The sequence below is a fragment of the Hymenobacter lutimineralis genome, assembly GCF_008271285.1.
Classification (GTDB): Bacteria; Bacteroidota; Bacteroidia; order Cytophagales; family Hymenobacteraceae; genus Hymenobacter; species Hymenobacter lutimineralis.
In genome coordinates this window covers 114,472-224,886 of sequence record NZ_VTHL01000005.1, presented here as the reverse complement: position 1 = coordinate 224,886, position 110,415 = coordinate 114,472, and the positions used below count along the sequence as shown (strand labels likewise).

The 110,415-nt window shown below is 58.7% G+C and carries 98 protein-coding genes and 3 tRNA genes (1 of these 101 only partly in view); 30 read left to right on the top strand and 71 right to left on the bottom strand.

Annotated elements, in window-relative coordinates:
• The 3 genes from gluP to FY528_RS07460 form a co-directional block, all read left to right on the top strand.
• Window positions 1–553 (top strand): glucose/galactose MFS transporter (gluP, locus tag FY528_RS07470; RefSeq protein WP_149070365.1); only part of this gene is annotated, 553 nt, incomplete at its 5' end.
• A gap of 172 nt (window positions 554–725) precedes the next feature.
• The gene (locus FY528_RS07465) at window positions 726–2,357 is read left to right on the top strand and encodes an ArnT family glycosyltransferase (RefSeq protein WP_149070364.1); all 1,632 of its coding nucleotides are present in this window, start codon (window positions 726–728) and stop codon (window positions 2,355–2,357) included.
• Window positions 2,358–2,440: 83 nt separating this feature from the next.
• On the top strand, window positions 2,441–3,613 hold the full coding sequence (locus FY528_RS07460) for a GNAT family N-acetyltransferase (protein ID WP_149070363.1): 1,173 nt from the start codon (window positions 2,441–2,443) through the stop codon (window positions 3,611–3,613).
• Here FY528_RS07460 and coaE read toward each other — a convergent pair.
• The 8 genes from coaE to FY528_RS07420 form a co-directional block, all read right to left on the bottom strand.
• Window positions 3,603–4,214 (bottom strand): dephospho-CoA kinase, encoded by a 612-nt coding sequence (gene coaE, locus FY528_RS07455; RefSeq protein WP_149070362.1) that lies wholly within the window; start codon window positions 4,212–4,214, stop codon window positions 3,603–3,605. The two genes, FY528_RS07460 and coaE, sit on opposite strands and share 11 nt — an antisense overlap.
• 11 nt (window positions 4,215–4,225) lie before the next feature.
• Complete coding sequence (locus FY528_RS07450; RefSeq protein WP_149070361.1) at window positions 4,226–5,203, bottom strand: YbbR-like domain-containing protein; 978 nt, start codon at window positions 5,201–5,203, stop codon at window positions 4,226–4,228.
• 30 nt (window positions 5,204–5,233) lie between these two features.
• Entirely contained in the window at window positions 5,234–5,563 is a 330-nt protein-coding gene (gene yajC / locus FY528_RS07445) for a preprotein translocase subunit YajC (RefSeq protein ID WP_149070360.1), read from the bottom strand.
• A 146-nt stretch (window positions 5,564–5,709) separates the two neighbouring features.
• Complete coding sequence (locus tag FY528_RS07440; RefSeq protein WP_149070359.1) at window positions 5,710–6,237, bottom strand: DUF1573 domain-containing protein; 528 nt, start codon at window positions 6,235–6,237, stop codon at window positions 5,710–5,712.
• A gap of 221 nt (window positions 6,238–6,458) precedes the next feature.
• On the bottom strand, window positions 6,459–7,463 hold the full coding sequence (locus tag FY528_RS07435; RefSeq protein WP_149070358.1) for an isocitrate/isopropylmalate dehydrogenase family protein: 1,005 nt from the start codon (window positions 7,461–7,463) through the stop codon (window positions 6,459–6,461).
• Window positions 7,464–7,564: 101 nt separating this feature from the next.
• Window positions 7,565–7,879: a YtxH domain-containing protein gene (locus FY528_RS07430; RefSeq protein ID WP_149070357.1), complete on the bottom strand. Its 315-nt coding sequence runs from the start codon at window positions 7,877–7,879 to the stop codon at window positions 7,565–7,567.
• A gap of 128 nt (window positions 7,880–8,007) precedes the next feature.
• On the bottom strand, window positions 8,008–9,192 hold the full coding sequence (gene nusB / locus FY528_RS07425) for a transcription antitermination factor NusB (RefSeq protein WP_149070356.1): 1,185 nt from the start codon (window positions 9,190–9,192) through the stop codon (window positions 8,008–8,010).
• Window positions 9,193–9,313: 121 nt separating this feature from the next.
• Window positions 9,314–10,405, bottom strand: coding sequence for a Glu/Leu/Phe/Val dehydrogenase dimerization domain-containing protein (locus FY528_RS07420; RefSeq protein ID WP_149070355.1), 1,092 nt, complete (start codon window positions 10,403–10,405; stop codon window positions 9,314–9,316).
• A 308-nt stretch (window positions 10,406–10,713) separates the two neighbouring features.
• On the opposite strand from FY528_RS07420, the gene FY528_RS07415 reads away from it, so the two are divergent.
• Entirely contained in the window at window positions 10,714–12,504 is a 1,791-nt protein-coding gene (locus tag FY528_RS07415; RefSeq protein ID WP_149070354.1) for an ABC transporter ATP-binding protein, read from the top strand.
• 121 nt (window positions 12,505–12,625) lie between these two features.
• Here FY528_RS07415 and FY528_RS07410 read toward each other — a convergent pair whose 3' ends face one another.
• A complete protein-coding gene (locus tag FY528_RS07410; RefSeq protein ID WP_149070353.1) occupies window positions 12,626–13,765 on the bottom strand; it encodes an NAD(P)/FAD-dependent oxidoreductase in 1,140 nt (379 codons plus the stop codon).
• Between the two features lie 76 nt (window positions 13,766–13,841).
• Window positions 13,842–14,372, bottom strand: coding sequence for a T9SS type A sorting domain-containing protein (locus FY528_RS07405; RefSeq protein ID WP_149070352.1), 531 nt, complete (start codon window positions 14,370–14,372; stop codon window positions 13,842–13,844).
• Between the two features lie 212 nt (window positions 14,373–14,584).
• On the opposite strand from FY528_RS07405, the gene FY528_RS07400 reads away from it, so the two are divergent.
• Together FY528_RS07400 and FY528_RS07395 are read left to right on the top strand one after the other, a co-directional pair.
• Window positions 14,585–14,658 (top strand) — tRNA-Pro (locus tag FY528_RS07400).
• 91 nt (window positions 14,659–14,749) lie between these two features.
• Window positions 14,750–14,823, top strand: a tRNA-Pro gene (locus FY528_RS07395).
• Window positions 14,824–15,012: 189 nt separating this feature from the next.
• Here FY528_RS07395 and FY528_RS07390 read toward each other — a convergent pair.
• The 4 genes from FY528_RS07390 to FY528_RS07375 form a co-directional block, all read right to left on the bottom strand.
• The gene (locus tag FY528_RS07390) at window positions 15,013–15,537 is read right to left on the bottom strand and encodes a porin family protein (protein WP_149070351.1); all 525 of its coding nucleotides are present in this window, start codon (window positions 15,535–15,537) and stop codon (window positions 15,013–15,015) included.
• A gap of 19 nt (window positions 15,538–15,556) precedes the next feature.
• Window positions 15,557–17,329, bottom strand: coding sequence for an ABC transporter ATP-binding protein (locus FY528_RS07385; RefSeq protein ID WP_149070350.1), 1,773 nt, complete (start codon window positions 17,327–17,329; stop codon window positions 15,557–15,559).
• Between the two features lie 76 nt (window positions 17,330–17,405).
• Window positions 17,406–18,197, bottom strand: coding sequence for a tRNA pseudouridine(38-40) synthase TruA (gene truA, locus FY528_RS07380; RefSeq protein ID WP_149070349.1), 792 nt, complete (start codon window positions 18,195–18,197; stop codon window positions 17,406–17,408).
• Window positions 18,198–18,306: 109 nt separating this feature from the next.
• Window positions 18,307–19,509, bottom strand: a complete 1,203-nt coding sequence (locus FY528_RS07375; protein ID WP_149070348.1) for a thiolase family protein — start codon at window positions 19,507–19,509, stop codon at window positions 18,307–18,309.
• A gap of 91 nt (window positions 19,510–19,600) precedes the next feature.
• On the opposite strand from FY528_RS07375, the gene FY528_RS07370 reads away from it, so the two are divergent.
• Window positions 19,601–20,068 carry a DUF4293 domain-containing protein gene (locus FY528_RS07370; RefSeq protein ID WP_149070347.1) on the top strand — a complete coding sequence of 156 codons (468 nt, stop codon included), beginning with the start codon at window positions 19,601–19,603 and terminating at the stop codon, window positions 20,066–20,068.
• A gap of 71 nt (window positions 20,069–20,139) precedes the next feature.
• Here FY528_RS07370 and FY528_RS07365 read toward each other — a convergent pair whose 3' ends face one another.
• From FY528_RS07365 to FY528_RS07345, 5 genes are all read right to left on the bottom strand, one after another.
• On the bottom strand, window positions 20,140–21,330 hold the full coding sequence (locus tag FY528_RS07365) for a proline and serine-rich protein 1 family protein (RefSeq protein WP_149070346.1): 1,191 nt from the start codon (window positions 21,328–21,330) through the stop codon (window positions 20,140–20,142).
• A gap of 175 nt (window positions 21,331–21,505) precedes the next feature.
• Window positions 21,506–23,449 carry a CHU_0125 family OmpA-like outer membrane integrity protein gene (locus FY528_RS07360; protein ID WP_262383939.1) on the bottom strand — a complete coding sequence of 648 codons (1,944 nt, stop codon included), beginning with the start codon at window positions 23,447–23,449 and terminating at the stop codon, window positions 21,506–21,508.
• 100 nt (window positions 23,450–23,549) lie between these two features.
• Window positions 23,550–24,056 (bottom strand): hypothetical protein, encoded by a 507-nt coding sequence (locus tag FY528_RS07355; RefSeq protein WP_149070345.1) that lies wholly within the window; start codon window positions 24,054–24,056, stop codon window positions 23,550–23,552.
• Between the two features lie 196 nt (window positions 24,057–24,252).
• Window positions 24,253–25,107, bottom strand: a complete 855-nt coding sequence (locus tag FY528_RS07350; RefSeq protein WP_149070374.1) for a (Fe-S)-binding protein — start codon at window positions 25,105–25,107, stop codon at window positions 24,253–24,255.
• A 115-nt stretch (window positions 25,108–25,222) separates the two neighbouring features.
• Window positions 25,223–26,611, bottom strand: a complete 1,389-nt coding sequence (locus FY528_RS07345) for a 4Fe-4S dicluster domain-containing protein (RefSeq protein WP_149070344.1) — start codon at window positions 26,609–26,611, stop codon at window positions 25,223–25,225.
• A gap of 166 nt (window positions 26,612–26,777) precedes the next feature.
• Between FY528_RS07345 and FY528_RS07340 the strand changes: the two genes are divergently transcribed.
• From FY528_RS07340 to FY528_RS07330, 3 genes are all read left to right on the top strand, one after another.
• Window positions 26,778–26,850: transfer RNA gene (locus FY528_RS07340), tRNA-Phe, on the top strand.
• Window positions 26,851–27,092: 242 nt separating this feature from the next.
• Complete coding sequence (locus FY528_RS07335) at window positions 27,093–28,208, top strand: fatty acid desaturase family protein (RefSeq protein ID WP_149070343.1); 1,116 nt, start codon at window positions 27,093–27,095, stop codon at window positions 28,206–28,208.
• Window positions 28,209–28,294: 86 nt separating this feature from the next.
• Complete coding sequence (locus tag FY528_RS07330; RefSeq protein ID WP_149070342.1) at window positions 28,295–29,854, top strand: FAD-dependent oxidoreductase; 1,560 nt, start codon at window positions 28,295–28,297, stop codon at window positions 29,852–29,854.
• Between the two features lie 20 nt (window positions 29,855–29,874).
• On the opposite strand, the gene FY528_RS07325 is transcribed toward FY528_RS07330, so the two are convergent.
• Window positions 29,875–31,023, bottom strand: coding sequence for a J domain-containing protein (locus FY528_RS07325; RefSeq protein ID WP_149070341.1), 1,149 nt, complete (start codon window positions 31,021–31,023; stop codon window positions 29,875–29,877).
• A 157-nt stretch (window positions 31,024–31,180) separates the two neighbouring features.
• Here FY528_RS07325 and FY528_RS07320 point away from each other — a divergent pair, with 157 nt between their 5' ends.
• Genes FY528_RS07320 through FY528_RS07310 form a run of 3 tightly spaced genes read left to right on the top strand, consistent with a single transcriptional unit; the run spans window position 31,181 to window position 33,056 of the window.
• Window positions 31,181–31,558: a phage holin family protein gene (locus tag FY528_RS07320; protein WP_149070340.1), complete on the top strand. Its 378-nt coding sequence runs from the start codon at window positions 31,181–31,183 to the stop codon at window positions 31,556–31,558.
• Window positions 31,559–31,567: 9 nt separating this feature from the next.
• Entirely contained in the window at window positions 31,568–32,317 is a 750-nt protein-coding gene (locus FY528_RS07315) for a hypothetical protein (RefSeq protein WP_149070339.1), read from the top strand.
• Entirely contained in the window at window positions 32,310–33,056 is a 747-nt protein-coding gene (locus tag FY528_RS07310) for a geranylgeranylglyceryl/heptaprenylglyceryl phosphate synthase (RefSeq protein ID WP_373281610.1), read from the top strand. Before FY528_RS07315 ends, FY528_RS07310 begins: the two co-directional genes overlap by 8 nt.
• Before the next feature lie 298 nt (window positions 33,057–33,354).
• Here the strand turns inward: FY528_RS07310 and FY528_RS07305 are convergent, their stop codons facing one another.
• From FY528_RS07305 to panC, 7 genes are all read right to left on the bottom strand, one after another.
• A complete protein-coding gene (locus FY528_RS07305; protein WP_149070337.1) occupies window positions 33,355–34,281 on the bottom strand; it encodes a helix-turn-helix domain-containing protein in 927 nt (308 codons plus the stop codon).
• Between the two features lie 157 nt (window positions 34,282–34,438).
• Window positions 34,439–35,578: an acyl-CoA dehydrogenase gene (locus FY528_RS07300; RefSeq protein WP_149070336.1), complete on the bottom strand. Its 1,140-nt coding sequence runs from the start codon at window positions 35,576–35,578 to the stop codon at window positions 34,439–34,441.
• Window positions 35,579–35,842: 264 nt separating this feature from the next.
• Entirely contained in the window at window positions 35,843–36,538 is a 696-nt protein-coding gene (locus FY528_RS07295; RefSeq protein ID WP_149070335.1) for a zinc metallopeptidase, read from the bottom strand.
• Window positions 36,539–36,612: 74 nt separating this feature from the next.
• Window positions 36,613–37,095, bottom strand: a complete 483-nt coding sequence (gene rfaE2, locus FY528_RS07290; protein WP_149070334.1) for a D-glycero-beta-D-manno-heptose 1-phosphate adenylyltransferase — start codon at window positions 37,093–37,095, stop codon at window positions 36,613–36,615.
• Window positions 37,085–38,146: a lysylphosphatidylglycerol synthase transmembrane domain-containing protein gene (locus FY528_RS07285; RefSeq protein ID WP_149070333.1), complete on the bottom strand. Its 1,062-nt coding sequence runs from the start codon at window positions 38,144–38,146 to the stop codon at window positions 37,085–37,087. The genes rfaE2 and FY528_RS07285 overlap by 11 nt, the downstream gene beginning before the upstream one ends.
• An 81-nt stretch (window positions 38,147–38,227) precedes the next feature.
• Window positions 38,228–38,575 (bottom strand): aspartate 1-decarboxylase, encoded by a 348-nt coding sequence (gene panD / locus FY528_RS07280; RefSeq protein WP_149070332.1) that lies wholly within the window; start codon window positions 38,573–38,575, stop codon window positions 38,228–38,230.
• 84 nt (window positions 38,576–38,659) lie between these two features.
• A complete protein-coding gene (gene panC, locus FY528_RS07275) occupies window positions 38,660–39,511 on the bottom strand; it encodes a pantoate--beta-alanine ligase (protein ID WP_149070331.1) in 852 nt (283 codons plus the stop codon).
• A gap of 128 nt (window positions 39,512–39,639) precedes the next feature.
• Between panC and FY528_RS07270 the strand changes: the two genes are divergently transcribed.
• The 3 genes from FY528_RS07270 (at window position 39,640) to glmS (ending at window position 43,898) form a co-directional block, all read left to right on the top strand.
• Window positions 39,640–40,452, top strand: a complete 813-nt coding sequence (locus FY528_RS07270; protein WP_149070330.1) for a glycogen/starch synthase — start codon at window positions 39,640–39,642, stop codon at window positions 40,450–40,452.
• A gap of 40 nt (window positions 40,453–40,492) precedes the next feature.
• The gene (locus FY528_RS07265) at window positions 40,493–41,959 is read left to right on the top strand and encodes a DUF4270 family protein (protein ID WP_187632038.1); all 1,467 of its coding nucleotides are present in this window, start codon (window positions 40,493–40,495) and stop codon (window positions 41,957–41,959) included.
• Between the two features lie 103 nt (window positions 41,960–42,062).
• Window positions 42,063–43,898, top strand: coding sequence for a glutamine--fructose-6-phosphate transaminase (isomerizing) (gene glmS, locus FY528_RS07260; protein ID WP_149070328.1), 1,836 nt, complete (start codon window positions 42,063–42,065; stop codon window positions 43,896–43,898).
• Between the two features lie 71 nt (window positions 43,899–43,969).
• Here glmS and FY528_RS07255 read toward each other — a convergent pair whose 3' ends face one another.
• Entirely contained in the window at window positions 43,970–44,638 is a 669-nt protein-coding gene (locus tag FY528_RS07255; RefSeq protein WP_149070327.1) for a 3-hydroxyacyl-CoA dehydrogenase family protein, read from the bottom strand.
• 63 nt (window positions 44,639–44,701) lie between these two features.
• On the opposite strand from FY528_RS07255, the gene FY528_RS07250 reads away from it, so the two are divergent.
• From FY528_RS07250 to FY528_RS07225, 6 genes are all read left to right on the top strand, one after another.
• On the top strand, window positions 44,702–45,091 hold the full coding sequence (locus FY528_RS07250; RefSeq protein WP_149070326.1) for a Rid family detoxifying hydrolase: 390 nt from the start codon (window positions 44,702–44,704) through the stop codon (window positions 45,089–45,091).
• A 113-nt stretch (window positions 45,092–45,204) separates the two neighbouring features.
• The gene (locus FY528_RS07245; RefSeq protein ID WP_149070325.1) at window positions 45,205–45,390 is read left to right on the top strand and encodes a hypothetical protein; all 186 of its coding nucleotides are present in this window, start codon (window positions 45,205–45,207) and stop codon (window positions 45,388–45,390) included.
• Complete coding sequence (locus FY528_RS07240; RefSeq protein ID WP_149070324.1) at window positions 45,390–46,004, top strand: pentapeptide repeat-containing protein; 615 nt, start codon at window positions 45,390–45,392, stop codon at window positions 46,002–46,004. Before FY528_RS07245 ends, FY528_RS07240 begins: the two co-directional genes overlap by 1 nt.
• A gap of 102 nt (window positions 46,005–46,106) precedes the next feature.
• Window positions 46,107–47,648, top strand: a complete 1,542-nt coding sequence (gltX, locus tag FY528_RS07235) for a glutamate--tRNA ligase (protein WP_149070323.1) — start codon at window positions 46,107–46,109, stop codon at window positions 47,646–47,648.
• A 179-nt stretch (window positions 47,649–47,827) separates the two neighbouring features.
• Window positions 47,828–48,193, top strand: a complete 366-nt coding sequence (locus FY528_RS21220; RefSeq protein ID WP_187632037.1) for a hypothetical protein — start codon at window positions 47,828–47,830, stop codon at window positions 48,191–48,193.
• Between the two features lie 192 nt (window positions 48,194–48,385).
• Entirely contained in the window at window positions 48,386–49,168 is a 783-nt protein-coding gene (locus FY528_RS07225; RefSeq protein ID WP_187632042.1) for a TIGR00266 family protein, read from the top strand.
• A 387-nt stretch (window positions 49,169–49,555) separates the two neighbouring features.
• Here the strand turns inward: FY528_RS07225 and FY528_RS07220 are convergent, their stop codons facing one another.
• The 4 genes from FY528_RS07220 to FY528_RS07205 all read right to left on the bottom strand — a co-directional run bounded on the left by FY528_RS07220 (window position 49,556) and on the right by FY528_RS07205 (window position 54,388).
• Complete coding sequence (locus FY528_RS07220) at window positions 49,556–50,065, bottom strand: toxin-antitoxin system YwqK family antitoxin (RefSeq protein ID WP_149070321.1); 510 nt, start codon at window positions 50,063–50,065, stop codon at window positions 49,556–49,558.
• Window positions 50,066–50,092: 27 nt separating this feature from the next.
• Window positions 50,093–51,622, bottom strand: coding sequence for a GH3 auxin-responsive promoter family protein (locus FY528_RS07215; RefSeq protein ID WP_149070320.1), 1,530 nt, complete (start codon window positions 51,620–51,622; stop codon window positions 50,093–50,095).
• A 118-nt stretch (window positions 51,623–51,740) separates the two neighbouring features.
• Window positions 51,741–52,472 (bottom strand): LPS export ABC transporter ATP-binding protein, encoded by a 732-nt coding sequence (gene lptB / locus FY528_RS07210; protein WP_149070319.1) that lies wholly within the window; start codon window positions 52,470–52,472, stop codon window positions 51,741–51,743.
• Between the two features lie 77 nt (window positions 52,473–52,549).
• Complete coding sequence (locus FY528_RS07205) at window positions 52,550–54,388, bottom strand: M61 family metallopeptidase (protein WP_149070318.1); 1,839 nt, start codon at window positions 54,386–54,388, stop codon at window positions 52,550–52,552.
• Window positions 54,389–54,530: 142 nt separating this feature from the next.
• Between FY528_RS07205 and FY528_RS07200 the strand changes: the two genes are divergently transcribed.
• Window positions 54,531–54,896, top strand: a complete 366-nt coding sequence (locus tag FY528_RS07200; RefSeq protein WP_149070317.1) for a DoxX family protein — start codon at window positions 54,531–54,533, stop codon at window positions 54,894–54,896.
• Window positions 54,897–54,911: 15 nt separating this feature from the next.
• On the opposite strand, the gene recJ is transcribed toward FY528_RS07200, so the two are convergent.
• From recJ to pdhA, 12 genes are all read right to left on the bottom strand, one after another.
• Window positions 54,912–56,633, bottom strand: a complete 1,722-nt coding sequence (gene recJ / locus FY528_RS07195) for a single-stranded-DNA-specific exonuclease RecJ (protein WP_149070316.1) — start codon at window positions 56,631–56,633, stop codon at window positions 54,912–54,914.
• 240 nt (window positions 56,634–56,873) lie between these two features.
• Window positions 56,874–58,721, bottom strand: a complete 1,848-nt coding sequence (locus FY528_RS07190) for a tetratricopeptide repeat protein (protein ID WP_262383938.1) — start codon at window positions 58,719–58,721, stop codon at window positions 56,874–56,876.
• Window positions 58,722–58,888: 167 nt separating this feature from the next.
• Window positions 58,889–61,015 (bottom strand): peptidylprolyl isomerase, encoded by a 2,127-nt coding sequence (locus FY528_RS07185; protein WP_149070315.1) that lies wholly within the window; start codon window positions 61,013–61,015, stop codon window positions 58,889–58,891.
• 132 nt (window positions 61,016–61,147) lie between these two features.
• Window positions 61,148–61,417 carry a hypothetical protein gene (locus FY528_RS07180; RefSeq protein ID WP_149070314.1) on the bottom strand — a complete coding sequence of 90 codons (270 nt, stop codon included), beginning with the start codon at window positions 61,415–61,417 and terminating at the stop codon, window positions 61,148–61,150.
• A 3-nt stretch (window positions 61,418–61,420) separates the two neighbouring features.
• Window positions 61,421–61,987 carry an LPS export ABC transporter periplasmic protein LptC gene (lptC, locus tag FY528_RS07175; protein ID WP_149070313.1) on the bottom strand — a complete coding sequence of 189 codons (567 nt, stop codon included), beginning with the start codon at window positions 61,985–61,987 and terminating at the stop codon, window positions 61,421–61,423.
• A gap of 8 nt (window positions 61,988–61,995) precedes the next feature.
• Window positions 61,996–63,324 carry a BamG family beta-barrel-assembly machinery protein gene (gene bamG / locus FY528_RS07170; RefSeq protein WP_149070312.1) on the bottom strand — a complete coding sequence of 443 codons (1,329 nt, stop codon included), beginning with the start codon at window positions 63,322–63,324 and terminating at the stop codon, window positions 61,996–61,998.
• Window positions 63,314–64,075: a type III pantothenate kinase gene (locus tag FY528_RS07165; RefSeq protein ID WP_149070311.1), complete on the bottom strand. Its 762-nt coding sequence runs from the start codon at window positions 64,073–64,075 to the stop codon at window positions 63,314–63,316. The genes bamG and FY528_RS07165 overlap by 11 nt, the downstream gene beginning before the upstream one ends.
• 31 nt (window positions 64,076–64,106) lie before the next feature.
• Window positions 64,107–65,870 carry a pseudouridine synthase gene (locus FY528_RS07160; protein ID WP_149070310.1) on the bottom strand — a complete coding sequence of 588 codons (1,764 nt, stop codon included), beginning with the start codon at window positions 65,868–65,870 and terminating at the stop codon, window positions 64,107–64,109.
• Between the two features lie 162 nt (window positions 65,871–66,032).
• A complete protein-coding gene (locus tag FY528_RS07155; protein ID WP_149070309.1) occupies window positions 66,033–66,416 on the bottom strand; it encodes a TraR/DksA family transcriptional regulator in 384 nt (127 codons plus the stop codon).
• Window positions 66,417–66,628: 212 nt separating this feature from the next.
• Complete coding sequence (gene ribH / locus FY528_RS07150; protein ID WP_149070308.1) at window positions 66,629–67,105, bottom strand: 6,7-dimethyl-8-ribityllumazine synthase; 477 nt, start codon at window positions 67,103–67,105, stop codon at window positions 66,629–66,631.
• Window positions 67,106–67,248: 143 nt separating this feature from the next.
• Window positions 67,249–68,025 carry a tetratricopeptide repeat protein gene (locus FY528_RS07145; RefSeq protein WP_149070307.1) on the bottom strand — a complete coding sequence of 259 codons (777 nt, stop codon included), beginning with the start codon at window positions 68,023–68,025 and terminating at the stop codon, window positions 67,249–67,251.
• A 48-nt stretch (window positions 68,026–68,073) separates the two neighbouring features.
• Window positions 68,074–69,246 (bottom strand): pyruvate dehydrogenase (acetyl-transferring) E1 component subunit alpha, encoded by a 1,173-nt coding sequence (gene pdhA / locus FY528_RS07140; protein WP_149070306.1) that lies wholly within the window; start codon window positions 69,244–69,246, stop codon window positions 68,074–68,076.
• Window positions 69,247–69,313: 67 nt separating this feature from the next.
• Here pdhA and recF point away from each other — a divergent pair, with 67 nt between their 5' ends.
• Window positions 69,314–70,423 (top strand): DNA replication/repair protein RecF, encoded by a 1,110-nt coding sequence (gene recF, locus FY528_RS07135; protein WP_149070305.1) that lies wholly within the window; start codon window positions 69,314–69,316, stop codon window positions 70,421–70,423.
• Between the two features lie 64 nt (window positions 70,424–70,487).
• Entirely contained in the window at window positions 70,488–70,811 is a 324-nt protein-coding gene (locus tag FY528_RS07130; RefSeq protein ID WP_149070304.1) for a DciA family protein, read from the top strand.
• A gap of 243 nt (window positions 70,812–71,054) precedes the next feature.
• Here the strand turns inward: FY528_RS07130 and FY528_RS07125 are convergent, their stop codons facing one another.
• The 3 genes from FY528_RS07125 to FY528_RS07115 form a co-directional block, all read right to left on the bottom strand.
• Window positions 71,055–71,636: an acyl-CoA thioesterase gene (locus FY528_RS07125; RefSeq protein WP_262383937.1), complete on the bottom strand. Its 582-nt coding sequence runs from the start codon at window positions 71,634–71,636 to the stop codon at window positions 71,055–71,057.
• 171 nt (window positions 71,637–71,807) lie between these two features.
• A complete protein-coding gene (locus tag FY528_RS07120; protein WP_149070303.1) occupies window positions 71,808–72,206 on the bottom strand; it encodes a helix-turn-helix domain-containing protein in 399 nt (132 codons plus the stop codon).
• 281 nt (window positions 72,207–72,487) lie between these two features.
• Entirely contained in the window at window positions 72,488–73,324 is an 837-nt protein-coding gene (locus tag FY528_RS07115; RefSeq protein ID WP_149070302.1) for a glycerophosphodiester phosphodiesterase family protein, read from the bottom strand.
• A gap of 107 nt (window positions 73,325–73,431) precedes the next feature.
• Here FY528_RS07115 and FY528_RS07110 point away from each other — a divergent pair, with 107 nt between their 5' ends.
• Window positions 73,432–74,043: a DUF2939 domain-containing protein gene (locus FY528_RS07110; protein WP_149070301.1), complete on the top strand. Its 612-nt coding sequence runs from the start codon at window positions 73,432–73,434 to the stop codon at window positions 74,041–74,043.
• Between the two features lie 78 nt (window positions 74,044–74,121).
• On the opposite strand, the gene FY528_RS21805 is transcribed toward FY528_RS07110, so the two are convergent.
• The 3 genes from FY528_RS21805 to FY528_RS07095 all read right to left on the bottom strand — a co-directional run bounded on the left by FY528_RS21805 (window position 74,122) and on the right by FY528_RS07095 (window position 76,160).
• Window positions 74,122–74,397, bottom strand: a complete 276-nt coding sequence (locus FY528_RS21805) for a PLD nuclease N-terminal domain-containing protein (RefSeq protein WP_149070300.1) — start codon at window positions 74,395–74,397, stop codon at window positions 74,122–74,124.
• A gap of 93 nt (window positions 74,398–74,490) precedes the next feature.
• Complete coding sequence (locus tag FY528_RS07100; RefSeq protein ID WP_149070299.1) at window positions 74,491–75,144, bottom strand: rhomboid family intramembrane serine protease; 654 nt, start codon at window positions 75,142–75,144, stop codon at window positions 74,491–74,493.
• 44 nt (window positions 75,145–75,188) lie between these two features.
• The gene (locus FY528_RS07095; protein ID WP_149070298.1) at window positions 75,189–76,160 is read right to left on the bottom strand and encodes a polyprenyl synthetase family protein; all 972 of its coding nucleotides are present in this window, start codon (window positions 76,158–76,160) and stop codon (window positions 75,189–75,191) included.
• A gap of 343 nt (window positions 76,161–76,503) precedes the next feature.
• Between FY528_RS07095 and FY528_RS21215 the strand changes: the two genes are divergently transcribed.
• Window positions 76,504–76,797 (top strand): energy transducer TonB family protein, encoded by a 294-nt coding sequence (locus tag FY528_RS21215; RefSeq protein ID WP_187632035.1) that lies wholly within the window; start codon window positions 76,504–76,506, stop codon window positions 76,795–76,797.
• 122 nt (window positions 76,798–76,919) lie between these two features.
• On the opposite strand, the gene rnr is transcribed toward FY528_RS21215, so the two are convergent.
• The 6 genes from rnr to FY528_RS07060 form a co-directional block, all read right to left on the bottom strand.
• On the bottom strand, window positions 76,920–79,427 hold the full coding sequence (gene rnr, locus FY528_RS07085; RefSeq protein WP_149070296.1) for a ribonuclease R: 2,508 nt from the start codon (window positions 79,425–79,427) through the stop codon (window positions 76,920–76,922).
• Between the two features lie 180 nt (window positions 79,428–79,607).
• Window positions 79,608–80,177 (bottom strand): ATP-grasp domain-containing protein, encoded by a 570-nt coding sequence (locus FY528_RS21210; RefSeq protein WP_262383941.1) that lies wholly within the window; start codon window positions 80,175–80,177, stop codon window positions 79,608–79,610.
• A 245-nt stretch (window positions 80,178–80,422) separates the two neighbouring features.
• Window positions 80,423–82,462 (bottom strand): ABC transporter ATP-binding protein, encoded by a 2,040-nt coding sequence (locus FY528_RS07075; protein ID WP_149070294.1) that lies wholly within the window; start codon window positions 82,460–82,462, stop codon window positions 80,423–80,425.
• A 213-nt stretch (window positions 82,463–82,675) separates the two neighbouring features.
• On the bottom strand, window positions 82,676–83,332 hold the full coding sequence (locus tag FY528_RS07070) for a lipoprotein signal peptidase (protein WP_149070293.1): 657 nt from the start codon (window positions 83,330–83,332) through the stop codon (window positions 82,676–82,678).
• A gap of 255 nt (window positions 83,333–83,587) precedes the next feature.
• Window positions 83,588–87,016, bottom strand: a complete 3,429-nt coding sequence (ileS, locus tag FY528_RS07065; protein WP_149070292.1) for an isoleucine--tRNA ligase — start codon at window positions 87,014–87,016, stop codon at window positions 83,588–83,590.
• A 130-nt stretch (window positions 87,017–87,146) separates the two neighbouring features.
• The gene (locus FY528_RS07060; protein WP_149070291.1) at window positions 87,147–89,582 is read right to left on the bottom strand and encodes an efflux RND transporter permease subunit; all 2,436 of its coding nucleotides are present in this window, start codon (window positions 89,580–89,582) and stop codon (window positions 87,147–87,149) included.
• A 222-nt stretch (window positions 89,583–89,804) separates the two neighbouring features.
• Between FY528_RS07060 and FY528_RS07055 the strand changes: the two genes are divergently transcribed.
• Window positions 89,805–90,203: a hypothetical protein gene (locus FY528_RS07055; protein ID WP_149070290.1), complete on the top strand. Its 399-nt coding sequence runs from the start codon at window positions 89,805–89,807 to the stop codon at window positions 90,201–90,203.
• A 97-nt stretch (window positions 90,204–90,300) separates the two neighbouring features.
• Here FY528_RS07055 and FY528_RS07050 read toward each other — a convergent pair whose 3' ends face one another.
• Entirely contained in the window at window positions 90,301–91,821 is a 1,521-nt protein-coding gene (locus FY528_RS07050; RefSeq protein WP_149070289.1) for a glycine--tRNA ligase, read from the bottom strand.
• Window positions 91,822–92,120: 299 nt separating this feature from the next.
• On the opposite strand from FY528_RS07050, the gene FY528_RS07045 reads away from it, so the two are divergent.
• Window positions 92,121–93,521, top strand: a complete 1,401-nt coding sequence (locus FY528_RS07045; protein WP_149070288.1) for an inorganic phosphate transporter — start codon at window positions 92,121–92,123, stop codon at window positions 93,519–93,521.
• A 220-nt stretch (window positions 93,522–93,741) separates the two neighbouring features.
• Here the strand turns inward: FY528_RS07045 and FY528_RS07040 are convergent, their stop codons facing one another.
• The 12 genes from FY528_RS07040 to FY528_RS06985 all read right to left on the bottom strand — a co-directional run bounded on the left by FY528_RS07040 (window position 93,742) and on the right by FY528_RS06985 (window position 107,783).
• Window positions 93,742–94,215 (bottom strand): hypothetical protein, encoded by a 474-nt coding sequence (locus tag FY528_RS07040; protein WP_149070287.1) that lies wholly within the window; start codon window positions 94,213–94,215, stop codon window positions 93,742–93,744.
• 148 nt (window positions 94,216–94,363) lie between these two features.
• Window positions 94,364–94,855: a DUF4385 domain-containing protein gene (locus FY528_RS07035; protein WP_149070286.1), complete on the bottom strand. Its 492-nt coding sequence runs from the start codon at window positions 94,853–94,855 to the stop codon at window positions 94,364–94,366.
• A gap of 724 nt (window positions 94,856–95,579) precedes the next feature.
• Entirely contained in the window at window positions 95,580–97,193 is a 1,614-nt protein-coding gene (locus tag FY528_RS07030) for an Ig-like domain-containing domain (RefSeq protein ID WP_149070285.1), read from the bottom strand.
• Window positions 97,194–97,332: 139 nt separating this feature from the next.
• Complete coding sequence (locus FY528_RS07025; protein ID WP_149070284.1) at window positions 97,333–98,238, bottom strand: class I SAM-dependent methyltransferase; 906 nt, start codon at window positions 98,236–98,238, stop codon at window positions 97,333–97,335.
• 137 nt (window positions 98,239–98,375) lie between these two features.
• Window positions 98,376–100,244, bottom strand: coding sequence for a tRNA uridine-5-carboxymethylaminomethyl(34) synthesis enzyme MnmG (mnmG, locus tag FY528_RS07020; protein WP_149070283.1), 1,869 nt, complete (start codon window positions 100,242–100,244; stop codon window positions 98,376–98,378).
• A 458-nt stretch (window positions 100,245–100,702) separates the two neighbouring features.
• Window positions 100,703–101,431 carry a GNAT family N-acetyltransferase gene (locus FY528_RS07015; RefSeq protein ID WP_149070282.1) on the bottom strand — a complete coding sequence of 243 codons (729 nt, stop codon included), beginning with the start codon at window positions 101,429–101,431 and terminating at the stop codon, window positions 100,703–100,705.
• Window positions 101,432–101,624: 193 nt separating this feature from the next.
• Window positions 101,625–102,110, bottom strand: a complete 486-nt coding sequence (gene ybeY / locus FY528_RS07010; protein WP_149070281.1) for an rRNA maturation RNase YbeY — start codon at window positions 102,108–102,110, stop codon at window positions 101,625–101,627.
• Window positions 102,107–102,559 carry an ATP-binding protein gene (locus FY528_RS07005; protein ID WP_149070280.1) on the bottom strand — a complete coding sequence of 151 codons (453 nt, stop codon included), beginning with the start codon at window positions 102,557–102,559 and terminating at the stop codon, window positions 102,107–102,109. The genes ybeY and FY528_RS07005 overlap by 4 nt, the downstream gene beginning before the upstream one ends.
• A gap of 42 nt (window positions 102,560–102,601) precedes the next feature.
• Window positions 102,602–106,021 carry a DUF4175 family protein gene (locus FY528_RS07000; protein ID WP_149070279.1) on the bottom strand — a complete coding sequence of 1,140 codons (3,420 nt, stop codon included), beginning with the start codon at window positions 106,019–106,021 and terminating at the stop codon, window positions 102,602–102,604.
• A gap of 132 nt (window positions 106,022–106,153) precedes the next feature.
• Complete coding sequence (locus FY528_RS06995) at window positions 106,154–106,930, bottom strand: exodeoxyribonuclease III (protein WP_149070278.1); 777 nt, start codon at window positions 106,928–106,930, stop codon at window positions 106,154–106,156.
• 103 nt (window positions 106,931–107,033) lie between these two features.
• A complete protein-coding gene (locus FY528_RS06990; protein ID WP_149070277.1) occupies window positions 107,034–107,399 on the bottom strand; it encodes a hypothetical protein in 366 nt (121 codons plus the stop codon).
• A 3-nt stretch (window positions 107,400–107,402) separates the two neighbouring features.
• Window positions 107,403–107,783 carry a carboxymuconolactone decarboxylase family protein gene (locus FY528_RS06985; RefSeq protein ID WP_149070276.1) on the bottom strand — a complete coding sequence of 127 codons (381 nt, stop codon included), beginning with the start codon at window positions 107,781–107,783 and terminating at the stop codon, window positions 107,403–107,405.
• 194 nt (window positions 107,784–107,977) lie between these two features.
• Between FY528_RS06985 and FY528_RS06980 the strand changes: the two genes are divergently transcribed.
• Window positions 107,978–108,685 carry a ComF family protein gene (locus FY528_RS06980; protein WP_149070275.1) on the top strand — a complete coding sequence of 236 codons (708 nt, stop codon included), beginning with the start codon at window positions 107,978–107,980 and terminating at the stop codon, window positions 108,683–108,685.
• A 215-nt stretch (window positions 108,686–108,900) separates the two neighbouring features.
• On the opposite strand, the gene FY528_RS06975 is transcribed toward FY528_RS06980, so the two are convergent.
• Together FY528_RS06975 and FY528_RS06970 are read right to left on the bottom strand one after the other, a co-directional pair.
• Complete coding sequence (locus FY528_RS06975) at window positions 108,901–110,166, bottom strand: SUMF1/EgtB/PvdO family nonheme iron enzyme (protein ID WP_149070274.1); 1,266 nt, start codon at window positions 110,164–110,166, stop codon at window positions 108,901–108,903.
• 68 nt (window positions 110,167–110,234) lie between these two features.
• Window positions 110,235–110,415, bottom strand: partial view of a PorP/SprF family type IX secretion system membrane protein gene (locus FY528_RS06970; RefSeq protein WP_168681819.1) — the final stretch only. The gene runs 857 nt beyond the window's last position; only the last 181 of its 1,038 coding nucleotides appear in the window; its start codon lies beyond the right edge, outside the window — the gene reads right to left on this strand; the stop codon is at window positions 110,235–110,237.

Here is a 110,415-nt window from a genome sequence, read left to right as displayed (position 1 = left end):
CTGGCACTACCGCCACCTGGTGCTGGGCATGGTGGGCATCTTCGTGTACGTGGGCGGGGAAGTGGCCATCGGCTCGCACATCGTTTCCTACCTGCACCTGCCCGACGTGGCGGGCCTCGCCCCCAAGGTGGCCGGCGACAAGGTCACGTACTACTGGGGCGGAGCCATGGTGGGCCGCTTCCTGGGCGCCTACCTGCTCAACAAGGTCAACCCCGGACGGCTGCTGGCCTTCAATGCCCTGGGGGCCATGGCCCTGGTGCTGCTCTCGCTGAGCACGAGCGGGCCGGTAGCCATGTGGAGCCTGCTGGCCGTGGGGCTGATGAACTCGATCATGTTTGCCACCATCTTCACGCTGGCCGTGGCCGGGCTGGGGCGCCACACGGAGGAAGCCTCGGGCCTGCTGAACGTGGCCATCGTGGGCGGGGCCCTGGTGCCCATGCTCTTCGGGGCCGTGGCCGACGCCAGCTCCCTGCGCCTGGCCCTGCTGCTGCCCGTGCTCTGCTACGCCTACATTCTCTGGTACGGCCTGAAAGGACACGTCAGAGCGGCTTAGGGCAGAAAATCACCCAGCTAAACAACAAAGGCAGGCCGCGGGCTTGCCTTTGTTGTTTTACCACTTACCTGGTTCTCACCTCCATGCAGTTATCCTTTGGGTTGAAGGTGCGGGCCTAGGAGCCGTCTATTGTCCGCGGGCGGCAGTAATTTGCCCCTTCAACCCCACGGCCGTGCGCATCTCTTTTCTTCTGCTTATTCCCCAAGTATTGCGACAGCAGCACAGCCAGCGGTGGGTGGTGAGGCTGTTTTTTGGCCTTTTGCTTTGCCTGGGGCTGGGCTTGCACCGCGACTACGGCATGTCCTGGGACGAGGTGAACAACCACCAGAACGGGCTAGTCAGCTTAAACTACGTGGCGCAACAGCTTGCCCCCGATCTGGCACGGCGCGTGGCGGCTCACCACTCCCCCATCCCTAACATTCGCGACTTCCCGGACAGTGACCACGGGCCGCTTTTTGAGATGGCCGCCTCCGTGCTGGGCTATGCTCTCACCGATGGTGATTCTCGGTCCGTGTACTTCCTGCGGCATTTGCTGGTGTTCATTACCTTTATGCTGGGGGCCTGGGGGCTGTATTACATCGGCAAGCAGCGGTTCCGCGACTGGCGCTGGGGGTTGCTCGGCAGTTTGCTGTTGGTGGCTTCGCCCCGCTTTTTTGCTGAGGCTTTCTACAACGGCAAGGACGTGGTATTTATGTCCCTGTTCACGCTGGCCGTGGCCGGACTACTCTGGCTGCGGCGGCGCCCCAGTCTGTTCCGGGCCTTTGTACACGGCCTGCTCACGGCCATGGCCACCGACATTCGGGTGCAGGGACTGCTGATCATTTTACCTACGTTGTTTGTGCTGCTCGGCGCCCAAACCGGCCAGGCCGCTGCCGGGCGCCACCGGCTGGGGTTGTGCGCGGTGTATGTAGTAGCCGCGCTGGGCGGCACCTACGCTGGCTGGCCCTACCTCTGGGCCACGCCTTTGGCGGAGCTGCTGCAGGCTTTCCACCGCCTGCACAGCTACCCCTGGGCATTTTCCGTGCTGTACCTGGGCCAGCTGATTCCCGCCACCCAGCTCCCCTGGCACTACGTGCTGGTATGGCTGGGCATCACTACACCAGTAGCCTATTCTGCCCTAGCTATGGCCGGCACTGCTGCTTCTCTTGCGCAGGCTTTGCGCCTACGGGGCCGCTGGCTGCGCACGGCTGCCGGCCAGCTCGACTGCTGGCTACTGGTGTGGCTGCTGGGGCCTTTAGCCGTGGTTATCGGCACGCACGCGGTGCTCTACGATGGGTGGCGGCACCTCTACTTCATCTACCCGGCTTTCCTGCTGCTGGCCGTAAAGGGCCTGCGGGAACTTACGCACTTGGCCAGAGCCACCCGGCCCGGCCGCTGGGTGGCAGTCGTAGTGCTGCTGGCGGCTACTCTGGAGTTTCCGGTTACCGTTGTACGGATGGTGCGCCTGCACCCATTTCAGCAGGTGTACTTCAGCTTTTTGCCTGGCACCTGGGCCGAGCAGCTGTTTGAGCGGGACTACTGGGGGTTGGCCTACCGCCAGGGCCTGGAGTGGCTGCTACAGCGCGACGCTAGCCCCAAGCTCACCATTCAGGTGCCGTGGCACTACCCGCTGTACAATAACTCCCTGATTCTTCGCCCCGAGGAGCGGGCCCGGCTGCAGTATGAGCCCAGTGCCCGCGCCCGGTACTTTATCACAGGCTACCGCTGGCACCCACAGTCCTACCTGGATAGCGTGGGCCATGAGGTACACCAGGTCCGAGCCGGCGGCGTGAAAATTTTGTCGATTTTTGAGCGGCCCAACTAGCCTGACTTGCGGCTTTGGGCCTGGCTTTTGAGTTGACTCCCAGCCACCCTCTCCTACTACCGTTTACCCTTGCGCGCCTTCTAATGGCCTTAATCGAAGTAGTTACCGCTGAGCAAAAGCGTCTTTTCCGCGACTTCCCCGAGCAGATTTACCGCGACCATCCGGCCTGGATCCGGCCGCTGGACGAGGACGTGGAAGCCACCTTCGACCCGGCCCGCAACCACAACTTCGAGCAGGGCGAGGCTATTCGCTGGGTGCTCACCAACGCGGGCGGCCAGCCCATTGGCCGGGTAGCCGCATTCATCAACCCCGCCACCGCCCACACCGACCCTACCCTACCTACCGGCGGCATGGGCTTTTTTGAGTGCATCAACGACCAAGCAGCGGCCGACACGCTTTTCACCGCCGCTCAGGCCTGGCTTTCGGCGCGCGGCATGCAGGCCATGGATGGGCCCATCAACTTTGGGGAGCGGGACCGGTTCTGGGGCTTGCTGATTGCGGGCTTCACCGAGCCCAACTACGGCATGTTCTATCACCCGGCCTACTACCAACAGCTGTTTGAGAACTACGGCTTTCAGCTCTACTTCAAGCAGTACACCTGCTACCGGCCGGTTGCGGAGCCGCTCCACGCCAGCTTCCACAAGGCAGCTGAGCGCTACGCCCAGGAAAAGCCGGAGTTTCGCTTCGCCCACGCCAACCTGAGCGACCCGGAAAAGATGAGCCAGGACTTTCACCACGTCTACAACCTGGCCTGGGCCAACCATTCGGGCGTGGTAGCCATGTCGCTCGACAAAGCCCGGGCCCTGGTGCGCCAGATGAAGCCCGTTGTAGATGAGCGGATTGTCTGGTTTGCCTACCACCACGACGAGCCCGTGGCGTTCTTCGTGAGCCTGCCCGAGCTGAATCAGATTTTCAAGCACGTGGGTCCTCGCCTCGACCTGTGGGGCAAGCTGAAGTTCGTGTGGGAGCGGTGGCGCTACCAGCGGCGGCAACCCAAAAAGATGTTCGGGGTGATTTTCGGGGTAGTTCCGGCCTGGCAAGGGCAGGGCGTGGAGTCGGCTATGCTGGTGCACGCTCAGAAGTCCTTTATCGACGCGGGCTACACGGATATCGAAATGAACTGGATTGGGGACTTCAATCCCCGCATGCTGGCTGTGACGCGCTCTATCGGGGCGCGTATCTACAAAACGCACGCTACTTACCGCAAGCTCTTCGACGAAAGCCGCCCGTTTGAGCGGTGCCCCATTATTCGGTAGCTGCTGCCCGGGCCCGGAACTGAGCATCCAGCGCCAGTACCTGCGGAATGAGCAGGTGCTCGTCGTCGTTGTGCAGCACGAAGTCGGCCCGGGTGAGCTTTTCCTCTTCGCTGAGCTGCTTGCCCATGATGCTCATAATGTCGTCGGTGGTGCGGTGCGGGTCGCGGCGCAGGACGCGGGCGTGTCGGATAGCCGCGGGGGCAAAGACCGTGATGATCTGGTCGAGCTGCCGGTAGGCCCCGGACTCGTACAACAGCGCCGCCTCCTTAAGGATGTAGGGCTTCTGCGCCTGTTCCTGCTCGGCGGCCCAGCCGGCAAAGTCGCGGCCTACGTGGGGGTGTACCAGGGCGTTGAGTTGGGCAAGCCGAGCCGGGTCCGAGAAAGCCAAACGGGCCAGATATGGCCGGTCAAGCTGCCCATCGGCCCCGAATACGGCCGGCCCGAATGCGGCTATTAATTCCTGGCGCAGGGCCGTATCGTGGGCCATTACCCACTTGGCGCGGGCATCGGAGTCGTACACCGGCACGCCAAGAACCTGGAAAAGCCGGCAAACCACGCTTTTGCCTGACCCAATGCCGCCCGTAATACCAATGCGCAACATAGCTGAAGGAGTTAGGGACGGGCAGGGTGCTTAGCCAACGACACGCGCACCAGAGGCGTGAGCAGGCGGGCACCGCGCACAGGCGGCTGCGTCGGCATCAGCAGTGGCTGGAGCGTAGAATCCGCGGGGCGCAGCTGGCCAAAGTCCAGCAAGGCCCGCACCTGCTTCATGTCTAAGCGGGGCGTGTCTTCCGCAAAGCTCTGCACTTCCACGCGCAGCATCACCGGCCGGATGGTGTAAGGCTGGCCCACCGGAAAGTTGTGCAGGGCCGGCATCACCGAAATAACCTGGCTTACCAGGGGGCGGGGCTGCAGGCGCACGCGCACGTCCTGCACGTTCGTCGTCACGAGGCGGGGCCCCCCAATGGGCACCCGGATGCTGCCACTGCTGCTGCCGGCCGGGGCCTGGGGCAAGTGCACCAAGTAGGGGCTAGATAGCCGCGCAATTACCTGAGAAGGCCCCCGGAAGGAAATACTATCGGGCTCGAACCGGGCGACAAATGGCAAGGCGGCCCCATCGGCGGTAGGGCTGAGCATGAGCGGCAGGCGCCGTGTCACTAGCCGGTCGAACTCCACGAAAATGGTGTCCGTGAGGACGTAGTTCAGCTGCAGGCCTTCCATGGCTGCCAGCAGGGAAGGGCGCATTTGCTGAGCCGCCACGAAGCGGGTAGAAGGCAGACGCTCCAGTTGAATTTCGGCGGGGCGCACGTCCAGCATCAGGGAGCGGCGCAGCAGCTTCCACCCCCGTCCGGTCACGTTCACGGCTACTTCCCGCGGCAACGGCTGCACGGGTACGTAGCGCCGGGCATCGTAGCGCCATTCCAACGGATACGTGATGCGGGTGGTGTAGACCTTGTTGAGGGCGTTGAGCAGCCAGAACGTGGACGCAGCCAGAAAGCACGCCGTAATAGCCCGCCAATAGCTGCGCTCCTGCCCGGAAAACGGGTCGATAAACCAGCGGGCAATATTTCGGCTTCTCAGGAGCGGCACATCGTGCGGGGCTTATCGGTGATGGGGCAGTTACGCCGTGGGCTCAGTGGTAGCAGCCGGGGCTGCCGTGCCGGCCTGCCGGGCCACGGCGGAGCGGTCGAAGCGCAGGCGCAGGCCCCGGTCCACTTCCAGAACCACGGTTTCGGGCGTCACGTCCACCACTTTGCCGTGCAGGCCGCCAATGGTTACCACGTTGGTTCCTTTGGCAATGCTTTCCCGGAACTTCTTGGCTTCGCTGGCGCGGCGCTGCTGCGGCCGGATCATGAAGAAGTACACAATCACGGCAATAACAACCGGAAAAAGCAGGGAGGTATAATTCTCGCCCGCGGGAGCGGCCTGTAGAAGAAGCGTCAGGAACATGAAAAGGAATGTGCTAATTTGGGTGAATGTGCTTCACTTCGCTAATGTGCTACTTCTAATGTGCTGATGTGGAGAATGTGCTGAGGTGCTAATGGTTGTTCTTTCATTAGCACCTCAGCACATTCTCCACATCAGCACATTAAAAACTACTGCCGAACCGGACCGGCCGAGGCGTCGGCCAGGATGTTGGTCTTGATGACAATCTTGTTGACGCTGGGCTGGGTGTTAGCCTGGATGGAAATTTCCTTGTGCTGCACGCCCGATTTGCCCTGGCTATTGAACTGCACGTCGATGGTGCCTTTCCCGCCGGGCTGGATGGGCTCCTTGGTCCAGTTAGGCGTGGTGCAGCCACAGGAGGCCACCGCGTTGCTGATCAGCAGCGGCGACTTGCCGGTGTTGGTAAACGAGAATGTGTGCTTTACCACGTCGCCGGGCTTAATGTCGCCAAAGTCATGCTCGGTTTCGGCGAAGGTCATCACCGGGGCGTTGGGGTTCGGCGTTTCCGATTCGGCCGTGGCGTTGGGGTTATCCACCGTGGGGTTGGCAGCGTCGGCTGCATAGGTAGCGGCGGCGTTCATGCCTTCCGTGCCTTCGGCGGCAGCTTTGTCGCGGTTGCAGGCGCCCATAAACAGGCCAGCCGACAGCAACAGCGCAGAAAACAGGGTACGTTTCATAAGAAAGCGAGGTGAGGGTAAGCAGCCCACGGGCTGCTCATCAGGTTAGAATTCAAATGTACAGCTTGTAGGCCGAAAACGAGTTGCCAGGGATTAGTTGCTCGTGGTCAATGTCAAACACCCGAAAATGCGTTGTCAGTTGCTTGGTGCCCGTGGTTAGGCCGCAAAAAGGCCGTTTACGCACGCACAACAAGCAACTGACAACAACTGATACGCTCCGCTTACTTGCCGAGGTTATCGATAATGGCCTGCGCAAACTCGCTGGTAGAGGCTTTGCCGCCCAGGTCGCCAGTGCACTTTTCCTTGTCTTTCAACGTCAGCTCCAGGGCTTTTTCCAGCTTGTCGGCGTGCTCATGCTCACCAATGTGGTGCAGCATCATCAGGGCCGAGCGCAGCAGAGCCGTGGGGTTGGCTTTGCCCTGGCCAGCAATGTCGGGGGCCGAGCCGTGTACGGCTTCGAAAATGGCCATGTCGTCGCCGATGTTGGCGCCGGCTACCACACCCAGGCCGCCTACCAGACCGGCACACAGGTCGGAGAGGATGTCGCCAAACAGGTTGGTCGTCACCACCACGTCGAACTGCTCGGGCTTGTTTACCAGCTGCATGCACATGTTGTCGATGATCTTGTCCTCGAAGATGATGTGCGGAAACTCGTTAGCGGCTTCTTTGCCGGCGTTGAGCATGAGCGTGCCGGCCATTTTCAGGATGTTGGCTTTGTGCGCCAGCGTCACCTTCTTGCGGCCGTGCTTGGCGGCGTAGGCAAACGCCGCGCGGCAGATCTTGCGGGAGCCTTCCTTGGTGATGCGGTTAAATGAGTCGGCAATGCCCAGCCGCTCGTCGTATACTTCCAAGCCCGAGTACAGGCCTTCGGTATTTTCGCGGAACAGCACCAGGTCGATGCCTTCGTAGCGCGTAACAATGCCGTCCGTGGTTTTGGAGGGGCGTACGTTCTGGTAGAGGTCGTACTTCTGGCGCAGGGTCACGTTGATGCTGCGGAAACCCTTGCCCACCGGCGTGGTAATTGGTCCTTTCAGGGCCACCCGGTTTTTCTCCAGCGACGTGAGTAGGGCCTGCGGAATCAGCTCGCCCGACTGGTCGAAGGTGGTTTGTCCCGCGTTTTGCTCTTCCCATTGCACCGGCACCTGGGCGGCCGCAAAAATGTCCGTTACGGCCTTAGTAATTTCCGGCCCAATGCCGTCGCCGGGGATAAGGGTGATGATATGCATCTTGGTATGAGAATGTGAAAAATGTGAGGAATGTGGTAAATGTGGTAAATAAGCCTTCTGGCTCATTTCAGCACATTTACCACATCCCTCACATTTTCTGGTTACAGCGTGGTTCGCCGGGAATTGATCTGGTTGATGAGCTGATCAACGTCGCCGAGCAGCTGCTCCGCTTTGTCCTTGGCGTCCCGAATCACGCGCTGCCCTTCCGACTTGGCCGAGGAAGGCGCTACGTCGGTGCGGCTGGTGACCAGGCTTTCGGTCAGGTCGGCCAGGGTTTCGCGGTATTTCTCCAGCTGGTAGCTAAGCCAGCTGCGGGTTTCGCGGCCTTTTTCGGGGGCGTAGAGAATGCCGAGCACGGCCCCGGTGAGGGCCCCGCCGGCGAAGCATAGAATGCCGGTAGTGGTTTTGCTACCCATAGTGCAGAAGATGAGTACAGAGGTGGGAAAGAGAACTGGCCTTACTACGCAAAACTCAGCGTTTGGGTACCGGCCCGGGAAAGTATCGGGGGTGAATATAGAACATGAACCATACTCGCCCTAGTCCGCTACTGATTATCCAGCAGCCCGCGGCCCGATTTGCGGATGGCTCCGCTGGCCGTTAGCTCCTGCGCCAGCTTGTCCAGAATGCCGTTGATGAACTGCTTGCTTTTGGGCGTGCTGTAGAGCTTACTGATTTCGATGTATTCGTTGATGGTCACTTTCACGGGAATAGCCCGGAACAGGTGCATTTCGCACAACGCCATTTTCAGGATAATCTTATCCGTCAGGGCCACGCGCTCCACGTCCCAGTTCTGGGCCGACTCGGCAATGAGCTTCTCGTACTTGGCGTCGTCGTCCAGCGTCTGTTTGTAAAGACTTTCGGCAAACTCCTTGTCGTCCTGCCAGTTGGCCGACAAAGACATGAGCTCCAGCTCCTCGGTGGCGGCTTCGTCCAGCATCTTCACCGTTTTCAGCACCAGGCTTTTCACGATGGGCCGATTTTCCTCCCAGTTCAAGTCATCCTCTTCCAGGAAGGCCGGCAGGGCCGTGCCCTTAAACACGTACTCCTTGAAGAAGTACTTCAGGATTTCCTGGTCAGCGGCGTAGTCGCCGGCCGGGGCAGCCAAGTAGCTCTGTACTTCAGTGTCGTTGCGGATTTCATTGCGCCAGGCTTCGCGCAGGGCCTCCATTTCTTCCGCTCCGCTCCAGTCCATGCGGCGGCGGATGGTCAGGTCCTGCAGCTGCTTGTTGTCGGCCAGCTTCTGGAACACGGGGTTTTCCTCCAGACGCGTGGTATCGAGGCGGGCTTCCTTGGGAGCCGTGTAGCGCCGCGACTCCCGGCTTTTCTCTTCTTCAAACACCTGCAGCAAAGCCGAAGGCAGATTCAGCAGGTGAATGTACTGATCGTGGATGCTCTCGGCCGCGTGCACCAGCTGGCCCCCGTAGAAACCAGCGTCCTTGGCTTTGTTTTTCTGGTAGAAGCTGATGGCCTCCCGCACCGCATTGTTCACGTCCTTATCGTCCGTGGCTTCGGGCTCCTCGCCGTTCTTGTACCACTCCTTAAACATCACCTCGGCCATTTTGCGCTGGCCCTGCAGTACGCGGCGGTCCTGCGGTTCGGGGGAGTTCAAATCGGGCGCAAAGTCATCCGCGAAGCGGTCAATAGCTAAAAGCATATCCGAGCCTTCGGCCTGATGGTAGGCGTACAGGGCCTGCATGACCTTGATGCGGAGCGTGCGACGGTTGAGCATGGGTTGTTGGGGGCTTAGGGTCTTGGGGACTTAGGGTCTTGATTGCCGTTGGAATTGTCCGGTGCATTTGCCGCACCACAAAATCCAAGACCCCAAGACCCCAAGACCCTAAGTCCCTTTTTTAATAGGTTGATTTGACTTTGCCGAGGGCCGCAATGCGTTCCTCAGCCTGCCGGATGGCAGCATGTTGGGGGTGACTCTGCTCCTGCTCGGCGCGCTGGAATACCTGCAGGGTGAAGTCGTAGATTTTTTCGGTTTGGGTAAGGGCCGACTGGCGGCTGCCGCCTACCACCTCGGAGTACACGTTGATCAGGCCACCGGCATTGATGAGGAAGTCGGGGGCGTACAGGATGCCGCGCTCTACCAGGCCGGGGCCGTGTACTTCCTCATCCTTCAGCTGGTTGTTGGCGCAACCCGCCACAATGCGGCACTTCAGCCGGTCAATCGTGTCGTCGTTGATGGTGGCCCCCAGGGCGCAGGGCGAGTAGATGTCCACGTCCTGGTCGTAGATTTCGTCGAGGCTCACGGCTTTGGCGCCAAAGCGGGCGGCGGCCTCCAGGGCGCGGTCTTCGTAGTAGTCCGTCAGCACCAGCTTGGCGCCTTCTTTCTGCAGGTATTCGAGCAGGTAGGTGCCCACGTGGCCCACGCCCTGCACGGCAATGCGCTTGCCCGCCAAGGAGTCGGAGCCGTACATTTTCTTGGCAGCAGCCTTCATCCCCATATAGGTGCCGTAGGCCGTTACCGGCGACGGGTCGCCGCTGCCGCCCATGCTCTCGGGCAGGCCAGCTACGTGCTTGGTTTCCATCCGGATGTACTCCATGTCCTTGGTGGTCATGTTCACATCTTCGGCGGTGATGTACTTGCCGTTCAGGTTTTTCACGAAGCGGCCGAACTTGCGCAGCAGGGCCTCAGTCTTCATGGTTTTGGCGTCGCCGATGATGACGGCCTTGCCACCGCCCAGGTTCAGACCCGAAATGGCGGCTTTGTAGGTCATGCCGCGCGAGAGGCGCAGCACGTCGTTCAGGGCTTCGGCGTCGGAGGCGTAGTGCCACATGCGCGTGCCGCCCAGGGCCGGTCCCAGCACGGTGTTGTGGATGCCAATGATGGCGCGCAGGCCCGTTTCCTGGTCGTGGCAGAAAACGACTTGCTCATGCTGATGCTCGGCAATCTGGCCGAAGACCGACGTATCGGTCAGGGTTTGTACTTCTACCATTGGGTGGGAAGAAATAAAAGGGTGGGTGGGAAATGTGGGGTAGTGGGAGGCGGTGATACTATCTTTGGGACGCCGCCCGCATAACGGGCGAGTGGCGGGGCCGAAACGTTGCACCATCCAAAGCAGTAGTACGGAAAACGGCGGGGTGACGAACGTCTTTCCCCGGCTTCGGTCCGCCCTTTTGGCGCTGGTTTGGGCCCTGTCCCAATTCGGGTGCAAAAGTAACCCATTTTCCGGTCCCGGTCATTGCCGGCCGTCATCAAACCGTTACGCTTTGCGGCGGTTTCCTGTCTTTACCTTCCTCAACTGTGCGCGCTTTAGCTTCTACCAACAAATACCTGTTTCGCTATAAGTGGCATTTCCTGGGCGGGGTGCTGTTCGTGGCGCTGAGCACCTTGCTGGCCATTTTCCCGGCTCAGATTGTGCGCTACGCCTTCGACCTCGTAGGTGAGGGCATCGACCTGTACCACTTGTATGCCGGCACCCAGGCCCAAAGCTTCGTGTATGAGCTGTTTGGGCGCAACGTGCTGCTCTATGGCCTGCTCATTGTGTTGATGGCACTGCTGCGCGGCATCTTCCTGTTTTTCATGCGCCAGACGCTTATCGTGATGAGCCGGCTCATTGAAAACGACCAGAAAAACGAAATCTACCAGCACTACCAAAGCCTGCCGCTGGCTTTCTACCGCCGCCACAGCACCGGAGATTTGATGTCGCGCATTTCCGAGGACGTGGGCCGGGTGCGCATGTACATCGGGCCGGCCATCATGTATTTTCTGCAGCTGGTGGTGCTGTTCGTGCTCATTGTGCCGCTCATGCTGATGGTGAACGTGAAGCTGACGCTCTACACGCTGCTACCGCTGCCGGTCCTGAGTGTCAGCATTTTCTACGTCAACAACCTGATTGAGAAGAAGTCCGACGAAATTCAACGCTCCCTGGCTAGCATGACGACGTTCGTGCAGGAAGCCTTTTCGGGTATTCGGGTGCTGAAGTCGTTTGTGCGGGAGGAGGACTCGCACCGGCAGTTTGCGGTGGCGTCTGAAGACTATAAGCAGAAGTCTCTGAGTTTGAACTTCGTGAACTCCTTGTTTTTTCCGCTGATCCTGTTTCTGGTGGGCCTGAGCACCATCATCACGGTGTGGGTGGGCGGCCAGGAAGTTATTCGGGGCACCATCACCACGGGCAGCATTGCCGAGTTCCTGATTTACGTGAACCTGCTCACCTGGCCCGTCACGGCCTTGGGCTGGACCTCGTCGTTGGTGCAACGCGCTGAGGCTTCCCAGGCCCGCATCAACGAGTTCCTGCACCAGCAGACGGACATCGTCTCGCGCCAGAACCTGGCCCAGGAAATCCAGGGCGACATCGTGTTCGACCACGTTTCCTTTACGTATCCCGACACCGGTATTCAGGCCCTGAAGGACGTGTCGTTCCGCATCCGGCCGGGCCAGACGCTGGCCGTCATCGGCAATACCGGCTCGGGCAAGAGCACCATTGCCGTGCTGCTCTGCCGCCTGTTCGACGTGACGGAGGGCAGCATTCAGATTGATGGGGCCGACGTGCGCGACTTTGCCCTGACTTCCCTGCGGGAGCAGATCGGCTACGTGCCCCAGGATGTGTTCCTGTTTTCCGACTCCATCCGCAACAACATCAACTTCGGCCTCGACCAACCCGACGAGGCCCGCATGCTACAGGCCGCCAAGGACGCCAACGTGCACGAAAACATCCTGCGCTTTCCCGAGGGCTACGACACAAAAGTGGGCGAGCGGGGCATCACGCTTTCCGGGGGCCAGAAGCAGCGCGTGAGTATTGCCCGTGCCCTGGTGAAGGAACCCAAAATCCTGATTCTGGACGACTCGCTGTCGGCGGTGGATACCAACACCGAAAACGCCATCCTGGCCAGCCTGCAGCGCATCATGCACAACCGCACCAGCCTTATCATCTCCCACCGCGTGAGCTCCGTGAAGCTGGCCGACGAAATCCTGGTGCTCGACGACGGCCATATTGTGCAGCACGGTACCCACGAGGTGCTCATGCAGGATGAGCAAGGCCTCTACCGCGCCCTCTACGAGCGTCAGCTGCAAAGCGAAGAAACGTCTCTTTAATGTGCTAATGTGTTGGAATGTGTAGGCATGTGCTGATGTGCTAATGGTCGTTCTTTCATTGGCACCTCAGCACATTCTCCGCATTAGCGAAGCGCAGCACATGCCTACACATTCACCCACATTAGCACATTAATCTCGCAGCGCAGTAGCCGCTGCCGGTGCCCATGGCCACGCCCATGCCATTGCAGCGCGCAGCCACGAAAATGCGCGGCTCCACTTCCTCGATAATGGGTTCCAGCTCCTCGCCAAAGGCCATAACCCCACTCCAGCGGTAGTCGATTCGGGGGCGCTGACCAGGCAGGATGACGGTAGTGAGCAAGTGCTCCAACTGCTCCTGCACCCGGGAGGTAAGGCCCGGCTGGGTGGTAGTTTCCGTGGCGAAATCCAGGTTACGGCCGCCACCCAATAGCACCCGGTTACCCACGTGGCGGAAATAATAGTAGCCTTCGTCGTAGTGAAAGGTACCCCGCAGGCGCAGGTTGGCAATAGGCTCCGTTACCAGCACCTGCCCACGTCCCGGCACCACATCCAGCATCGAAAAAAACTGTTGGGTGAAGGCGTTGGTGGCCAGCAGCACCTGCCCGGCACCAATTGGACCGGCGGTGGTTTGCACGCGCACCTCGGCATCGGCACCGTCTATGGCCTCTACCGGGCAGCCGTGCAGCACCGTTACGCCGGCCTGCCAGGCCCGGCGCAGCAGTGCTTCCATCATGCGGCCCGTATGCAGGCTGCCCTCGGCGGCGTTTTCCAGCATAGCTTCCACGCCCGCCAGGCCCATAGTGCTTATCTGGCTGGTTGCATCCCGGAAAATCCGTTCGGCCCCGATGATAGGAGCTAAAAGCTGATTGTAATAGTCGATATGGGCCCGGCTGCGCTCAGCCATTGCCCGATCTTCCGGCCGAAACAGTTCAAAGCCCCCCACCCCTTCATACCCGCTAACCTCGTCGCCCAACAGGCCGCGCAGCCGCGCTAGCCCGTCCCAGCGGGCCTGCACTACGCGCAGCAGTGCGGCGGTGCCGCTTTTTTGCTCCTGGGCCAGCAGCTCTGAGATACTGCCGAAACAGGCAAAGCCCGCGTTTTTGGTGCTGGCCCCATTAGGCAGCAAGTCGCGCTCTAGCACGCACACCCGGGCTGTGGGCCGCAGCTGTCGGGTGTAGATGGCCGCCGACAAACCCACAATACCCCCACCGACAATTACCACATCATAGTAGCCCAGGAAGGTTTGCCGCTCCCAGTAGGAAAAATTCTGCTCTGCCATCATACCTCAAAAATAACAACCCATAAAAAAGCCCGCCAACTGTAGATGGCGGGCTTTTTTATGGGTTACAGCGTAGGGCCTACTTGCCCAGCATGACGCGCTTCATACCGGTACGCTCGCCAGAGGTACACTTCACAATGTAGTAGCCAGCTGGCAGGTTGCTTACATCAATCGTGGCTACATCATCGCCCGAAACTAGGTCACTAGTTACCACGGGGCGGCCGGCTTCATCGTTTACCTCCACGCGGGTGGGGCCGGTGGCATTGGTGCGCACCTGCATACGCTTGGTAATGGGGTTATTTTCCAGGCGCACCTTCAGCGTGGTGCTGTTGGGGGCCGCCGGCGCCAGCTTGTCGCTGATCAGGACGGCCGGGGCGGGGGCTGCCGCAGATGAGGTAGCTGGGGCTGCTTTGGCGCCGGCTGCCAGCGGCTTGGCCGGAGCAGCCGCGGGTTTGGCCACCGTTGCGGCAGGTTTAGCTACGGACTTGGCCGCCGCAGCTTTTGCCGTGGGCTTGGCTGCTGGTTTGGGGGCGGGCTTGGTTTGCGCACTGGCTACGTGCACGCCCAGCACCAGTGTTAATGCGGCCAGAAACGAGGAGAAAGATTTCATAGGTGTTCGTAGTGAGCCGATAAACAGCAGAAGTAAAATTACGATTTTATGCATCCACTCTGCATAAACCAGGCCAGGAAATACTTTTTTTCTTTAAACCATTTCCCTGATTTTCAGCCGTCAGACGCTGCTTACCGCCCTTTTTTGAAATTTTATACTCCCGAAAGTTGGGTTTCTCCTACAAAGCCGCTTACATTTGCAACTCAATTCCTCGGGGTGTAGCGTAGCCTGGTATCGCGCCAGCATGGGGTGCTGGAGGTCGTAGGTTCGAATCCTGCCACTCCGACCGAAGAATTACTGTTCGAAAAGCCTCTGGGAACCCCACCCGGAGGCTTTTTTCGGCAGAAGAAGAGAGTAACAGCCCGTTGATTCATCAGCGGGGTGTAGCGCAGCCCGGTAGCGCGCGTCGTTCGGGACGACGAGGCCGTAGGTTCGAATCCTGCCACCCCGACACTGCTGCTCTCTTGCAAAAAGGCCCACTGACCCAAGTTCAGTGGGCCTTTTTCGTTTATTGCTTGGGCTCGGCACCGCCAGAGAGCCGGCCTTGGCCTTGCTAACTCCTCCATTACTACGGCCAGCTCAGGGCAGATAAAACAGGGCAGGGCGATTTTGGCCAACCCTTCGGCGGCCTGTTGCCGGGCTATTTTACCAGCGCCAGCACTTCTACCGGCCCCTGCGCCGGGAAACGCTCCACGTATACCTTGCCCAGCTTGATCTTCTCCTGTTCGGCGAAGTGCTTGATGCCGGAGTACAGCTTGTCGGGGGCTACCATATAGCTGGCCTGGACCCGCGCCCGCACCACGCGCTGGCCTCCACTGAAGGTGCTGTAGCGGTAGCCAGTAGGTAGGGTTTGTGAAGTGGTATCCGCCACGATAAGGCCCACAAAGGCTTTTACCGTATCACCGGCCGCTTCAGGGTCGTTATAATACACGTTACCCAGGTCGCCGCGCAGCTGGCCGCTTTCCTGGAGCTGGTGAGCCTGCCGGAACAGCGGACCGAAGTCTTTGCTATCGGCGCGGCCCTGGAAATAGCGGCCCGCCAGAAAGATAGGCTCCTTGGTCGTGAGCAGCTCCACTTCAGCAGTGGTGAACCCACCCAAGTAGGCATAAATGCCCGCTACAGTAGCTATTACAGCCAGGGAAAGCAACAGAAACCAACGGTTCATCCGGAAAAGTTAAGGGTGATTAAGTCAATGCATCTTTGTACTGCATCTGGTAGAGCTGGGTGTAGTAGCCGCCCAGGCGCAGCAGTTCCTCGTGAGTGCCGCTCTCCTTGATTTCGCCTCGGTCGAGCACGATGATGCGGTCGGCTTTCTGGATAGTGCTCAGACGGTGGGCAATAACGAGGGAAGTGCGGCCCTGCATCAGCTTTTCAATGGCTTGCTGAATCAGCTCCTCCGTCTCGGAGTCAACCGAGGAGGTGGCCTCATCCAGAATGATGATGCGGGGCTGATACACCATGGCCCGCACGAAGCTAATAAGCTGGCGCTGGCCCACGGACAATGTGGCGCCGCGCTCCATCACCTGGTAGCCCAGGTCGCCGGGCAGCCGCTCGATAAAGCGCCGAGCACCTACCAGGTCGGCGGCTTGCCAGATCTGCTCATCGGTGATGTCGGCGTTGCCCAGGGTGATGTTGTCCCGAATGGTGCCGGCAAACAGAAACACGTCCTGGAGCACCACGCCGATGTGGCGGCGCAGGTGCTTGAGGTCATACTCGCGCAGGTCGTGCCCATCGATGCGGATGGTGCCCCGGTTGATTTCGTAGAAGCGGCTGAGCAGGTTGATGATGCTGGTTTTGCCGGCGCCCGTGGCCCCCACGAAGGCCACCGTCTGGCCAGCCTGGGCTTGGAAGTTGATGTCGCGCAACACCCATTCTTCCTCGTTGTAGGCAAACCACACGTGGTCAAACTCCACGTCGCCGCGCAGGGTAGCAGGGGTGTAGGTGCCGTTATCGGCAATCAGCTCCTTGCTGTCCAAGAGCTTGAGCAGGCGCTCCGTGCTTACCAGGCCCAGCTGCAGGGTATTGAACCGGTCGGCAATCTGGCGGATGGGGCGGAAAAACAGCGCGTTATACATGATGAAGGCAATAAGTGCGCCCTTGGAAATGGTGCCCTCAATCTGGCCCTGGGCCGCGTACCATACCAACAGCCCCACCCCTACTGCCGCCAGCACCTCGGCCACCGGAAAGTAGATGCTGTAGTAGAGCACCGAGCGGATGTTGGCGCGGGTATGCTCCCGGTTGATCTTCTCAAACTTGCGAAACTCCCGCTGCTCGTTGTTGAATATCTGCACCACGTTCATGCCCGTCAGGTGCTCCTGCACAAAGGAGTTGAGGCTGGCTACGGCCGTGCGCACTTCCTGAAACGACTTCTTGACCTTCTCCTTGAACACGTAGGTGCTGAACAGCAGTGGCGGAATAACGGAGAGGCTCACCAGCGTCAGGCGCCAGTCGATGTAGAACATGAAGGCCATGATGAACACCAGCTGCAGGATGTCGCCAATCATGGCTGCCAGCCCTTCGCTGAACACATCGGACAGGGTTTCCACGTCGGAGATGTTACGGGTCACAAGCTGGCCGATGGGCGTGCGGTCGAAAAACTTCAGGCGCAGGTCCAGAATGTGGCGGTAGAGGTCCACCCGAATGTCGCGCACGATGTACTGGCCTAGCCAGCCGCCAAAGTACGTTTGCAGGTAGCTGACCAGGGTGTGGGCCACCAGCAGCACAATCAGCAGCCCGAACATCTTGTTCACGCCCACCATGTCGCCCTGCTCGATGCTCACGTCCACCATTCGCTGAATGAGGAAGGGGCGCAGCGTGCCTAGGGCGGCGGTAGCAATGGTCAGAAAAATCAGGAAGTAGAAAATGCGCTGGTAGGGCCGCACGTACGTCATCAGCCGGCGCAGCACCTGCCAGTCGAAGATGTTACCGGTTTTGGTGGCGGTAGTGGCTTGCTCCATATAGTGCTAGGTAGTGAGGTAACAGGTAACAAGCGAGAAGCCCTATTGCTTTGCTCGCCCTAGTGCCATACGCCTGTTACGTACTGGCAAAGTACGGCAAACCCACGGGCAGGGTCACGTTGGCGACCAGCTCGGCGGGGTACTCTACGCGGCACAGGAACAAGCCCTGGGCCGCTGCCGCGCCGCTCGCGTGCACGCGCTGCAAGCTGCGCAGCACGTCGCCATACTGGGCCGGCGTGAGCTTACCCCGGCCTACATCCAGCAGGGTACCCACCACCAGCCGCACCATGCCCCGCACAAAACGGTTGGCCCGGATCTGGAACACCAGTCCGCCCGGTACGCGGTGCCAACCCGCCTCGTAGCAGTGGCAGCGGTAGTGCTTTTCGCTGCCTTTCACCTTCGAGAAGCTGGTGAAGTCATGCTCACCCACGAGAAAGGCAGCGGCTTCGTTCATGGCCTCCACGTCGGGGGCGCGGTCCAGGTACAGGGTGTGGGCCGGGGCGAATGGGTCGGGCACGAGGCGCACATGGTACTGGTAGGTGCGGGCGGTGGCATCGAAGCGGGCGTGGGCTGCGGCGGGCACTGGGTGCACGGCCAGCGCCCGGATATCCTGAGGCAGGGCCCGGTTGAGGCGGTAGAGAAGCGTAGGCAGGTCGAGGCTTTCGGGCACCTCGGCGTCGAAGTGCGCTACCTGGTGGCTGGCGTGCACACCCGAGTCGGTGCGGCCGCTGCCCAGGCAGTACACCGGCTGGCGCAGCACCTGCGAAAGGCGCCGATCCAGCTCCTGCTGCACCGTTACGGTATTGGGCTGAATCTGCCAGCCGTGGTACTGGGTACCGTCGTAAGCCAGGTGAAGAAAGTAGCGCACGAATAAATGGGTAAGAGTTGAAGGCTCTATGGCTAAAGTCGGACAGAAAGAGGGTAGCCGAGTCTGAAAACCCTGCTACCCTCCCGCTAACTGATATCCGGCTACCGCCTTATACCTTCTCGTAGATGACGGCGGCACCCTGACCTACGCCCACGCACATAGCGGCCAGGCCGTAGCGGGCCCCTTCGCGGCGCTGCATTTCGTGCACCAGGGTAGCCGTGATGCGGGCGCCGGAGCAGCCCAGCGGGTGCCCAATGGCAATAGAGCCCCCGTTCACGTTCAGCTTAGTGGTGTCGAGGCCCAGGTCGCGGATGCAGGCTAGGCTCTGGGCGGCAAATGCTTCGTTCAGCTCAATCAGGTCGATGTCGTCGAGGGTGAGGCCGGCGCGCTGCAGCACTTTGCGGATGGCGGGTACCGGCCCGATGCCCATGTAGGCGGGGTCGACGCCGGCCACGGCCGAGGCCACCACGCGGGCCAGAGGCTTTAGCTTGAACCGCTCCAGGGCCTCGTCGTTGACGAGCATCACGGCGGCCGCACCGTCGTTGATGCCCGCCGAGTTACCGGCCGTTACGGTGCCGTCCACGGGCTGAAAGGCGGGCTTGATGGTGGCCAGTTTTTCCAGCGACGACAGGCGCGGCTGCTCATCGGTATCGAACAGGGCCGCATCGCCCTTAGGCTGCTGAATGAACACGGGCACAATTTCGCGACGGAACCGGCCTTTCTCGTTGGCACGCTGGTACTTCAGCTGCGAGTTGAAAGCAAACTGGTCCTGCTCCTCCCGAGTGATGCCGTAGCGCTTGGCTACGTTCTCGGCCGTTTCGCCCATGGCAAACGGGTGGTGCATTTTGGCCAGCTTGGGGTTCACAAAGCGCCAGCCCAGGGTAGTGTCGTGGGCGGTAAAGTCGCGGGCGAAGGCCGTGGACGACTTGGCAACCACGAAGGGGGCACGCGTCATGCTTTCGGCGCCACCGGCCAGGTACACGTCGCCCTCCCCTGCCTTAATAGCCCGGGCGGCGTCGATAATGCTTTGCAGGCCGGAGGCACACAGGCGGTTCACGGTGTTGCCACCCACCGATAGGGGCAGGCCAGCCAGCAGCGCGGCCATGCGGGCCACGTTGCGGTTGTCTTCGCCGGCCTGGTTGGCGGCACCCATAATTACGTCTTCAATAGCCGCTTTATCCACGGAGGGGTTGCGGCGGAGCAGCTCGCGCAGCACGTGCGCGGCCATGTCGTCGGGACGTACGCTGCTGAGCGCGCCGCCAAATTTGCCGATTGGCGTGCGGACGGCGTCCACGATATAGGCTTGGGGCATGGAAGTAAAATGCGGTTTTTCCGGTGGTTGTTGGCTACTTTTGCCGGCCCCAGCTTAGCCGGGGCTTCGTTGAATCAATCAACCCACAAAGATGATACAAAGAATTCAAAGCGTATTCCTTCTGCTCTTGGCATTGTCCATGTTAAGCGTAGTATTCCTGCCGATCTGGTCGAAAACTGATCCGCTTTCCAATCAGGAAGTTGTGCTTACCGCCACCAAGCTCGCGTTTACCAAAGGTCAGGGCCCGACCACCAATACCTGGCCCATTGCGGCGCTGGCGGTAGCGGCGGCGGCCGTGGCCGTGTTCGAGATTTTTCAGTTCCGCAACCGGATTCGTCAGCACCAGATCGGTGTTTTCAACCTGTTGCTCATCATGAGCACCATCGGGGCAGGTTTTTACTATTCCAGTATTGGTGAGCGGCTCCTGAACATCAAAGTACCCGGCACCTTCGAAGCCGGCTTTTACCTGCCCACGCTGGCGCTGTTGCTCAACGTACTGGCTAACCGTTTTATCCGTCGCGACGAGAAGCTCGTGCGCAGCATGGACCGGCTTCGCTAACACCGTAGCCAAACAGAAAAGAAAGGCCCCCTTGTTCAAGGGGGCCTTTCTTTTTTGGGGTTTGTAGCCCACTACCGGCGGGGCTGCTGGCTTACGTATTCCTGGAGTTCCTTCACATTCGAGTTGAAGCTGAACAGCTCGTATACCTGGTAGAAGTTCTGGGGGTCGATGAGGCGGCCGTAGGCATACTTGGCCAGCGCTACCCGCTGGTCTTCAAAGCTGAAGACGCGCAGCAGACGCTTGAGGTCCTCGGTGCGCAGGGCCGCGCGGGACACACCATCCTGCAATATGACTAGCTTGTCTTTATCAAATGCCTTGCGCTCGGCCGCCCGCACTAGGGCTTCTACTTCCTGAGACTTCAGCACAACGGGATAGTTGTTGCGGTAGTCGTCGGCGGGGCGGCTTTGGGCGCTGTACTGCTGCAGTTCCTTTACGTTGGAGTCGAAGTTGAACAGCTCGTACACTTGGTAGAAGTTCTGGGGGTCGGCCACGTGCTCGTACGAGTACTTGGCCATTTCCAGGCGCTGGCTTTCAAAGTCGAAGCCTTTAAGCAGGCGCTTGAGCTCTTCCGTACGAATAGCCGACTGCGCCAGGGCTTCTTTGGCAATGGGCAGCTTTTCACTATCGAAGGGCTTTTTATCCAGCACCCGAAGCAGCGCGTCCACATCGGCGGAACTCATCAGGGAGCGGTACTGCCCGTTATAGTAGTCGGGGCGGCGGTCATCTTCCCGGTCATCCCGCCGGTCGTCGTAGCGCCCGTCGCGGTCCGGGCGGTCTTGGTCGCGGTTGCCATAGTTGCCCTCGCGGTCCTGGTCGCGGTTGTCGTAGCGGCCGTTGCGGTCATCGTCCCGGTCGTCGTAGCGCGGGTCGGGGTTGCCGTAGGGGCCGGGGTAGTCGTCGTAACGGGGGTTGCGGCGCCACTCCCCCCGCATCGGCACCGCAGAGGCTTTGCGCAGCACCGGGGCGTAACCCTGCCGGGTTACCAGCACGTAGTTCGTCTCGTAGCCGGCATCCAGGAATACTTTGGTGCGGTAGTTTACGTAGCCCCGGCCGGCCGGAATCCGAAACTCTGCCCAGTGGGTGCCGGGCCGCACCCGGTCGAGGTACACCTCGCGGGCTACGCGGCGGGTCAGCATGCGGCCGTCGAAAATCAGCTTGAACGGGATGCCTCGCTCGGAAATAAAGTTAACGTTGGCCGGAGCAGCCAGGAGTTGCGCAGCCCATAGCAGGAAGCTGCAGCAAAGAAGTAGTGCCTTTTTCATGGCAGAGCGCGTAAACCGGGCCGTGTAGCTGACCCTTGACAGGACATTTTCAAGGATTGTGCCAATCCGGAACTTTATCCGGGCAAGGGCTGTTGCGACGCCCTTTTCAGCTAGTATACTCCATAAAAAAAGGCCGGTACAATGCGTACCGGCCTTTTTTATGAAACGAACAAACTTATTGCGCAATGCGCGTCACCTTGAACTCGGTGCGGCGGTTGCGCTGGTGCTCATCCTCGGTGCGGGCGTTTTTCAGCACTGGGCGGGTTTCGCCGTAGCCCTTGGCCGTAATTCGGTTTTTGGCAATGCCCTTGGAAATGATGTAGTCGACAGCCGATTGTGCCCGTTTCTGCGAAAGGCTCAGGTTATAGGCATCTTTACCGCGGGAGTCGGTGTGGGAGCTTAGCTCAATGGTGATTTTCGGATTATCCACCAAAGTTTGCACCAGCTTGTCCAGCTCCAGGGCGGCATCCGGCCGAATGTTCCACTTATCGTAGTCGTAGAAGATATTCTCGACCACAATGGCCTTGTTTACCACGATTTTGCCCAAGATGAGTGTCACGGGCAGCTTAATGTCGTTCTGCTCAGCGGGCAGCTGGTCCTGGGCGGGCACTTTGCCCACCGTCGTCAGGCTCTGCCGGGCGGTGAAGTAGCCGGATCGGTCGGCGACGAGCGAGTAGGCGCTGGCCGTATCGAGCTTGAAGCTGAATTTCCCGTCGGGACCCGACTTGGTTTCTTGAAGGCGCTGGCCGTTAGAACTGAGCAGCACCACGTCTTCGCCGGCTACCGGCTTGGTTTCGCCGGTTTTCGCGTCACTCTCCAGCAAGGTGCCATCGGCGTAGAGCGTAACCAGCTTCAGCGGCTTTTTGCGGAACAGGTACAAATCGTCGGAGCCCTTGCCTCCACTCCGGTTGGAGGAAAATACGCCGGCATCCTTGCCGGTGAAAAATGGGGCAAAGTCGTCGCCGGAGCTATTGATGGGGGCGCCTACGTTCTTCACTTGCCCTTTTTCTACCCGGAATATGTCGAGCTTTCCTAAGCCAGGATACCCATCAGAGGAGAAATACAGCGTGCCATCGGGCGCCACGGCGGGAAAGTTCTCGTTGCCGGGCGTGTTGATTTTCTCCCCCAGGTTCTCGGGCGCAGAGAAACGGTTGCCCTCTTCCAGGGTGGCTTTGTAGAGGTCGTTGCCGCCGCTGCCGCCGGTCCGGCTGGAGGCAAAGTAGAGGGTCCGGCCATCGGGCGAAAACGCCGGTGAGAAGTCATCCGCGGTTTTGCTGTTCAGGCCGCGCACCAGTTCGGGCGCCGTCCACTCATTGCCCCGGAAGTAGGACACAAACAGGTCTACGCTCTGGTAGCCTTCCTTGGCCTGCTTCTTAGTCCCGTTGTTGGAGCGCGCAAACACCATCATCTTGCCATCCGACGAGTAGGTGGCGCTGGCCTCGTGCTTGTCCTCGGAGTTGAACACCGGCTCCAACCGGCGGATGCTCCGCCCCCCCGTGAGCTTAGGCTCCGCGGCCAGGGTTACGGCGTAGAGGTCATTGAACCCTTCCCCGTTGCCCAGGTACTTCTTGCCGCCCCGCCCGGAGGCAAATACCAGTTCTTTGGTGGTGGGTAGCATAGTCGCCCCAAAGTCGGCCGAGGGGGAATTGACGGAATCCAGGGCCTGCACTTCGTTGTTGGTGCGCATGGCCAGCAATTCCGGCACCAGCTTGGTGTTTTTGGCTTCCAGCTCGGCCCGGCTCGTCAGCTTGGCATTGGCCCCGTTCTGGGCATAGGCCTCAAACTGCGTGGTGGCTTCCTCGTACTTGCCGTTGGCTTTCAGGGCCTCGGCGTAATAAAACTTGGCGTCGTTGGATTTCACGCCGCCGCCAATGGCCGCGTTGTAGTACTCCTCGGCCTGCTCAATGCGGTTGGATAGGCGGTACGACTCGGCAATACGGTAGTTGGAAAACGCGGTGCGCTTTCCCTTTTTCACGTCGTCTTTGTAGAGGGGAATGGCGGCCTCATACTCACCTCGCACAAAGCGGCGGTCGGCTTTGGTGAGCTGGTCTGAGGCACTGCAGCCGCCAAGCAACCCCGAGGTGCCGGCCGCCGCGCATATCATTAGAAATTTCCGCATAGGAATAGGGAGGGAAGGGTCAGGCTAAGGCGTACGAGGTGAAGTAAACGCTGGCTGCCGCGAAACAAGTATAAGCAGTTTGGCTAGGATTGTACCGCCCTCAGGCCAGCGGAGTTGCCGCCGCCGCGAAATACCGGGCCAGCCAGGTCGTGTGCGCCGGTGCAGGCCACTTCTGCTGCAGTTCTCCCACCGTGGAAATGGTGTTGTCGAAGTAGGGCGTTGTGGGTTGCACCTGGCCCTCCGCTACGGCCTTGCGCACACTCAAGCGGTCCAATAGCTGCACTTGGTCACCCAGCAAAAAAGCCAGTTGGGCCTTATCCAGCAGCTGAATATCCAGCCCTTCCTCCAGCCCACGCACGAAGCGCACGGAGGCGTCGATGGAGCAGCCACTGGCGTCGGCTACGGCCTCGTCCAGCCCAATTACCAGAAACTGCCCGTGCAGAATTTCCGCCGAAGCGGCCAGGGTGCGGCCGTGGCTGGTCCACTCCTGGGCAAACTGCTGTAAGGCCGGCTGCACCGCCGCTATTTCGGCCGCCGTAAAAGGCCGGTTGGCCTGGTAAATCCACACACGGGCCGAAGCGGGCAATTGGTTGAAGGGAACGTACACGGACCTCAGATTTTACGAATGAGAAACGGATGTGACGGATAAGCGGCCTGAAAGCCACCTGCCAAATCATCTATCTTACTACAAATAAACAGCCCCGCCCGGAAGTTCCGGCGCGGGGCTGTTATTCGGTTGCCCGTTTCCAGTTGCTTGTTGCCAGAGCTCTATCAATTGGCAGCTCGCAACTGGAAACAGGTAACTAGGCGTTAAGGCCTTCAGCGGAGGCAATGAGCTCGGCCAGGTCGAATACCTGCACGTCCGATTCCCGCTCTTTGTTTTTCACGCCGTCGGCCATCATGGTCATGCAGAACGGGCAGGCTACAGCAATTACGCTACCGCCGCGGTTGGAGCCGGCGGGCAGCACCGGGGCGGTGCTTTCCACGCCCTGCAGGTTCAGCAGCACGTCGGCGTCGCCGTCGAGGGTGGCCAGGGCTTCCTCGGCCCGCTCGATGTTAACATCCTTTTTGCCGGGCTCGGGCTCCTTCCACATCTGGGCCCCGCCGGCCCCGCAGCAGAGGCCGTTGGTTTTGCAGCGCTTCATTTCCAGCAGGTCGGCGTCCAGCACTTCCAGCACGGCGCGGGGCGCCTCGTAGATGTTGTTGGCGCGGCCCAGGTAGCAGGAGTCGTGGAAGGTGATGCGGCGGCCCTTGAACGACTCGCCGCCCTCGGCCTTCACCTTACCTTCGTTGATGAGCTGCTGCAGGAAGGTGCTGTGGTGAATCACCTCATACTCGCCGCCCAGCGCGGGGTACTCGTTCTTGATGGTGTTGAAGCAGTGCGGACAGGCCGTTACCACCTTTTTGATGCCGTAGCCATTGAGGGTGGTAATGTTCTGCATGGCCTGCATCTGAAACAGGAACTCGTTACCGGCACGCTTGGCCGGGTCGCCGGTGCAGCTTTCTTCCATGCCCAGCACCGCGTAGTTCACGCCCACGTGCTCCAGAATGCGCACAAAGGCGCGCGTCACGCGCTTGTACCGGTCGTCGAAGGCCCCGGCGCAACCTACCCAAAACAGGATTTCCGGTGTTTCGCCCCGCGCAGCCAGATCAGCCATCATCGGAACACTTACTTGGCGCTTGGCAGTTAACTCAGCCATTATTGTTGGTTGACGCTAGTCAGTTTGATGTTGAGGAAGGCGTCATGCGCACGTGCATGCAGCCGCTAAGTTGCTAGGCCACCGGGGCCGTTTTCTCGTTCAGGTACAGGTCGTCGGCCCAGTTGAAGCGGTCTGAGGGCGAAAAGGCCCAGGGTGCCCCATTGTTCTCGATGTTGGAGAACATGACGTTGAGAGAGTTGGGCGCAGCCGATTCTTCCAGCACCAGGAAGCGGCGCATTTCCACAATGCTTTCCAAGGGGTTAATGTTTACCGGGCAGGCCTCTACGCAGGCATTGCAGGTAGTGCAGGCCCATAGCTCCTCGGGCGTCACGTAGCCGCGCAGCAGGGTGTGGTTTTCGCGGTCCAGCTGCTCCTGTGGGTCGTGCTTGGCTTCCTTGCCGTAGAGGTTGGGGTTGAAGATCAGCGGGGCGTTGTACTTCTCTTCCATCCGGTCGCGCGTGTCCATGATGATCTTGCGCGGGGAAAGCAGTTTGCCCGTCAGGTTGGCGGGGCACACCGAAGTGCAGCGGCCGCACTCGGTGCAGGAGTAAGCATTCAGCAGGTTGGTCCAGGCCAGGTCGTTCACGTCCTTGGCGCCGAAGGGCGTGGGCGCAGCGGCCGAGCCATCGGGTTCCGTTGCAGGGGCTGGCACTTGGTAAGTGGGGTCCATCATGGCCTTCACCTCGTGGGTGATGCTGTCCACGTTCGAGAACTGCCCCTGCGGCACCAGCCGGGAGTAGTACACGTTTGGGAAAGCCATGATGATGTGAAAGTGCTTGGACGAAGGCAGGTAGTTCAGAAACAGCAGGATACCCACAATGTGCGCCCACCAGCCCACGCGCTCCAGCACATGCAGGGCCGTGGGGCTGTCGGGCAGCAGGCCCGTGAGGAACTGGCTGATGGGGAAAGCGCCGGGGAGGTCGGCCCCGTGCAGCTTCAGGTCGGCGGCATTCATGGTGAACAACGCCATCATCAGCACCACTTCGATGTAGAGAATGACATTGGCATCAAGCCGGGGCCAGGCGCGCATTTCCGGGCCGGTAAACCGCCGTACGCCTTTTACATTACGCCGCCACCATAGCGCCACCACAGCCAGCACCACCAGCGCACCCAGGATTTCGTTGGTACCCGTGAGCAGCGAGTACAGCGGCCCCAGAAACTGTAGCACCCGGTGCGTGCCGAAGATGCCGTCAATCAAAATCTCAATGACTTCAATGTTAATGACAATGAAGCCTACGTAAACGATGAGGTGCAGAAAGGCGGGTGTTAGGCGCTTAAACATTTTCTGCTGCCCAAAGGCTACTAGCAGCGTTTTCCACAGCCGTTCGCTCACATGGCCGCTCATGTCCCGGTCGCGTCCAACGAGAATGTTGGCCCGGATCTTCCGCGTTTGCCAGGCAAACAGGCCAAAGCCTGCCACTGCTACCAGCAGAAAGAGGATGTTTTGGATAGAAAAGTGCACGGAGAAATGGGTAGGTTTGGGGTTTAGGCCGAAATATACTCGTTATGCATAACAAATCCGTTTTTTTCCGGCCGGGAAGTTTTTTTTGCTCTACGCCTTGTAGGTTACGTTTGGTTTACTACTTTTGTGCTCCCCAACGGCCATAAGGGCTTATTTACGGGACGATGGTAATGTAGCTCAGTTGGTAGAGCACAGCACTGAAAATGCTGGTGTCGTTGGTTCGATTCCAACCATTACCACTAGAAGCCCTCTTTGCAGACTGCGAAGAGGGCTTTTTTGTTTTCCGGGGCGCTGGGCTGAATCGTCTTTTTAGGCTGCCTAAAACCTTGGGGCGGCGGGCTGACTTTACAAGAAAAGCCCAGCACTGGTACTTTTTCCACCAAGTTTCGGTTTAGGAAGTCTAAGTTGCTGCTTAGATAAAAGTAATTCCTTGATTTGTGGAAGAGTAGCCCTTGCTGCTATACTGCACCTAACTCTTCCCATGTCGAAACCCGTCCGTTTTACCAACACTACCCAGTCTGCCTTTTTCGCCACGGTACGCCAGCGCGTCGATGCTTACTTTCAGCAGCAAGGTGTTTCCAAGTATGCCAATGGGGCCATGTGGGGCAAAACAGTCTTTTATCTCACCGGATTCGTGGTGGCGTATGCGCTGTTAGTCTCCAACCAGTTTGGCCTGGGTGTGATGGCGCTGCTGGCCGGCACCCTCGGGGCCCTTTGTGCTTTTATCGGCTTTAATGTTTGCCACGACGCTATTCATAGCTCTTTTTCGGCCAACAAGCGCGTCAACAAGGTATTTAGCCTGCTGTTTAACCTGATTGGGGCTAATCCTTACATGTGGAGCATTACGCACAACGTGGTGCACCACACGTACACCAACATTCCGGGCCACGACGAAGACATTGAAGTAGCCCCAGGCTTGGTGCGCTTATCAGCAGAAGAGCCGGTAAAAAAGGTGCAGCGCTACCAGCACTTTTATGCCTTCCCGCTGTACGGACTGGCCTCATTGTCTTGGGTGCTGCGCAAAGACTACATCAAGTTCTTCAAGGACAAGATCGGGCAGCACGATAACCGCAAGCACCCGCGCAAGGAGTACTTCAACCTGTTTTTTTACAAGGCCCTCTACTACGTTCTGTTCATCGTGCTGCCGCTGGTGTTGCTCGATATCACTTGGTGGCAGTTTGTGCTGGGCTTCCTGCTGATGCACTTCGTGGAAGGCTTGGTGCTGGGTTTGGTGTTTCAATTGGCCCACGTAGTAGAAGGCACGGCGTTTCCCCTGCCCGACGAAACCGGCGACATGCGCGAAGCCTGGGCAGCCCACCAGATGCGGACTACCGCCAACTTCTCTACCAACAGCAAGCTGGCGCATTTCTTATGTGGTGGTCTCAACCAACAGATTGAGCACCACCTCTTTCCGAAGATCTGCCATATTCACTACCCGGCCATTGCCGGCATCGTGAAGCAGACGGCCCACGAATTCTCTCTACCCTACCTGGAGAACCGCACATTTTTCTCGGCCCTTCGGTCCCACTACCGCGTGTTGCGCAAAATGGGCAAGGAAGCTTATACTGCCCAGCTGCTGGTGCCAGCTGCGGCTTAGGTGCCCGGAATTTCCTGTCCTAGCTGAACAGTAGAAACCAACCTCGGGGCGGGGCGTACGCACAGGAAACCATTTTCCTGCTTGCTATGTCCACTCCCGTTTCCACTGCGCGCACTTCCGGCGCTACGCAATCCGTCTGGTTTCCTACGGCCGATGCCGTGTCTTCCTTCAAGGTCCTCGGGCAAAATATCACGGCCGACGTGGTAGTGGTTGGGGCCGGCATAGCGGGGCTTACCACGGCCTATCTACTGGGGAAGGAAGGAAAGAAAGTAGTAGTGCTGGAAGATGGGGAAATTGCCAGCGGGGAAAGCGGCCGAACTACCGCGCACTTATCCAACGCCCTCGACGACCGATATTCCACCCTGGAGCAGCTGTTTGGACAGGAAGGCGCCCGGCTGGCGGCCGAAAGCCACGGGGCCGCTATTGATGAAATCGAGAAAATCGTGCTGGCCGAGCAGATAGCCTGTGATTTTACCCGGCTCAATGGGTACCTGTTTTTACCGGCCAATGGCAAGGAGCAGGAGCTCACCGATGAGTTGGAAGCGGCCCACCGGGCTGGCTTGAAAAGCGTGAAGAAGCTGGCCGACTCCGGTACCCAGGGCTTTCATACCGGCCCCTGCCTGCGCTTTCCCGACCAGGGCCAGTTCCATATTCTGAAGTACCTGAACGGGCTGGTTGCGGCTATTACGCGGCAGGGCAGCCGCATTTTCACGCACACGCACGTGGCCACGGTAGAAGGCGGCCACGCCGCCCGCGTGGTAACGGACAGCGGACACGAAGTGAAGGCGGACGCGCTGGTTATTGCAACGAACACGCCTTTCAACGACCGGGTAGTGATGCACACAAAACAGGCTCCCTACCGCACGTACGTCGTAACGGCCCGCGTTCCGAAAGGGTCCGTTACCCAGGCGCTGTACTGGGATACTGCTGACCCCTACCACTACATCCGGTTGCAGGAAGCTCCTGGTGAGGAATACGACTACCTGATTGTAGGCGGCGAAGACCACAAAACCGGCCAGGAGGCCAACCCGGAGGAACGCCTACGCTGCCTGGAAGAATGGACCCGGAAGCATTTCCGCCAAATCACCAGCATTGATTTTCGCTGGTCGGGCCAAGTGATGGAGCCCACCGACGGGCTGGCCTACGCGGGCCGCAACCCCTTAGACAACGACAATGTGTACCTGATTACCGGCGACTCGGGCCACGGCATGACGCACGCCACGTTGGGCGCCATAATCATTCGGGACTTGATTTTGGAGCGCCCCAATGCCTGGGCCAAGCTGTATGACCCGGGCCGCATTACGCTCAAGCCGGAGTCTATCAAGGAATTTGTGCGCGAGAACGTGAACGTAGCCGCCGAATATACCGAGCTCCTTACCGGCGGCGACGTTTCCACCCCCGAGGAAATTGCCGCTGGGTCGGGCGCAGTATTGCGGCGGGGCCTCACCAAGGTGGCGGTGTACAAAGACAAAGCCGGCAAGACGCACGAGTGTTCGGCCATTTGCCCTCACCTGGGCTGCGTAGTACATTGGAATGGGCTGGAAAGCAGCTGGGACTGCCCCTGCCACGGTTCCCGCTTCGATGCCTACGGTAAACTGCTGATGGGCCCGGCCAATAGCAACCTGGCATCTGCCGAAACGGAGTAACCCACAACCTTCCTCAGCGGCTACGGACAGCGGGCTTTCAGCCGGGCGTCCTCGGCGTAGATGTAACCAAGGCGGGCCGAGCGCAAAAAGAACTCGCAGGCAGCCGGACGGTTCTTTTGCGCTTCCGCCAGCCGGCCCAGCAGAAAGTAAATCTGCCCACTACGCGGAGAGTTGATGAGCACCTGCTGGTAATCGGCGCGGGCAGCTTCGTACTCGCCCAGCTTAAACCAGGCCAGCCCGCGATACGTCAGGTAGCGTCCCGAGGGGCTTTTGCCCTGGGCCACGCGCTGTCTTAAGCCCGTAGTCAGGTCCTGAATGGCGGGCCGGAAACGGCGTTGTTCGAAAAGGCGCAACTCGCCGCGCTCCAGCCAGGCGCCGCTTTGGGTTGAGTCCAGGGCCAGGGCGCGGTCGAAGCTCTGCAGGGCCTGCTGCGTTTGGCCAATGGCGGCATGGCACTGGCCCATGCGCCACCAGAGCCGCGCACTCTGCGCCGGCGGGTCGTTGGCGTGCTGCAGAGCCACCGCATAATCTTCCAGGGCCGCCTCGTAGTCGTGGTAAGCCAGCTGCTCAATTTCGCCCCGGCGCCGGTGGGCCTCGGGGTAGTTGGGTTTGAAGTGAATGGCCGCCGACAAGTAGCCGTGCGCGGTGCTCCACTGCTGGGCGGCGTAGGCCTGCAGCCCATCTTCGTAGTTGCTACGCGCCGTTACGTGGTCCATGGTGAGCTTCACGGAAAGCATAAAGGCTGCCAGCAGCAGGATGAACAGGAACGTCAGCAGGTAGTCGCGCCGGGTGAACTGCGTTTTCTGCCGCGGGATAGGCCGGTAGTGTCGCTCCGAGGAAGAGGCCGGGCGGCGGGTACGCAGCGGCCCCGCCATGGGCGGCGGTGCCCCGTAAATGTGCTGGTGCTGGTTGCGGAACTGCTGCTGGCGGCGGGCCTGCTCTAGCTGCTGAGCCTCACGCCAGAGCTGCTGGTCGTAAGCGGCTCGGCGGGCGGGGTCTGACAGCACCCCGTGGGCAATGCTCACCTGCTTAAACAACTCCTCGTACCGGGTATCCCCCTGATGCCGGTCAGGGTGATACCGCAAGGCAAGCTGCTTGTAGGCTTGCTTGATTTCCAGCCGGGTTGCGGTTGGCGAAACGCCCAGGATTTGGTAATGATTCTGGCTCAAGGGGCAGGACTTGGGGCAACAAGTACGCCATTTTTTGAGGCGAACCTAGACGTTGAACAGGGTTTTCCGTATGAAGTTCCATTCCAGTTTGGCTACTATAGGTATTGCCGAGCTGGATTTTCTATCATCTGATGTTCTACTAACTCTTCGCTGCCGCATGGCTTACGACGACGACGCTTCCAAAACGCCCCGCAACGACAGCCTGATGGGGAACCTGATGGGCTACCTCGACACGCGCATCGACCTGATTCGCCTGGAAACCCAGGAAAAGGTGAAGGTAGCTTTTGTGGGCACCGCCCACGGCGTTACCATGGCCCTGATAGGGCTCCTGTTTCTGGTTTTTCTCAGCATCTTCGCGGGCTTGGCGCTCAACGATGCACTTGACAGTTCTTTCTGGGGCTTTGGTATTGTGGCCGGCTTTTACCTCCTGCTGCTCATTATCTTTATCGTAGGCGTCGATAAAAAGCTGTTCCAGGGCCTGGCCGATAAGATGCTGAGCAATACTATCTACAAATCCGACAAACGTCAAGCGTAATTTGCGGCTATGGCTGACCTGCACAACCCCTTGTTCGAAGACGAGAAAGAGTTTCTGGAGCGCCAGAAGCTAGAGTACGAGCGTGCCTTGCTGGGTGACGTAGAGAACATCAAAGAGCAAAGCCAGCGTGTGGGCAAGTATGCCCTGATTGGCGCGGGCTTGGCTGGTAGCATCTGGCTTATTGCCAAAGCGCTGCGCTCCAAGCCGAAATATTCCGATGAGGATGACGAGGAGGCCGAGTATGCCAAGCACCTGCACCAAAATAGCCGCCCCCACCGGCCGGCACCCGTTCCCCGCTCGGCGGTAGACGAAGCCGTAGCCGACGACCTGGGCTTTGGCGTAGGTCACCACCAGTACGACCGGGGCACGCAGGCCGGTACCCACGCAGCCCACCACGACCGTGCTGATTTGGCTCCCGATGTGTACCACACCGATGCTGACCCTTTTCAGCCGACGACAAGCTACGCTCCCGCCAAGGCACCCGCCCGGCGCCGCGTTGCCGCCGAAGCACCAACCACGGATGCTTCGTCCATTGTAGCGGATGCCTTCCATGTTTTTCTGCAATCAGATACCGGGAAGATGCTCATAGCCCAGATTTCGGCCGTTTTGATGGCATACGTGGCGAAAAAAATCGGGGAATATCTGCCTTCGGACAAAAATCCCGACCTTGCAACTTCTCCCGCTCATGAAGCGGCGACGCAGGATATCGACTTCACGTATCACCACGACGACGCGAATGCGCCACAACAGCCTGTATGAAACGCTTAGCACCCGCCGCGCGCACGGCCATAAGTCGCTAGCCGTCCTGCTCGATCCGGATAACCTAGACGAAGCCGGCTGCCAGCATCTACTGGAGCTTTGCGCGCAGCATCCTGTTGAATACTTTTTTGTGGGGGGTAGCCTGGTAATGAACTCACGCCAGGCTACCCTTATTCAATTGCTTAAGAGCCGGTCTTCCGTGCCCGTGGTGCTGTTTCCCAGCCACAGCCTGCACTTGGAAGGCCCCGCCGACGGCATACTGCTGCTTTCCCTGATTTCGGGCCGCAACCCGGAGTTTCTAATTGGCCAGCACGTAATAGCGGCCCCGCTGTTGCGGGCCAGCAACCTGCAGATTCTGCCTACGGGTTATATGCTCGTTGATACCGGGCGCCAGACCACGGCCAGCTACATCAGCGGCACGACTCCCCTGCCCTACGACAAGCCCGGCATAGCCGCTTGCACCGCTATGGCGGGTGAGCAGTTGGGCCTGCGGCTGATGTACCTGGACGGGGGTAGTGGGGCCATGTACCCTGTTTCGGCTGCTATGATTGAGGCCGTGCGGCAGGCAGTAGATGTTCCCCTGGTTGTAGGCGGCGGCATTAATACCGTTGAGAAGGCGCAGGCCGCGCTGAACGCCGGAGCCGATGTAATCGTCGTTGGCAATCAAATCGAAAAGGACCCTTCCTTCCTAGGCGAAGTATCAAGAGCCGTGCACGCCTACAACCAGGTAGCCGTCTGAACCACGGATTCGCGCGGATTTTTCGGATTGAACGGATTTTGTAGTCGGCGCGGACGTTAGGCTCGCATAGTTGATTTGTCCTGCTCATCATCTGTCATCCGGAGCAAAGCGAAGGGCCTTCTCCCGTTGCAGCAAGTCGTGCGGGCGCGAGAAGGTCCTTCGCTTTGCTCCGGATGACAGTGCTATAAACCAAAAAGTCTCGCAGTGTGCGAGGCTTTTTGGTTTGTTGATCGGCCGATTGCGCCGTCCACAAAATCCGCGAAATCCGAAAAATCCGCGCGAATCCGTGGTTTTGGTGCTAGATGTTCATGGCCGACTCGCGGCGGCGCATTTTACCCGCCGGAATACCAAACATCATTTTAAAGCGGCGGCAGAAATAGGCGGTGTCTTTGTAGCCCACTTCTTTGCCGATGTCGCGGATGCTTTTCTTGGTGGTGCGCAGCAGGAATACGGCGCGCTCCATGCGCTGGTACTCGATGTAGTCCTGGGGGTTGATACCCGTGAGCATCTTGAAGTACTGTCCTACATAGTCTTCCGACACGTTGGCTACGCCAGAAAGCACTTTGTTCGACAGGTCGCCGCCCAGGTTCTCCTTGATGTAGTTAAACAGATCGATGAGGCGCGGGTCCTTGAAGTAGGTGCTGTTGGTTGCCAGCTGCTCCACGAACATCTTGTTTTTCAAGATGTAGCGCACAATTTCCACCACAATGTTCTCGGTGTAAATCGTGATGAGCCGCTCCCGGCCGGGCAGCTCCTGCAGGCTTTCTTCCACTACCTTGATGACCAGATTCGCCAGCTTGGAGTTGCCGGTAATCAGGAAAGCCGGCACGTCCAGGGAGGCAAAGAAGTTGACCGAGTCAAACACTTTGGCCTCAAAGCTTACGAAAGAGTGGCTTTCCTCGGCGTCGCCAATCAGGTCCAGGTCGGAGTTGGAATGGAAAAACTTATCCTTGTTGCTGATCAGGTCGTCGTTGGTAATCACCTTACCAGCGGCGTCCCCATACGTCACTTTCGTAGCCCGGCCACCGGGGATAAAGAGCATTTCGCCTTCTTCCACCAGTTGCTGCTCATCGTCGCCAAAGGAGATGCGGCCTTTGTGCAGCAGAATCAGGTTGTTACCGACATCGTAGGAATTGCGCACGGTGAAAGGCTGCTGGAGTACCAGGTTTTTTGCCTTGATATAGCGGACACCGAGCGACTCAATCACTTTATTGTAATCTTCCATAAACCTCTAAAGGGTTGGGTGGCTTGTAGGGAAACGGGCAATAGGTGCCCGGATGTATACAATACAAAACAAGATATAAAAATTCACAAAAACTAAACCCAGCCAAAAAAATGACTGGGTTTAGTGCAATGAATCTGACTTTTAGGCAATTCGAGCCTTATTTCAGGATTTCCCGCGAGATTACAATTTTTTGAATCTCCGAAGTACCCTCGTAAATCTGGGTGATTTTTGCGTCGCGCATCATGCGTTCTACGTGGTACTCCTTCACAAAACCGTAACCACCGTGGACCTGAACGGCCTCAACAGCAGTGTCCATGGCAACTTTGGAAGCAAACAGCTTGGCCATGGCGCCCGATTTGGCGTAGTCCTGGTGCGCGTCCTTGTCGTGGGCGGCTTGCAGGCAGAGCAGGCGGGCCGCATCGATGTTGGTAGCCATATCGGCCAGCTTAAACTGAATGGCCTGGTGCTGGGAAATCGGTACACCAAACGCCTTGCGCTCCTTCGAGTACTTTACCGACAGCTCGTAGGCCCCGGAAGCAATGCCCAGCGCCTGCGCCGCAATACCGATACGACCACCGGCCAGCACCTGCATGGCGAACTTGAAGCCGAAGCCGTCTTCGCCAATGCGGTTTTCCTTGGGCACTTTCACGTCGTTGAACATGAGCGAGCAGGTGTCGGAGCCCCGGATGCCCAGCTTATTTTCCTTAGGCCCCGTCTGGAAGCCTTCCATGCCCTTTTCTACGATGAGCACGTTGATGCCGCGGTGCTTTAGCTCGGGGTTGGTTTGGGCAATAACCAAGTAAACCGAGGCCGTGGTGCCGTTAGTAATCCAGTTCTTGGTGCCGTTCAGCAAGTAGTAGTCGCCTTTGTCTTCAGCGGTGGTGCGCTGGCTGGTAGCGTCGGAGCCGGCCTCGGGCTCCGACAGAGCAAAGGCCCCAATCATTTCACCGGTGGTCAGCTTGGTCAGGTATTTCTGCTTTTGCTCTTCGGTGCCGTACTGCTCCAGGCCCCAGCACACCAGTGAGTTATTCACCGACATGATAACCGAGCAGGAAGCATCAACCTTAGAAATTTCTTCCATGGCCAGCACGTAGCTCACCGTGTCCATACCGCCGCCGCCGTACTCAGGGCTCACCATCATGCCCATAAAGCCTAGCTCGCCCATTTTCTTTACCTGCTCGGCAGGAAACTTCTGGTGCTCGTCGCGTTCGATAACGCCGGCCCACAGTTCGTTCTGGGCAAATTCGCGGGCCGCGGCCTGTACGGCCAATTGTTCTTCGGTGAGCTGAAAATTCATTCTGATGGGTACTTGGGTGGGAATTGGAAAAAGCAAAAGGGTGGTTTGGAAGCTCAACTGGAAAGCCGCGCTATCTGCAATCAAAATTACGCCAAAGTTGCAGATTGCGCAGGCACCGCCGAATTTTTAGGTTACAGGCGCGCTTGGCCGGCCCGTGCACTTCTAGCGCGTGAAAAGCTGCCCTGGCCGACAGCATAAACACAAAAACGGCCGCCCCGTTGTTTTGGGACGGCCGTTTTCTCTGTCTTATTTTTCTAGTACCATCTAGCGCCGGTCGCGGCTACCCATGAAGATGCTCACGTAGTAGAGCAGTGTGGCCAGGGAGCTGAGCGCCGCCACCACGTACGTCATGGCCGCCCACCAGAGGGCATCCTTGGCCATGGCGTGCTCCTGCGTGGTCACGATGCCCCGCTTGTCGATCCAGGCCAGGGCGCGCTTGGAGGCGTCAAACTCCACGGGCAGGGTAACGAAGGCGAACAGCGTAGTGAGCGAGAACAGCACAATGCCCACGCCTAGCGGTATGGGCGTGGTGCGCAGCAGCAGGACGCCCGCCAGCAGTACCAGCGGCATAAACTTGGATACGGCGCTGAGAGTGGGCACCATAGCTGAGCGGAACTGCAGGGCGCTGTAGGCCGTGGCGTGCTGCACGGCGTGGCCGCACTCGTGGGCCGCTACGGCGGCGGCGGCGGCACTACGCGCCCCGTACACTTCCTCGCTCAGGTTGACGGTTTTGTCGGCGGGGTTATAGTGGTCGGTAAGGCGGCCTTCCGTGCTAATGACCCGCACGTCGGTGATGCCATGATCGGCCAGCATCAGCTCGGCAATCTGCTTGCCCGAGAGGCCCGACTGCAGGCCGATCTGCGAGTACTGGCTGAACTTGCTGCGCAAGCGCCATTGAATGATCATGCCGGCGACGGCAGCCAGGATGAGGATAAGGTAGATGGGACCGGTGGAGTACATGGTTCAGAAAAGAAGAAAGTGAACGGGCCTGAACCAAAGTTGCCTCGTGCCGGTGCGCAAGGCAGATCTTCAGCTCAGCTACCCAGCTGGCGGATTCGCTCGACGATACGCGTAGTGCTGTAGCCCGCTACGAGCGGCACGGTGAGTACCTGCCCGCCATTCGCTAACACCACCTCGTGGCCCACAATTCCACTGATAGCGTAGTCGTCGCCTTTTACCAGGATATCGGGCAACACAGTTTCAATCAGGGCCAGTGGGGTTTGCTCGTCAAACAACACCACGGCATCCACAAACAAAAGCGACGCCAGAATGCGCGCCCGTGACATTTCGTCCTGCAAAGGGCGCCCCGGTTTCAGGCAGCTCACGGAGGCATCTGTATTCAGCCCCACCACCAGCCGGTCGCCCAGGTGGCGGGCCTTTTCCAGGTAATCGACGTGGCCCAGGTGAAGCAGATCAAAACAGCCGTTGGTGAATACCACCCGCTGCCCCTGGGCTTTCCAATCGGCTACTACGGCCGGCAGCGCGGCGCGGCTCAGGATTTTATCTTTACTCCACATCGGCTATTACCACGGGTTCTCCGATGAGCGACTCGTCGGTGAGGCCGCGTAGGCCTTTATCTGTTTTGAGCATACTAGCTACGAAGCTGATGCCGCCCATCAGCACCACTAGCAACGTTTGGGCGCCGTGCACCACCAAGGCGTAGGCAATGGCAGCTTCGGGCGAAATACCGAACACAATCAGCGTACTCTGCACCAGTAGGTGGAAGGTGCCGATACCGCCCGATACCGGCGCGGCCATGCCGAAGGCGCCAAAGGTCAAGGCAGCCAAGCCGGCACGCCAGCCCAGGTCGTACGTTTCGGGGAAAGCAAAGAAGGCAAGGTAATCCATCAGGAAATACACCAGCCAAGTGAAGAACGTATGGAACAAGAAAAGCCCCTTGTTCTCAATGCGGCGGATGCTGAATACACCCGACAGTACGCCTCGTAAGAAGCCCGTCACTTTATTGAACAGCGCATTCTGGCGCAGCCGCTCCAGGTTACGAATCATGGCCCATAGTACGCTCAGCAGCAGCACCACAGCAATAATGGAGGCAATAATTAGCGGCGTACGGTTGCGCGACATGGCGTCGACGGCCGCGCCGCCACCCAGCTTGTCCACCACAAAAGTCCAAAACTTGTCAAAATCGAGCAGCAGCGTGGCGCCTAGCAGCCCGAAGAGCACAAACACGTCGATAACCCGCTCGGTGATAACCGAGCCCAGTCCCACCTGCACCGGTACGCCGCCGTTGCGGCGCAGCACTGAACAGCGGATAACCTCGCCCATGCGCGGCAGCACCAAGTTGGCTAGGTAGCCCACCATCATGGCATGATATACGTCCCAGAACCCGGCTTTCTGCCCGGCCGCATCGAGCTGCATCTTCCAGCGGTAGCCCCGGCTGAAGTAGCCCAGCGCCGACAGAAACATCGTCAGAGCCATCCAGAAATAGTTGGCCTCTAGCAAGTAATGACCAATGCGGCTCAGGTCCTGTCCTCGCACCGCGTATACCATTAAGGCCCCCGAAAAGGCCAGCAGTAGAATGTACTTGAGAATATTCAGGAATTTTTTCATCCTATATACTAGTGACAGTTAGCCGGCTTACGCTGATTTCAGGGCCGCTACCGGGACGCCCTTATCCACTCCAGTATCTGCTTACAGAAGCCGGTTGTGTTGGTCGGGGAAGATGATGGTGGGCTGGTGTTGCCGGGCAACGGCAAAGTCGATGAGGGCGTAGGAAATGATGATGATGATGTCGCCCACGGCCACGCGGCGGGCGGCGGGCCCATTTAGGCAGATCATGCCTGAGCCCCGCTCTCCCTTAATGGTGTAGGTTTCAAACCGTTCCCCATTGTTCACATTCACGATGGTTACTTTCTCATTCTCCACCATATTGGCGGCATCCAGTAAGTCTTCGTCAATGGTGATGCTGCCGACGTAGTGTAGCTCGGCCTGGGTAACTTTTACGCGGTGGATTTTAGACTTAAGAACCTCGATGTGCATGGAAGCCAGGGGAAGTGATAGTAGGGCCACAAAGATACAAACTTGTCCCGGCGTGACGGGCGGAGCAGCCTTCCTACCCCACTCCTAACGCTCCACCACCACATTGTCGATAAGGCGTACGCCCCCCAGCCACGCGGCCAGGCACAGCGCCACGGGGCCGTTGGCAGGCTGCTCCGGCGCCAGCGGCTGCAGCGTGCGGGCGTCGCTGATGTCGAAGTATTCCAGTTCAATAGCCGGCTGCTGACGCAGGAAATCCAGGGTTTGCCGCTGCACTTCGGCCACCGTCTGCTCTTCGTCCACCAGGCGGCGTGCCAGCGTCAGGGCCTGGTACAGATGAGGCGCCACGGCCCTTGCCTCGAGCGAGAGACGACGGTTGCGTGACGACATAGCCAAGCCGTCGGTTTCGCGTACCGTTGGGAAAACCACCAGTTCGAGCGGAAAGCTCAGGTCCTGCACCAGCTGCCGCACCACGGCCACTTGTTGCAAGTCCTTCTGGCCAAAATAGGCTCGGTGCGGGCGGCTCAGGTGAAACAGCTTGCTTACCACGGTAGCCACACCGTTGAAGTGCCCGGGCCGGTGTGCGCCCTCCATTACCCGCTCCAGGGTACCGAAATCAAAGCGTAGCAGCGTTGGTTGCGGATACATTTCCTCCACGGTAGGGGCAAACAAGGCCGTGCAGCCAGTGTCGGCCAGCAAGGCCCCGTCTGTTTCGGGCAGGCGCGGGTACAGACGGAAGTCCTCGGGATTGTTGAACTGAGTGGGGTTGACGAAGATGCTCACCACCACTACGTCATTTTCCTGAGCGGCGGCGCGCACCAGTTGCAAGTGCCCTTCGTGCAGGGCACCCATTGTAGGCACCAGTCCAATACGTAGCCCGGCGCGCCGCCACGATTCCGTGCGGTCTTGCAACCCGGCTGCGGTTTGCAGAATCTCCATAGACAAACAGGGCCGCTTCGTCGTCGCAACGGCAACGCTCGGGCGGGTTACATTGAATTTTCGCCTAAAATTGTTTAATTTTGTGCATCCAAAAGTGTGTCCTCCCATTAAAAACCCCAGGAAGCTGTATGTCTAAGCTGAGAATACTCTATGCTGCCACGGAGATTAATCCGTTTTTGCAGACGACCAAGGTAGCGGAGTTTCTGCGGATGCTGCCCCAGGGGATGCAGGAAATGGGCATGGAAATTCGGATTTTCGTACCGCGCTTTGGCATTATCAACGAACGTAAGAACCGTTTGCACGAAGTCGTGCGCCTCTCGGGCATCAACATTGCCGTAGGCGAGGAGGAGAAACCCCTGATTATCAAGGTAGCTTCTATTCCCAACGCCAAGCTGCAGGTATATTTCATCGACAACGAGGATTACTTCCACCGCAAATCGGTGCTGGTCGATAAAAACAACCAGTTTCACGCCGACAATGATGAGCGCGCTATCTTTTTCTGCAAAGGCGTACTCGAAACCGTGAAAAAACTCGGCTGGGCCCCCGACATCGTACACTGCAACGACTGGATGACGGGTCTGATTCCGATGTATCTGAAAACTACGTACAAGAAGGACCCGATTTTCAAAGACGCCAAGTCCATCTTCACGATCTACAACAACGAGTTTGCGCACAAATTCGAGGGGGACATCATCGAGAAGGCCAAGATGCTGGACATTGATGATGAGATGCTGGAGCAGCTGAAATCGGCTGATTTTGGCGGCTTCATCAAAATTGGCATGCAGTATGCCGACTCCGTCGTGAAATCAGATGAGGATTTCAGCGACAATTTGAACGCCCTGTTCAATGAGTACTCCCAGAACCGGTGCATCAGCCAGGTTGCGGCCGATGATACCCTGCTTACTTCTTACTACGCGCTTTATAATGAATTGGCCAACTAGGTCCTTCCAGCGGGCAGCAGCCATTTTCTTTTCCGCTTCTGTGCTGCTTACCGCCTGCGAAGACCCGAATGCAGTAGGACTGGAGCTTCCGGGCTCCACCCCGCTTACCACGGAGTTCAAAGATCTGGCCGTTTCGGCCTCTACCATCCAACAAGACTCGCTGCCCACTACGGGCCGCAACCATTTTCTGGCCGGCCGGCTGCAAGACGGTGCCTTGGGCACCGTTACGGCGCGCACCTTTCTGGAAACGAAAATAAGCGGGGACTCTATTCCGGCTCTGTTCACCGGTGCGCAACTGGACTCGGTGGTGCTTTTCTTTGGGTTCGACTATACCTATGGGCCCACTACCCCCGCTCCCCGCCTTGATGTGTACAAGCTGGCGGCCCCGTTCGATGAGCGCACCACGTACAACTCTTCCAGTTCCATTCCTACCTCCACGGCGCTGCTGACGGATGCTCCGGCTCAGCTCAACCGGAAACAGTTTGTGCGGCAGCGGGTGAACCCCACCTCCACCACAGATACCACCACCAAGCGGGTAGCAGTGAGCGTGAACGTGGTTCGCTTGCCGCTGGTGAAAAGCGGCCAGAGCACGGCTTTCACCACGGCCCTTTTCACGGCCCTGAATACCCCCGGGTTTTCCCAGGCCACCCTTGATAACCTGTTACCGGGTTTGGCCTTGGCACCCTCGGCTAATTACAAGGGTGGCATTGTCCGCTTTAACCGAACCTCTGCCACCAGGGCAGTAGTATATTACCGGGCCGGCAAAACCAAGCAGCCGGAGGTGCTCATCAACCGGACCTACACCATTCGCTACGGCAGTGCCGCGCCGGCCAGCTCTACGGGCCAGCCCGACCCTAACGCGCCCCGTTACTTCACGCAGGTAACAACCGAACTGGGCGGGCCCCTGGCCTTTCTGCAGTCCGAAGCCGACTCGGTGGCTTCCTCCCGCACCAATGGGTTGACTTATTTACAGGAAGGAACTGGCATAGCTACCAAGCTCTACATCAGTGGCTTGAAGGAACTATCCCAGCAGTCCAATATAGTTATCAACCGTGCGGAACTAATCATCCCAGTAAAACCGTATGCCAACGTGCAGTTTGCCTATCCCAGCCAGGCTTTTCTGTACGAGGTAAACAAGCGAAACCAAGTGTTGGTACGTGACATCAACAACCAGTCGGTTGACCGCGTGGTGCAGGAAAGCGGATTTTCGCCCGTTTCATCGGGCAACGCGGCTATTGTGCGGTTGAATGATCTTAGCGCTACAAACAAGTATTACAGCGTTCTGCTTACGAGTTACCTTCAGGCTTATATCACGAATACGCTAGGACCAAAGCCCGAAGGGTTTGTGCTTACTCCGTCGCCACGGCTGCTTTCTACGTTGGTTACCGTGCGCGCCAATGGTGATGTAGCGGCCGTAGCCTTGGGAGCGGCGAACAACCTAACCTTAAACCGCGCCGTACTGGACGCCGACAATATTAAGTTGCGCGTATATTACTCGCGGCTCTAACCCGAACTTTTAGTGCATTTTTGTCGGCTGGTTTGCTGGTAAGGTTTTTGCCTGGCCGGGACCGGCCGCTTTTTTCAGCTTTCATCCTTCATTTCGAACTCCTATGTGCGGAATTGTAGCATACATTGGGCATCGTGAAGCCTGCCCCATTATCATCAAAGGGTTGCGTCGTCTCGAATATCGGGGATATGACTCGGCCGGCGTGGCCCTGCTCAACGGCCAGTTGAGCGTATATAAGAAAAAAGGCAAAGTGGCCGACCTGGAGGCATTTATTGCTGAGAAGGATACCCACGCCAACATTGGCATGGGCCACACGCGCTGGGCCACCCACGGTGAGCCAAACGACGTGAATGCGCACCCGCACTATTCCACCTCCGAGCGTATTGCCATTATCCACAATGGCATCATCGAGAACTATGCCGCCCTGAAGCAGCACTTGCAACAGCAGGGTCACGTGTTCCACTCCGACACGGACACGGAAGTTTTCGTCAACCTGATCGAGGAAATCCAGAAGCAAAACAGCTGCTCCCTGGAAGAAGCCGTGCGCCTGGCTTTGCACGAGGTTATCGGGGCCTACGCCATTGTAGTGCTCAGCCGCGAAGACCCCAACCAGCTGATTGCCGCTCGCAAAGGCTCCCCCTTGGTTATCGGGGTTGGCAAGGACGAGTTCTTCCTGGCTTCCGATGCTACGCCCATCATTGAGTACACCAATGAAGTGGTGTATGTGAACGACTATGAGCTGGTAGTTATCAAAGACGGCCAGCTGGAAATCCGTACCAAGGAAGACGTAAAGCAGACGCCCTACATCCAGACGCTGGAGCTGGAGCTGGACCGCATTGAAAAAGGCGGCTACGAGCACTTCATGCTGAAGGAGATTTTCGAGCAGCCCCGCTCGATTCTCGATTCCATGCGCGGCCGCCTAGAGCTGGAAGCTGCCCACCTTAACATGGGCGGCGTGCGCGCCTACGAGCGGAAGTTCGTGAATGCCGACCGCATCATTATTGTGGCCTGCGGTACTTCCTGGCACGCTGGCTTGGTTGCCGAGTACTTGCTCGAAGACCTGGCGCGCATCCCGGTAGAGGTAGAGTACGCCTCCGAGTTCCGGTACCGCAACCCCGTGATTACGGAGCGCGATATTGTTATTGCCATTTCTCAGTCGGGAGAAACGGCCGATACGCTGGCGGCTATTGAGCTGGCGAAAAGCCGTGGGGCCACCATCTTTGGTATCTGCAACGTGGTAGGCAGTAGCATTGCCCGCGCCACCGACGCAGGGGCTTATACCCACGCCGGCCCCGAAATCGGGGTAGCATCCACTAAGGCCTTCACGGCTCAGGTGACGGTACTCACGCTGCTGGCCATGATTGTAGGCCATAAGCGTGGTACGCTCACCGACTCTAAGCTGCGTGAGCTGATGGTTGAGCTGAGCAACATTCCGGCGAAAGTAGAGAAAGCCCTGTTGCTGAATGACCAGATTGAGCGGATTTCGGAGACGTTCAAGGACGTGCCGAACTTCCTGTACCTGGGCCGCGGCTACAACTTCCCGGTAGCCCTGGAAGGCGCTCTGAAGCTGAAGGAAATCAGCTATATCCATGCCGAAGGCTACCCCGCCGCTGAGATGAAGCACGGCCCCATTGCCCTGATTGACGAGAACATGCCGGTAGTCGTTATTGCGACCAAGGACAGCTCATATGAGAAGGTGGTTAGCAACATTCAGGAAGTGAAGGCCCGCAAAGGCCGCATCATTGCCGTAGTGACGGAGGGCGACACCACGATTCCGGACATGGCGGAGTTTACCATTGAGGTACCCGCTACGAGCGAAGTGCTGATGCCGCTCGTATCGGTGGTGCCGCTGCAGTTGCTCTCTTACCACATTGCCGTTATGCGTGGCTGCAACGTCGACCAGCCCCGCAACCTGGCTAAGTCGGTGACGGTAGAATAGCCCGTAGTAGCTCTACAACAGAAAGGCCGCGCTGAAATTCAGCGCGGCCTTTCTGTTTTTGTTGTTGATAGCTAGCTTAAATCGAATGTTTCGCTCCGGAGGTGCATGGTTTTGAGCAGGGGGCATACTTTGTAGCGTTCCTCGTGCGTGTCGACATACATTGACTCCAATACCTCGTACACCCGACTGATGCCTATAGCATTGGCCCACGCAAAAGGCCCTTGCGGGTAATTCGTACCCAGCTTCATGCCCAGGTCAATGTCCTTGACCGAGGCAGTGCCTTCCTGCAGGGTAAAGCATGCTTCGTTGATGATCATGCAGATGACGCGCGGCGTCACGAGCCCCACCCGGTCCTGCACTACTCGGTAGTCGGAGCCCAGAGCCGCACAAACCTCGGCCAGCATTTCCGCGTCGGCCGGGCGCAGGAGGGCTACTTCCAGTAGGCGGCGGTCAATCAGCGTGGGCAGGCCGCAGAACCCAAACACCGGGCCCAGGGGCGGGGCCTCGCCCTGGAAAAGCTGGGTGAGGCTGTGCGCCACGGTGTTGTAGAACAACGGCTGCCGCGGCTGCTCGTAGTGCAGCTCCGGCCAGTCGCGCAGGTCGAAGGCAACGTCGGCCGCACCAAGGCGGGTGAGCAGGTCGGGCGCGGCGGCCGGGCAGAAGTCGTAGGTATGGGCCGGGCCGAACTTGCGGCGCAGCTCTTCTTCCACGTGCCCGCCCTCAACAATGAACAGATGCATGAATTTTCAGCTTACTTTGGCCCAAAGATAGGCTTTCCCCTTCCACGAATTTTCCTTCCTCCCATGGCTCATACCATTGTCTTCTCCGCCGAAGCACCCGCTCCCATTGGCCCCTACAGTCAGGCCATTCAGGCCGGTAATACGGTGTATATTTCGGGACAGATTGCCCTGGATGCTACCACTGGCCAACTGATCGGCAATGGGGATGTAGCGCAGGAAACGCACCAGGTAATGCGCAACATCCAGGCGGTGCTGGCAGCAGCGGGCCTCACCCTGCGGCAGGTAGTGAAGTGCAGCATCTTCGTGAAAGACCTGGGCAACTTTGGCCTGATCAATGAGATTTACGGCAGCTACTTCGAGGCCGACTATGCCCCCGCCCGCGAAACCGTAGAGGTAAGCCGCCTACCTAAAGACGTGCAGGTAGAAATTTCCTGCATCGCCGTGGCGGAATAGAGTTTATCGGTAGCCGGAAAACCTGGGGCCGGAAAGTACTAAGCACGAGAGCCAGCCGTTCTCCGTCAGTTCGGGCAACTACTGGCCGTTCGTCACTTCTTCTTCGCTGCTGTATGAAAGAACTTGGACTCGGCTTACTGATTATCGGGCTGGTATCGATGCTTCTCCCCTTCCTGGGCATGAAATTCATGTTTCTTACCTGGATTGACCAGTGGGGACCAACTACTGCCTGGGTCATCCGGGGTGGAGCTACCCTGCTCGGCTTAGTCCTCTGGCTGAGCTTCAAAAACCGTGACTGATGCGCCGGCCAACCCCTCGTAAAGCCGTTAAAGCCCTCTGCAAGCCCGACTACTTTCCGCCGGAAAACGTGCTGACGCGCGTACTACCACCGGAAATGGTGGGCCAGCGCGAGTTTGAGCAGTTTCATTTCATCGGCTTCGACTTAAGCCAGGCCGATTTGTCGGGGCGGCGGTTTAGTGAGTGCCGGTTCGAAAACTGTAACCTAGCCGGAGCTAGCCTGTCTAATACGGCGCTGCAGAACGTGGCCTTTGACGGCTGCAAACTGCTGGGGCTGCAGTTTATGGCCTGCCGCGACATGCTCTTCGATGTGCATTTTGATAAGTGCCAGCTGGATTATGCCTCCTTTTGGGGCAAAGTGATGCCCAATACGCGCTTTGTGGGTTGCTCCTTGCAGGAAGCCGACTTCACCCGCACTGACCTCACCAACGCCGTGTTTCAGGATTGTCAGCTGCAGCGGGCCGTGTTCAGCCAGACCAACCTACAGGGCGCCGACTTTGCTACGGCCCAAGGCATCAGCCTGGACCCGGCGCAGAACCAGGTGAAGCAGGCGCGCTTCGCCCTGCACAGCCTGCCCGGTCTGCTCGCGCAGTACGAACTGGTAATTGCCGAATAAGGCCCGCGTCTTCTCTGCCTGTTACCTGTTAGCTCCCCGGCTAATTGCCTACCTTTGCGGCGCGTTTTGGCATCAGTGCCGGGCGCGTATCAGCTGTATTGTATGGAAAGAGAAGTACGGGTGCGCTTTGCGCCCAGCCCCACGGGGCCGCTGCACATCGGCGGCGTGCGCACGGCGCTGTATAATTACCTGTTAGCCCGCAAGCTGGGTGGCAAGATGCTGCTCCGCATTGAGGATACCGACCAGAACCGCTTTGTGCCCGGGGCCGAGGACTACATCCGCCAGAGCCTGGAGTGGTGCGGCATTCAGCTCGACGAAAGCCCCTGGGTAGGTGGCCCCCACGCGCCCTACCGCCAGAGTGAGCGGAAGCCCATGTACCGCCAGTACGCCCAGCAGCTCATCGACAACGGCTACGCGTACTATGCCTTCGACACGCCCGAGGAGCTGGACGCCATGCGGGCCCGCCTCACGGCCGCCAAAGTGCCCAACCCGCAGTACAACAGCATCACACGCGCTCAGATGCGCAACTCCCTCACGCTGCCGGCCGAAGAGGTAGCGCAGCTGCTGGAAGCCGGAGAGCCGTACGTAATTCGGCTGAAAGTGCCCCGCAAGGAGGAAGTGCGCTTTAACGACCTGATTCGTGGTTGGGTGGTGGTGCACTCCTCCAGCATCGACGACAAGGTGTTGATGAAGTCGGATGGCATGCCCACCTACCACCTGGCCAACATCGTGGATGACCACTTGATGGAAATCACCCACGTCATCCGGGGCGAAGAGTGGCTGCCCTCGGCTCCGCTACACGTGCTGCTGTACCGCTACCTGGGCTGGGAAAGCACCATGCCCCAGTTTGCCCACCTGCCTTTGCTGCTGAAGCCCGACGGCACCGGCAAGCTCAGCAAGCGTGATGGCGACCGGCTGGGTTTCCCCGTGTTCCCCCTGGAATGGCACGGCAAAGACGCCGAAACCGGCGAGCCAACGGTAAGCAGCGGCTACCGGGAGAGTGGCTACCTGCCCGAGGCGTTCATCAACTTCCTGGCTTTCCTGGGCTGGAACCCCGGCTCTACTCAGGAGCTGTTTACGATGGATGAGCTGGTAGAAGCCTTCACCATTGAGCGGGTAAGCAAGTCGCCGGCCCGCTTCGACCAGAATAAGGTGCGCTGGTACAACGAGCAGTACCTGCGGGCCAAGCCCGACGCTGAGCTGGCGCAGTACCTGGTGGAGTCCCTACAGGCACAAGGCCAGGAGCTGGACGCCGCCAAAGCCGAGCAGATAGCCGCCCTGGTAAAAGAGCGGGCCACCTTCCCTACCGACCTGGCCCGGGAAGCCCAGCTGTTCTTCCAGCGCCCCAGCAGCTACGACGAGCAGGTCATCAGCAAAAAGTGGAACGCCCAGGTAGCCGGCGCACTGGCCGAATTTGCCCGAGAGCTGCCCACCGCCGCCGACACCTCCCCTGAGGCCATCAAAGCACTGCTCACGCAGGTGCTGGAGCGCCAGGGCATCAAAATTGGGCAGGTACTGCAAGCCTTGCGCGTGGCCGTAACCGGCGCCGCCGCCGGCCCCGACCTGATGCACATCATGAGTATTCTGGGTCCGCAGGAAACCGCGGCCCGGCTGGAGCAGGCCATCAGTCAGCTGCCCGCGTAACGTTTCTCCTTTGCATCATCCACTCCCGTGTTCAGCCGCTTTCTGCTGGCTGCGGGGGTGGATGTTTGTTTTGGGCCCGGAACGGGGCTAACCGACGGCGCGGCGCCTTCGTAGTAGTAGCTTCTAGGCCGGTCGTTTACTGGCTGTCGTTCACTGCTTAGACTTTAGCTGCTCGTAGTATGGCCAAGAAACCCGTAAATCCGAAAAAGAAGAAAGCTGACCCCGAGAAAAAAGCCCGGGTACATAAAGAACTGGAAGGCTTCGAAATCAAGGTAAACCCCCTGGGCGAAATCACCTCCAACTATTCCATCGAAGACATCAACCACTTTCTCAACCGCCACGTGCGCGACAAGAAGCTGGTGAACCGTGATGGGCAGTTTGGCGAGAAGGACGAAGACGACGCCTTCCCAGTAGAAGACGGCACGCGCGAACCCGAAGAGTCGGATGAGGACTTTATGCGCCGCACCAGTAAGGAGGCCCGCAAGAAAGGCTCCACCGTCGAAGATGAAGCCGTAGGCCCTACAGCCGCGGAGGAAACCGACTAGCACCAAAGCCTGTATTCTGGCTCTCAGACCATTCAGGTCACGCAGCGCCCCACTCTACTGCCCTCACGGGCCGTAAGGTGGGGCGCTGTTTTTAGCCGATGAAAAGCCCAAGTCAGTGGGTTCTACGCCGCATTTGCTATACTTAGGCTTTCAACGCTTACAGCTGCGCTTACTCCTTCTTTTTAAGCTATGATAAACTCTCACGACGTCGATTACAAGATTCTCGGCAACGACATTCAGGTGCTCGAAGTAGAGCTGGACCCCAACGAAACCGTCATTGCCGAAGCCGGCGCCATGGTGTACATGAGCGAGGCCATTGCCTTCGAAACCAAGATGGGCGACGGCTCGGAGCCCGACCAGGGCTTTATGGGCAAGCTCTTTTCGGCCGGCACGCGCCTGATTACCGGCGAGTCGTTGTTTATGACGCACTTCACGCACCGCGGCGGCTACGGCAAAGCCCACGTCGCCTTTTCTGCGCCCTACCCCGGCACCATCATCCCGCTGGACCTGCGCACGCTGCCCCAGGGCCTCATTGTGCAGAAAGACGGGTTCCTAGCTGCTGCCCGGGGCACCAAAATCAGCATTCACTTCAACCAGAAGTTGGGCGCCGGATTTTTTGGGGGCGAAGGCTTCATCCTGCAAAAGCTCACCGGTGATGGCAGAGCCTTTATCCACGCCGGGGGCACCGTTATTGAAAAGCACCTGAACAACGAGTTATTACGCGTAGACACTGGCTGCGTGGTAGCCTTTGAGCCGGGTATCGACTTCAGCGTAGCCCGCGCCGGCGGACTCAAATCCATGATTTTTGGGGGCGAAGGGCTGCTGCTGGCCACCCTGCGCGGCACGGGTCGGGTGTGGCTACAATCGATGCCCGTGAAAAAGCTTATTCAGGCCCTGGCGCCCGGGGGCGGCAACGCTCAGAAAGAAAGCGGCAGCATCCTGGGCCGATTAGCGGGCGGGCTGCTGGACGAGTAAGCGCAACCGGGGCTTTGCAGACGTTGATGTTCGTTTGCAAAGCCCCAGCTGTGTTAGATTTCCGGCGGCGTGGCGTCGGGTCCCTAAATAGAAGTTTATCACTGCACCTCTGAATTCAAGCCTACAACAATCAGACTGCCTACTAGTATTAGCAACAATACCCCAAGCAATCCGAACAGCACCTTATTCGCCGTTTTGGATTTTTTTTTGCGGGGCAGCCGATACCGTTTCTTGTAGCGGCGCGGGCGGTGAGGGACAGGTTCTGACACAGTGCGGGCGGGGGTTGCGAGTAGGGTGACTAATATAGGATTTTCAGCTGATTTGCTCAAAATCAGCGGCTACCTGTCTACTCTCCTACCGCTTGCGCAGGCAAACCACCCTCTCACCCTATTTTGCAGGTAATGGCTCCCGGTGCTGTAATTGCCCCATTTTGTACCACGCCCGGGAGACAGGGGCACCGGTTTCGGCATATTCCTGCCAGGGACCAAACCAATAAAAATGGACGACGTCGCCCTCGCGCACAATTTGCGCCTGCCCTTTCTTGGCAATCTTTCCGTTGGGGTAGAATTCCTTTACAAGCAATCGGCCAGTTTTCCACCACCGATACCGCTCCTGCCGAGCTAAGCTGTTTTTTGGACTATAGTAACGCCAGCGGCCCACGGGCTTGCCGTGGCGGTAGCGCCCATCGGTGGCTAGTTGGGTGCTGGAGTCGTCGTAGAAGACGCGCCACCGCCCGTGCCGCTCCTTCTGCGCATCAAGCTGGTTGCGGGAAGCCCTACCTCCTTTCATGGCTACCTGGGCCGTGTGGCAACTGCTAAGCAAGCCCGGCACAACGCTCAGCGCTATGCCTACAAGAGCAGCAGTATTGACCCAGCGAGGTAGTGCAAACTTGTTCATCGTGCTTCGGAATACAGAAGACTGAATTTACGCTGAATTGCTTAGCTGACGGAGAATATCCTCTACTACTTCCCGCGAATTACTCAGCCGGGGCACCTTGTGCTGTCCGCCTAACTTGCCTTTGCTGCCCAGCCACCGCTCGAAGGTGCCACTTGGTATGGTTTGCACGAGGGGCGGCGCCAGCGCTATATCCCGGTGGCGCTTGGCATCATAATCGGAGTTTACCTGCCGCAGGGTGGCGTCGAGGATCTGGGCAAACTGCAGCTCATCCTGCGGGGGCTTGATGAACTCGACCAGCCACTGGTGGCCCCCACGCGAAGCGCCATCGGCGGAGCTGAAGTACACCGGGGCGGCGGTGAAGTCCTGCACCAGGGCGCCCGTGGCAGCGCAGGCTGCTGCCAAGGCCGCGTCGGCGTTTTCGATGACTACTTCTTCTCCAAATGCATTGAGGAAGTGCTTGGTGCGCCCCGAAATGCGAATACGGTAAGGTGCCAGGCAAGTGAAGCGCACCGTATCCCCAATCTTGTAGCGCCACAGCCCGGCGTTGGTGCTGATGACCAAGGCGTAGTTCCGGCCCAGTTCTACGTCTTCCAGCAGTACTGTACTTGGGTGTTCGGCCTCAAACTGGTCGGCGGGGATGAACTCGTAGTACACCCCGTGGTTGAGCAGCAGCAACAGGTCTTCGGAGTCGGGCTGGTCCTGGAAGGCGAAGTAGCCTTCGGAGGCATTATAGATTTCGAGGTAGCGCATCTGCTCACTCGGAATCAGCTGGCGAAACAGCTCCCGGTAGGGTCCGAAGGCCACAGCCCCATGCAGGAACAAGCGCAGATTAGGCCACACCTCCGTGATGTTGGTGGCGCCCGTCAGCTCTACTACCCGGCGCAGGAGCATAATCATCCAGGTAGGTACGCCCGCTAGCGTCGTGACATCAATATGCTGCACGTGCTGGGCTATGCGCTCTATCTTCTCCTCCCACTCGTCCAGCAAGGCCAGCTCCAGCGGAGGCGTGCGCAGAAACTCGGCCCAGGCCGGCAGGTTCTGCATAATCACCGCCGACACGTCGCCTACGCGGGAGTCGGTGTGGGGGCGAAACGGGTTGCTGGTGTGGGTGCCGCCCAACGACAGCGTCTTGCCCGCCATAATATCAGCCTCCGGATACAGGCTGGTGGCCAGGGCGGCCATGTCGCGGCCGGCACGGTAGTGGCACTCGTGCAGGCTCTGGCGCGACACGGGAATGTACTTGCTGCGGGCGTTGGTAGTGCCACTGCTCTTGGCAAACCACGTGGTGGCCCCGGGCCAGAGCACGTCGGTTTCGCCCTGCAGCATGCGCTCCAGGTACGGGTACAGTTGCTCGTAGGTGCTCACGGGCACGCGCCGGGCAAATTCCTGGCGGCTGGGCGCTTCGCCGTAGCCATACGCGCGCCCCCAGGCCGTGTCGCGGGCGGAGTAAAGCAGGCTCTCGAATACCTGCTGCTGGACCGGCAGGGGGTGCTGGCGAAAGTGGTCGATGCTGGCCAGGCGCCGTTGCACGGCCCACGTCAGGATGTTGCTAATCATCTACTCCCGCTGTTCAGGTGATAAGGTGGCAGCCCTCGTACGCAGCCCAAGGTAGCGGGTTGGCCTGCCAGCGCCCGGAATTCGGCCCAGGATACGCAAACGCCAGCTGCGCCGGGCACTAAATTTTGCGTTTGAACTCGAAGTGCTTGCCCAGGTACACACGGCGCACGGTTTCGTCGGCGGCCAGCTCTTCGGCCGTACCCGCTTTGAGCAGCTTGCCTTCAAAGAGCAGGTAGGCCCGGTCCACGATGCTGAGCGTTTCGTTGACGTTGTGGTCGGTGATGAGAATACCGATATTCTTATGCTTGAGCTTGGCCACAATGCCCTGGATTTCTTCCACGGCAATGGGGTCTACCCCGGCAAAAGGCTCGTCGAGCAGCACAAACTTGGGGTTAACAGCCAGAGCCCGGGCTATTTCGGTGCGCCGCCGCTCGCCGCCGCTGAGTACCCGCCCCAGGTTTTTGCGCACGTGGGTAAGGCTAAACTCGTGCAGGAGCTCCTCTACTTTCGCCAACTGCTCCTGCCGGGGCAGGTTGGTCATTTCCAGCACCGACAGGATGTTTTCCTCTACGCTCAGGTCGCGGAACACAGAAGCCTCCTGCGCCAGGTAGCCTACGCCCCGGCGGGCGCGCTGGAACATGGGCATGGTGGTTATGTCTTCCTCATCCAGGAAGATGTGGCCCTCGTTGGGCTTCACCATACCGACAATCATGTAAAAGCAGGTGGTTTTGCCGGCGCCGTTCGGGCCCAGCAGCCCCACAATCTCGCCTTGCTGCACCGTCACGCTCATGTCGTTGACGACGGTACGGGCCTTGTATTTCTTAATCAGATGCTCCGCTCTCAGAATCATAGGCTGCAAAGGTAGAAAGCCCACGCTTCTGCGCGGCTGCAGGCACTAACGCAGCAAGTAGGCTAGTGTTGGCCGCGCTACGCACCCGGCCGAAGAATCTGGTCGTGCAGGGCCCGTTGGGCTTCAGTAAGGGAAGGTAGTGGCTCAAGCAGGTGCTGTACTTCGGCATCCATTTCCCGGGGCAGCGCCTCGGTCTGCTGCTGGGTTTTGCCGCGGCGGTACACAATGCGCACCTTCTCATCGGCGGCCGGCTCGATGAGGGGACGTAGCAGCTGCTCGGCGTTTTCCAGGGTAACGGGGGTGCTGTTCACCTGCAGAATCACATCGTCGTTCTGCAGGCCGAAGGCGTTGTACTCGGCGCGGGTCTGGGCCAGCACAAACTCCTGCTTGTCCTGGTCGTAGCGGAAGCCCAGCTCGCCGAAGGCTTTTACCGTCACCTGGGCCTTGGGAGCATAGCGCCAGCCGATCTTGGCGAAGTACTCGGTGAGCGGCAGCGGCTGGCTGCCTTGCACGTAATCGGTAAAAAATTGCTGAAGCTGGGGATGAGTGAGCTGCACGATTTCGGGAATAAGCTGCTCATCCTCGAACGGACGGTCGGGGCCGTATTTCTGGCCCAGCTGCAGCAGCACGTCGCGCAAGCTCAGACGCCCCTGGGTAAGCTCCCGAATGCGGATATCGAGCAGAAAACCGATAAGGGCGCCCTTTTTGTACACGTTCTCATACATGTCCTTGTAGGGGTCGACGAGGATGTTGCGGCTCATGTCAGTGAAGGACACGGTGCGGTATTTCTGCATGTCCTCAATCTTGTGCTTCATTTCCTTCCGAAACACGTCTTCCTGCGTGAGGCCGCCCTGCAGCTGCACCAAGTGGGCAAAGTACTCCGTCACGCCCTCGTAGAGCCACAGGTGCTGCGACATTTTGGGGTTGCGAAAGTCGAACTCCCCTATCTCGCGGCTGTGGATGTTGAGCGGGGTGAGAATGTGCAGAAACTCGTGCGAGGCTACCTCCCGCACCAAGGAGCGGATGCGGGTAGCGTCGGCTATTTCGGGCAGGAAGTACACCGAGGAGTAGGAATGCTCCATGGCCCCAAACCCGCCGGCGGAGTTGACCACCGGTGAGCTGAAGGCCGGGAAATACATGATGAAGTGGTAGCGCGGCACCGGCATCCGGCCAAAAAACCGGGCCAACGCATCGGCCATGGGCCGAATGGCCTCACTTACCTGCCCCGACTTCACCACTCCGTTCTCCGAAAACACCGACACGCTGATGCGGGCTCCGCCGGTGGTGAAGCTGGTGGTATCGGGGCGGCTGTACATGATGGGCGCATCGGCCAGCTGCACGTAGCTGCTAGCCTTAAATACGTCCTGGTCGGGTGCCGGGCTTTGCTTGCCCAAGGAAGTGGCCGCATAAAGCTCGGCTGGCTTGCGGATGCTCACCTCGTAGGGCTGCATCTTGTAGCCTTCGAGGTAGCCGTAGAGGCCGTAGTGGTTGAGCACGAAGTTGCGACCCGCGTCAATGTTGGTGCCGCCGGGCTGGAACACGAAGTTCTTGTCCTTGGAGTCCCAGGTATCATCTACCAAGTACTCCAGCCGGTCGAGCTTGCGGGCCTTGTCAATCAGGAAAAGGTTGTTGCCCTGCCGGGTTGTCTTCAGCTTTTTTCCCTGGTCGTCGAAGGCCTGGAACTCGGTGATAAAGCGGCCGTAGTCTTTTTTGGAGTAAGAGCCCGGCACTACGCTGGGCAGCACGTAGGTAGCCTGGTTTTCGCGCACGGCGGGCAGGCGCACCACCACGCGCACCCGGTCGTTCTGCACTTGCTGTAAATCAACGGAAATGCGGTACGTATCGGGGGCAGAGGTCTGAGCGAGGGCAGCAGTAGCCCAAGGAAGCAGGCCCAGGAGCAGATAAACTGATTTCATATGGCAACGGGCCACTCTGAAACGCAGCCAGTAAACAAGGTAAGCATTGCACGCGAAACCCTAAGCACCCCGCGCACTGCAGCTTAAAAGTGGGTCATCGGGGCCAGCTATTCGTAGCTGGGTAGCTGCTACCTTCAGGCCCATGGTCACTTTCAAAATCGTTAGTCGGTATGTACTGGCTGTGCTTTTTATCGGGGCAGGCGTCCTGCATTTTGTAGCGCCGGCTATGTTTGTCCGCATTGTGCCGCCTTACCTGCCGGCGCCCTACTTGCTAGTGTACCTGAGCGGAGCCGCTGAGTTGGCCGGGGGCCTGGGGCTGTTGCTTCCCGCCACCCGGCGCCTGGCGGCCTGGGGCTTGGTGGCACTATTGGTCGCTGTGTTTCCCGCCAATGTGTACATGCTGCAAAGCCACGGCGCGGGCATGCCGGTTCCGCTGTGGGCCCTGTGGCTGCGGCTGCCCCTGCAGGCGGTGCTCATTGCCTGGGCGTGGTGGCATACGCGGCCCTAAGGGCTACGCCGGCAGCTACTCCCAGCAAATATCCTTCAGGCGCAACTGCAACGACTTCACGCCCCGGTATTCGTTTAGCTCGATGGTATAGCACACGTTGAAAGGGCGGCCCTCCAGAATCTGTGGCAGGTAGTCGCCCAAGCCAAAGCCGATGGCATCTACCGTGTGGTGGCCATCCTGGGTGAGGGTAATCTTCAGGTGAGAATTGCCCACAATGCGCGCTGAGTCGGGCAGGGCGTACACTCCCCGCGACTCAAATACCGGGTTGGAGTTGCCCGGTCCGAAGGGCTCCATCTGGCACAGGAGCTTGTAGAAGCTGGACGTAATGTCCGTCAGCTCCAGCTGCCCGTCAATTTCTACCGGCGGAATCATCTGCTCGTCGGTGATGCGGGAGGAAACAACTTCCTCGAAGCGGCGCTGAAAGGCCGGTACGTTTTCGACGGGCAGGGTGAGGCCAGCGGCGTACATGTGGCCTCCGAACTGCTCCAGCAAGTCGGAGCACTCCAGAATGGCCTGGTGCACATCGAACCCCACCACCGAGCGGGCCGAACCCGTGGCCTTGCCGTTGCTTTGGGTGAGGATGATGGTCGGCCGGTAGTACTTATCGAGGCAGCGCGAGGCCACAATGCCGATGACGCCCTTGTGCCAGGTTTCGTTGTAGAGCACCGTGGAGCGGGCGTTGCGCAGACCGGCGTCGGCCTCAATCATTTCCAGGGCCTCCTTGGTGATGCGCGTATCGAAGCCGCGGCGCTCCTGATTGGTTTTGTCGACTACGCCGGCTTTCTCAATGGCTTCTTCCTTGGTGCCCGCAAGCAGCATGGCCACGGCCCGCTTGGCGTCGCCCATGCGCCCGGCGGCGTTGATGCGCGGCGAAAACCCAAACACCAGGCTACTGATATTGAGCTGCGCGCCCGTCAGGCCGGCCAGCTCCCGCAGGGCATCCAGCCCGGGCCGCTGGAGCCGCTGCACATCGTTGAGCAAACGCAGGCCATGATACGCCAGCATGCGGTTTTCCCCGGTGATGGGCACGATATCAGCCGCAATGCTGACGACCAGCAAATCCAGCAGGTCGTAGAGCGAGGCTTCGTCGTGGCCTAAATGGTGGCAAAGGGCCTGCATGAGCTTAAACCCTACCCCGCAGCCCGAAAGCTCCTTGAAGGGATATGGACAGTCAGCGCGCTTGGGGTCGAGGACAGCAACGGCCGCCGGCAGCTCGTCGCCCGGCAAGTGGTGGTCACAGATGATAAAGTCGATGCCCAACCGAGTAGCGTACGTTACCATCTCCACGGACTTCACGCCGCAGTCGAGGGCAATGATGAGCGAGAAGCCATGCTCGGCGGCGTACTCAATGCCCGTCTCGGAAACGCCGTAGCCTTCCTTGTAACGGTCGGGGATATAGTACTCGACTTTCTCCGCTTCGAAGAACCCGCCCAGATACGAATACACCACCGCCACCGACGTGGTACCGTCCACGTCGTAGTCGCCCAGCACCAACACCTTTTCGCCGGTGTGGAGGGCCTGGAGCAGGCGTTCTACGGCCCGGTCCATGTCGCGCATGAGCAGCGGGTCCGGCAGGTCGTCGAGGGAGGGTCGGAAATACGACCGGGCTTCCTCAAACGTGCATATCTCCCGCTGGCACAGCAATGCAATGATGGCCTCATTGACGCGCAAGGCGTCGGCCAGGTGCCGGACTTTCTCAGGGTCGGGCGCAGGCTTTCGGATCCAACGTTTCTGCATAGGGGCGGGAGACTGGGCCGGATGGCGGCTCTATCTTCAAAAGTAAGAAGAAAAGCGCAGGCTTCCTTGGCCCTTGCGGTACTGGTTGCAGCGGAAACGGTAGTTTTGTGCTGGCCCCCAGCCGCTTCCCGGTATGCAGAAACTCCGTGCCTTTTACGCGAAATACCGCCAGTACATCCTTTCCGATGGGCTTATGTACCTGGCCTTTTTTGTGGCGCTGGGCCTGATGTTTCTCTTCTTTTAGTTGACGGCATCACCGCGCAGCTTGCGGAAGCGTTTGCGCGCTTCGGCCACGTAAATGCTGCCCGGATACTTGATTATCACCTGGTTGTAGAGCTCCTGGGCTTTCTCCCGGTCATTGAGGTTTTCCTCCTGAATGCTGGCGGCCAAAAACAGGGCGTCGTCGCTCAGCACGTCGTACTTGGGGTTTTCAGTGATGCGTGCCAGGGTTTGCACGGCGCTGGCGTAGTCGGCTGTGCGGCGCTGGAGCTGAGCCTTTAGGTACCAGGCTTCATCCTGCAGGGCGTGGCCGGGGTACTTCTGCCCCAGCGCGTCGAGGCTGCGGATAGCTTCGGGTATCTTATTCTGAAACACCAGCAGCTCCGTGGCGGCGTAGTCGCGCAGGGCTATGCCGGCAGTGTCCATGGCCGTGTTATCGGTGATGAGCAAACTCAGCTGCATGGCGTCGTTGGCTATTTCGCGACTGGTGGCTTCCTTCAGAATATCGAGGTGGCTTTGGGCTAGCTTAAAGTCGCCGGCGAAGTAGCTGAGGCGGGCGTTACGGAGCTTAGCATCATACCCCAACGGTGAGTCCTTGTGGGTTTTCTCCACCTGGGAGTACAGCAAGGTTGCCTCCCAAGGCTCACCGCGCAGCAGGTACAAGTCGGCCAAGGTGAGCTTGGCGCGGTCCACGGTTTCAGCATTGGCGCGGGGCAGGCTGATGGCTTCCTGCAGCAGGGCCATGGCTTTGTCTTTTTCCCCCAGCTGAAAAGCGTGCAGCTCGGCCATGTTGCGCAGCACTTCGGCGCGGAAGGGCGAGGCAGCCCCAAACTCGGTGAGCAGCTGCTGGTATTCGGTGAGGAGCGTGCGGATTTTGGCGGCATCCACCGGAAACGTGTTGCGGACCTGCTCTTCGCGGGCGTGCAGCAACAGCTGCCGGGCCATGGAGTAGTACTGGCCGCCCCGGTACTCCCGGCTCACGTACTCGTAGCCGGCAATGGCGCTTTCGTAGTCTTTGTTGCGCAGTGCAATGGCGGCAAGGTCAAGGATGCGGCTGCCCTCGCTGCGGGTGCGTCGGTCGAGGGCCCGGGCCTGCACCATGGCGCCGGCAAAGTCCTTGCGCTGCACATATAGCCACAGGAGCAGCTCACTGTAGGCGCTTTGCTCGGGGTGCTGCTGCACGCTCGTGAGCAGCAGCTTTTCCAGGGCATCAAAGTCTTTTTCTTCGCGCAGGCTATTCTGCAGCATGTTGCGCACAAACGGAAGCTGCCGCTCGTCCTGCTGCACCAGGCGCAGGGTTTCGGCCATTAGCCGCTCAGTATTGGGCTGCCGCGTGTAGAGCTGAATCAGCTGCGGGGCGTATTCGGTATTGTTGCGGGCCAGCTCCCGGCCCCGCAGGTACACCTTTTCGGCCCACTCCAGCTGCTGATTTTCCTGAAAGTCGTTGGCTACAGCCAGCACCTGATCAGGCTTTACACCCGCTACTACCCGCTCGTACTGTTTGGCGGCCCCAGCTTTGTCGCCGCTAGTTTCGAGCACCCGGCCCAGCAGCACGCCCACCAGGGGGTCTTCGGGGCGGCGGCGCTGGGCTTTGCGGGCCAGCTTTTCAGCTTCTTTGAAATGGCGTAGCTCCTGCATGGTGCGCAGGTATTCAGGCAGCACGGTTCCATTCTGCTGCACGGCATCAGGCAGCTGGCCAAACAGCACTTCAGCCTTGGCATAGTCGCCTTTGCGGGCGTACTCGCGGGCCAGGGCTAGGTCTTCCGCATCAGCCCCGGATTGGGCCATTGCGGGCAGGCCACCAAGGGCCAGGGCCACGGCTACACTGCTTACCAGCCGGCGCAGCCGGCAACGAAATATCGTATTCATTCCTATCAGACGAAAAGCTCGGCACAGGGCTGCCACAGCCTACAACTTACACCCCCCGGAATTCATTTCACAGCAGCATGAAATCTACCTAGGTAGTTGTGGCTCTTAGCAAACAAAAAGGGCCGCACCCCAAGGTACGGCCCTTTTCACTGGTTTTCTGGCGACGCTTAGAAGAAGCGCGGGCGGTTGTCCTGCACGTTGGCTTCTTTCTTCACAGCCTCGTAGATGGCGCCATCCAAGCGGGAAGAACGCTGCTGCACGAGTTGACGCTTGATAGCGGCTACGTCGATGGAGGCTTGCTCCTTGTTGATGTTTTCGAGCTGCACCACCAGTACGCCCTGCTCACCCTGGATGGGGGCCGACTTCTGGCCGGGCTTCAGGCCGAAGATTTTGCCCACGGCCAGGGGCTCGTTGCCAATGCCGGGAATCATGCCCGCGCCCATAGCAATGTTCTGGGCTTGGTTTACCTGGGCGCCGTTGCCGTAAGCGGCCTGCAGCTGCTCCAGCGTGCCGGTCTTGCCCTGCAGCTTGGCCATGATTTGCTTAGCCTTTTCCTCGTTGCGCACCAGTGCCGTGAGCTCGGGCTTGATGCTGGCCACATCGGCGGTGCCTTTCTCCCGAATGCCGGTTACCACAGCCAGCACATACTGGTCGCCGATTTCGAATACGTCCGATACGTCACCTACTTCGGTTTTCTTGCCGTTGTTGTAGTACGACCAGCGTACCAGCTCGCGGGCACCCTGCAGGGTGTTTACGGCCAGGGCGCCTTTGTCGAGCCCTTTGGCTTCCTGCTTCTGCAGTGTCTTGTCGGCGGCTACGGCGGCCCGGAACGACTCCAGGTCGGTGGCCTTGCCTTTCAACTCCTGGGCTTTGGCGTAGGCCGTTTCGCGGGTGTTGTCGGAAGGAGCAATGCTTTTCTGTACGGCCGCTACCTGGTAGGTCTGGGTGGTCTTGGGCGCCGTTACTTTCAGGATGTGGTAGCCGAAGGAGGTTTCCACCAGGTTAGGTAGCAAGCCAGCCGAGGTAGCACCAAATACTGCCTTCTCGAACTCGGGCACCATGCGGCCTTGGGTAAACCAGCCCAGGTCGCCGCCAGTAGCGGTAGTGCCATCGGAGCCGAACTGACGGGCCATAGCGGCAAAGTCAGCCCCGCCTTTGATCTTGTTCAGGATGTCCTGCGCTTTGGCTTTGGCGGCTGCCTTGGCTTCGGGCGTTTCGGCCGTAGGCTTGATGAGGATGTGGCTGGCGCGGGCAGCAGGCTGCGTGCCGGCTTTCTGCCCGGTTACTTTAAACAGGCTGTACGTGCCGTTTTCGGCGTAGGGGCCATATACTTTCCCGATGGTGAGGGGCAGGTTCTGGCGCAGCTTCTCGGGCAGGTCGGCGGGCGAGAGGTAACCGCCGTTGTAGGGAAACTCCGGGTCGGAGTTCAGCTTCACGAACAAGGAGTCGTTGGGGGCCGAGGCAAACTGCTGGGCCAGCTGGTTCACAGTGGTTTGCACCGCCGTGCTGTCTTCTACCGAGGCCGAAACAGGAATGGTAACGTACTCGATGTTGCGGCCTTCCTCTACTTTGTACTGGTCTTTGTGCTTGTCGAGGTAAGCCTGCAGCTGGTCGTCCGTTACTTTCACGGCCGAGTCCGAGATGGAGAAGTACGGCACCAGCAGGTAGCGGATGTTGGCGCGGGTGTTGATGTCCTCAGCGAAGCGCTTGGCCTCGGCCGTCGTCACGTAAGTGGAGAGCTTAATGAGGTTGTTGTACTTGGTGCCGAGGCGGTCGGGGCCCAGGTTAGCTTCAAACGCATACCAGGCTTCCTGCGCCTGGGGGGGCAGCTTATCGAGGTTCTTGAGGTACTCAATCACGCGGTTGCGGTCGAACTGGCCCGTCTTGGGATCAGTGAAAGCCTGGCGGATGCTGGGGTGGATGTTTTTGCCCTGCACCATGTCCGTCAGCTCGTCGTCCGAAACTTTCAGACCCAGCTTGTCGAACTCCTTCTGAAAGGCAATGCGGTAGAGGATTTTGTTCCAGGCCTGGTCGCGCAGGTAGCCCATCGTGTTTTCGTCGGGCTGGCGCTGGTTCTGGGAGATGAAGGCCTGCTTGGTTTCCTCCAGCACGCGCTGGTACTCGTCGTACTCCACTTTTTCGCCGGCTACTTCGCCAACTACCGTGTCAGGACCGCCGAAGAGGCGGTTTTTGCCCCCTATAAGGTCGCCACCAACGATAAAGAGCAGCATCCCGATGGCAACCGTGCCGACTGCCCAGCCCGATTTTTCTCGGATTGTGTTAATTAATGCCATTTACTTGAAAAAAAGCGCGGTATGAAAAGTGGAAAGAGGCGCAAAATAACCAGAATCCGCCGGACATTCAAAGGGCTGGGCTCCGCACCCTTAGGATGCAGCGCCCAGCCCCGGCAAAACGGTGAGCGGTACTTACTTGCGTTTGGCAGACTTGGGACCGGCATTGCCTCGACTAGCCTTCTTCGCTGATGCGGGCTTAGCCGACGGCTCCGGGGCTTGCTCCCGGCCCAGGTAGCGGTAAAGCATCACGCAGCTGAAGGAAAGCATAAACAGCCAATAATTGTCGCGCAGCGCGTTTTTGTCGTTCTGCAGTACGGTTTGGTACGTGCCGATAACAAACGTTACCACCGCAAAAGAAAACAAGACGGTACGGCCCAACGACCGGTCGAAACGGAATGGCATGGCTTATTTCTGGTCGGGTTGCTGCACGGTAAAAATGCCTGTGGGCTTGAAAATTTTATACCGCGAAAATTCCTGATTGGCTTCCAGGCCAAACCCCGTCAGCACTTCCGTATCGGTTTCTACCCGCACGGCGGTTTCCTTGGCCGTGAAGATGGTACCCTTCTGCCGGTTGAAGAACAGCTCCTCGGTATTCAGCTGCTGGTGCTTTTCCTCGTTGCGCACCTTCACCTTACCGCGCACCGTGAAGAGGTTCTGGTTCTTGTCGTACTTGCCGTAGTTGCCTTCGAGGGTATTGATGATGCGGGCGCCGTTGTCGCCGTAGAAGGTAATCTTCAGGGTTTTGGGAAACACCATGTCCCCGCTCTCAAACTGTTGCTGCAGGGGCGCCGTGAGCTTGGCCTGCAGCTTGGCCGAGTCGCTGAAGATCATGAGCACATTGTTGCTCTCCACCAGGGGCCCGGTGTACACGGTTTTCTGCGTCAGATCTTCGTGCTTGGCTTCACACCCGGCCAGTAGCCCGGTGAGCACCGCGCTTAGTCCAGCAACCCACCCTGTGCACCCTCTTTTCATTGCTGTTGCTATTCCAGACGGCGCTTGATAAACCAGCGGTTGTTGAGCGAGAAGCCTAATTGCGCCCGCACGTACCGTTCCTGAATTACACCGCCCTGGGGCAGTTCGCTGTTGGCGTCTTTGTTACCGCGTATGCCCACTGTAAATCCCAGGTTCACGCCGGCCGCTTCCAGGGGAGAGGAGGTTGGTACGGGCAGCGTGAAGCCCCAGCTTAGGGCCCGGTCGTAGAGCACCTGGCCGGCCGGGCGGTAAGGCATCTGCTCCACGCTCACGCCCAGACGGTACGTGATGCGCTTAAAGTAGCTGTCCACGGAGGCGGGGTCGGGGGTGATTTCGCCGCCCGAGGCTACCCGGAATGTATTGTGCAAAGGCGTGGCGTTGAAGGTGCTGAAGTTGGTAAACTCGCTCCACTTCGAGTGGCCCGCATCCAGTGAAACTGACCAGGTTTTGTTGTTGTCCAAAGACAACCCAAACTGGGCCGTAGCGGGCAGGGTAGCGTAGCCCTTCTGGCCCGACAGCACCGCGTTGCTTTCAATGGCCCGGCCTTCGATATCCTCGCGCAGCAGCGTTTGGTCGTGGGTGCCGTCCAGCTTGGAGGAGAAGGCGTAGGTGCCGCCGGCGTTCAGATTGAGTTTTTCGTTTAGCGGAACGCGGTAGTGGGCCCCCAGCCGAAAGGTGAAGTCGGAATAATACAGATGGTCGTTTATCACGGTGGTGGTAGCATTTTCCACGCCCCCCTCCTCGGTATAGAGCGTCGACTTGGCTTCGTGGTCGATGCTGCCGAAGGTGTACGCCGAGGTCAGCCCCAGCGTCAGGCCCTTGGCTACCTGCACCCCCTGCGCCAGGTACACCTGGGTGAGGCCGCCTTTGCCTTCGTACTGCTTAATAGAGCGGAGCTCATCTTCTCCTGGCACCGCTTCCGTCAGCTGGTTGGAGTAGTCGACGGAGCTGTAGGGCCGCAGGCCCAATGACAGGGCCCACCGCTTGGAGATGGGCAAGGCCATGCTGATGTAACCCAGGTTCACGCTACCGTCTTTCTGCGAGGCCAGCCGGTTACTGATTTCCTTGTACTGCCCGGTTACCCCAATCTCAAACGTGGTGCGTGAGGTGTAGTATACCAGCGCCGGGTTCAGGTCGTTGATGTGCTGCCCGTTTGGCGCCGCTAGCCCCACGCCACCCATGCTCTGCTGCCGGATGCCACCCGAGGTAGCCGGCGTATCGCCCAGTCCGAGCCGCGAGTAGGGAGAGTTGCCGAGGCCTTGGCCGAAGCTACGTGGTACAGTGAAAGCGCCCAAAAGCGCCAGGCCCAGCAAGCCGGCAAATGATTTAGTTGACATTATGCACCAGAATTCGGTGAAGCCCGAGCAAAACCAGTTCGGGAAGTACAAAGATGCGGCCTTTCAGCCGGGGTTCAAAAAAAGGGGCGTCGCCCCCCGTCAGTACGACTGCCAGCCCGGAGTATCGGGCCCGGTACTCCGCCATGAGGCCATTCACCTCCGCCGCCGCGCCATTGAGCACCCCACTTTCGATGGCGCTACGGGTGTCGGTACCTGTGAGGGGTACCGGCGCCGTTACCTCGCTGGGCACTGCCAGTAACGGCAGACGGCCCGTAAACGTGTGCAAGGCCCGGAAGCGCAACTGTAGGCCCGGCGCAATACTGCCGCCCTGGAAGGAAGACCCATCGGTCACCAGGTCGCACTTAATGGCCGTGCCCGCATCCACAATCAGGACATGCTGCCCCGGGAAACGGGTAGCGGCGCCCACTGCGGCGGCCAAACGGTCGGCCCCCAGTGTGGCGGGCGTGGCGTAAGCATTGTGCAGCGGCACCGGCGTGGTGGCCGGGTCGAAGCCAATTACCTTTCCCTGCGTGAGGGGCTGTAGCTGGCTTTGCCAATCGGCCACGGGTTGCGCCGCCACGGTAGCCACGATGATGTGCCGGGGCCGGAGCCGCTTGGCCTCCGCTACCACTTGCTCCGGAGAAAGGCCTGCGGCATGTTCTACCAACTCGCCATTCACAAAGCACCCCAGCTTGCTGGAAGTATTGCCAATGTCGAGAGTGAGGTAGCACATGCCGCAAGAGTTACTCATAGGAGCCTGCCGAAGCAGGGGGCGTTGCTTGCTACATGAAATATTTCAGGCGAATGACTTCCTTCTCGTTCAGGAAGCGCCACTTGCCCCGGGGCAGGTCTTTCTTGGTTAGGCCGGCGTACTGCACCCGGTCCAGGGTCACCACTTCGTAGCCCAGGTGCTCGAAGATGCGGCGCACAATGCGGTTGCGGCCGATGTGCAGCTCCACGCCCACAAAATGCGCGTTGCCGGCTACTACTGCCACGTCATCCACCTCAGCCTTGCCATCTTCCAGCTCCAGCCCTGCCGTGATTTGACGCAGGTGGTCTTCGGTCAGCGGCTTGTTTAGCTCAACCTGGTAGATCTTCTTGTTCTTGTGCGAAGGGTGCGACAGTTTCTGCGCTACTTCTCCATCGTTGGTGAAGAGCAGTAGCCCGGTGGTGTTCCGGTCGAGGCGGCCTACGGGGAAGATACGCTCCTTCGAGGCATTGGCGACCAGTTCCATCACGGTGCGGCGGCCTTCGGGGTCCTCCGTGGTCGTGATAAAGTCCTTGGGCTTGTTCAGCAGCACGTACACCAGCTTCTCACGGTTCAGGTTGGTCTTGCCGTACTGCACGGTATCAGTGGGCTGCACTTTGTAGCCCATTTCCGTTACTACCTCTCCGTTCACCCGAATTTCACCGGCGGCAATCAGGGAGTCGGCTTCCCGGCGGGAGCAGATTCCGGCGTTGGCAATGTAGCGGTTCAGGCGGGTCAGCTCGGTATCGGGCTCTTCGTCGCGCCGGCGCTTGTTGCCGCGGCTTTTGTCTTCCTCGTAGTAGCGCAGGTTCTTGTAGTCGGGGGCTTCGCCCGCTACTTCGCCCCGCTTGCGCTTACCGGCCTGGTTCGAGTCGATATCCCGACCCGTGTGCTTGTTGACAGTGCGCTCCGGCCGCTCGCCATATGCCCGGCCCTCGCGCTTGTCAGCCCCGAAGGAGCCGGGGCGGCTGGTCCGCTTCTCGCCGAAGCTGCCGCCACCAAAACCCGTTTCGCGGCGGGCGCCAAACCCACCGGGCTTCCGGTCGCGGCTGCCTGCTTCTTCACGCGGGGCGCGGTAGTCGCGTGGCCCCGACTCCGGGCGTTGGACAGGCCGGTCAGCATCGAGGTTTTCGGGCCGACCACGATAATCAAACTGACGGGCCGGGCGTACTTCCCGGTCGCCACTTACCTGCCGCTCCTCGCGTGCAGGTGCCGGAGCCGATGGCCGGAATTCAGTATCTGGTCTTGGTCCGCGAGGGTCCTGCTTGACAAACTTACGGTTACGCTCGCCGGGCATACCCCGGGGCACAGCCGGCCGGCCCTCCTGACGGTAGGGCTGGCCTCCCCAGGTTTCCCTGGGCTCGAAGGGGCGCACGGGGCGCTCATCACGGGGGCGCTCATCGCGGCGGCTGTCGGGTCGGAAGCCGCGCCGGTCATCGTTGCCGCCAAAGCGCGGCTGGCCGTAGTCACCACCACGGGCACTGCCGCCACGGGAAGAAAAGCCGCCGGACTGACCAAATTTCTTTGGGCCACCGTAGCCACCGCTGGCTGGCTTGCGAGGACCATCGAAGCTCTGACCGCCGGGGCGGCCGTAAGCCGGCCGGTCGGTGCCAAAGCTCCGGCGTCCTTCTTCCCCACCGCTGTTGAAGCGCGGAGCCGAGTTGCCGCGCTCATCGCGGCTGCGGCCCGGGCCGTTGAATTTGCGAGGGCCATCGGGGCGGCCACCATCGGCGGGGCGGCCCTGGGGGGCGCGTCCGCGGCGGCCCGGTGTATCGTCGGAGAAATGTTTCTTGCCCATACTGGTAGGCTTGCGTGCCGTATCGCTACGGTACTGGGTTAAAAAGGAAATATAAACGCAGCGTTGGCCTAAACCAAGCGGAGTAGAAAACAGTGCCCGAACCAGCAACCTGCCCCAAGGGAGCCGGCTGAGAGTCCGGGCACTACAAGGTGTGGGCTACGATTAGTCGCGGCGGGCCAGCTTAGCTTCGATGGAATGCTGGGTGTGGGGCACAGCGCGCAGCCGCTCTTTCGGAATCAGCTTACCGGTCCCGATGCAAACGCCGTAGGTGCCATTCTTGATGCGCACCAGCGCGTTTTCCAGCTGCTGGATAAACTTCATCTGGCGAGAGGCCAGCTGGTTCAGGCTTTCCTTCTCCGCCGTGTCGGCACCGTCTTCCAGCACCTTCGACGAAGAAGCCGTGTTGTCGGTACCTGAGTCATTCTTGCGGCTCAGGGTTTCTTTGATGAACGCTACTTCCTTGCGGGCAGCCGTCAGCTTATCCTGGATGATTACCTCAAACTCGGCCAGATCTTCCCTGGAATAGCGTAGGGTTTCTTCACTCATGGGTAACAGGGAATTGAAATATGAAGGGGTTTAGCAAAGCACTATACGGACGCTCATTTGCTGGCTCCGAAACAGTAAGTCGCAAAAATTAGTTTGCCACTTCTTTCGTCTTCAGCCTGGCGGCTCTGGCACGGCACGTCGTTTCCGGCCGCAAAGCTACGGCTTTGTCCGGATTTGCCCTACACCCCGCGCCTGGTGGGAGTTGCTAGCACTCAGAAGCCTAGCATCTGAATGGCCGTTACGGCGGCTTCTACGCCTTTATTGCCGTGCTTGCCCCCGGCCCGGTCCCAGGCTTGCTCTTCAGTATTGGTGGTTACCAACCCAAAAATGACGGGCTTGTTGAATTTCAGGCCTACGTTGGTTAGCCCCTGGGCTACGGCGTGGCAGATATAGTCGTCGTGCTTTGTTTCGCCTTTGATAACGACGCCCAAGCAGATTACGGCATCAATTTCCTCGTGCTGGGCCAGCAGCTGCGCGCCTAGCGTCAGCTCGAAGCTTCCGGGCACAGTATTGCGAAAGACATTCTCTGGCTTGGCGCCGTGCTGCAATAGCGTTTCGTAGGCGCCCTGACTGAGCACGTCGGTAATGGCGCGGTTCCACTCGGCTACGACCAAACCAAACTTCTTTTCGCTGATGTCAATAAACTGCGCAGCGGAGTAGTCGCTGAGATTTTTGAGGGCGGTTGCCATATGAACGTGGTATGAGTGAGAAAGCAGCCGGAGGCTTCATCAGCAAAGGTAAGCGCCGATGGTTTGGTCCTTAGCGGAATATGCCCCAAAACAAAAGGTGGCCTTGGGGGCCACCTTTTGTTTTGCTTGGTTTAGAAGTTTGGCTATTTGCCCGCCAGCCCTTCTGCCCGGCCTTTATACTGCTTGGCATCGTTGGCCTCAGCGGCGGCCGGGTATTCATTCAGAATCCGGTCGTAGGCTTTAATGGCGCCTTCGTAGTCTTTGGCCAGTTCCCGAGCCGTGGCTTCCTTGAGCAGGTAGCTCGGCGTGAAGTACTCGTTGCTCTTGTGGTCGGCGGCTTTCTGGTACAGGTCGGCGGCTTCTTTCGTCTTGCCGAGCTCCAGGTTGGCATCACCCAACAAGGCGTAGGCACGGGCCTGCAACAGCAAGTCATCGGAGCTGAAGTCTTCCAGGTAATCGGCGGCTTGCTGGTACTTGCCCGCTTTCAGCGAGGCTACGCCAGCGTAGAAGTTAGCCAGGTTGCCCGCTTTCGTGCCGTTGTAGTCGTTAGCTACAGCTTCCAGCCCACGGTACTGCCCGTCGCCTTTCAGCGCTTTGTTGAGCGAGTCAGCTTCCCAGTAGGTTACTGCCTGGAAGAGCTCCGCCTGCGCTTTCTCATCCTGCTTGCCCCGCCAGATATACCAGCCAAATCCCCCTACCACTGCCAGCACCACTACCGTCAGCAAGCCCAAGAGGATATTCTTGTTGCGACGAAGAAAGTCCTCGGAGTTGGCAAGGCGAGCCGCCAGAGCATCTGGGTCCTCGAGCAGAGGATGCTCGGGCACGAACTCTTGCTGGGCCGGCTGGTTAGGGTCAGCTGGCACCGGGGTTTGCTGCGGGCGATTCAGCGGGCTGTTTCGCGTGTAGGGAATCTTAGACATTAGGTAAGTTCAAAAATAGCGACGAGCTGCGGGTTGAGGCCGGGCAGGTTAGTCGTGAATGTAGGGGTAATCCTGCTGCACGTACACGTCTTTGTACAGCTCATCGGCCGTGGGGAACGGCGAGTTCTCAGCAAACTCTACCGACTCCAGCACCTGCGCCTTGATCTTCTCGTCGATGGCCGCCAGATCTTCTTCCGAGGCCATATTGTGGGTCAGGATAGTATGGCGTACGGCCTCAATGGCGTCGCGGGAGCGGTAGTCTTCCAGCTCCTCTTTGGTGCGGTACTTGGCCGGGTCACTCATGGAGTGGCCTTTGTAGCGGTAGGTTTTAAACTCCAGGAACGTGGGGCCTTCCCCGGCCCGGGCGCGTTCGGCGGCGCGGGCCACGGCGTTGTGCACGTCCTCCACGCTCATGGCATTCACGGGCTCGGCGGGCATATCGTAGCTCTCCCCCATCGTGTACAACTCAGTCACGTTCGAGGTTCGCTGTACGGAAGTGCCCATGGCGTAGCCGTTGTTTTCTACCACGAAGATGACGGGCAGCTTCCACAGCATGGCCATGTTGAAGGCCTCGTGCAGGGCGCCCTGGCGCACGGCGCCGTCGCCCATGTAGCAGATGCAGAGGTTGCCGGTTTTGTTGTACTTCTCAGCAAAGGCAATGCCCGCGCCCATGGGAACCTGGGCTCCCACGATGCCGTGGCCGCCAATGAAGTTCACCTCCTTATCGAACATGTGCATGGAGCCGCCTTTGCCTTTCGAGCAGCCCGTGGCCTTGGCATACAGCTCGGCCATGATGGCGTTCGGCGACGTACCTAAGGCCAGCGGGTGCGCGTGGTCTCGGTAAGCGGTTATCCACTTGTCGTCCTTCGTCAGGGCCGATACGGCGCCGGCTACGCAGGCTTCCTGGCCAATATAGAGGTGGCAGAAGCCTTTGATCTTTTGCTGGCCGTAGAGCTGGCCAGCCTTTTCTTCGAACTTGCGCATGAGCTGCATTTGCTCATACCAGCGCAGGTAGGTTTCCTTCGGGAATTCCGGCTGAGCCGGAGTGGTTGCTTTGGGCGCGCCGGTGGCTGCTGCCGCTTCGCCGTTTGCGATGGGCAGTACCGGGTCGGGCTGCTTCACGGTTTCGGTAGCTGTGCCTTTGGCGGCAGCTTTGGGGGCCGACGTTTTTTTCGTCGAATTGGAAGCCTTCTGAGCACCCTTTACTTTCGTCTCCGCCATCTTGCTTTCGGTTGTTCGCGTTTGGGATGCGAAAGTACGTAAAAGGATTTCAATTCCGAACCCAAGCATGATACTACATAGCCTCCACTTACTCTTCTTCAAAAACTACGAAGAAGCCAATCTGAGCTTCTCCCCCCACATCAACTGCTTTGTGGGCGACAACGGAAGTGGTAAGACTAACCTGCTGGATGCTATTCACTACTTATCACTCACCAAAAGCGCGTTTACTTCTGCCGATGCCCAGAGCATTCGGCAGGGAGAAGAGTTCTTCGTGGTGAAGGGCCGTTTTGAGGCTCCTGACCAGAAGCCCGAAACAATCCAATGCAGTTTGCGCCTGGGTCAGAAAAAGGTAGTCACTCACAACAAGCAGGCCTACGAACGGGTGTCCGACCATATCGGCCGCTACCCCGTGGTGCTTATCTCGCCTTACGACACGGACCTTATCCGGCAGGGCAGCGAGGAAAGGCGCAAGTACTTCGACAGCCTCATTTCCCAGCTCGACCACGAGTATCTGGAAAACCTCATTCGCTACTCGCACGCCTTGAAGCAGCGCAATTCCTTGCTCAAGCTGGCAGCTGAGCGGCAAGCCGGCTACGATCGGGAATACCTGCTGGTGTTGGATGATCAGTTGGCCCCCCTGGGCGAGCAGTTGGTAGCGCGTCGACAGGAGTTTCTCACGGAGTTTGAGCCCGTCTTCCAGCGGCACTACGAGCAGCTAGCCGACTCCCGGGAGCAGGTGACGCTAACCTATAAGAGCGAACTGCCCGGTACCGATTTCCTCAAGCTCCTTCGCCTGCAGGAGCGCCGGGACCTCAGCCTGCAGCGCACCACCCTTGGCCCTCACCGCGACGACTTCACTTTCCTGATGGATGAGCGGGCGGTGAAGGGGTACGGCTCCCAGGGTCAGCAGAAGTCTTTTGCCATTGCCCTTAAGCTGGCCCAGTTTGAGGTCCTGGCTCAGCGCAAGCAGCACAAACCCCTACTCCTGCTCGACGACATCTTCGACCGGCTCGACGAGAAGCGTATTACCCGCCTGATGCAGTTAGTAGCCAACCACACTTTCGGGCAGATTTTTCTAACCGATACCCACCTTGAGCGCACCGACCGGGTACTTGCTTCCCTCTCGGATGATATCCGTCGTTTTCGGGTTGAATCGGGAACGGTGCAACCGCTTTAGCTGCTTTGTCGCCTACCTTTGTCTACTCCCCTGCGCCCCACACTTTCGCGCGTTAATAAAGGCAATGGCATTTAAAAAACCTTACAATTCCGAGAATTCCCGTCAGTCGGATATCGTTCCGCTCAAGGATGGAATTGCTGCTTTGCTGCGGGCTTACCGCCTGCAGGGTAAGCTAGATGAGGTAACGGTGGTTGCTAGCTGGGAGCGGGTAATGGGCAAGGCCGTAGCCATGAAAACCCAGCAGGTATACGTTAGCAACAGTAAACTCTTCGTGCGGCTCTCCTCGGCCCCACTTAAGCATGAGCTTTTCATGGCTAAGACCCAGGTGCTGGCCAACCTGAATGCTGAGGTAGGCTCCGAGGTTATCAAAGAGGTTATCTTCCTTTAGCCCTTCTCCCTTCTTTTTTCTTCCTGTTGCCTTACCGAGGTAGACCGCCAATGACTGCGGTGCCTTGGGCACTTAGGTATGCCTGTGTCTGAAGCCAACTCGGCAGGACTGGCTTCAGACACAGGCATAGTCAGCTCCTAGCATTTAACTGCTTGCTAAAGCCAGGCCAGCTCTTAGCTTGGCTGCTACCGACAACTGTGCTGGTTTAGTTAGGCCTAGCTACCGTCACCATCACCCTGGCTTTTACCCTGGGGTTGGCACGTAGCCAAGGCGGCAACGCTCCTTGTCTAACAGATGCAAATTCTGCTCGGCATCCAACCGGGTTCTGGCATTATCAAACTCCAGGCGGTACTGCTCTTTTACTTCCCGGCGTTTAATGGCCTCCATAAACCGGCGCGTGTCTTCCGGCGTTTCGAGCAGGAGGCCGGGCACCGGCGTGGGCCGGCCTTCGTCATTCTTCGCCACCATGGTAAAGTAGCTGGTGTTGGTATGCTTCACTGAGCCCGTGCGCACATCCTCGGCTATGACCTTTATGCCTACCAGTAGGGAAGTACGGCCCACGTAGTTTACCGAGGCCAGCAGGGAGACCAACTCCCCCACTTCTACCGGCTGCAGGAAGTTTACCCCATCCACACTCACGGTAACACAGTAGGCGCCGGCGTGCTTAGATGCCGCAGCGTACGCCACCTTATCCATCAAGGAAAGCAGGATACCGCCGTGAATTTTTCCACCGAAATTCGCGTATGCCGGAATCATCAGCTCGGTGAGGGTAACGCGGGAATAGGCCACTGGCCGGTAGTCAAGCTGAGGAGTTGAGGCGGTCATTCTAGGGATGATTTTTCAGAAAAGGGGCCCCACGTGTCGGTGTCTTACCAATACTTACAAGCCTGCCTTGTAGTCAGTGTTTAATTGAGGCTGTAACAATTTTCACCTTAACTGAAACCCTGGGCACGCTACTGACGGCGAACAAAAATGTTTCACGTGGAACACTTTTGTTCACTTCGGTCCATACACTTTCAGCAAAAGCTCATTGTACGCTTCGAGCAGGGCAATATACTTCTGCTGTAGGGCCAGAAGCTGTTTAGCAGGATCAGAATCAGCAGATTGTGTAACAGCCTGACGATGTGTTACAGGCTTATCAAGTGTAATATTACTGTTTGTAACATTATGTGTAACTGTAAAAGGCAACGAAGCTTGTTGCACGACTGTAAAATCGTTCGAAAAATCATGAGAAATTATTTCACCGACGCGCTTTACGAAAGCGTAATCAAGTGTTTCATCTTTGAATTTACGATAGATAGTAGGACGTGTAATACCCAATTCGTCCACGATACGGGTAATCGAAATTCCGCTGTTTTTAATGGCTTCCTGCAGTATTTCGCCCTGATGCGGCATAAACAGAGTCGTAAGATTGATACAAAGTGTAAAGATGATGAATGTGTTTCAGCAATACAAGTAATAGTAACAGATGAAATACCATAAGATACATTTTATGATACACATGAAATAGTACACACATTACGTTACAGTGTAAATTATTAATGGTTTTACATTTTACACAGCGTAATACGTAACGCTGAGCGCCGTAAACTCTTTACGACTTGTGATACAAAGGCCCGGAGTAACCCTCCAAAGCGTACATAGGGGTACGAATGGCCTACCGTTAGCAAAACCTACTAATGACTAGCCAAGAGAAAACGGTCCGGATAATCCGTTGTAATGCCCGCCGGATGAAATGCCAATAGGCGGTGGAAGTCGGGGTACTCATTCACCGTCCAGGGAACAAGCTGTATACCGAGCTCATTCAGGTCTGTTACAAGCTCAGAAGACACCAAGGGGAAGTTGGGGCCATACACAGTGGGTACAAAGCCTAGCTCCTGCAGGTGGTCAGCATGCGGCTGCTTGTCTTCAACGAGCAAGCATACAGCCATACCCGGAAGCAGCTGATGCGCCAGCTGCAGAATGCGTTTGTCGAAACACAACAAAGTTGTGCGAGCAAGTACCTGCAGGGCCTGCAGCTCACGCACAACCAAGTCGAGGAACTGCCGGGGCGGGGGTTGGAAATGCCCCTCCCCCGCCGGCTCACTTTTCAGCTCCACGCTAAAGCGCACCAGCGGCCTACCTAACGCCAGCGACAAACGGTCTACATCCTGAATTACTTCCCGCAGCAGGGGCTTGTAGGCCGGCACGCTTTGCTGCGCCGGGAAGGCTGGGTGCCGGGTTGAGCCGCAGTCGTAGCGGCGAATCTCGGGGTAGGATAGCGCATATAGATTGTGTTGCAGCTGCTCGTCCGGGGCAATCGGCTGGCCAGCCGGCGTACGACAGATAGCTGACAACATCCACGGCTCGTGCGAAACCACTACTTGGCTATCGGCGGAAATAACAACATCAAGCTCTAGTACCTCAACGCCGAGCGTAACCGCGTGCCGAAAAGCCGGCAGCGTGTTTTCGGGGTAGAGCCCCCGGCACCCGCGGTGGCCATGGATAACTGGGAAAACCGATGAATTGAGCATATATTTTCGCCCCTTGGTGAGGTCAGAAAGCAAGAGCCGGTTCTTTTACAGAGGCCTTTACGAAGTATACGCACACGCTAACTATTCACTCTACTCGTACTACGCAGATGAAGAAAATCGTAATAGCCCTGGTGTTGGCCGGCGTACTGATCGGCGGCTACCTCTACTACCGCCATGTGGTGGGCAGCCCCGAATACTCCCTGATGCAGGCGGCCAAAGCTGCGCAGAGCCACGATGCCACCACCTTTGCCCGCTACGTGGATGTGGAGAGTGTAACGGGCAGTTTAGTAGACCAGATAACTACCCAAGGCTCGGTACTGGGTGTGCTCAATCCAGGAGGACTGGCTATGAAGGGCGCCCTCGGGCTGATAAAGCCGCAGCTCACGAAAGCCGCCCGGCGCGAAGTGGAGCAGTACATTGCTACCGGCTCGCTGGAAGCAGCAGCCCCTAAGCACGCAGTAAACGTTTCGATCCTGGGGTTGGCCGGCAAAGTAGTCAGCCCCGACAGCAAGTTCAAAGGTCTCAAGTATAGCCGGGAAGAAGGCGAGCAGGCATTCTTGGGGCTGGAATTCACGCAGCCGCGCTACGATACCACGGTAGTTGTGGAGGTGAAGATGCGCAACCAAGGCGACTATTGGCAGGCTACCGAAATCACCAACACTGGGGAAATTCTGAAGCACGTTGCCCGCATGGAGAAGAGCAAGCTGCTTAGCCGTTGAAGGCAGGAAAGAGGGGTAACCAAAAAAAGGCCCAGCACCAAAACGGTACTGGGCCTTTCTTATGCGGTCAGTGGATTCTTATTTTCGACCTGAGAAGAGGAAGTAAATGATAGAACCACCAAAAGGGAAGAACCAAATGATGGCCCCCCAAAGAAGCTTCTTACCCAAAGACCAGTCTTGTTTAAACAGACTGATAACGGCGGCTACGGCTAATAACAGGTAAACCACCCCAAAGATGGTTAGTGAGCCATCTGAACGGCGGCCAGAGCAGCTGCTGAGGACCGTGGATAGAGTAAGGAAAAGAGAGAAGGACAGTAAGGACCAACGTTGGGTCAAGGTTGCTAGTCTGTTCATGGGAGTAGAGAGAAAAGGGTGAATGGCCCTTTCTACGCCGCATTTACCGGAATGGATATAGCGAACAGTCTATAATTTATATAATATTCTGATTTACAGTACATTACTTAAATACTCAAGTACTTTTTGCACAAATTCTGCGGCAGCCGAGGGAGCGAGCAACAAAGAAAAGACTACTCCAAATAGCGCGCCGTAGAAGTGCGCGTCGTGGTTGATGTTGTCGCCCTGCTGACGGCCCATGTAGTAGGAATACGCGAGGTAAAGCAACCCAAACACAAAGGGCTGGATCGGAATGGGCAAGGGAAAGATGTAGATACCGCCCCCGGATTCTGCCACGGGGGAAAACAACACGCTGGCAAATACCACCGCCGACACTCCACCCGAAGCGCCCAGGCTGGAGTAGCCGGGGTTGTTGCGGTGGCGCAGGAATGTAGGAATATCCGATACGATAATAGCCCCCAGGTACAGAAGCAAAAAGCACCAGGTTCCGCCCGCCAGCCCATAGCGGCTGGCGTACTCCTGCTGCACCATTGGGCTGAAGGAATAGAAGGCAAAAAGGTTGAAAAAGAGGTGGGCGAAGTTGGCGTGCAGAAAGCCCGAGGTGATAAACCGGTACCACTGCCGTTTGCGCTCCACCAGAAAGGGAGTGAAAATCCAGCTTTCCAGCAAGCTGCGGTTCGACCAGGCATAGACCGAAATACCGGCCGTCAGCGCAATCAGGATAAGCGCCGGATTAAGAAAAGGCATAAGCCAAGAGGTTAGGTAACAAAGCAGGCCGAATCGATACGAACCTAGCTCTCGCGCTCCAACAGCTGCAAAGCCAACTGGTGGAGCGGTTTTTTGCGCGTTTCGGGGGCCACCACGCGCTCCAGGTGCTGCAAAGCATCCAGGAAGTACTTGTTGATGAGCTGCTCCGTCTGGGGGCGTATTTCGAGCTCATCGTACACGGCGCGCACGGCCTGCACCTTGGCTTCGGCATCGGGCACGGGCTGGCCGATGTGCTGGGCCAATACAGCGCGCTGGGCGGCGTTGGCCTGGGCCTGGGCGGTAAGCAGCAGGTAGGTCTTCTTATCACTGACGATGTCGCCGCCCACGCGCTTGCCGAAGGTGGCTGCGTCGCCGTACACGTCGAGCAGATCGTCGCGCAGCTGGAATGCTAGGCCGATGCCTACGCCAAACTGGCGCAGGTGGTCGGCATCCTCGCGGGAGGCGCCGCCCAGCAAAGCGCCCAGCTCCAGGGCAAAGCCCAATAGCACGGCCGTCTTCAGCCGAATCATGTCGAGGTACTGCGCAATGCTGACCTCGGTTTCCGTTTCGAAGTTCATATCCCACTGCTGGCCTTCGCACACCTCGGCGGCCGTTTGGGAAAAGCGGCGCAGCACGTGGGCCAGCAGCTCGGGACGGATATCGAACAGCAGCTCGTAGGCCCGCACCAGCATCACGTCACCTGAGAGAATAGCCACATTGGGGTTCCACTTCTCGTGCACGGTAGCCTGGCCGCGGCGCAAGGGCGCCTGGTCCATCAGGTCGTCGTGGAGCAAAGTGAAGTTATGGAAGACCTCCGTAGCCAGCGCGGGCTTCACTATGGCGTCGAGGTCGTCGGTGAAGAGGTGGGCGCCAAGCAGGGTAAGTAGGGGCCGGATGCGCTTCCCGCCCAGGCCCATGATGTAGCGGATGGGCTCGTAGAGGCTGATAGGCTGGTCGCCGTAGCGCAGTTCGGCGAGGCCGGCAGAAAGTTTATTGGTGAAGTAAGACAGGTCCACGGAAAAAGGTCGAGGTTCGGACAGGCAAGGTACGGCGGCGCAAGCGAAGCAGCGGAAGCCAATCAACAGCAAACACCAAAGCAGGGTTATGCACTACCGCGGGCATAGGCACGTTATCCTCGTCTCATTCTCTACTGCTATGCTTGCCCGCCTATTCTTCAGTATCTGCCTCCTTCTTTTCACGGCTCAGGCCACTTATGCTCAAAACTCCTACAACCAGTGGGAGGCCAGCAAGCCTGCACCAGTAGCTAAGCCCGCTCTGGATAGGGCACCCACCAAAAAAGCACAGCGGGACACCACTTCTAGTCCAAGCTTCACAACCTCTGATGGGAAACTACTGCATGTGCAGTGTCTGCCCAGCTTCGCAGGCGGCCAGGAGGCCCTAGACGAGCTACTGAGAAAGAAAATCAAACGACCCAGCGGCCCGCGCCAGCGGGGTACAGTTCAAGTCAGCTTTGTAGTCCTGACCACCGGAGGGGTAAGCAATGTACATATCAAGCCCGGCAACGGCCTTGCCCCTGCCTATGATGCCGCCATGATCAGCGCCATCAATAGCCTGCCGGCAGCCTTCCAGCCAGGAGGCTGTAATGGCAATGCCCGGGCTATGGAAATAACTATTCCCTACACGTTTCGGTAAACCAGAATACGCCTAAGAAAAAAGTCCTTGCTGTATGATACAGCAAGGACTTTTTTCTTAGGCAGGTACTTTGTGCATTACTCAGGCCGGATTGATTCCCTAGCCTCGAATAACAGCTTTTCTTACCGGCGGCGGTTGCCGCCACCGCCCGACTTCCCGCCGGGCCGGCCGCCTTTGCTGCTGCGCTCGGGGCGGTAGCCGCGGCGGCTCTGGCGCTCCTCCTGCTCGCGGCGCTTCACCGAGTCGGGACGGTTGTCCACCAGCTCGAAGTCGATGGTACGGTCAAGCAGGTTGGCGGCTTTCACCACCACCTGCAGTTCGTCGCCGAACTGGATGATGCGCTTGGTGTGCTGACCTACGAGGCGGTAGTTGTCTTTGTCCAGTTCGTAGAAGTCGCCGGGGATGTCGGCAATGCGCACCATACCCTCGCACTTGTTTTCCTCGATTTCCACGTACACGCCCCAGTCGGTGAGGCCCGATACCACGCCGGTGAACTGCTCGCCCACGCGGTCCTGCAGGAACTCTACTTGCTTGTACTTGATGCTGGCGCGCTCGGCATTGGCGGCCAGCTTCTCGCGCTCCGAGGAGTGCTTGCACTCTTCCTCAATGGGCTCCACTTCCACGTTCTTGCCGCCTTCTAGGTAGTGCTCCAGCAGGCGGTGCGCCATCATGTCGGGGTAGCGCCGGATGGGCGAGGTAAAGTGCGAGTAATGCTCAAAGGCCAGACCAAAGTGGCCGCGCGGGTCGGTGGTGTACGTGGCCTTGGCCATGGTCCGGATAGCCAGCGTCTGGATGACGTTCTGCTCGGGCCGGCCCACCACTTCACTGCTCAAATCGTTGAGCTCGGCGCTCAGCTTTTTGGGGTTGGATAGGTCGAGCTGGTGGCCAAACTTCTGAGCAAAGAGGGCAAAGTTCTGCAGGCGCTCCTCGTCGGGGGCGTCGTGCACCCGGTAGACCATGGTGTAGCGCGGCTTGCGGTTCTTGAGCTTGAACACGAACTCGGCCACCTTGCGGTTGGCCAGCAGCATGAACTCCTCAATCATCTTGTGCGCGTCCTTGCGCTCCTTCACGTACACACCCAGCGGCTTGCCGTCGGCGTCGAGCTTGAACTTCACTTCCTGGGTTTCGAAGCTAATGGCGCCCTGCTTGAAGCGCTGGGCGCAGAGCTTCTTGGCAATGGAGTTCATCAGCTGGATTTCGGCCGTGTAGTCAGCTTCCAACCCTTCGATGCGCTCCTGGGCATCTTCGTAGGCGAAGCGGCGGTCGGAGTGGATGATGGTTTTGCCAAACCAGGAGTTGTAGAGCTTGCCGTTCTCGTCCAGCTCGAACACGGCCGAGAAGGTAAGCTTGTCCTCGTTGGGGCGCAGGGAGCAGAGGCCGTTGGAAAGGCGCTCCGGCAGCATCGGAATCACGCGGTCTACCAGGTACACGGAGGTAGCGCGGTAGCGGGCTTCCTTTTCCAGGGCCATACCGGGCCGCACATAGTGCGTTACGTCGGCAATGTGCACGCCAATTTCCCAATGCCCGTTTTCGAGCTTCTGAATCGACAGGGCATCGTCGAAGTCCTTGGCATCGACGGGGTCGATGGTGAAGGTGGTGATGTGGCGGAAGTCGCGGCGGCGCTCAATCTCGCCGGCCGGTATTTCCAGCGGAATGCTTTCCGACTCCGCCTCTACCTCAGCGGGGAACTCAAACGGCAGCCCAAACTCGGCCATGATGGCGTTGATTTCGGCTTCGTTCTCGCCGGCCTGACCGAAGCTACGTGCTACCTCGCCCACGGGCTGGCGGCCGGCATCATGCTCCGGAAACTCGGTGATGCGCACCAGCACCTTCTCGCCGTGGTTGGCGCCGTGCAGGTTCTCGAAGGGCACGAACACGTCGAAGTAGAGCTTGCGGTTGTCGGGCTTCACGAAGCCAATGCCGCCTTTCAGGTAGAGGCGCCCCACAATCTCGGGGCGCACCCGGTTGAGGACTTCCACCACGTCGCCCACGGGGCGGCCGTCGCGGGAGCCGCGCAGGCGCAGGCGCACGGTGTCGCCGTGCATGGCAAACTTCAGCCGGTCGGTGAACACGCGCACATCCTGCTCGCTTTCCTCGGAGATGATGAAGGCATACTTGTCGGTAGCCAGGGCCACGGTGCCGGTGATGGTGTCGCCCCCTTCGGAGCGGCCAGCGCGGCGCGGGGTGGTGGGCGCATCGGCGTCGGGAAAATCAAACCCGGCTTCGCGGCGACGGTGTACCACGGGGTCTTGCCCTACCAGCTCGGCGGGTCGGCCACCGCGGTGGCCGGCGGCGAATGGCTCCCGGTCGTTTTTGCGGGTTTTGCGGCCGCTGGCGGGCTCCGTAGCGGCTTGCGCGGTACTGGCATCGGTCAGGCGGTAGTCGTCGTTCTGCAGCAGGGTAAGCTGGCCGGATTTCTTCAGGCTCTTGAGGTGCGCAAACACGTCTTCGCGCTGCTCCTTGGTGGCCACGCCCAGGCGGCGGGAAAGCTGACGGTAGGATAAAACTTTGCCCGGGTTGTCGCGGAACACGCGAAACACGAGGTCTTTGGAAATGGGAGTGGCTTGGTCGCCACGGGCTGCCTTCGCGCGGGAGGCGCGGGGGGCGGCGGATTCGTCTTTTTCTTTCATGTAGAAAACGGGCCGCCAGTGGGTGTCTTTTTCGTAGGCGGCGGGGTTAAGTAAAATAGAAAGCGGCCGGATCAGGTGCTTTCCGGGGTGAAATTTGCAAGCCGTGTTACGGGCTTTGCAGGGATACTACGGAATATAGCGGGCAATAACTATTGCCGATCAAAAAATAGCCTGTTACCGTTACGTTACGGCGGCCAGGGAACGGAGGACCGAAGCACCAAAATCGACCAGCGTCCATTCCTTCAGGTCAGATACCTGCCCGTCGCCTACTTCCACTACCACCGGGACTCCGGCCTGCGTCAGCGCTACGTCAAGGCTATAAAACAGGCGGGGTTTCAGCGCGTCCAGCACGGGCTGCAGCGCAGTTGGCAGGCTGGTCTTTTCGGCTCCGTAAGCAGTACCGGCTACCACAAAGAAGCGTCGCTCCGAATCAGCGGTTAAGGGCACGTACTGCCGCACAAACAGCAGTTCGTCGGGCATTAGTTCATGTCGTTGGCAAAGCTGCTGCCATTGTATGTCTGACCTCACTAGGGAATCATCCCCAAAGGACTTTACCAGCCCTTTCACAAAGTAGGATTGGCCATTTGAAAAATCCGGCACTTCATTAGCCAGCTGGAAACGGCTCGGAAACGTGAAGCTCTGCACGGCCGGATACCAACCCGTTGCCTGGTGAGAAGACAAGTAGCTGTCCGCTGGCACCAGCAAGGGAGTCCGTTGCGCCAAAGAGGCGTACTCGGCTTCAGAAAGCATCCAGCCACGATATAGTGCCGGGGTTGCCGCCGGGGCTAGAGGCCACAGCCGCTGAGTTTCCATATCGTACAGCTCCACAGTCCAGCCCTGTTGTCGCGCCCAGGTGTACTCCGACTCCCATAGCGGATCTACTATGCGGGGCTCGTAGGGCAGAGAAGGATAGACGATACGCATATTCGTTGTTCAGCAAGCGACAGGGTTGGCCGCTGAGGGAACTAATGACTCACAAAACGGCAGCTTCCCTCCTACGCCCGGCTAGCCACGGCGGCCCGGATGTCGGCGGGGGTGTCTTTAGGAATGGCGTTCAGGAGTTGACGGGTGTACTCGTGCTGGGGGTTGGCGTAGACCTCGGCGGCCGGACCGCTTTCCACAATCTGGCCCTGGCGCATCACCAGCAGCCGGTCGCTCATGAAGCGGGCCACGGAGAGGTCGTGGGTGATAAACAGGTAGGTGATGCCAAACTCGCGCTTGAGGTCGTTGAGCAGGTTGAGCACCTGAGCCTGCACCGATACGTCGAGAGCCGATACGGACTCGTCGCAGATAATGCACTTGGGCTGCAGGGCCAGGGCGCGGGCAATGCAGATGCGCTGGCGCTGGCCCCCGCTGAACTCGTGGGGGTAGCGCAGGTAGTGCTCCTCCTTCAGGCCCACGGTGCGCAGCAGTTCCAGCACCCGGGCTTTCTGCTCCTGCTTGGTGCCACCCACACCGTGCACGCGCATGGGTTCCAGAATGGCTTCGCCTACGGTCATCATCGGGTTGAGGGCCGCGTAGGGGTCTTGAAACACCATCTGAAACTCCCGCCGCCGCCGCCGCAGCTGCTCGGCCGGTAGCTTGGCCAGGTCGACGTCTTCAAACAGAATGCTCCCCGAAGTAGGCTCCACCAGTCGCAGAATGGTACGCCCCAGGGTGGTCTTGCCGCAGCCCGACTCCCCTACTAGTCCCACCGTTTCGCCCGGGTAAATATCGAAGCTTACCCCATCCACCGCCCGCACAAACTCCGGCTTGCGGTTGAAGAAGCCCTTGCGGATGGGAAAATAAACGTTGAGGTTTTGGACGCTTAGAAGAGGGACTTGGGGGCTTAGGGGCTTGGGGGCTTGGTTGGTGCCGTTCTGTACAGGGATGCTGAGTTGGGTTGCGGTTGGCAGCTGGCCACTGGCAGCGTCGGGAGTTACTCCGGTAGCAGGGCTAGGCGCCAGATTTTTCGCTCCAATCAAAGCAGCAGCATCCAATGGCAATGGCTGGCCGGACTCTAGGCCAGGAGCATTCTCCAGGCCGAAAGCGGGAGCTTCGGGGCGTGAAACAGAATGTTCCACGGGGAACGTTTTGGCGGTGTCAGGGCTGTTTTGAGAGGCTGTAGTTGACTCATGAGCTTGGTATCCCTCAGCTACTTGCGCCGCCGCGGTTTCAGTGCTGATGAAGCTTCCATCGGCCGTTTCCTGCATAAAATCGGCGACTACGGGAAGTTTTTTGCGGCCTACCGAAAGTTTTGGGCGGCAGGCCAGCAAGCCTTTGGTGTACGGATGCTGGGGATTGGTGAAGATGTCGAGGACGGGGCCTTGCTCCACCACGCGGCCCCGGTACATGACCAGGATGCGGTCGGCTATTTCGGCCACTACGCCCAGGTCGTGGGTGATGAAGATGACGGCCGTGTGATGCTCGCGGCGTAGGTCGTCGATGAGGCGGAGCATGCGGGCCTGCACCGTCACGTCAAGGGCCGTTGTAGGCTCGTCGGCAATGAGGATGGCGGGGTTACAGGCCATGGCCATGGCTATCATCACGCGCTGCTTCTGGCCACCGCTGATTTCGTGCGGGTAGCTTTTGAAGATCTTCTCCGGGCGCGGGAGCTGGGCCATGGTAAACAGCTCCACGGTGCGGGCCTCGGCCTCCTTTTCCGTGAGCGGGGTGTGCAGGCGCAGGGCCTCCACCACTTGGTGCCCACAGGTATACACCGGGTTCAGGGACGTCATTGGCTCCTGAAAGATCATGCCGATGTCGTTGCCACGGACCTTCTGGAGCTGCTCCTCGGGTAGTTTCAGCAGGTCTACCTCCCCCAGCGCCTCACTCTGAAACCGAGCCTCGCCGCTCACAATCTGGCCGGGGGGCAAGGGAATCAGCCCCATCAAGGCTAACGACGTTACCGATTTGCCCGAGCCCGATTCGCCCACAATGGCCAGCGTTTCGCCCCGTCGCAGGTCAAAGGAAATATCCGCCACGGCCCGCGTGTTGCCGCGGTGGCTCTGAAAATCGATGGTGAGGTTGCGGACGGAAAGCAGGGGCTGAGACATAGCAGATAGACAGACAAGTATGTAAAGATACACTACACTTCCTCCTGTCATCCTGAGCGCAGCGAAGGACCTTTTCACGCGTGAACAACGCCGTCCAGTTGCTATCAAGGCACAATAAGGTCCTTCGCTGAGCTCAGGATAACAGGTAAAATAGTAAGCAAAAAGGCCCGCTAGAGCTATCCAGCGGGCCTTTTACCAGGTAGTCAAACGGACCTATCGTACATCAGTAGCTCCGGCATCGTGGCGGGCCTGGGCGGCGGCTACGTCATCGGCGGCCAGCGGGTGGCTGTCATCGTGCTGGCTGAAAAACTTGCTTTGAAAGAGTAGAATGCAGGCCACGCCCACGAAGATGGCCGAATCGGCAATGTTGAAAATGGGCCACAGCGACAGATGCGTGCCGCCCACCAGCGGCCAGGAAGCGGGTAGGAAGCCTTCGTAGATGTCCACGTACAACATGTCGATTACCTGCCCGTGAAACCACGGCGTAGGGGCATTAAACGGCGCATTGTTGTAGAGAATGCCGTAGAAGATAGAATCAATGACGTTGCCCAAAGCGCCGCCCAAAATCATGGCTACGCACACCAACAGGCCTTTAGGCGCCTGCTGTTTCCAGAGGCGGTAGATGTAGTAGGCAATGCCCGTTACGGCCACCAGACGGAAGCTGGTCAGCAGGATCTTGCCGTAGGGCGGCGGCAGTTCTACCCCGAAGGCCATGCCTGGGTTGAGCGTGTAGTGCAGCTTAAACCAGTCGCCGAGCAGCGGGATTTCGCCCGCCACCCCCAGGGGCATGTAGCGGTGTACAGCCCACTTCGAAAGCTGATCAATGACGATGACCAGCAGCGCCACGAGGTAGTATTTCCAGTATTTCATTCGGTAGAAGTGAGAGGTTAGAAGTGAGACTTCGCCCTGACGCTCTGTCAGACTCGGAACCTCTCCCCTCTCGTAGCACAAAGTGACGAAGAATTTTAGACTTTCCGGCCGGCGACACCTCACTCTGCTTCGGAGCCCCAGTATATATTTTTCGGGCCTTTTGTGCCCTTTTTAACCGATGTGACGGCCTGCCGGAAAGCTTTGTGCGCCGGTGTGCCAACCGACCTTTTCACGGAGTCGGTTGGCACCTGACACTTAGCCGTTTGCGACTTCCAGCTGCACGGGCACGTTGTACTCGTCGAATTCGAGCACCGAGCCCCCGCTGATTTCCGGGGCGAAATCCAGGGCCAGCGCCTGCACTTCTTCCCGGATATAGTCGCCGAACGACTGCACGGCGGCTTCTAGCTCGGGTTGCTGCTGCAGCGTCACGCGGATTTTGTCCTGTACTTCCAGGCCGCTGTCTTTGCGCAGGTTCTGGAGGCGGTTCACCAGCTCGCGGGCCATGCCTTCCTGGCGCAGCTCCTCGGTGAGGGTTAGGTCGAGGGCCACCGTAAGTGGGCCGTCGGTGGCCACCAGCCAGCCGGGCAAATCCTGGGTGCGGATTTCCACGTCGTCGGGGGCTAGGGTATAGGCTTCCCCGTCGATTTCCACCGCCAGCTGGCCAGTCTTTTCGAGGGTGCTGATTTCCTCGGCCGTCATCTGCTGAATGCGGGCTCCTACGGCTTTCAACTTGGCCCCATACTGCTGACCGAGGCGCTTGAAGTTGGGCTTCACCGACTTCACGAGCACCCCGCTGGTATCGTCGAGGAACTCCACGTGCTTCACGTTTACCTCGGCACAGATCAGGTCTTCTACTTTGCCTACCTGCTCCCGGGTGGTGTCGTTGAACACTGGCACCAGAATGCGCTGCAATGGCTGGCGCACCTTCAGCACCGACTTCTTGCGCATGGAGTGCGTGAGCGAAGAAATGCGTTGGGCCAGCTCCATCCGCTCTTCCAGCGCCTTGTCGATGCGGGTTTCATCGGCCTGCACCAGCAGCGTCAGGTGCACCGATTCGGGGGCCAAAGGCGTGTTCTTAGCCACTGCCTCTTCGCGCATGCCGTCCGTCATGTTCTTGTAGAGCCACTCGGCGAAGAAGGGCGCAATGGGGGCCATGAGCTGGGCCACCACCACGAGGCATTCCTGTAGGGTTTCGTAGGCGGCCTTTTTATCAGCGGTCAGCTCGCCTTTCCAGAAACGGCGACGCGAGAGGCGCACGTGCCAGTTGGAAAGCTGGTCGGTCACGAAGTCCTGGATGGCGCGGGCAGCCTTGGTGGGGTCGTAGCCATCGTAATAGCCGCGCACTTCCACAATCAGCGACTGGAGCTTGCTCAGAATCCAGCGGTCCAGCTCGCTCAGCTCGGCGTACGGCACCCGGTCGAACTCACGGGCCTGGAAGCCGTCGAGGTTGGCGTAGAGGGCGTAGAACGAGTACGTGTTGAAGAGCGTGCCGAAGAAGCGGCGCTGCACCTCCGTGATGCCGTTCAGGTCGAATTTGAGGTTGTCCCAGGGCTGGGCGTTGGCAATCATGTACCAGCGCGTGGCGTCGGGGCCGAACTGGCTGATGGTCGTGAACGGGTCGATGGCGTTGCCGAGGCGCTTGCTCATCTTGTTGCCGTTCTTGTCCAGCACCAGGCCATTGGCCATTACATTTTTGTAGGCCACCGAGTCCTCCAGCATCACCGCCAGGGCGTGCAGGGTGAAGAACCAGCCCCGGGTTTGGTCCACGCCTTCGGCAATGAAATCAGCGGGGAAATTCTTCTCGAACTGCGCCTTGTTTTCCAGCGGATAGTGCCACTGGGCATAGGGCATGGCGCCGCTGTCGAACCACACGTCGATGAGGTCGGTTTCGCGGTACATGGGCTGGCCGCTGGGCGACACGAGGAACACATCATCCACGTAGGGACGGTGCAAATCCTTCATTTCCCCGGTAGCAATGGGGTTGTGCGTCATCACCTCGGCGGCTACAGCCTTGTCGATTTCGGCGCTCAACTCGGCAATAGAGCCGATGCAGATTTCCTCCGTGCCATCCTGGGTGCGCCAAATGGGCAGCGGCGTGCCCCAGTAGCGGGAGCGGCTCAAGTTCCAGTCGACCAGGTTTTCCAGCCAGTTGCCGAAGCGGCCGGTGCCAGTGGTAACAGGTTGCCAGTTGATGGTCTTGTTGAGCTCGATGAGCCGGTCCTTCACCGCCGTGGTCTTGATAAACCAGGAGTCGAGCGGGTAGTACAGCACGGGCTTATCGGTGCGCCAGCAGTGCGGGTAGGTGTGCTCGTACTTCTCTACTTTGAAGGCCGTGCCGTCGCCTTTCATGCGGATGGCAATGCTTTCGTCGAGGGTTTTGTAGTCGGCTCCGCTCTGGTCGTGGCCATCGTAGTTTTTCACCCAGCGCCCGCCGAATTCGCCCATCTGGGTTACGTAGCGGCCGGTGCGGTCTACCACAGGGCCGATTTTTCCCTGGTCGTCGGTTACCAGCAGCGCGGGAATGTCATTCTGCTGGGCCACGCGGAAGTCATCGGCGCCAAACGTGGGCGAGATGTGCACGATGCCCGTACCGTCTTCGGTGGTCACGAAGTCGCCGGGAATTACGCGGAAGGCGCGTTCCTCTCCTTCAAACGCCGGGAAGCCTTTATCCTGCCCGAACAGCCGCTCGTAATTGATGCCCACGAGGTCAACCCCGGTGAATTCGGCTTCTATTTCCCAAGGAATCTGCCTTTCTAGACTTCCCCAATCTGAGTACGTTGGCAGAATAGGCTTGCCATTTTCAGTAAATTCAGAGAAGTAGCTCTTTAACCTCGCTTTCGCTAAAACGACCCGGATATACTGTTTGGTGTAAGGATTAATAGTGCGTACAAGAACGTAAGGAATGTTCTTGCCAACAGCCAAAGCAGTGTTGGCTGGTAGTGTCCAAGGTGTTGTAGTCCAAGCCAGAATGAATACGTCAGTATTCTCGATTAACCAAGATGGACCACCAAACAGCTTCTCCGACTTCTCGTCCCGCTTTACCTTGAACTGGGCCACGATGGTCGTGTCCTTCACGTCGCGGTAGGTGCCGGGCTGGTTGAGCTCGTGTGACGACAGGCCGGTGCCGGCGGCCGGAGAGTAGGGCTGGATGGTGTAGCCTTTGTAGAGGTAGCCTTTGTCGTAAAGCTTCTTGAGCAGGGCCCAGCAGCTTTCGATGTACTCGGGTTCGAAGGTGATGTAGGGGTCATCGAGGTCCACCCAATAGCCCATTTTCTCGGTGAGGTCGTCCCACTGGGCCTTGAAGCGCATCACGGTTTCGCGGCAGCGCTGGTTGTATTCCTCGATGCTGATTTTCTTGCCGATATCCTCCTTGGTGATGCCCAGCTCCTTCTCCACCTGCAGCTCAATGGGCAGGCCATGGGTATCCCAGCCGCCTTTGCGGTTTACTTGCTTGCCCAACAGCGTCTGGTAGCGGCAGAAGATGTCCTTCACCGTCCGGGCCATCACGTGGTGGATGCCGGGGGCGCCGTTGGCCGAGGGCGGGCCCTCATAGAACACGAAGGTGGGCTGCCCTTCGCGGGAGCTCACGCTTTTCTCAAAGATGCCGTTCTGCTTCCACCACGCCAGGATATCGGTACCAACCTGGCCATAGTTGAGCGGCTGCTTGTATTCGGGGTAGTTCATTTTTTGGGGTCTTGGGATCTTAGGGTCTTGGGGTCTTGGTTTTTAATGGGCGTGGTCCTGGGGATTCAGAGTCATGGATTGTGCTTTCGGCACGGTGCTACACAAGCACGCTATCTAAGACCCCAAGACCCTAAGACCCCAAGACCCCTTTCTGCATCCGACCCAGGTTCAGCTCCAGGTCGTCGTCTTCCTCGTGGTAGTTGTCGTCGTAATGCTTGATGCCTGACTGGTTGATCGTGTCTTCATCGGCCCCGTGCTCGAAGGTGACGAGCAGGCAGGGCAGCAGTATCAGGTTGGAGAAGTTGGTAATCAGCAGGGAGGCCGACATGAGCAGGCCCAGGGCCTTGGTACCGCCAAACTCGGAGAAGGCAAACACCGAGAAGCCCAGGAACAGCACAATGCTGGTGTAGATCATGCTGGTGCCCGCCTCGCTGAGCGTGGTGCTGATGGCGGCCTTCACCCGGCGCCCGTTCACGGCCATTTCCTGGCGAAACTTGGCCAGCAGATGGATGGAGTTGTCGCCATCAATGCCCAGGGCTATGCTGAAGATGAGGGCCGTGCTGGGCTTGAGCGGGATGCCGAAGTAGCCCATAATACCACCCGTGAGCAGCAGGGTGAAGAAGTTGGGCAGCAAGGTGAAGAATACCGCCCGAATGCTGCGGAACAGAATCAGCACCACCAGGCCCACCAGCACAAAGGCTATAACAAGGCTTTCCTTGAGCGTACCGATGAGGTACTCATTGCCTTTGGTGAACAGGATAGTAGTGCCCGTGAGCTTTACCTCCATGCCCGTGCCCTTGAAGATGCGGTTGATTTCGGGCTTGATGCGGTTGTTAATGAGCGTATCGAGGTTCTGGGACCCGATATCGGCAATCTTAAGGCTGATGCGGGCTTCCTGGCCGGTGCTGTCGGTGAAGGAGCGCAGCAGCTTGTTGGTGAGCTGCCCCTCGGCTCCTTTCACCGACTGGGAGCGGGCCAGGTAGCTGAGCACGAAGTTTTTCTCGTCGTTGTCGGGCAGGCGGTAGTAGCTGGGGTCCCCGTTGTAGAACGACTGCGTGGCAGCCTTCAGAAACGTGACGATGCTGACGGGCGTGGTCAGCACCGGCTGGGTGCGCAGAAACTTCTCCAGGCGGTCAATCTTCTCCAGGTTTTTCAGCTTCAGAATGCCGCGCTTCTTGCCCGTATTCACCACCAGTTCCAGGGGCATCACGCCGTTGAAGTGCTGCTCGAAGAACTTCAGATCGGAGTTCACCGACGAGTCCTTGGGCAGGTCATCCACCATGTACGACACCGATTTTACCTTGGTAACGCCCACGGCAGCCAGCACCGAAAAGACCAGGGCCGCCAGATAGACCGTGCGGCGGCGCTCCAGCACCAGGTAGTCGAAGAACTCCAGCAGCTTGGTAAGCGGCTTAGCTTCCAGGTGCTCCAGCTGCTTGGGCGTGGGGGGCGCCAGAATGGTAAACACAATCGGCATCAGAATAAACGACACCGCAAAGGCCACGAAAATGTTGATGGTGGCTACCGCCCCAAACTGAAACAGAATGGCAATGTTGGTAAAGCAGAACACCACGAAGCCAATGGCCGTGGTGGTATTGTTCATGAGCGTGACCAGCCCGATTTTGCGCACAACCCGCGTCATGGCCAGCACCTGGTTGCCGGATTTGCGGTAGTCGTAGTGGTAACGACTTAGCAAATAGGTGCAGTTGGGAATGCCGATGACGATGATGATGCTCGGAATCAGGCCCGTAAGAAGATTAATCTTATAGCCCAGCAGCACCATAGAGCCCACGCACCACACCACCACCATCAGCACAATGAGCAGGGGAAACACCACTGCCGACCACGTGCGGAAGAACATGAGCAGGGTGAGGGCCATCATCACGATGGTGAGGCCCACGAACAGCTTCATTTCCGAGGCTACTTTGGTAGTCATGGTGGCCCGCACGTAGGGCAGGCCGGCGTAGTGCATCTTGATGCTCGTCTTCTGCTGGAACCGCTCGGCATGGCCCAGAATTTCCTTCATCACCGCCTCCCGACGCGAGGAGTTCAGGTACTTGGGGTCCATGGTGAGGGCCAGCAGCGTAGCCCCGGTTGTGGGCGAAATCAGCTGGCCTTTGTAGAACTCCTGGGAGTTGACGACCCGCATCAGCGAGTCGAGTTCCAGCTGCGTCTGGGGAAAGCGCCGGAAGATGGGCACCGCCCGGAACGTCTGGGTGGTGGTGTCCTTCACTAGGCGCGGCAGGCGCGTCACGCCCAGAATGCCGTTTACGCCCTCCACCTTGCTGAGCGTATCGGTCAGGAGCCGCAGCTCGTTGAAGTTGCCCAGCTGATACACGGAGCTATCCTGCATGCCCAGCACCAGCACGTTGCCGTCTTCCCCAAACCGCTGCTTGAAGCGCTGGAAGTACACCATGTCCGGGTCGTCGGGGCGCACTACCTGGGCAAAGTCGTAGGTCATTTCGACTTTGCGGGCCTGCCAGCCCATGAACACGGTAATAGCGGCCAGGAGCAGGACCAGAATCCGCCGGTTCTTGATAATAAAAAGGGCGAGTTTACTCCACATAGGCCGCTAAAATGCAGCAAAGGTACGTAATGCCCGGCAGCCGGAAGAAGTTACCCGCGCACCAGAACCTTCAGGACAAAAAATAGTTGTATTCCTACGCGAAGGATTTCGCAAATTATAGACAACTTTGTGTGCAACAGATTACGTAAAAGGCCAAATTTCAGAATATTAAGTGTGGTTTAATTTGCACTTTATTTAGTTCTGACTGGTTTTCACTCCGCCATGACCCTGTACCAGACGCCGGAAGCGTCCCTCACCTACCATCCGGCCACCGAAACCCTGCACCTCAGCTACAACGCTACCCGGCTCTCGGTGTCGTTTGGCCAGGCCTACCAACGGGCCCTGGAGGAAATGCTGCAGAAAAACATCGGCAAGCTCTTGCTCGACCTCAAGCGCAATGCCCCGCCGACGGATGAGGAGGAACACATCCTGGCCCCGCTCATCAACGATATTCCGGCCACCTTCAACCGCCCCATCTTCATAGCCGCCGTGCTTTCTGAAGGCCAGTATCAATACCAGATCGGCAACTACTCGGCCGGCACCACGCTGCCCCCGGAGCACGTAGAGTTCAACTACTTCACCTCCCGCCGTGAGGCCACCGCCTGGTTAGGCGACAATTAGCCAGCTCTCCTTTTTTACAGGTACCACAAGAAAGCCCCTGGATGCGCGCACCCAGGGGCTTTCTTGTGGTCTTCCGTTCCGGCTCCGGTAGGACGCCTTACAGCTGCTCGAAGATGCGCGAGAAGCTCACGGCGTGCCCAATGTAGCCGTGCAGCTCGCTGATGGGCATGCGGGTCTGCTCGCGGGAGTCGCGGTGGCGCACCGTTACCGTGTTGTCTTCCAGCGTCTGGTGGTCAACGGCAATGCAGAAGGGCGTGCCGATGAGGTCTTGGCGGGTGTAGCGCTTCCCAATGGCATCTTTCTCCTCCACAATAACGCGGAAGTCGTAGCGCAGGGCCTGGTAGATTTCGTTGGCTTTCTCGGGCAGGCCGTCCTTTTTCACCAGCGGGAAGATGGCGGCTTTCACCGGGGCCACGGCCGGGTGCAGGCGCAGCAGCTTGCGGGTTTTGGTTTTCTGCTCCTCCCCTTCGCCCTCGGTAATGGTTTCTTCCTGGAAGGCTTGGCAGAGCGTGGCCAGGAACAGGCGGTCGGCACCCACCGAGGTTTCCACCACGAAGGGCACGTAGTTGCCGTAGGGCTTGCCGGTTTCGGGGTTGATGTCGTTGTCGAAGTAGTTCTGCTTTTTGCGACTCAGGGCCTGGTGCTGGGTCAGGTCGAAGTCGGAGCGGGAGTGAATGCCCTCAATTTCCTTGAAGCCGAACGGGAATTCATACTCAATGTCGACGGCGGCCTTGGCGTAGTGCGCCAGCTTGTCGTGGTCGTGGAAGCGGAGCTTGGCGGCGGGCAGGCCCAGGGCCTCGTGCCAGCGGCGGCGCGTTTCCTTCCAGTGCTGGTACCATTCGCCTTCGGTGCCAGGGCGCACAAAGAATTGCATTTCCATCTGCTCAAACTCCCGCATACGGAAGATGAACTGACGAGCCACAATCTCGTTGCGGAAGGCCTTGCCAATCTGGGCAATGCCAAACGGCACCTGCTGCCGCGCCGACTTCTGCACGTTCAGGAAGTTCACAAAAATGCCTTGGGCCGTTTCGGGACGCAGGTAGATCAGGCTGGAGCCCTCGGCCACGGCACCCACCTGCGTGGAGAACATCAGGTTGAACTGGCGCACGTCGGTCCAGTTGCCGGTCTTGCTGACGGGGCAGAGAATTTTCTCGTCGATGATGAGCTGCTTAACCCCGGCCAAGTCCTCGGCCGTGAGCAGGCGGCCCATTTCGGCCAGCAGGGTTTCGGCGCGGGCTATTTCGCCGTTCTTCTCGTACTCGGCGGCTTTTTCTTCGAGCAGCACATCGGCGCGGTAGCGCTTCTTGCTGTCGAGGTTGTCAATCATCGGGTCGGAGAAGCCATCCACGTGCCCGGAGGCCTTCCAGGTGAGCGGGTGCATGAAGATGGCCGCGTCGATGCCCACCACGTTCTGGTTGAGCTGGGTCATGGCCTTCCACCAGAGCTGCTTGAGGTTGTTCTTCAGCTCCACGCCGTTGGGGCCGTAGTCGTACACGGCAGCCAGGCCATCGTAGATTTCGGAGGAAGGAAACACGAAACCATACTCCTTGGCGTGCGACACGATGTCGGCCAGGGTGCTTTCGGTAGTGGCAGCGGAGTTCTGGGCAGGGTTGCTCATGGAAGAATAAGGCGAAGTCAGTAAGTCAGGGCAAAGCCGCAGGGGCCCGCACAAAGTAACGGAAGCAGTACGTAGCGACGAAGAAACGGCCGGGAAAGCACGCTGGCCGGGTGTCGGTCAGCAAAAGTAGTGCATCCGGGGCATGTGGCTTCAAGAAACTCAACTTGTTGAATATTCCTGCGTTTAGCGTCCCAACTGTCCGCGGTTAGGGCGGCGCGTAACAATTTCATAATCTTGCGCCCCTCATGGGCTTCCTACCTTTGATTGTTGAAAACTGATTACCCACCAACTCCCTTTTTATGTTTGGCTTAGAGCCTCATGTGCTGGTGCTGCTACTGCTGTGTCTGATAGCCGCCTGCGCGTTTGAATTTGTAAATGGCTTCCACGACACGGCCAACGCCGTGGCTACGGTTATTTACACCAATACCCTGCGGCCCTGGGTGGCCGTTATCTGGTCGGCATTCTGGAACTTCATCGGCGTGCTCACGGGCGGTATCGGCGTGGCCATGGGCATTGTGTACCTGCTGCCGGTAGAAAGCCTCGTGGACCAGAACATCTACCATGGCGTGGCCATGGTGGGGGCCCTCATCCTGGCGGCCATCATCTGGAACGTGGGCACCTGGTACTACGGCATTCCGGCCTCGTCTTCCCACGCCCTCATCGGCTCCATTCTGGGCGTAGGCATTGCCTTCTCCCTGCTCCCCGAATCGGGTGGGGCGGCCGTGAACTGGAGCAAAGCCACCGAAACGGGCATTGCCCTGCTGGTAGGCCCGCTGTTTGGCTTCACGCTCACCATCTTGCTGATGTTTGTGCTCAAGCGCTTCGTGCGCAACAAGGCCATCTTCAAAGAGCCGCACAAGCGCAAACCCCCACCCCTCTGGATCCGGCTGATTCTGGTAGCTACCTGCACGCTGGTAAGCTACTTCCACGGCTCCAACGACGGGCAGAAGGGCGTGGGCCTGATCATGCTGATTCTGATCGGCATTGTGCCCACCTTCTTCGCCCTGGACAACGACAAGAACCCCCTGGATATGCGCGACTCGCTGACCAAGGTGGAACTGGTCATCAACAAGATTGACCCCAACGAGCTGTCGGTGAAGGACCGCGGCAACCTGCAGCTGGTAAAGCAGCAAACGGCCGCGCTGGACCGCATTTTTGCCGGCAAGACCGATGTCAGCCAGTTGCCGCAGGCGGAGCGTTTCCAGATTCGCAAGGCCATCCTGCTCACGTACAGCCGGGCCAAGAGCATCATGAGCAGCGAGAAGGTGAGCCTGAGCACCGCCGACCGCAAAACCTACGACGACGCCATTGCCAATATGCGCACCTTCACCGACTACGCTCCCTGGTGGGTGCTGCTGATGGTGTCGTTGTCGCTGGGCATTGGCACGATGGTAGGCTGGCAGCGGATCGTGAAAACCATTGGGGAGCGGATTGGCAAAGAGCACCTGACCTACGCGCAGGGCGCTTCTTCCGAGCTGGTCGCCGCCGTCATGATCGGGGCTTCTACCTGGGCCCATCTGCCCGCCTCTACCACCCACGTCCTGTCGTCGGCCATTGCCGGCTCCATGGTGGCCAACCGCGGCATCAAGAACCTGAACCCCCAGATGGTACGCAACATTGCCATGGCCTGGGTACTCACCCTGCCGGTAACCATGTTCCTGGCGGGGGGCCTGTTCCTGCTGTTCCGGGCCCTCATTTAAGTAGCTGACTTCTAAGCGCAATCTTGGTTATACACAAAAAAGCCACCCGATTGGGTGGCTTTTTTTATGGAAGCACTTTGAAGTGGATAACTTTTGAATTATGCCATCTAAGGTTAGAGCAGTATTAAAAACCAGCTGAAATGTCGGTGAAACCAGCGGGTTATGAATTACTTATCCACTTATCAACACGGAAAACAGGGTGTTTTGTGGATAACTAGGATTAGGAGGGCCACTGCACTTCCAGGTCCTCGTTGATAAACACTCCAAAGTTGATGAACTGCAGCTCCCCTTCATCAAAGTAAAGGTCAATCATTTCCTTTTCGTAGGACAAGCGCATTTCGCCGGTTTCCATGGTTTCGGTTTCGCTGGCCGTGTAGCCATGCTCACTCATCAACTCCTGGATAGCCTCGGGGCTACGGCCGTGAATGGACTCCCCAAAAAGCCGCATGCCGGGGTGGTCGGTTTCAATGCAGCTCAGGCGGTAGTCATCCTCCCGGTCGAAGTAAAGTGAGTAGCCTTCGTCGAGGTAGTTCCACGCCTGGTGCTCAAACTCGTCTTCGTCGTCCGACTCTTCGATTTCCTCGGGCTCTCCCATCAGGGCCCGCACCTGATCCATGCTGGCGCCAAACTTTAGCGGGCCCATGCCCTGGCCTAGTACGATTTCGTTTTCTTCGATGCTATTAGGGGTGCTCATTGGCGAATGGAATTTAGGGTTGGTGTCCGCAAAGGTAGGCTGATTGTTGAACGGCCGGATGAGTAGAGGGTTATATGGTTTTGGGGTAGAGGCTTGTTTCTGACACCGAAGGCAGACCCGCTTGCAACCCACCTGCTTTTGTAACCACCTACTTCCCGTAGCGGGCCTCAAAAGCGGCGCGCTGCCGCACGTACTCGGGGTGTAGGCGGGCCTCGTCCCACTTCTGCTTGAAAATGCGCGCAGCGGCCGCCTTTTCGGGGTCCTCGGGGGCGCGGGGTAGCTCGGCCCGCCCGTGGGCGCCACTCTGCCCCTTCTTATCAGCCGGCACGGGACCATCATACTTCTTGCCACCCCGGTGGTTGGCGTAACGCCGCGACCGGGTGTAGCCCATCTGCAGAAACTTCCGGGCCATGTCGGCCCCCACAAAATCTTCCTGGCGCAAATAGTCTTCAAACAGGGCGTAGATGCGCTCCGACGACTCCTGGGCTACTTCCGGCGTGCGAAAGCGCCAGTGCGGCAGAATCTCGCCCTTGTAGGGCTCTACCAGCAGTACCCCCTGCTCGCCCTTGCCCACCCGGTAAAGCTCCGGGTGCTCCCGAAAATTCAACTGGTGAAAGTTCTGGTCGTAGTTGAAAGGCATACCCGGCTATACTTCAGTAGCCCGTTTTCAGTTGCCCGGTATGCAGCAGTTCTCAATTGAACACGGACAAACTGAAAACGGGCAAACTGAAAACGGCCCCGAGTTATCCACTCAGTTAATAACTTTTTAAAAGTCTTTTTTTAAATCTCTTTTTTAATCCCCCGTCGTTAGGGCTGTGCATAAGTGGATAAGCAGCCGAGGTTGTCCACACGCGGAAAACTTGTGGACAAGCCCCACCTTATACACCTCTAATCCACAGCCATTGTGGATTACATAAAGCTGATTTAAAGAACTTTAACTGAGTAATTCACAATCCACAGGGTTATCAACGAATCCACAATTCACAAAAAAGGCCGTTGTGGATAGGACCTGAAACGTGGGGAAGTTGTCCACGCTTATCCACGTTGATAACTCGGGCAACGGGAGCTGTCAGAATAGGGGAACGGGCAAAAAAACTTTTCCGCAACTTCTCCACGCATTATCCCCAGGTTACGCCACTATTATCCACAAGTAAACACCCTGGTTCCTGAGGCGGTGGATAACCCTGTGGAATACCGATTGGGCTAGCAGCCAAAACCTAGATAGAAGGCTGAAAACGCAGTTTTGGTTGTGGATAAGTGCTTGTGGCGCACTTACTATATAGACCCGTGCCGGTAGAGCAGCCCTAAACAAAAAGCTCCCGACTGAACAGCCGGGAGCGAAGTAAGAACAGTAGATAAGACGCTCAGAAGGCTACCTGAATATCTTCCTCCTCCCAGTTGGCGCGTACCTGGAATGTGCGTGACAAGTTAAAAACCGGCTCGGGCAGCAGCCGGAACTGCGGGTCGCCCCCCTGCCAGCGTCCATCGGCGTTGGCATCCACGAATACGCGAATCCGGTACGTGCCCGGAACCAGGTTATCGAACCGGAACGTGCGGGGCGAGTCGAGGCTGCGGATGCGCTGTCCTTTCTCATCCAGTAGCAGCAGCTCGTAGCGTTTATAGGTAGTCTGTACTTTGCCTGCCAGGCTACCCGTGGAGGCCTGTTCCGTGAGGGCAAAGCGCAGGGGCTTCAGACCCAGGCTGCGGCCAGAAATAGCGGTAACCACAGTGCTGTCGAGCTGAATACTGACGGTTTGCTTGGCCTTGGTATTCAGGTTTACGGTGAGCAGGGTACGGTCGGGGTTGAGGCTGGCATCGGTAGGCAAGCGCAAGGGCCGGCGCTTGGTGGAGTCTTCTACCAGCGTACCGATGGGCTTTTCGGCTACCAGGCGCAGGGGCTCGGTGAACTGCAGCGCCACCTGGCCTTGCCGAAAAACCTCCTTGCCATTGCCCACGAGCTGCCAGGCCGGTGGCCGGCGCGCCGGCACCGTGCCCGCGAATTTTACATTGAGCGTGTCGCGGCCGTCATTCCCGGCGCTGTCGGTGGTGGCCAGCAGGTAGCGGCCCTCCGGCAGCAGGGCCGACTTGTACAAGGCTACCGAACGGCCGCCATCAATGAGCTGCAAGGCTTCATTGGGGGTGGTGGTAGCCGTGCCGATGGGCGCAATGGTAGCCGAGCGGATACCTTCATTGAGACCAACCAGGAAGCGCACCGGATCGGCTTTTTGGGAGGTAATGAGGGCCCGGCGGGCATCGGGGCGGGTGAGCAGCAGCTGCACTGAGTCCGTACCGGGGCGGATGGTCAGCAAGTCGGGTAGGTACCCTATTTTTTCGCCGTCCTCGTAGCGGCTGCTTTGGTTTTTATCGGCCAGGGCAAAAATGCGGTAGCGGCCTTCGCGCAGGTTGCGCAGCTGGTAAACCCCGTTTTTGTCGGTACGGGCCAGGTAGTAAGGCCGCCCCTTGCGGATGTTGGCCGTATCGATAGCCGGGTACAGCAGCACCGAAACGTCGGCCGCGGGCTGGGACGTGAGCAGGTCGCGCACCCGTCCGGCCACGGCGCCCGAGTCAAGGGCCGGGCCGGTGCTGAAGCTGATGGCGGCGTCGCGGGCCGGCGTGCTTTCCGTGATATCGGTAATGGCGTCCCGGAAGTTGAAAGAATAGGTGGTATTGGCTTCGAAAGGCTTTTCAAACTCCAGCTCGACCGTGTTCTTGCCCTGGCGCACCTTGTACTTGTTGTCGTCGGAGAGCAGGGGGGCCACCAGCAGGTTTTTGCTAAGGTCCTTTACCTGCACGGGCTCCGAAAACTCCAGAATCACCGAGCGGCTGCGCACGTTCACGGTGCGGTTGGCGGGCACACTGCTCACCAGCTTCGGCGCCTCAGTGTCACGGGCGCCCCCCTCGGGCGTGCTGATGGCCGCGCAGCCACCCGCGGCGGCACCAACAAGAACAAGCAAAGGCAGGGCAAAACGAGCAGACATGAACAAGCAACAAGGTGAAAAGCCGAAAACGAGAAGCACCGCGCAAAAGTACGTAGGGCCGGCTCCTGACAGCCGGCCCTACGAAAACGGTGCCCGAAACAACCGGGAGCCTCCCTCCTACCCTGGCGAAGTGGCTAGATTAAGCGCCGGCTGGCCGCTTGGTGGCCACGTAAATCAGGCTGCTGTACTGCTGCTGGTGGCGGGCGGCGTACTGGTTGGAATGGTAGCCATTGCGCAGCACGGCCAGCATACCGGCCCCCCGCTCGGCGCGGTTTTTCTCGCTGAGCATGCTTACGTAGTAGGCATCCAGGGGCATGGGCAGAGTGTCGCGCAGCTGCAGCTTGTGCTTTTTGAGCAACTGCGCCATGGTTTTGGGACTGAAATGGTAGAGGTGGCGTGGCACGTCCAGCGCGGCCCAGTCCTGCTGGTAGTGCTGGGCGTCGAAGCTCTCCACGTTGGGCACGGCAATTAGCAGCACGCCATCAGGTTTGAGCAGGCGAATGAGCTGGGTTAGCGTTTCGTTGAGCTCGTGCACGTGTTCCAGCACGTGCCACAGGGTAATAGCATCAAACGCGCCGGCCGGAAACTGCACCAGGCTTTCGGTGCCGATGGGCTGGCCTACGCGCCGGGTAGCTTCTTCACGGGCCCGGGCACTGGGCTCCCAGCCGGCCACCTGCCAGCCATTACCTTTGGCGGCAGCCAGGAAATGACCGGTGCCGCAGCCGTAATCCAGGAGCTTGCCTTTGCGGGGGACCAGCTGGTTGAGCAACGCCACCTTGCGGCGCATGGTGAAAAAGCGCGCGACTTTATAGGCCTGGTTGATGAGCCCGCCCGCCCCGCTGTTGTGCGACACGTATTCGTCCGACTCGTAGTAGCGGCCGATATGGGCGGCGTCGGGCCTAGGGTTGGTAAACTGAAACGAGCAGGCCAGGCACTGCTGGATGGCAAAGCTTTCCTTGCTGACCGATTTGTCTTCGACGACCAGCTTGTTGCGAAACTCCGTTTTCCCGCAAACCGGGCACTTTTCCAGACGCTCGTAAACCACAGACTCGGATTAAGGATACTGATGAGCTACGGCAAGGTGCCGCAGCCCGGCGAAACACGAAGGTACAAAACCAAAGCGGCTGCAGAATCTAAATGAAACTGCAGCCGCTTTGATATGAAAAAGGTCTATCTGAAAAATTACCGACCCAGGTAGACCATCAACACCGAAACGTCGGCGGGAGAAACCCCGCTGATGCGCGAAGCCTGGCCCAAAGTTTCGGGCTGAATCTTGAGCAGCTTCTCGCGGGCTTCGTGCGAGAGGGCCGGCATGGCTTTGTAGTCGAGGCGGCCGCGGATGGTGAAGTTTTCCAACTCCTGTACGCGGGCCGCCTGCTGGTGCTCCTTCTCCAGGTAGGCCTCGTACTTCACTAGGATTTCGGCTTGCTCCAGCGCATCCGGCCGGTACGGAGCCAGGGCCAGCGTGAGGCCGGGCAGTACCCGCGCCAGCGCCGCCAGGTCCACGCCGGGGCGGCGCAGCAGGTTCACCACGCGCGTTTTCTCGTGAATAGTAGCCGAGCCGATTTCCGTCAGCCAGTCGTTAATTTCCTGGGGCTCTACGGCGTGGGTTTTCAGGAGCTTGGCCACGGCGGCCGTCTGCTCTTCCTTTTCGCGCACCAGGCTCATCCGCTCCTCCGAAGCCAGGCCCAGGGCGTAGCCCAGGGGCGTGAGGCGCAGGTCGGCGTTGTCCTGGCGTAGTAGCAGGCGGTGTTCGGCGCGGCTCGTGAACATGCGGTAAGGCTCATCAGTGCCTTTATTCACGAGGTCGTCGATGAGCACGCCGATGTAAGCTTCACTGCGCTTGAGCACGAAGGGCTCCTTGCCGTGCACCTTGTTATGGGCGTTGATGCCGGCCATGAGGCCCTGGCAGGCGGCTTCCTCGTAGCCCGTGGTGCCGTTGATCTGGCCCGCGAAGTAGAGGTTCTGCACCAGCTTGGTTTCCAGCGTGAGGTTGAGCTGGGTGGGCGGGAAGAAGTCGTACTCGATGGCGTAGCCGGGCCGGAACATCTTGGCATTCTCGAAGCCAGCTATTTTGCGCAGGGCACGGTACTGCACGTCTTCGGGCAGGCTGCTTGAAAAGCCGTTCACGTACACTTCCACCGTGCTCCAGCCTTCGGGCTCCACAAAAATCTGGTGGCGGTCCTTGTCGGCGAAGCGGTTGATTTTGTCTTCCACGCTCGGGCAGTAGCGCGGCCCCAGGCCCTTGATGCGGCCCTGGAACATGGGTGACTTCTCGAAGCCCTCCTTCAGGATTTCGTGTACCTCGGCGTTGGTGTAGGTGATGTAGCACGGGCGCTGCTTTACCAGCGCAGGCGTATCGAGGTAGGAGAATTTGCTGGGCGTTTCGTCGCCGGCCTGCTCCTCCATTTTGCTGTAGTCGAGGGAGCGGCCATCCACGCGGGGCGGGGTGCCGGTTTTCATGCGGCCGGCCTCAAAGCCCAGCTGCTTGAGCTGCTCCGTGATGCCGGTGCTGCCTTTCTCGGCGGCGCGGCCACCCCCAAACTGCTTTTCGCCGATGTGAATGAGGCCATTCAGAAAAGTACCGTTAGTCAGTACCACCGACTTGCCCCGGAACTCAATGCCCAGCTGAGTTTTCACGCCCACGGCCGTGCCGTTTTCCACCACAATGCCGGTTACGGCCTCCTGCCAGAAATCCACGTTCAGGGTTTGCTCCAGGGTCATGCGCCACTCCTCGGCAAAGCGCATCCGGTCACTCTGCGCCCGCGGGCTCCACATGGCGGGGCCTTTCGAGCGGTTCAGCATCCGAAACTGAATCATGGTTTTGTCGGTGATGATGCCCGACTGCCCGCCCAGGGCGTCCACCTCGCGCACAATCTGTCCTTTGGCCACCCCGCCCATGGCCGGGTTGCACGACATCTGCGCGATGGTGTTCATGTTCATCGTTACGAGTAGCACCTTAGAGCCCATGTTGGCGGCGGCGGCGGCGGCCTCACACCCGGCATGGCCGGCTCCTACTACAATAACGTCGTATTCTTCTTGCTGAAACATGGTCAAAAGTTGTTCGAAAGAGAGCAACAGACAAGTAAATGAAATTGTGCCCTATGGCTTTATTCTAATACTTGAGCCGTAGCATCAATGATATGCAGGCTGAGTAGTTCCTGCCGGGAAGCAAAATGAGTGGACGTAATCAAGCCGATTTTATGCATTCGATTTTTACTGTTGACTGGACACATCTGGCTTATAGGAAGTGAAACTCCAGTAGCAAAACGCACCTGCCTGACTACAGTAACTTGTCCCCGAATTTCACCTATAAGTACCCAACCGCGGTTAGTAATGTAGAAGACATCTTCTACTGTAAACGTGCCAGCTACACTCATTTGGGCAAGGCGAAAAACGGCTTCACGCTTAAAAGGAATGGACCTTACTCTTCTACAAAAAGCAAAGCTAACCCCCTCAAAACGTGCGCAAAGATACGCACTCAGCAGCTTTTCCGCGCCACGCGCTGCTTATTCCAATTCGTACTCGTCCTGGGCATCGTCCGGCAAATCGGCTAGAATAGCCGCCGACTGAACTGCCACCGTGGCCCACGAAAACGGCAGCCAGCGACCCTGCATACAATCAAATACCTCCGTAGCCGCTTCGTCGGCAAACAGCTTGTAGTCGAACTTGGGGTAATCGTGGACCACGTAACCGGGGTAGTAGTAGGCTTTTTGCTGGCGCAGGGCGTGGTTGATTTTCTGCAGCATGAGGTATTTGCCCAGGCTGTATTTGCGGTAGGCGGGGTCGTAGAAGTTCATGATGCCCGCAATGCTGCGCGCCCCGCTATCGAAAATACCAGCTGCAATAAGCTGCTGTCCGTCCCGGATTTCTACCACGCCCGTGCTGAAGGCATTGTTGGCCGCGCCGGCCTGCAGGAAAGCCTCTACGGTTTCGGGGGCGTCGAAGGTGATGGAGGCGCGGTAGCGGGCGTATAGTTCTTCCAGCTCTTCGGTCAGGCGGAAAGGCCGTAGTACCACGGCAAACCGCTCGTTGAGGCGTAGCAGCCGGCGCTGGGTAGGTCCGTAGCTCACGCGGCTCAGCACCAGGCGCAGCCAATGCACGGTATAAAGGGTATTATCGATGGGCAGAAACCGGCAGGTAAACAGGTTCTGGTGCATCCGGTAATACCCCTGGCTTAGATAATAATCCAGCGCTTCGCCCGGAATAGTTAACAGTGACTGCGGCGTGGTAGACATGGCAGCATAAGTTAGGCCGTCATTCCGAGCGAAGTCGAGGAATCTCGCGTGCTGACGTTGTGGTGGTAGTTGATTTTACCACACTAGCGAGATTCCTCGACTTCGCTCGGAATGACGAACTTATTGTAAAAATAAGCCAACGAAAACGCCCACCGGATGGGCGGGCGTTGCAATGTGGTGTGAGGTAGCGTTACTAAAACGTGCGCAGCGACAGACAGTCGTCTTCTTTCTTGCGCATGGCCGTTTGGCTTAGCAAATCCTTGTCGGCGTAGCCCAGCAGGTGAAGCACCCCGTGAATCATGACGCGGTGCAGCTCGTCGCGGAAGGTAACGCCGTGGGTTTGGGCATTTTCGCGAATGCGCTCCACCGAAATGAAAATGTCGCCTTCAATGATGTCGGCGTCATCGGCATTGTCGAAGGTGATGACGTCGGTATAGGTGTCGTGGTCGAGGTACTCCACGTTTACCTTGTGCAGGTATTCGTCGGAGCAAAAGATATAGGTGAGGTGTACGATTTCATGTTCGTGCACTTTCGCAATCCGCTCAATCCAGGAAGTCAATTCCTCGGCGTCGGCCAGCTCAAAATCTACGTCTTCTACTACGAACTCAATACCTAGCCGCTCGTGGTCGAAGTGGTCTTCAGACTGCTCGTCGTGCTCGTTGGGGGGCAGCGTATTCATGCCGCGGTGTGGTCAGAGGCGGAAGAAGTTTCAGTCCCCGAGTTTTCGGGGGTGAGGAAAAACGTGAGTTGCACGTTGCGGCCATCCTTGGAAAACTCTACCTCATCAGCCAGGTGGCGAATCAGGAAGATGCCCCGGCCGCCGGGGTTTTCGAGGTTTTCGGGCGCGGTAGGGTCAATGAGGTTGTTGTAGTCAAAGCCCTGGCCCTGATCTTCTACCTCAAACTTTACACGGTTGGCATCGACCTCCAGGGAAAGGTGCACGTTCTTGTCACGGTCGAACTTGTTGCCGTGCCGAATGGCATTGTTCACCGCCTCCGTGACGGCCACCATGATATTTCCGTAGATGTCGTCTTCAATGTGAAACGTATCCTTCGAGTTGTCGATGAAGCTTTCTACCACGCGAATGTTCTCGACGAGCGAAGGAATCTGAATCTTGACCTGTTTCATAAAAAGGGGAAAGGCGGCAAAGGCGGTAAAAATAGCAGAACGCTATTTCATTTTCTGAAAATATTCACTGACCTCCCGCTGGTAGTAGGGCGTGAAGGTCGGCGGAACGGAACGAAGCACTTCCGTGGACTGATTTTTTTGCTGGCGGTAACGGTTGAAGGCCGGAGGAAAGACGGGTGGACGGTTTTCGGCGGCTTTTGCTTCCCGCTGCGTATCCTGGTCCCGCTCCCGAGCCGATTTCTCGGCTTCGAGCAGGCGGGTCAGGATCTGCTGCTGGCGCATGACCGTTTGCTCCGTTAGCCGCTTATTTACGAGGTCCGTCTCAGTTTGTTCCATCATTTTTTTTACGTCGCCAAGGCCCCCGGCGCCCTGCTCACCTTTGCCCGGTTTGCCGCCCTGCTGCATTTTTTCCAGCTCTTTGAGGGCTTCGCGCATCATCTGTTGCTGGGCAGCCAGCTTGGCCAGCTCCTCCGATAAAGCCCGGCCGCTCTTGCCGCTTTGCTGGAGCTGCTGAATCTGCTGGTTGAGCTGCTGCTGCATCTTGCCTAGCTGGCCTTCGCCGGCCTGGCTGCCTTTCTTCTTTTTGCGGCCCGGCTTGCCCCCACCCTGCTGTTGCTGCTGGCTCTGGCGCTGCTGCTCCTGCATCTGCTGCAGGGCCGAGTTGAGCATGAGGGCCAGGTTGTTCATGCTCGTCATGGCCTGCTGCTGGCTGGCGCTGGCGCGGCCCACGTTGCGCTGCTGCAGCTGCGTGAGCGACTCATCCATGCGGCCGTTCATCTCGCTTACCTCGCGCGTTACGAAGCTCTGGAGCTGAAATACGCGCTTGGCCAGGGCGTATAGCGAATCCTGCACCACCCGGGCGTCGTCCTTGAGCTTGCGCTGCTGCTGGCCCAGCTGCACGAAGCGCGGGTCCTGCTGGTCTACCTGCCGGAAATCCTTCATCAACCCTTCCTGGTCGAAGGAGAGCTTGAGCAGGTTTTCGAGGATGTCGCGCAGGTCGTCAATGTTTTCCTGCTGCTCGTCCGATTCCTCTTCGCTCATCTGCTGCTGCATCTGCTGGGCCATCTGCTGCATCTTCTGCGCGGCCTGCTTCTGGTTTTGACTGGCTTTCTGGTTCTGGTTTTTGCCTAGCTGCTCCTGGCTTTGCTGCATCTGCTCGTCTACCTCCTGCTGCTGGTCCTTCATTTCGTCGGCCCCATTCTGGTTGTCGAGCTGCTCGTCCATCTTCTGCAGGTCCTTCAGGTTCTGCTGAATCTGGTCGAACTGCTGCTGCTTTTCCTGTTGCTCTTGCTTGAGCTGCTCGTTTTTGGCTTTCTGCTCCTGGTTGCTGGCTTTGTTGTCGGGGTTCTGCTTGTCGTTCTGCTCGGTTTTCTCGGCCAGCTGCTGCTCTTCCTTGGCTAACTGCTCTAGTTGCTTCAGCGTGGCTTCCTGCTTTTGCTCAAACTGCAGCTGCTTAAACATTTCGAGGGCGCGCTCCAGCTCTTTCTGCAAGGTGTTTTCCTTGTTTTCGAGCTTTTGCATGAGCTGCTGCATTTCCAGCTGATTCTGGTCCTGCTTCTGCTCCAGCAGCTTCTGCAGCTGGTCGTAGAGCTTCTTGGTTTCGGGGTCGAGCAGGGAGTCCATCAGCTTCTGCAGCTCCTGGGCCTTTTCCTTGAGCTCCTGGCTTTTGGGGTCGAGCTGGTCCTGCTGCTGGTTGAGCTGCTCAAACATGCGGCGCACGTCCTGCATCTGCTCGTCGAACTGCTGCTTTTGCTCCAGCATGTCCTGTAGCTGCTTGCGGTCCTGGAAGTTCAAGTCGCGCTTGGTTTTGAGCTTATCCTCAGCCTTGGCCAACTCCCGCTCCAGCTTCTTGCTTTGCTCCTGCGACTTGCTCAGCTGGCTTTGCACCGACGAAGCCTGCGCATTCAGCTGAGCCTGCTGCTCCCGCTTAGAAGGCACGCGGAACTCCACAGCGCGGGTGCGGGCACTTTTTGAGCCGTGCACGCCGTCGTTATCCCACACCTGTAGGAAGTATTCTAGCCGGTCGCCGGGCTGCAGGCGCAGGCTGCGCAAATCCCACTGATAGGCGTACACTTGAGCCGCGCCGTGCTGAAGTGCAATAGCCCGGGTCTGATAAGCAGCGTTGGGCCGGGCTTTGGCGCTGAGTACACGGTAGTGCAGCTGTAGGCGCGAAAGGCCGTAGTCGTCGCGCACGGTGCCGCCTAGCGCCAAGTACTGCCGCGAGACTGTGTCGGAAAAAGCTTCGAGGGTAATGTCAGGTATTTGGTCGGGAATAGCCGTGAGCTGGTACTCGATGGGGTCCCGGTTAAGGCTGGCGGCATTGCGCAGGCGCACGGCGTAGGCTTGGGTGCGCATAATGCGGCGCGTAGCCTGAAACTGGCTGCCGCTGGCCTGAGCCGCCACCGTTTCGTCGGGGGCGCGGAACTGCAGTTCCAGGGCGTCGGTAGCGGCCGTGCTGAACTCCCAACGCAGCGTGCTGCCCTCGGGCACGGTGGCGTTGCCGGTGTTGCGGATGGTTTCGGCCGCTTTGCCGGTGTATGCCGGGTAGGTGATGTGCAGGGCGAAGTCACGCAGATTGGGCCGTTCGCGCACCGTCAGGGCGTAGCTATCCGAAGAGAAACCAGCGGCAGTCAGCTGGAAGTCTACGTCCTGCCGCAACTGCCGAAACTCGAAGGAGTACCTGTTGCCGGCTTCCTTGGTCAGGTGCCGCTCGTGGCCGTCGTACTGAATGGTGATGTCGTTGGGCAGGGCCTCTCCCTCCACGGCCACCTGCAGGCGGAAATCTTCTCCCTTAAATGCCCGCAACGACTTATTCTCCACCACAAACCGAAACGGCGCGGGCGGCGCGTACTTCTGGCGGTAGTTCAGAATACGGCCGGTGCCCTGCACAAACAGGCTGGGGTAGATCAGCAACACGGCCACGGCCACAGCGGCGGGCACGGCCACGTACTTCCACAACGGCCGCGTCTGGGCCGGAATGTTGATGCCTTCGGCAAATTCGAGGCCTGTGAACTGAGCGGCCCGCTGCTCTAGGCTGGCGGCAATTAGGGCATTTTCGCGGGCCTGGCCTTGTAGCTGCAGGGCGTTCAGCAACTTGTCCCGGACCTGCGGAAACAGCTCCCCCACACGTTGGGCGGCCTGTTCGTCGGAAAGCAGGCGACGGAGGTTGGTGAGGGCGGCTAAGGGCTGCCAGATCCAGCGCACGAATGCATACACGCCCAGCCCCAGAAACCCGAACAGCAGCCCACCGCGCACCCAGGTAGGCAGGTACAGGAAATACTCCAGCAGGTTGAGGACCACGAACAGCGTGAGCAACAGGCCACCGGCTACGAGGCCGCCGCGCACCAGCAAACTCAGGTAAAACTTGCGCTTAAAGGCTTCCAGCTGCGTGAGCACCTGCGCCAGCGCCGAGGAGCGGGCGGCGGGTGCCGTCGTCAGCCGGGGAGTTTCTTCCACCAGCATAAAAGAGGGCAATAAAAGGAAAGCGGTGCAGAAGGGTCGGGCAGCAAGCTGCCAACCGGCACCGCTCCGTTAAATTTACGTCAGAACCCGCAGATACGCCGCAAAGATTCCCCAACAACTACGGGGCAGAACTTAGCGGGCGGCGGATAGCTGCACGTAGGCCGGGCAATGGTCCGAATGCACCACATCGGCCAAAAGACCCGCCCCGGCCACGCGTGGTTGCAACACATTGTCTACCAAGAGGTGGTCGAGGCGCCAGCCCACGTTGCGGGCCCGAGCGCCGGCCCGGTATGTCCACCAGGAGTAATGTCCGGGGGCGTCGCCGTGGATGTGGCGGAAGGAGTCGGTGAAGCCATCAGCCAGAAAATCCTTAAACCACTGCCGCTCCTCGGGGGTGAAACCGGGAGAGTTTTGGTTGGCTTTGGGATTGTGCAGGTCCAGGTCGCGCTGGCAGCAGTTGAAGTCCCCGCCAATGATGAGCGGGGGCGTACCGGCTGCTTGCAGCTCCCGCACGTAGCGCCGGAAAAAGTGCAGCCACTCTACCTTGAATGCCTGCCGCTCCTCGCTGCTGGTGCCGGAGGGCATGTACACGTTCAACACCGAAAAATCGTCGAAATCCAGGCGCAGCACCCGGCCTTCCAAGTCGTAACAATCGGTGCCGCAGCCTACCTCCACGTGGCGCGGCCGCTGGCGCGTGAGTGTAGCTACGCCGCTGTAGCCGGGTTTCTGGGCAGGGTGCTGGTACACGTGGTAGCCCAGCGCCTCCAGCCCGCTCACGTCCAGCGGCTCGCGCCCGGCCTTAATTTCCTGCAGACACAGCACGTCGGGTGCCTCGGTCTGCACCCAGTCCAGCAGGCCCTTGCTCAGTGCCGACCGCAGCCCGTTGACGTTATAGCTGATGATTTTCAAGTGGGGGATGGTTATATGCTATTCTTGAAAAAGGCGGGCTACTGTTTCCTGACTATTATGGCCACGATTTGCACGCCCTAACAGTCAGAAAGCAGCAGTGAATTTACCCGTTCAGCCGGTCCATTTCCTGGAAGTATTCCAGCATATGCCACTTAAGCATGCGTTCCTGCTCTTTCAGCGTAGAGAAAGGCACAGGCTTCACCAGCCGGAAATGGGGCCAGCCATCCTCATCCACGCGTTCCAACTCGTAGTAGCCCGAGATGCTGAACAGGCGGCAGGTGGCAATGTGCATCAGGTCCTGCTTTTGCTCCTTGGTAAACGGGCCGCCCCCCTGCCCGAGCTCCTGCACGCCAATCAGCAGCAGCAGAGCGTTCAGGTCGGGCTTCTTGCCGAAGCGCTGGCGCAGGTCGTTCATCAGTTCCCACCAGCGCTGCTCAAACTGGGCTTCGGTTTCTTCGGGGTGCAGCATAGCCTAGGCGGTGTGCTCGGCGTGGGGCGGTGCCGGCGTAGCCGATTCTTCCTTGAGGGCTTCCCAGTACTCCACGGCGCGGCGGAAGTGCGGAATCACGATGCTGCCGCCGATGAGGTTGGCAATGGCGAAGACTTCGTAAATCTCCGTGTCGTTGATGCCTTCCTCGTGGCACTTACCCAGGTGGTACTTGATGCAGTCGTCGCAGCGCAGCACCATGGAGCAGGCCAGGCCCAGCATTTCCTTGGTGCGCACGTCGAGGGCGCCTTCCTGGTAGGTGTTGGTATCGAGGTTGAAAAAACGCTTGATGACTTTGTTATCCGCCGCCATGATTTTTTCATTCATGCGCTGGCGGTAGTCGTTGAACTCAGAAACGAGGGACATATTAAGAAGGGGGGGAAACGGGAAATAACCACAGCCGCAAAAGGCATTTGGCCGGCTGGGAATAGTAGACCCTAAAATTAGGCAGAAGTTTTGGCCAACCCTGATAATCCGGGCTTCACCCAACTGTTGGTAGTGTTTCTTTCCTGCATCTCACCTGCTATCTTCCTGCTACTACGCTATTCTGCCTTACTGCTATGCCGCTACCCTCCGTTGTCGACGATTTTATCACGCTGCTATTCCCGCGGCAGTGCCTGGGCTGCTCGGGCGTGCTGGCCCGGGGCGAAGCGTTTATCTGCACCGACTGCCGGGCGCAGCTGCCCTACACCGATTATCATCGACTGCCGGAAGCAGAAAACCCGCTGGCCCGTCGCTTCTGGGGCAAGGTGCCGGTGCAGCATGCTCTGAGCTACCTGCGCTTTCTGCGTCGGGGTCGGGTCCAGCATTTGCTGCACCAGCTTAAATACCAGAACCAGCCAGAGGTAGGCCGCGTCCTGGGGCACTGGTACGGTCACGAGCTTGCTCAGCACACTTCGCTAAGTACAGACCTCGATTTGATTGTGCCCGTGCCGCTGCATCCGCGCAAGCTGGCCAAACGGGGCTACAACCAGTCCGATTCTTTTGCGGAGGGCTTGGCGGAAAGTTTGCAGCGCCCCTGGCAGGCCGAGGCCCTGCGCCGGGTGGAGCATACCAGTTCGCAAACCCGTAAAAACCGAATGCAGCGCTGGGAAAACGTAGCGGAGGTCTTCGAAGTAGTAAACCCGGCAGAAGTAACCGGCAAACATGTGCTGGTGGTGGATGATGTACTCACCACCGGGGCCACGCTGGAGGCCTGTGCGCTGGTAGTGTTGGCCGCCGGGGCCCGGACCGTGAGCATTGCCACCATCGCCTGCGCGGATAGATGAACCACGGATTCGCGCGGATTTTTCGGATTCCACGGATTTTGTAGGCGGTATGAAATTGTGGTCTGATGACGTTGAGCTTTGCCTTGTGCGGTTGTGCCATCCATTAGGTTTCGTGGGCGGCGTTGGGCCTCTTAAAGCCAAAAAAAAGGGCTTGCCTCACAGCAAGCCCTTTTTAATCGTCTACAAAATCCGCGAAATCCGCGCGAATCCGTGGTTTACTTGTTCGAGCCAGCGTTGATCATGGCGCAGCGGAAGCCGATAGCAGCCGTGGCGGAGTCTTCGGCCATGAAGCGGCGCGTACCCGGCGACAACCAGTAAGCTACGTCTTTCCACGAGCCGCCTTTGAACACGCGCACGTGGTCGTCAATCAGCGACTGGTAGCCTTTTTTGTCGTAACCTTCAGCTTTGTCGAGGAAGCCGTTACGACGGAAGGGGTTCAGATCTTCCTCGTCCTGGAAGGACAGCGGACGGTAGATGTCTTGCACCCACTCGTTCACGTTGCCCGACATGTTGTACAGGCCGTAGTCGTTTGGTGGGTAGGCATATACGTACTCCGTAATCATGGCGCCGTCGTTGAGGCTACCGGCAATACCGGCGTAGTCACCGCGGCCACGCTTGAAGTTGGCCAGGAACTGACCCATCTTCTTGCCGTAGGGATTCCGCATCTGGCGACCATCCCATGGGTAGATGCGCTTGTTCTCCTGGTTTTCGTTGCCGGTTTCCTGAGTGCCGATGAGGGCTTGCGCGGCGTATTCCCACTCAGCCTCGGTGGGCAGGCGATAGTTCGGCAGGGTGTTGCCGTTTTCGATGGCAATCTTCGATTTGCCGGTGCCTTCAGCGCCTACAGCGGCATCAGCCGGAGCGTCGGCGTTTTTCTTCTTGCCGAAGAGTCCGCCGCCTTTCTTTTTGCCGCCGCCATCTTCGATGTCACCTTCACCAGCCAGCTTCTCGTTCACCTTGGCCGTGCGCCAGGTGCAATAGTCGTTGGCCTGCAGCCAGCTTACACCCACTACTGGGAAGTAGCGGAAACCGGGGTAACGCAGGTAGTAATCCACGTAAGGGTCGTTGAACGACAGCTCCCGGGCCCAAACAGTGGTATCGGGCAAAGCCGACTGATAAAACTCCTCAGCCGAGTCTTTGCGGACAAAATGCAAATACTCCAGCCAGTGGATGTTGGCCACTTCGGCTTCGTCCATGTAGAACGAAGCAATGGTAACCGTGCGCTCCACGTTGTCGCGGGTCATGGCTACATCTTCCTCGGAAGAGCCCAGCACAGTACGGCCACCTTCGATGAATACCAAGCCAGGTCCTTCGGGAATGCCTTGATAGTCAGCAACCTTCATGCCCTGCTCGGTATTATATTCCAGGCCGGTAGTAGAGCTATACTTGCCGGGTTTGGTGCTGGTAGGAGGTCCTTGTTTACAGGACGCCAGCGCTAGGGTGCCCACAGCAGCGTAGCATAGGTATTTAGCGAGGTTCATACGGTAGACGAAATTACCTGAGAGGAAAAGCGTTAGTGAAGGCAATTTGAATGCAATAATACAAAAACTCAAAAGTAAGGACAAGGAACTAACCGGTAATTTTTCCGGCTTATTCGCCGACGGGCCGCTGCCAGCACATCTACCTGTTCTAAAGTCAGTACAATTTCGTGGGCGCCGCCTGCTCCCAACTTCCGCCGGCCAAGTTCCGCATCGTAGCTGTAGCCCACCCGAAACCCCGGCATTTGCACA

Bases quoted from the DNA above. Each gene is read 5' to 3' on its own strand.
- FY528_RS07460 (WP_149070363.1), top strand. From the start codon at position 2,441: ATGGCCTTAATCGAAGTAGTTACCGCTGAGCAAAAGCGTCTTTTCCGC.
- coaE (WP_149070362.1), bottom strand. From the start codon at position 4,214: ATGTTGCGCATTGGTATTACGGGCGGCATTGGGTCAGGCAAAAGCGTG.
- yajC (WP_149070360.1), bottom strand. From the start codon at position 5,563: ATGTTCCTGACGCTTCTTCTACAGGCCGCTCCCGCGGGCGAGAATTAT.
- FY528_RS07440 (WP_149070359.1), bottom strand. From the start codon at position 6,237: ATGAAACGTACCCTGTTTTCTGCGCTGTTGCTGTCGGCTGGCCTGTTT.
- FY528_RS07435 (WP_149070358.1), bottom strand. From the start codon at position 7,463: ATGCATATCATCACCCTTATCCCCGGCGACGGCATTGGGCCGGAAATT.
- FY528_RS07430 (WP_149070357.1), bottom strand. From the start codon at position 7,879: ATGGGTAGCAAAACCACTACCGGCATTCTATGCTTCGCCGGCGGGGCC.
- nusB (WP_149070356.1), bottom strand. From the start codon at position 9,192: ATGCTCAACCGTCGCACGCTCCGCATCAAGGTCATGCAGGCCCTGTAC.
- FY528_RS07420 (WP_149070355.1), bottom strand. From the start codon at position 10,405: ATGGTAGAAGTACAAACCCTGACCGATACGTCGGTCTTCGGCCAGATT.
- FY528_RS07410 (WP_149070353.1), bottom strand. From the start codon at position 13,765: ATGATGGCAGAGCAGAATTTTTCCTACTGGGAGCGGCAAACCTTCCTG.
- FY528_RS07405 (WP_149070352.1), bottom strand. From the start codon at position 14,372: ATGAAATCTTTCTCCTCGTTTCTGGCCGCATTAACACTGGTGCTGGGC.
- FY528_RS07390 (WP_149070351.1), bottom strand. From the start codon at position 15,537: ATGAACCGTTGGTTTCTGTTGCTTTCCCTGGCTGTAATAGCTACTGTA.
- FY528_RS07385 (WP_149070350.1), bottom strand. From the start codon at position 17,329: ATGGAGCAAGCCACTACCGCCACCAAAACCGGTAACATCTTCGACTGG.
- FY528_RS07375 (WP_149070348.1), bottom strand. From the start codon at position 19,509: ATGCCCCAAGCCTATATCGTGGACGCCGTCCGCACGCCAATCGGCAAA.
- FY528_RS07370 (WP_149070347.1), top strand. From the start codon at position 19,601: ATGATACAAAGAATTCAAAGCGTATTCCTTCTGCTCTTGGCATTGTCC.
- FY528_RS07365 (WP_149070346.1), bottom strand. From the start codon at position 21,330: ATGAAAAAGGCACTACTTCTTTGCTGCAGCTTCCTGCTATGGGCTGCG.
- FY528_RS07360 (WP_262383939.1), bottom strand. From the start codon at position 23,449: ATGCGGAAATTTCTAATGATATGCGCGGCGGCCGGCACCTCGGGGTTG.
- FY528_RS07350 (WP_149070374.1), bottom strand. From the start codon at position 25,107: ATGGCTGATCTGGCTGCGCGGGGCGAAACACCGGAAATCCTGTTTTGG.
- FY528_RS07335 (WP_149070343.1), top strand. From the start codon at position 27,093: ATGTCGAAACCCGTCCGTTTTACCAACACTACCCAGTCTGCCTTTTTC.
- FY528_RS07330 (WP_149070342.1), top strand. From the start codon at position 28,295: ATGTCCACTCCCGTTTCCACTGCGCGCACTTCCGGCGCTACGCAATCC.
- FY528_RS07320 (WP_149070340.1), top strand. From the start codon at position 31,181: ATGGCTTACGACGACGACGCTTCCAAAACGCCCCGCAACGACAGCCTG.
- FY528_RS07315 (WP_149070339.1), top strand. From the start codon at position 31,568: ATGGCTGACCTGCACAACCCCTTGTTCGAAGACGAGAAAGAGTTTCTG.
- FY528_RS07305 (WP_149070337.1), bottom strand. From the start codon at position 34,281: ATGGAAGATTACAATAAAGTGATTGAGTCGCTCGGTGTCCGCTATATC.
- FY528_RS07300 (WP_149070336.1), bottom strand. From the start codon at position 35,578: ATGAATTTTCAGCTCACCGAAGAACAATTGGCCGTACAGGCCGCGGCC.
- FY528_RS07295 (WP_149070335.1), bottom strand. From the start codon at position 36,538: ATGTACTCCACCGGTCCCATCTACCTTATCCTCATCCTGGCTGCCGTC.
- rfaE2 (WP_149070334.1), bottom strand. From the start codon at position 37,095: ATGTGGAGTAAAGATAAAATCCTGAGCCGCGCCGCGCTGCCGGCCGTA.
- FY528_RS07285 (WP_149070333.1), bottom strand. From the start codon at position 38,146: ATGAAAAAATTCCTGAATATTCTCAAGTACATTCTACTGCTGGCCTTT.
- panD (WP_149070332.1), bottom strand. From the start codon at position 38,575: ATGCACATCGAGGTTCTTAAGTCTAAAATCCACCGCGTAAAAGTTACC.
- panC (WP_149070331.1), bottom strand. From the start codon at position 39,511: ATGGAGATTCTGCAAACCGCAGCCGGGTTGCAAGACCGCACGGAATCG.
- FY528_RS07270 (WP_149070330.1), top strand. From the start codon at position 39,640: ATGTCTAAGCTGAGAATACTCTATGCTGCCACGGAGATTAATCCGTTT.
- glmS (WP_149070328.1), top strand. From the start codon at position 42,063: ATGTGCGGAATTGTAGCATACATTGGGCATCGTGAAGCCTGCCCCATT.
- FY528_RS07255 (WP_149070327.1), bottom strand. From the start codon at position 44,638: ATGCATCTGTTCATTGTTGAGGGCGGGCACGTGGAAGAAGAGCTGCGC.
- FY528_RS07250 (WP_149070326.1), top strand. From the start codon at position 44,702: ATGGCTCATACCATTGTCTTCTCCGCCGAAGCACCCGCTCCCATTGGC.
- FY528_RS07245 (WP_149070325.1), top strand. From the start codon at position 45,205: ATGAAAGAACTTGGACTCGGCTTACTGATTATCGGGCTGGTATCGATG.
- FY528_RS07240 (WP_149070324.1), top strand. From the start codon at position 45,390: ATGCGCCGGCCAACCCCTCGTAAAGCCGTTAAAGCCCTCTGCAAGCCC.
- gltX (WP_149070323.1), top strand. From the start codon at position 46,107: ATGGAAAGAGAAGTACGGGTGCGCTTTGCGCCCAGCCCCACGGGGCCG.
- FY528_RS21220 (WP_187632037.1), top strand. From the start codon at position 47,828: ATGGCCAAGAAACCCGTAAATCCGAAAAAGAAGAAAGCTGACCCCGAG.
- FY528_RS07220 (WP_149070321.1), bottom strand. From the start codon at position 50,065: ATGAACAAGTTTGCACTACCTCGCTGGGTCAATACTGCTGCTCTTGTA.
- FY528_RS07215 (WP_149070320.1), bottom strand. From the start codon at position 51,622: ATGATTAGCAACATCCTGACGTGGGCCGTGCAACGGCGCCTGGCCAGC.
- lptB (WP_149070319.1), bottom strand. From the start codon at position 52,472: ATGATTCTGAGAGCGGAGCATCTGATTAAGAAATACAAGGCCCGTACC.
- FY528_RS07205 (WP_149070318.1), bottom strand. From the start codon at position 54,388: ATGAAATCAGTTTATCTGCTCCTGGGCCTGCTTCCTTGGGCTACTGCT.
- FY528_RS07200 (WP_149070317.1), top strand. From the start codon at position 54,531: ATGGTCACTTTCAAAATCGTTAGTCGGTATGTACTGGCTGTGCTTTTT.
- recJ (WP_149070316.1), bottom strand. From the start codon at position 56,633: ATGCAGAAACGTTGGATCCGAAAGCCTGCGCCCGACCCTGAGAAAGTC.
- FY528_RS07190 (WP_262383938.1), bottom strand. From the start codon at position 58,721: ATGAATACGATATTTCGTTGCCGGCTGCGCCGGCTGGTAAGCAGTGTA.
- FY528_RS07185 (WP_149070315.1), bottom strand. From the start codon at position 61,015: ATGGCATTAATTAACACAATCCGAGAAAAATCGGGCTGGGCAGTCGGC.
- FY528_RS07180 (WP_149070314.1), bottom strand. From the start codon at position 61,417: ATGCCATTCCGTTTCGACCGGTCGTTGGGCCGTACCGTCTTGTTTTCT.
- lptC (WP_149070313.1), bottom strand. From the start codon at position 61,987: ATGAAAAGAGGGTGCACAGGGTGGGTTGCTGGACTAAGCGCGGTGCTC.
- bamG (WP_149070312.1), bottom strand. From the start codon at position 63,324: ATGTCAACTAAATCATTTGCCGGCTTGCTGGGCCTGGCGCTTTTGGGC.
- FY528_RS07165 (WP_149070311.1), bottom strand. From the start codon at position 64,075: ATGAGTAACTCTTGCGGCATGTGCTACCTCACTCTCGACATTGGCAAT.
- FY528_RS07160 (WP_149070310.1), bottom strand. From the start codon at position 65,870: ATGGGCAAGAAACATTTCTCCGACGATACACCGGGCCGCCGCGGACGC.
- FY528_RS07155 (WP_149070309.1), bottom strand. From the start codon at position 66,416: ATGAGTGAAGAAACCCTACGCTATTCCAGGGAAGATCTGGCCGAGTTT.
- ribH (WP_149070308.1), bottom strand. From the start codon at position 67,105: ATGGCAACCGCCCTCAAAAATCTCAGCGACTACTCCGCTGCGCAGTTT.
- FY528_RS07145 (WP_149070307.1), bottom strand. From the start codon at position 68,025: ATGTCTAAGATTCCCTACACGCGAAACAGCCCGCTGAATCGCCCGCAG.
- pdhA (WP_149070306.1), bottom strand. From the start codon at position 69,246: ATGGCGGAGACGAAAGTAAAGGGTGCTCAGAAGGCTTCCAATTCGACG.
- recF (WP_149070305.1), top strand. From the start codon at position 69,314: ATGATACTACATAGCCTCCACTTACTCTTCTTCAAAAACTACGAAGAA.
- FY528_RS07130 (WP_149070304.1), top strand. From the start codon at position 70,488: ATGGCATTTAAAAAACCTTACAATTCCGAGAATTCCCGTCAGTCGGAT.
- FY528_RS07125 (WP_262383937.1), bottom strand. From the start codon at position 71,636: ATGACCGCCTCAACTCCTCAGCTTGACTACCGGCCAGTGGCCTATTCC.
- FY528_RS07120 (WP_149070303.1), bottom strand. From the start codon at position 72,206: ATGCCGCATCAGGGCGAAATACTGCAGGAAGCCATTAAAAACAGCGGA.
- FY528_RS07115 (WP_149070302.1), bottom strand. From the start codon at position 73,324: ATGCTCAATTCATCGGTTTTCCCAGTTATCCATGGCCACCGCGGGTGC.
- FY528_RS07110 (WP_149070301.1), top strand. From the start codon at position 73,432: ATGAAGAAAATCGTAATAGCCCTGGTGTTGGCCGGCGTACTGATCGGC.
- FY528_RS21805 (WP_149070300.1), bottom strand. From the start codon at position 74,397: ATGAACAGACTAGCAACCTTGACCCAACGTTGGTCCTTACTGTCCTTC.
- FY528_RS07100 (WP_149070299.1), bottom strand. From the start codon at position 75,144: ATGCCTTTTCTTAATCCGGCGCTTATCCTGATTGCGCTGACGGCCGGT.
- rnr (WP_149070296.1), bottom strand. From the start codon at position 79,427: ATGAAAGAAAAAGACGAATCCGCCGCCCCCCGCGCCTCCCGCGCGAAG.
- FY528_RS21210 (WP_262383941.1), bottom strand. From the start codon at position 80,177: ATGCTTTCTGAAGCCGAGTACGCCTCTTTGGCGCAACGGACTCCCTTG.
- FY528_RS07075 (WP_149070294.1), bottom strand. From the start codon at position 82,462: ATGTCTCAGCCCCTGCTTTCCGTCCGCAACCTCACCATCGATTTTCAG.
- FY528_RS07070 (WP_149070293.1), bottom strand. From the start codon at position 83,332: ATGAAATACTGGAAATACTACCTCGTGGCGCTGCTGGTCATCGTCATT.
- ileS (WP_149070292.1), bottom strand. From the start codon at position 87,016: ATGAACTACCCCGAATACAAGCAGCCGCTCAACTATGGCCAGGTTGGT.
- FY528_RS07060 (WP_149070291.1), bottom strand. From the start codon at position 89,582: ATGTGGAGTAAACTCGCCCTTTTTATTATCAAGAACCGGCGGATTCTG.
- FY528_RS07055 (WP_149070290.1), top strand. From the start codon at position 89,805: ATGACCCTGTACCAGACGCCGGAAGCGTCCCTCACCTACCATCCGGCC.
- FY528_RS07050 (WP_149070289.1), bottom strand. From the start codon at position 91,821: ATGAGCAACCCTGCCCAGAACTCCGCTGCCACTACCGAAAGCACCCTG.
- FY528_RS07045 (WP_149070288.1), top strand. From the start codon at position 92,121: ATGTTTGGCTTAGAGCCTCATGTGCTGGTGCTGCTACTGCTGTGTCTG.
- FY528_RS07040 (WP_149070287.1), bottom strand. From the start codon at position 94,215: ATGAGCACCCCTAATAGCATCGAAGAAAACGAAATCGTACTAGGCCAG.
- FY528_RS07035 (WP_149070286.1), bottom strand. From the start codon at position 94,855: ATGCCTTTCAACTACGACCAGAACTTTCACCAGTTGAATTTTCGGGAG.
- FY528_RS07030 (WP_149070285.1), bottom strand. From the start codon at position 97,193: ATGTCTGCTCGTTTTGCCCTGCCTTTGCTTGTTCTTGTTGGTGCCGCC.
- mnmG (WP_149070283.1), bottom strand. From the start codon at position 100,244: ATGTTTCAGCAAGAAGAATACGACGTTATTGTAGTAGGAGCCGGCCAT.
- FY528_RS07015 (WP_149070282.1), bottom strand. From the start codon at position 101,431: ATGTCTACCACGCCGCAGTCACTGTTAACTATTCCGGGCGAAGCGCTG.
- ybeY (WP_149070281.1), bottom strand. From the start codon at position 102,110: ATGAATACGCTGCCCCCCAACGAGCACGACGAGCAGTCTGAAGACCAC.
- FY528_RS07005 (WP_149070280.1), bottom strand. From the start codon at position 102,559: ATGAAACAGGTCAAGATTCAGATTCCTTCGCTCGTCGAGAACATTCGC.
- FY528_RS07000 (WP_149070279.1), bottom strand. From the start codon at position 106,021: ATGCTGGTGGAAGAAACTCCCCGGCTGACGACGGCACCCGCCGCCCGC.
- FY528_RS06990 (WP_149070277.1), bottom strand. From the start codon at position 107,399: ATGCTGCACCCCGAAGAAACCGAAGCCCAGTTTGAGCAGCGCTGGTGG.
- FY528_RS06985 (WP_149070276.1), bottom strand. From the start codon at position 107,783: ATGTCCCTCGTTTCTGAGTTCAACGACTACCGCCAGCGCATGAATGAA.
- FY528_RS06980 (WP_149070275.1), top strand. From the start codon at position 107,978: ATGCCGCTACCCTCCGTTGTCGACGATTTTATCACGCTGCTATTCCCG.
- FY528_RS06975 (WP_149070274.1), bottom strand. From the start codon at position 110,166: ATGAACCTCGCTAAATACCTATGCTACGCTGCTGTGGGCACCCTAGCG.